Annotated in this window: 94 protein-coding genes, 40 tRNA genes, 4 rRNA genes, 3 pseudogenes, 1 riboswitch and 1 other annotated feature (2 of these 143 cut by a window edge); of the genes and pseudogenes, 41 read left to right on the top strand and 100 right to left on the bottom strand. The window is 38.6% G+C overall.

Annotated features, from left to right (window positions below):
• Positions 1-83, bottom strand: partial view of a DUF84 family protein gene (locus tag ACHZEU_RS19595; RefSeq protein WP_054549934.1) — the start only. The gene continues 439 nt to the left of window position 1, outside the view; 83 of the gene's 522 nt are visible here — the first part of the coding sequence; its start codon is at positions 81-83; its stop codon lies beyond the left edge, outside the window.
• Positions 84-142: 59 nt separating this feature from the next.
• A pseudogene (locus ACHZEU_RS19590) lies at positions 143-1,219 on the bottom strand (M42 family metallopeptidase).
• A gap of 165 nt (positions 1,220-1,384) precedes the next feature.
• Between ACHZEU_RS19590 and ACHZEU_RS19585 the strand changes: the two are divergent.
• On the top strand, positions 1,385-1,699 hold the full coding sequence (locus ACHZEU_RS19585; protein ID WP_004226089.1) for a hypothetical protein: 315 nt from the start codon (positions 1,385-1,387) through the stop codon (positions 1,697-1,699).
• A 216-nt stretch (positions 1,700-1,915) separates the two neighbouring features.
• Here the strand turns inward: ACHZEU_RS19585 and ACHZEU_RS19580 are convergent, their stop codons facing one another.
• From ACHZEU_RS19580 to pepV, 7 genes are all read right to left on the bottom strand, one after another.
• Positions 1,916-3,142, bottom strand: coding sequence for an ATP-grasp domain-containing protein (locus tag ACHZEU_RS19580; protein WP_404803665.1), 1,227 nt, complete (start codon positions 3,140-3,142; stop codon positions 1,916-1,918).
• A 127-nt stretch (positions 3,143-3,269) separates the two neighbouring features.
• Complete coding sequence (locus ACHZEU_RS19575) at positions 3,270-4,133, bottom strand: MBL fold metallo-hydrolase (protein ID WP_048393489.1); 864 nt, start codon at positions 4,131-4,133, stop codon at positions 3,270-3,272.
• A gap of 11 nt (positions 4,134-4,144) precedes the next feature.
• Positions 4,145-4,795, bottom strand: coding sequence for a tRNA (guanosine(46)-N7)-methyltransferase TrmB (gene trmB / locus ACHZEU_RS19570; RefSeq protein WP_404803664.1), 651 nt, complete (start codon positions 4,793-4,795; stop codon positions 4,145-4,147).
• 96 nt (positions 4,796-4,891) lie between these two features.
• On the bottom strand, positions 4,892-5,821 hold the full coding sequence (locus tag ACHZEU_RS19565; RefSeq protein WP_257960547.1) for a diacylglycerol kinase family protein: 930 nt from the start codon (positions 5,819-5,821) through the stop codon (positions 4,892-4,894).
• Positions 5,822-5,824: 3 nt separating this feature from the next.
• Complete coding sequence (locus ACHZEU_RS19560) at positions 5,825-6,829, bottom strand: nuclease-related domain-containing protein (RefSeq protein ID WP_288582103.1); 1,005 nt, start codon at positions 6,827-6,829, stop codon at positions 5,825-5,827.
• Positions 6,830-7,051: 222 nt separating this feature from the next.
• A complete protein-coding gene (dat, locus tag ACHZEU_RS19555) occupies positions 7,052-7,906 on the bottom strand; it encodes a D-amino-acid transaminase (RefSeq protein ID WP_103118672.1) in 855 nt (284 codons plus the stop codon).
• Between the two features lie 27 nt (positions 7,907-7,933).
• A complete protein-coding gene (pepV, locus tag ACHZEU_RS19550) occupies positions 7,934-9,340 on the bottom strand; it encodes a dipeptidase PepV (protein ID WP_279495784.1) in 1,407 nt (468 codons plus the stop codon).
• Between the two features lie 357 nt (positions 9,341-9,697).
• Between pepV and ACHZEU_RS19545 the strand changes: the two genes are divergently transcribed.
• Both ACHZEU_RS19545 and ACHZEU_RS19540 read left to right on the top strand, forming a co-directional pair.
• The gene (locus ACHZEU_RS19545; protein WP_004226074.1) at positions 9,698-9,919 is read left to right on the top strand and encodes a DeoR family transcriptional regulator; all 222 of its coding nucleotides are present in this window, start codon (positions 9,698-9,700) and stop codon (positions 9,917-9,919) included.
• Positions 9,920-10,313: 394 nt separating this feature from the next.
• Positions 10,314-11,483, top strand: a complete 1,170-nt coding sequence (locus tag ACHZEU_RS19540; protein WP_004226066.1) for an MFS transporter — start codon at positions 10,314-10,316, stop codon at positions 11,481-11,483.
• Between the two features lie 58 nt (positions 11,484-11,541).
• On the opposite strand, the gene ACHZEU_RS19535 is transcribed toward ACHZEU_RS19540, so the two are convergent.
• From ACHZEU_RS19535 to asnB, 4 genes are all read right to left on the bottom strand, one after another.
• On the bottom strand, positions 11,542-13,059 hold the full coding sequence (locus tag ACHZEU_RS19535; RefSeq protein ID WP_279495787.1) for a GGDEF domain-containing protein: 1,518 nt from the start codon (positions 13,057-13,059) through the stop codon (positions 11,542-11,544).
• Positions 13,060-13,227: 168 nt separating this feature from the next.
• Positions 13,228-13,941: a pseudouridine synthase gene (locus ACHZEU_RS19530; protein ID WP_048393477.1), complete on the bottom strand. Its 714-nt coding sequence runs from the start codon at positions 13,939-13,941 to the stop codon at positions 13,228-13,230.
• 10 nt (positions 13,942-13,951) lie between these two features.
• A complete protein-coding gene (locus ACHZEU_RS19525) occupies positions 13,952-15,565 on the bottom strand; it encodes a polysaccharide biosynthesis protein (protein WP_081011001.1) in 1,614 nt (537 codons plus the stop codon).
• A 262-nt stretch (positions 15,566-15,827) separates the two neighbouring features.
• The gene (gene asnB / locus ACHZEU_RS19520; RefSeq protein WP_048393475.1) at positions 15,828-17,678 is read right to left on the bottom strand and encodes an asparagine synthase (glutamine-hydrolyzing); all 1,851 of its coding nucleotides are present in this window, start codon (positions 17,676-17,678) and stop codon (positions 15,828-15,830) included.
• 287 nt (positions 17,679-17,965) lie between these two features.
• Here asnB and ACHZEU_RS19515 point away from each other — a divergent pair, with 287 nt between their 5' ends.
• Entirely contained in the window at positions 17,966-19,216 is a 1,251-nt protein-coding gene (locus ACHZEU_RS19515; RefSeq protein WP_048393473.1) for an NAD(P)/FAD-dependent oxidoreductase, read from the top strand.
• 41 nt (positions 19,217-19,257) lie between these two features.
• On the opposite strand, the gene ACHZEU_RS19510 is transcribed toward ACHZEU_RS19515, so the two are convergent.
• Both ACHZEU_RS19510 and ACHZEU_RS19505 read right to left on the bottom strand, forming a co-directional pair.
• Complete coding sequence (locus tag ACHZEU_RS19510) at positions 19,258-19,950, bottom strand: AIM24 family protein (RefSeq protein ID WP_036118779.1); 693 nt, start codon at positions 19,948-19,950, stop codon at positions 19,258-19,260.
• Between the two features lie 269 nt (positions 19,951-20,219).
• Positions 20,220-21,488, bottom strand: a complete 1,269-nt coding sequence (locus ACHZEU_RS19505) for an OFA family MFS transporter (RefSeq protein WP_004226054.1) — start codon at positions 21,486-21,488, stop codon at positions 20,220-20,222.
• An 831-nt stretch (positions 21,489-22,319) separates the two neighbouring features.
• On the opposite strand from ACHZEU_RS19505, the gene ACHZEU_RS19500 reads away from it, so the two are divergent.
• From ACHZEU_RS19500 to ACHZEU_RS19470, 7 genes are all read left to right on the top strand, one after another.
• Positions 22,320-23,891, top strand: coding sequence for a sensor histidine kinase (locus ACHZEU_RS19500; RefSeq protein ID WP_254660059.1), 1,572 nt, complete (start codon positions 22,320-22,322; stop codon positions 23,889-23,891).
• The gene (locus tag ACHZEU_RS19495) at positions 23,888-24,556 is read left to right on the top strand and encodes a response regulator (RefSeq protein ID WP_066038081.1); all 669 of its coding nucleotides are present in this window, start codon (positions 23,888-23,890) and stop codon (positions 24,554-24,556) included. The genes ACHZEU_RS19500 and ACHZEU_RS19495 overlap by 4 nt, the downstream gene beginning before the upstream one ends.
• Before the next feature lie 280 nt (positions 24,557-24,836).
• The gene (locus ACHZEU_RS19490) at positions 24,837-25,871 is read left to right on the top strand and encodes a DctP family TRAP transporter solute-binding subunit (RefSeq protein ID WP_066038082.1); all 1,035 of its coding nucleotides are present in this window, start codon (positions 24,837-24,839) and stop codon (positions 25,869-25,871) included.
• 57 nt (positions 25,872-25,928) lie between these two features.
• A complete protein-coding gene (locus ACHZEU_RS19485) occupies positions 25,929-26,975 on the top strand; it encodes a DctP family TRAP transporter solute-binding subunit (protein ID WP_066038083.1) in 1,047 nt (348 codons plus the stop codon).
• 245 nt (positions 26,976-27,220) lie between these two features.
• A complete protein-coding gene (locus ACHZEU_RS19480) occupies positions 27,221-27,718 on the top strand; it encodes a TRAP transporter small permease (protein ID WP_048391136.1) in 498 nt (165 codons plus the stop codon).
• A complete protein-coding gene (locus ACHZEU_RS19475) occupies positions 27,699-28,967 on the top strand; it encodes a TRAP transporter large permease (RefSeq protein WP_048391134.1) in 1,269 nt (422 codons plus the stop codon). The genes ACHZEU_RS19480 and ACHZEU_RS19475 overlap by 20 nt, the downstream gene beginning before the upstream one ends.
• A gap of 9 nt (positions 28,968-28,976) precedes the next feature.
• A complete protein-coding gene (locus tag ACHZEU_RS19470) occupies positions 28,977-30,188 on the top strand; it encodes an MFS transporter (RefSeq protein ID WP_259948528.1) in 1,212 nt (403 codons plus the stop codon).
• Positions 30,189-30,203: 15 nt separating this feature from the next.
• On the opposite strand, the gene ACHZEU_RS19465 is transcribed toward ACHZEU_RS19470, so the two are convergent.
• The 4 genes from ACHZEU_RS19465 to ACHZEU_RS19450 form a co-directional block, all read right to left on the bottom strand.
• The gene (locus tag ACHZEU_RS19465) at positions 30,204-31,109 is read right to left on the bottom strand and encodes a DMT family transporter (RefSeq protein ID WP_259948530.1); all 906 of its coding nucleotides are present in this window, start codon (positions 31,107-31,109) and stop codon (positions 30,204-30,206) included.
• A gap of 157 nt (positions 31,110-31,266) precedes the next feature.
• Positions 31,267-32,478, bottom strand: a complete 1,212-nt coding sequence (locus ACHZEU_RS19460; protein WP_259948533.1) for an amidohydrolase — start codon at positions 32,476-32,478, stop codon at positions 31,267-31,269.
• Positions 32,475-33,725, bottom strand: coding sequence for an amidohydrolase family protein (locus tag ACHZEU_RS19455; RefSeq protein ID WP_066038087.1), 1,251 nt, complete (start codon positions 33,723-33,725; stop codon positions 32,475-32,477). Before ACHZEU_RS19455 ends, ACHZEU_RS19460 begins: the two co-directional genes overlap by 4 nt.
• Positions 33,726-33,769: 44 nt before the next feature.
• The gene (locus tag ACHZEU_RS19450) at positions 33,770-35,329 is read right to left on the bottom strand and encodes a glutathione ABC transporter substrate-binding protein (protein ID WP_279495793.1); all 1,560 of its coding nucleotides are present in this window, start codon (positions 35,327-35,329) and stop codon (positions 33,770-33,772) included.
• Between the two features lie 182 nt (positions 35,330-35,511).
• Between ACHZEU_RS19450 and ACHZEU_RS19445 the strand changes: the two genes are divergently transcribed.
• From ACHZEU_RS19445 to ACHZEU_RS19415, 7 genes and pseudogenes are all read left to right on the top strand, one after another.
• Positions 35,512-36,414 carry an ABC transporter permease gene (locus tag ACHZEU_RS19445; RefSeq protein ID WP_404803663.1) on the top strand — a complete coding sequence of 301 codons (903 nt, stop codon included), beginning with the start codon at positions 35,512-35,514 and terminating at the stop codon, positions 36,412-36,414.
• 14 nt (positions 36,415-36,428) lie between these two features.
• Positions 36,429-37,349 carry an ABC transporter permease gene (locus ACHZEU_RS19440; protein WP_404803662.1) on the top strand — a complete coding sequence of 307 codons (921 nt, stop codon included), beginning with the start codon at positions 36,429-36,431 and terminating at the stop codon, positions 37,347-37,349.
• Positions 37,350-37,364: 15 nt separating this feature from the next.
• Complete coding sequence (locus ACHZEU_RS19435) at positions 37,365-38,378, top strand: ABC transporter ATP-binding protein (protein WP_404803661.1); 1,014 nt, start codon at positions 37,365-37,367, stop codon at positions 38,376-38,378.
• Positions 38,375-39,367: an ABC transporter ATP-binding protein gene (locus ACHZEU_RS19430; RefSeq protein ID WP_404803660.1), complete on the top strand. Its 993-nt coding sequence runs from the start codon at positions 38,375-38,377 to the stop codon at positions 39,365-39,367. The genes ACHZEU_RS19435 and ACHZEU_RS19430 overlap by 4 nt, the downstream gene beginning before the upstream one ends.
• Before the next feature lie 37 nt (positions 39,368-39,404).
• The gene (locus tag ACHZEU_RS19425; protein WP_404803659.1) at positions 39,405-40,157 is read left to right on the top strand and encodes a sensor histidine kinase; all 753 of its coding nucleotides are present in this window, start codon (positions 39,405-39,407) and stop codon (positions 40,155-40,157) included.
• Positions 40,158-40,195: 38 nt separating this feature from the next.
• A pseudogene (locus ACHZEU_RS19420) lies at positions 40,196-40,894 on the top strand (response regulator).
• Between the two features lie 22 nt (positions 40,895-40,916).
• Entirely contained in the window at positions 40,917-42,155 is a 1,239-nt protein-coding gene (locus tag ACHZEU_RS19415; RefSeq protein WP_404803658.1) for a permease, read from the top strand.
• Positions 42,156-42,190: 35 nt separating this feature from the next.
• Here ACHZEU_RS19415 and ACHZEU_RS19410 read toward each other — a convergent pair whose 3' ends face one another.
• Positions 42,191-43,126, bottom strand: a complete 936-nt coding sequence (locus ACHZEU_RS19410; RefSeq protein WP_404803657.1) for a hypothetical protein — start codon at positions 43,124-43,126, stop codon at positions 42,191-42,193.
• Positions 43,113-43,634, bottom strand: a complete 522-nt coding sequence (locus ACHZEU_RS19405) for a sigma-70 family RNA polymerase sigma factor (protein WP_115674329.1) — start codon at positions 43,632-43,634, stop codon at positions 43,113-43,115. Before ACHZEU_RS19405 ends, ACHZEU_RS19410 begins: the two co-directional genes overlap by 14 nt.
• Before the next feature lie 349 nt (positions 43,635-43,983).
• Between ACHZEU_RS19405 and ACHZEU_RS19400 the strand changes: the two genes are divergently transcribed.
• Positions 43,984-45,165 (top strand): NupC/NupG family nucleoside CNT transporter, encoded by a 1,182-nt coding sequence (locus ACHZEU_RS19400; protein WP_048391105.1) that lies wholly within the window; start codon positions 43,984-43,986, stop codon positions 45,163-45,165.
• 135 nt (positions 45,166-45,300) lie between these two features.
• Here the strand turns inward: ACHZEU_RS19400 and leuS are convergent, their stop codons facing one another.
• The 4 genes from leuS to ACHZEU_RS19380 form a co-directional block, all read right to left on the bottom strand.
• Positions 45,301-47,718 (bottom strand): leucine--tRNA ligase, encoded by a 2,418-nt coding sequence (gene leuS / locus ACHZEU_RS19395; protein ID WP_404803656.1) that lies wholly within the window; start codon positions 47,716-47,718, stop codon positions 45,301-45,303.
• 87 nt (positions 47,719-47,805) lie between these two features.
• Positions 47,806-48,016 (bottom strand) — a binding site (T-box leader).
• Positions 48,017-48,081: 65 nt separating this feature from the next.
• Positions 48,082-49,824, bottom strand: a complete 1,743-nt coding sequence (locus tag ACHZEU_RS19390; RefSeq protein WP_404803655.1) for a SulP family inorganic anion transporter — start codon at positions 49,822-49,824, stop codon at positions 48,082-48,084.
• A 56-nt stretch (positions 49,825-49,880) separates the two neighbouring features.
• Positions 49,881-50,228: a helix-turn-helix transcriptional regulator gene (locus tag ACHZEU_RS19385; protein WP_048391099.1), complete on the bottom strand. Its 348-nt coding sequence runs from the start codon at positions 50,226-50,228 to the stop codon at positions 49,881-49,883.
• 147 nt (positions 50,229-50,375) lie between these two features.
• Positions 50,376-51,554 (bottom strand): MDR family MFS transporter, encoded by a 1,179-nt coding sequence (locus tag ACHZEU_RS19380; RefSeq protein WP_404803654.1) that lies wholly within the window; start codon positions 51,552-51,554, stop codon positions 50,376-50,378.
• Positions 51,555-51,779: 225 nt separating this feature from the next.
• Here ACHZEU_RS19380 and ACHZEU_RS19375 point away from each other — a divergent pair.
• Both ACHZEU_RS19375 and ACHZEU_RS19370 read left to right on the top strand, forming a co-directional pair.
• Positions 51,780-52,736, top strand: a pseudogene (locus tag ACHZEU_RS19375) (TIGR01212 family radical SAM protein).
• The gene (locus tag ACHZEU_RS19370) at positions 52,733-53,311 is read left to right on the top strand and encodes a class I SAM-dependent methyltransferase (RefSeq protein WP_048391092.1); all 579 of its coding nucleotides are present in this window, start codon (positions 52,733-52,735) and stop codon (positions 53,309-53,311) included. The pseudogene ACHZEU_RS19375 and the gene ACHZEU_RS19370 overlap by 4 nt, the downstream one beginning before the upstream one ends.
• 62 nt (positions 53,312-53,373) lie before the next feature.
• On the opposite strand, the gene ACHZEU_RS19365 is transcribed toward ACHZEU_RS19370, so the two are convergent.
• Together ACHZEU_RS19365 and ACHZEU_RS19360 are read right to left on the bottom strand one after the other, a co-directional pair.
• Entirely contained in the window at positions 53,374-54,882 is a 1,509-nt protein-coding gene (locus tag ACHZEU_RS19365) for an alanine/glycine:cation symporter family protein (RefSeq protein WP_404803653.1), read from the bottom strand.
• A 126-nt stretch (positions 54,883-55,008) separates the two neighbouring features.
• Positions 55,009-55,815 carry an alpha/beta hydrolase gene (locus ACHZEU_RS19360; RefSeq protein ID WP_054549914.1) on the bottom strand — a complete coding sequence of 269 codons (807 nt, stop codon included), beginning with the start codon at positions 55,813-55,815 and terminating at the stop codon, positions 55,009-55,011.
• A 133-nt stretch (positions 55,816-55,948) separates the two neighbouring features.
• Between ACHZEU_RS19360 and ACHZEU_RS19355 the strand changes: the two genes are divergently transcribed.
• Positions 55,949-56,461 carry a gamma carbonic anhydrase family protein gene (locus tag ACHZEU_RS19355; protein WP_016994472.1) on the top strand — a complete coding sequence of 171 codons (513 nt, stop codon included), beginning with the start codon at positions 55,949-55,951 and terminating at the stop codon, positions 56,459-56,461.
• A gap of 179 nt (positions 56,462-56,640) precedes the next feature.
• Here the strand turns inward: ACHZEU_RS19355 and metK are convergent, their stop codons facing one another.
• Positions 56,641-57,837, bottom strand: coding sequence for a methionine adenosyltransferase (gene metK / locus ACHZEU_RS19350; protein ID WP_054549913.1), 1,197 nt, complete (start codon positions 57,835-57,837; stop codon positions 56,641-56,643).
• 258 nt (positions 57,838-58,095) lie between these two features.
• Positions 58,096-58,214, bottom strand: a riboswitch (SAM riboswitch).
• A 389-nt stretch (positions 58,215-58,603) separates the two neighbouring features.
• On the opposite strand from metK, the gene pckA reads away from it, so the two are divergent.
• Positions 58,604-60,190: a phosphoenolpyruvate carboxykinase (ATP) gene (gene pckA, locus ACHZEU_RS19345; RefSeq protein ID WP_404803651.1), complete on the top strand. Its 1,587-nt coding sequence runs from the start codon at positions 58,604-58,606 to the stop codon at positions 60,188-60,190.
• 65 nt (positions 60,191-60,255) lie between these two features.
• Here the strand turns inward: pckA and ACHZEU_RS19340 are convergent, their stop codons facing one another.
• The 10 genes from ACHZEU_RS19340 to ACHZEU_RS19295 form a co-directional block, all read right to left on the bottom strand.
• On the bottom strand, positions 60,256-61,032 hold the full coding sequence (locus ACHZEU_RS19340) for an alpha/beta hydrolase family protein (protein ID WP_404803650.1): 777 nt from the start codon (positions 61,030-61,032) through the stop codon (positions 60,256-60,258).
• Positions 61,016-61,483 (bottom strand): NUDIX domain-containing protein, encoded by a 468-nt coding sequence (locus ACHZEU_RS19335; protein ID WP_054549912.1) that lies wholly within the window; start codon positions 61,481-61,483, stop codon positions 61,016-61,018. Before ACHZEU_RS19335 ends, ACHZEU_RS19340 begins: the two co-directional genes overlap by 17 nt.
• Positions 61,484-61,685: 202 nt before the next feature.
• On the bottom strand, positions 61,686-62,609 hold the full coding sequence (locus tag ACHZEU_RS19330; RefSeq protein WP_328013005.1) for an aminopeptidase: 924 nt from the start codon (positions 62,607-62,609) through the stop codon (positions 61,686-61,688).
• Between the two features lie 11 nt (positions 62,610-62,620).
• Positions 62,621-63,382: an IclR family transcriptional regulator gene (locus ACHZEU_RS19325; RefSeq protein WP_004225962.1), complete on the bottom strand. Its 762-nt coding sequence runs from the start codon at positions 63,380-63,382 to the stop codon at positions 62,621-62,623.
• 134 nt (positions 63,383-63,516) lie between these two features.
• The gene (locus ACHZEU_RS19320; protein ID WP_404803649.1) at positions 63,517-64,785 is read right to left on the bottom strand and encodes a M20 family metallopeptidase; all 1,269 of its coding nucleotides are present in this window, start codon (positions 64,783-64,785) and stop codon (positions 63,517-63,519) included.
• Positions 64,778-65,731 (bottom strand): DUF1177 domain-containing protein, encoded by a 954-nt coding sequence (locus ACHZEU_RS19315; RefSeq protein WP_066038100.1) that lies wholly within the window; start codon positions 65,729-65,731, stop codon positions 64,778-64,780. The genes ACHZEU_RS19320 and ACHZEU_RS19315 overlap by 8 nt, the downstream gene beginning before the upstream one ends.
• Before the next feature lie 34 nt (positions 65,732-65,765).
• On the bottom strand, positions 65,766-66,782 hold the full coding sequence (locus tag ACHZEU_RS19310; RefSeq protein ID WP_404803648.1) for an ABC transporter ATP-binding protein: 1,017 nt from the start codon (positions 66,780-66,782) through the stop codon (positions 65,766-65,768).
• Positions 66,766-67,788: an ABC transporter ATP-binding protein gene (locus ACHZEU_RS19305; RefSeq protein WP_016995144.1), complete on the bottom strand. Its 1,023-nt coding sequence runs from the start codon at positions 67,786-67,788 to the stop codon at positions 66,766-66,768. The genes ACHZEU_RS19310 and ACHZEU_RS19305 overlap by 17 nt, the downstream gene beginning before the upstream one ends.
• Positions 67,789-67,805: 17 nt before the next feature.
• Positions 67,806-68,672, bottom strand: a complete 867-nt coding sequence (locus ACHZEU_RS19300; RefSeq protein ID WP_004225950.1) for an ABC transporter permease — start codon at positions 68,670-68,672, stop codon at positions 67,806-67,808.
• Between the two features lie 2 nt (positions 68,673-68,674).
• On the bottom strand, positions 68,675-69,637 hold the full coding sequence (locus ACHZEU_RS19295; RefSeq protein ID WP_004225947.1) for an ABC transporter permease: 963 nt from the start codon (positions 69,635-69,637) through the stop codon (positions 68,675-68,677).
• A gap of 219 nt (positions 69,638-69,856) precedes the next feature.
• Between ACHZEU_RS19295 and ACHZEU_RS19290 the strand changes: the two genes are divergently transcribed.
• From ACHZEU_RS19290 to ACHZEU_RS19275, 4 genes are all read left to right on the top strand, one after another.
• Positions 69,857-71,458, top strand: a complete 1,602-nt coding sequence (locus ACHZEU_RS19290; protein WP_066038103.1) for an ABC transporter substrate-binding protein — start codon at positions 69,857-69,859, stop codon at positions 71,456-71,458.
• A 63-nt stretch (positions 71,459-71,521) separates the two neighbouring features.
• The gene (locus ACHZEU_RS19285; RefSeq protein ID WP_048391066.1) at positions 71,522-72,592 is read left to right on the top strand and encodes an amidohydrolase family protein; all 1,071 of its coding nucleotides are present in this window, start codon (positions 71,522-71,524) and stop codon (positions 72,590-72,592) included.
• Positions 72,589-73,731: an amidohydrolase gene (locus ACHZEU_RS19280; protein ID WP_048391064.1), complete on the top strand. Its 1,143-nt coding sequence runs from the start codon at positions 72,589-72,591 to the stop codon at positions 73,729-73,731. The genes ACHZEU_RS19285 and ACHZEU_RS19280 overlap by 4 nt, the downstream gene beginning before the upstream one ends.
• A gap of 5 nt (positions 73,732-73,736) precedes the next feature.
• Complete coding sequence (locus ACHZEU_RS19275; RefSeq protein ID WP_048391062.1) at positions 73,737-74,408, top strand: AroM family protein; 672 nt, start codon at positions 73,737-73,739, stop codon at positions 74,406-74,408.
• Between the two features lie 46 nt (positions 74,409-74,454).
• Here the strand turns inward: ACHZEU_RS19275 and ACHZEU_RS19270 are convergent, their stop codons facing one another.
• On the bottom strand, positions 74,455-74,772 hold the full coding sequence (locus tag ACHZEU_RS19270) for a hypothetical protein (protein WP_009371464.1): 318 nt from the start codon (positions 74,770-74,772) through the stop codon (positions 74,455-74,457).
• A gap of 137 nt (positions 74,773-74,909) precedes the next feature.
• Between ACHZEU_RS19270 and ytzI the strand changes: the two genes are divergently transcribed.
• From ytzI to ACHZEU_RS19250, 4 genes are all read left to right on the top strand, one after another.
• Positions 74,910-75,056: a YtzI protein gene (ytzI, locus tag ACHZEU_RS19265; RefSeq protein WP_404803646.1), complete on the top strand. Its 147-nt coding sequence runs from the start codon at positions 74,910-74,912 to the stop codon at positions 75,054-75,056.
• 29 nt (positions 75,057-75,085) lie between these two features.
• The gene (locus ACHZEU_RS19260) at positions 75,086-75,247 is read left to right on the top strand and encodes a hypothetical protein (RefSeq protein ID WP_004225927.1); all 162 of its coding nucleotides are present in this window, start codon (positions 75,086-75,088) and stop codon (positions 75,245-75,247) included.
• Positions 75,244-75,477: a membrane protein insertion efficiency factor YidD gene (gene yidD / locus ACHZEU_RS19255; RefSeq protein ID WP_016992521.1), complete on the top strand. Its 234-nt coding sequence runs from the start codon at positions 75,244-75,246 to the stop codon at positions 75,475-75,477. The genes ACHZEU_RS19260 and yidD overlap by 4 nt, the downstream gene beginning before the upstream one ends.
• 109 nt (positions 75,478-75,586) lie before the next feature.
• Positions 75,587-76,627, top strand: coding sequence for a metal ABC transporter solute-binding protein, Zn/Mn family (locus ACHZEU_RS19250; protein WP_048391058.1), 1,041 nt, complete (start codon positions 75,587-75,589; stop codon positions 76,625-76,627).
• Between the two features lie 21 nt (positions 76,628-76,648).
• Here ACHZEU_RS19250 and ACHZEU_RS19245 read toward each other — a convergent pair whose 3' ends face one another.
• The 6 genes from ACHZEU_RS19245 to ACHZEU_RS19220 form a co-directional block, all read right to left on the bottom strand.
• Positions 76,649-77,800, bottom strand: coding sequence for a transglutaminase domain-containing protein (locus tag ACHZEU_RS19245; RefSeq protein ID WP_048391056.1), 1,152 nt, complete (start codon positions 77,798-77,800; stop codon positions 76,649-76,651).
• A 130-nt stretch (positions 77,801-77,930) separates the two neighbouring features.
• Positions 77,931-79,355: an o-succinylbenzoate--CoA ligase gene (locus ACHZEU_RS19240; protein ID WP_048391054.1), complete on the bottom strand. Its 1,425-nt coding sequence runs from the start codon at positions 79,353-79,355 to the stop codon at positions 77,931-77,933.
• A gap of 217 nt (positions 79,356-79,572) precedes the next feature.
• Complete coding sequence (menB, locus tag ACHZEU_RS19235; protein WP_004225917.1) at positions 79,573-80,391, bottom strand: 1,4-dihydroxy-2-naphthoyl-CoA synthase; 819 nt, start codon at positions 80,389-80,391, stop codon at positions 79,573-79,575.
• Between the two features lie 63 nt (positions 80,392-80,454).
• Positions 80,455-81,264: a 2-succinyl-6-hydroxy-2,4-cyclohexadiene-1-carboxylate synthase gene (gene menH, locus ACHZEU_RS19230; RefSeq protein ID WP_054549903.1), complete on the bottom strand. Its 810-nt coding sequence runs from the start codon at positions 81,262-81,264 to the stop codon at positions 80,455-80,457.
• Positions 81,261-82,976 (bottom strand): 2-succinyl-5-enolpyruvyl-6-hydroxy-3-cyclohexene-1-carboxylic-acid synthase, encoded by a 1,716-nt coding sequence (gene menD / locus ACHZEU_RS19225; protein ID WP_404803645.1) that lies wholly within the window; start codon positions 82,974-82,976, stop codon positions 81,261-81,263. The genes menH and menD overlap by 4 nt, the downstream gene beginning before the upstream one ends.
• On the bottom strand, positions 82,969-84,354 hold the full coding sequence (locus tag ACHZEU_RS19220) for an isochorismate synthase MenF (protein WP_048391047.1): 1,386 nt from the start codon (positions 84,352-84,354) through the stop codon (positions 82,969-82,971). The genes menD and ACHZEU_RS19220 overlap by 8 nt, the downstream gene beginning before the upstream one ends.
• 247 nt (positions 84,355-84,601) lie before the next feature.
• Between ACHZEU_RS19220 and ACHZEU_RS19215 the strand changes: the two genes are divergently transcribed.
• A complete protein-coding gene (locus ACHZEU_RS19215; protein ID WP_016992515.1) occupies positions 84,602-85,522 on the top strand; it encodes a 1,4-dihydroxy-2-naphthoate polyprenyltransferase in 921 nt (306 codons plus the stop codon).
• A 12-nt stretch (positions 85,523-85,534) separates the two neighbouring features.
• Here ACHZEU_RS19215 and ACHZEU_RS19210 read toward each other — a convergent pair whose 3' ends face one another.
• The 5 genes from ACHZEU_RS19210 to ACHZEU_RS19190 all read right to left on the bottom strand — a co-directional run bounded on the left by ACHZEU_RS19210 (position 85,535) and on the right by ACHZEU_RS19190 (position 90,283).
• Positions 85,535-86,461, bottom strand: coding sequence for a dipeptidase (locus tag ACHZEU_RS19210; RefSeq protein ID WP_048391045.1), 927 nt, complete (start codon positions 86,459-86,461; stop codon positions 85,535-85,537).
• Positions 86,462-86,508: 47 nt separating this feature from the next.
• Entirely contained in the window at positions 86,509-86,958 is a 450-nt protein-coding gene (locus ACHZEU_RS19205; protein WP_048391043.1) for a TraR/DksA C4-type zinc finger protein, read from the bottom strand.
• 75 nt (positions 86,959-87,033) lie between these two features.
• Positions 87,034-87,795 carry a MerR family transcriptional regulator gene (locus ACHZEU_RS19200; RefSeq protein ID WP_048391040.1) on the bottom strand — a complete coding sequence of 254 codons (762 nt, stop codon included), beginning with the start codon at positions 87,793-87,795 and terminating at the stop codon, positions 87,034-87,036.
• A 142-nt stretch (positions 87,796-87,937) separates the two neighbouring features.
• Complete coding sequence (locus tag ACHZEU_RS19195) at positions 87,938-89,152, bottom strand: diaminopropionate ammonia-lyase (RefSeq protein ID WP_048391038.1); 1,215 nt, start codon at positions 89,150-89,152, stop codon at positions 87,938-87,940.
• 135 nt (positions 89,153-89,287) lie between these two features.
• Entirely contained in the window at positions 89,288-90,283 is a 996-nt protein-coding gene (locus ACHZEU_RS19190) for an ABC transporter substrate-binding protein (protein WP_048391036.1), read from the bottom strand.
• A 144-nt stretch (positions 90,284-90,427) separates the two neighbouring features.
• Between ACHZEU_RS19190 and ACHZEU_RS19185 the strand changes: the two genes are divergently transcribed.
• Genes ACHZEU_RS19185 through ACHZEU_RS19175 form a run of 3 tightly spaced genes read left to right on the top strand, consistent with a single transcriptional unit; the run spans position 90,428 to position 93,294 of the window.
• A complete protein-coding gene (locus ACHZEU_RS19185; protein WP_048391034.1) occupies positions 90,428-91,429 on the top strand; it encodes an iron ABC transporter permease in 1,002 nt (333 codons plus the stop codon).
• Positions 91,429-92,484, top strand: a complete 1,056-nt coding sequence (locus ACHZEU_RS19180; protein WP_048391031.1) for an iron ABC transporter permease — start codon at positions 91,429-91,431, stop codon at positions 92,482-92,484. Before ACHZEU_RS19185 ends, ACHZEU_RS19180 begins: the two co-directional genes overlap by 1 nt.
• Before the next feature lie 15 nt (positions 92,485-92,499).
• Complete coding sequence (locus ACHZEU_RS19175; protein ID WP_048391029.1) at positions 92,500-93,294, top strand: ABC transporter ATP-binding protein; 795 nt, start codon at positions 92,500-92,502, stop codon at positions 93,292-93,294.
• 139 nt (positions 93,295-93,433) lie between these two features.
• Here the strand turns inward: ACHZEU_RS19175 and ACHZEU_RS19170 are convergent.
• The 22 genes from ACHZEU_RS19170 to ACHZEU_RS19065 form a co-directional block, all read right to left on the bottom strand.
• Positions 93,434-93,505: transfer RNA gene (locus tag ACHZEU_RS19170), tRNA-Glu, on the bottom strand.
• A gap of 2 nt (positions 93,506-93,507) precedes the next feature.
• Positions 93,508-93,598: transfer RNA gene (locus tag ACHZEU_RS19165), tRNA-Ser, on the bottom strand.
• 10 nt (positions 93,599-93,608) lie between these two features.
• Positions 93,609-93,685, bottom strand: a tRNA-Asn gene (locus ACHZEU_RS19160).
• A 4-nt stretch (positions 93,686-93,689) separates the two neighbouring features.
• Positions 93,690-93,766 (bottom strand) — tRNA-Ile (locus ACHZEU_RS19155).
• A 1-nt stretch (position 93,767) separates the two neighbouring features.
• Positions 93,768-93,841: transfer RNA gene (locus ACHZEU_RS19150), tRNA-Gly, on the bottom strand.
• Positions 93,842-93,846: 5 nt separating this feature from the next.
• A tRNA-Phe gene (locus ACHZEU_RS19145) sits at positions 93,847-93,922 on the bottom strand.
• Between the two features lie 58 nt (positions 93,923-93,980).
• Positions 93,981-94,056: transfer RNA gene (locus tag ACHZEU_RS19140), tRNA-Asp, on the bottom strand.
• A gap of 3 nt (positions 94,057-94,059) precedes the next feature.
• Positions 94,060-94,134: transfer RNA gene (locus ACHZEU_RS19135), tRNA-Met, on the bottom strand.
• Between the two features lie 53 nt (positions 94,135-94,187).
• A tRNA-Ser gene (locus ACHZEU_RS19130) sits at positions 94,188-94,280 on the bottom strand.
• A 15-nt stretch (positions 94,281-94,295) separates the two neighbouring features.
• Positions 94,296-94,372 (bottom strand) — tRNA-Ile (locus ACHZEU_RS19125).
• A 7-nt stretch (positions 94,373-94,379) separates the two neighbouring features.
• Positions 94,380-94,453, bottom strand: a tRNA-Met gene (locus ACHZEU_RS19120).
• Positions 94,454-94,481: 28 nt separating this feature from the next.
• Positions 94,482-94,557, bottom strand: a tRNA-Ala gene (locus tag ACHZEU_RS19115).
• Positions 94,558-94,572: 15 nt separating this feature from the next.
• A tRNA-Pro gene (locus ACHZEU_RS19110) sits at positions 94,573-94,649 on the bottom strand.
• A 9-nt stretch (positions 94,650-94,658) separates the two neighbouring features.
• A tRNA-Arg gene (locus tag ACHZEU_RS19105) sits at positions 94,659-94,735 on the bottom strand.
• Between the two features lie 8 nt (positions 94,736-94,743).
• A tRNA-Leu gene (locus ACHZEU_RS19100) sits at positions 94,744-94,832 on the bottom strand.
• 5 nt (positions 94,833-94,837) lie between these two features.
• Positions 94,838-94,912, bottom strand: a tRNA-Gly gene (locus tag ACHZEU_RS19095).
• Between the two features lie 36 nt (positions 94,913-94,948).
• Positions 94,949-95,033: transfer RNA gene (locus ACHZEU_RS19090), tRNA-Leu, on the bottom strand.
• A gap of 17 nt (positions 95,034-95,050) precedes the next feature.
• Positions 95,051-95,126 (bottom strand) — tRNA-Lys (locus tag ACHZEU_RS19085).
• Between the two features lie 7 nt (positions 95,127-95,133).
• Positions 95,134-95,209 (bottom strand) — tRNA-Thr (locus ACHZEU_RS19080).
• Positions 95,210-95,212: 3 nt separating this feature from the next.
• Positions 95,213-95,288 (bottom strand) — tRNA-Val (locus ACHZEU_RS19075).
• A 10-nt stretch (positions 95,289-95,298) separates the two neighbouring features.
• Positions 95,299-95,414 (bottom strand): 5S ribosomal RNA (gene rrf / locus ACHZEU_RS19070).
• Between the two features lie 278 nt (positions 95,415-95,692).
• On the bottom strand, positions 95,693-96,763 hold the full coding sequence (locus ACHZEU_RS19065) for a cysteine desulfurase family protein (protein ID WP_053075739.1): 1,071 nt from the start codon (positions 96,761-96,763) through the stop codon (positions 95,693-95,695).
• Between the two features lie 100 nt (positions 96,764-96,863).
• Between ACHZEU_RS19065 and nadB the strand changes: the two genes are divergently transcribed.
• The 4 genes from nadB (at position 96,864) to ACHZEU_RS19045 (ending at position 100,939) form a co-directional block, all read left to right on the top strand.
• On the top strand, positions 96,864-98,426 hold the full coding sequence (gene nadB, locus ACHZEU_RS19060) for an L-aspartate oxidase (RefSeq protein ID WP_404803644.1): 1,563 nt from the start codon (positions 96,864-96,866) through the stop codon (positions 98,424-98,426).
• Positions 98,407-99,267 (top strand): carboxylating nicotinate-nucleotide diphosphorylase, encoded by an 861-nt coding sequence (gene nadC, locus ACHZEU_RS19055; RefSeq protein ID WP_048395910.1) that lies wholly within the window; start codon positions 98,407-98,409, stop codon positions 99,265-99,267. Before nadB ends, nadC begins: the two co-directional genes overlap by 20 nt.
• Positions 99,254-100,357 carry a quinolinate synthase NadA gene (gene nadA / locus ACHZEU_RS19050; protein ID WP_048395912.1) on the top strand — a complete coding sequence of 368 codons (1,104 nt, stop codon included), beginning with the start codon at positions 99,254-99,256 and terminating at the stop codon, positions 100,355-100,357. Before nadC ends, nadA begins: the two co-directional genes overlap by 14 nt.
• Before the next feature lie 165 nt (positions 100,358-100,522).
• Positions 100,523-100,939 (top strand): VOC family protein, encoded by a 417-nt coding sequence (locus ACHZEU_RS19045; RefSeq protein WP_048395913.1) that lies wholly within the window; start codon positions 100,523-100,525, stop codon positions 100,937-100,939.
• Between the two features lie 59 nt (positions 100,940-100,998).
• Here the strand turns inward: ACHZEU_RS19045 and ACHZEU_RS19040 are convergent.
• The 24 genes from ACHZEU_RS19040 to ACHZEU_RS18925 all read right to left on the bottom strand — a co-directional run bounded on the left by ACHZEU_RS19040 (position 100,999) and on the right by ACHZEU_RS18925 (position 108,921).
• Positions 100,999-101,070: transfer RNA gene (locus ACHZEU_RS19040), tRNA-Glu, on the bottom strand.
• 2 nt (positions 101,071-101,072) lie between these two features.
• Positions 101,073-101,163, bottom strand: a tRNA-Ser gene (locus tag ACHZEU_RS19035).
• Between the two features lie 10 nt (positions 101,164-101,173).
• Positions 101,174-101,250: transfer RNA gene (locus tag ACHZEU_RS19030), tRNA-Asn, on the bottom strand.
• A 4-nt stretch (positions 101,251-101,254) separates the two neighbouring features.
• Positions 101,255-101,331: transfer RNA gene (locus ACHZEU_RS19025), tRNA-Ile, on the bottom strand.
• A 1-nt stretch (position 101,332) separates the two neighbouring features.
• Positions 101,333-101,406, bottom strand: a tRNA-Gly gene (locus ACHZEU_RS19020).
• 5 nt (positions 101,407-101,411) lie between these two features.
• Positions 101,412-101,487 (bottom strand) — tRNA-Phe (locus ACHZEU_RS19015).
• Between the two features lie 59 nt (positions 101,488-101,546).
• Positions 101,547-101,622, bottom strand: a tRNA-Asp gene (locus tag ACHZEU_RS19010).
• Positions 101,623-101,625: 3 nt separating this feature from the next.
• Positions 101,626-101,700, bottom strand: a tRNA-Met gene (locus ACHZEU_RS19005).
• A gap of 53 nt (positions 101,701-101,753) precedes the next feature.
• Positions 101,754-101,846 (bottom strand) — tRNA-Ser (locus ACHZEU_RS19000).
• 15 nt (positions 101,847-101,861) lie between these two features.
• Positions 101,862-101,938, bottom strand: a tRNA-Ile gene (locus ACHZEU_RS18995).
• Positions 101,939-101,945: 7 nt separating this feature from the next.
• Positions 101,946-102,019: transfer RNA gene (locus ACHZEU_RS18990), tRNA-Met, on the bottom strand.
• Between the two features lie 28 nt (positions 102,020-102,047).
• Positions 102,048-102,123, bottom strand: a tRNA-Ala gene (locus ACHZEU_RS18985).
• A 16-nt stretch (positions 102,124-102,139) separates the two neighbouring features.
• A tRNA-Pro gene (locus ACHZEU_RS18980) sits at positions 102,140-102,216 on the bottom strand.
• A 9-nt stretch (positions 102,217-102,225) separates the two neighbouring features.
• Positions 102,226-102,302: transfer RNA gene (locus tag ACHZEU_RS18975), tRNA-Arg, on the bottom strand.
• Positions 102,303-102,310: 8 nt separating this feature from the next.
• A tRNA-Leu gene (locus tag ACHZEU_RS18970) sits at positions 102,311-102,399 on the bottom strand.
• Positions 102,400-102,404: 5 nt separating this feature from the next.
• Positions 102,405-102,479: transfer RNA gene (locus tag ACHZEU_RS18965), tRNA-Gly, on the bottom strand.
• Positions 102,480-102,515: 36 nt separating this feature from the next.
• Positions 102,516-102,600, bottom strand: a tRNA-Leu gene (locus ACHZEU_RS18960).
• Positions 102,601-102,617: 17 nt separating this feature from the next.
• Positions 102,618-102,693, bottom strand: a tRNA-Lys gene (locus tag ACHZEU_RS18955).
• Positions 102,694-102,700: 7 nt separating this feature from the next.
• Positions 102,701-102,776, bottom strand: a tRNA-Thr gene (locus ACHZEU_RS18950).
• Positions 102,777-102,779: 3 nt separating this feature from the next.
• Positions 102,780-102,855 (bottom strand) — tRNA-Val (locus ACHZEU_RS18945).
• 10 nt (positions 102,856-102,865) lie between these two features.
• Positions 102,866-102,981 (bottom strand): 5S ribosomal RNA (gene rrf / locus ACHZEU_RS18940).
• Positions 102,982-103,091: 110 nt separating this feature from the next.
• A 23S ribosomal RNA gene (locus ACHZEU_RS18935) occupies positions 103,092-106,019 on the bottom strand.
• A 181-nt stretch (positions 106,020-106,200) separates the two neighbouring features.
• A 16S ribosomal RNA gene (locus ACHZEU_RS18930) occupies positions 106,201-107,752 on the bottom strand.
• Together the 16S, 23S and 5S rRNA genes with 20 tRNA genes alongside form the textbook arrangement of a ribosomal RNA operon.
• A gap of 269 nt (positions 107,753-108,021) precedes the next feature.
• The gene (locus ACHZEU_RS18925; protein ID WP_048395813.1) at positions 108,022-108,921 is read right to left on the bottom strand and encodes a DMT family transporter; all 900 of its coding nucleotides are present in this window, start codon (positions 108,919-108,921) and stop codon (positions 108,022-108,024) included.
• A 132-nt stretch (positions 108,922-109,053) separates the two neighbouring features.
• On the opposite strand from ACHZEU_RS18925, the gene ACHZEU_RS18920 reads away from it, so the two are divergent.
• Both ACHZEU_RS18920 and ACHZEU_RS18915 read left to right on the top strand, forming a co-directional pair.
• A complete protein-coding gene (locus ACHZEU_RS18920) occupies positions 109,054-109,776 on the top strand; it encodes an MgtC/SapB family protein (protein ID WP_004233792.1) in 723 nt (240 codons plus the stop codon).
• A gap of 14 nt (positions 109,777-109,790) precedes the next feature.
• Positions 109,791-110,774, top strand: a complete 984-nt coding sequence (locus ACHZEU_RS18915; RefSeq protein WP_048395811.1) for a cation diffusion facilitator family transporter — start codon at positions 109,791-109,793, stop codon at positions 110,772-110,774.
• 53 nt (positions 110,775-110,827) lie between these two features.
• Here the strand turns inward: ACHZEU_RS18915 and ACHZEU_RS18910 are convergent, their stop codons facing one another.
• The 4 genes from ACHZEU_RS18910 to ACHZEU_RS18895 form a co-directional block, all read right to left on the bottom strand.
• Positions 110,828-111,526 (bottom strand): hypothetical protein, encoded by a 699-nt coding sequence (locus ACHZEU_RS18910; protein WP_404803643.1) that lies wholly within the window; start codon positions 111,524-111,526, stop codon positions 110,828-110,830.
• A 361-nt stretch (positions 111,527-111,887) separates the two neighbouring features.
• On the bottom strand, positions 111,888-113,051 hold the full coding sequence (locus ACHZEU_RS18905) for an iron-containing alcohol dehydrogenase (RefSeq protein ID WP_048395807.1): 1,164 nt from the start codon (positions 113,049-113,051) through the stop codon (positions 111,888-111,890).
• A 367-nt stretch (positions 113,052-113,418) separates the two neighbouring features.
• The gene (locus tag ACHZEU_RS18900) at positions 113,419-114,663 is read right to left on the bottom strand and encodes a Glu/Leu/Phe/Val dehydrogenase (protein ID WP_004233781.1); all 1,245 of its coding nucleotides are present in this window, start codon (positions 114,661-114,663) and stop codon (positions 113,419-113,421) included.
• 83 nt (positions 114,664-114,746) lie between these two features.
• Positions 114,747-115,343, bottom strand: partial view of an ornithine--oxo-acid transaminase gene (locus tag ACHZEU_RS18895; protein ID WP_004233780.1) — the final stretch only. It continues 597 nt past the right edge of the window; the window shows 597 of its 1,194 coding nt (coding positions 598-1,194); its start codon lies off the right edge, out of view; it ends in the stop codon at positions 114,747-114,749.

Below are 115,343 nucleotides of genomic sequence, written 5' to 3'. Positions count from 1 at the left end.
AGAGAATCCTCAAAGTATTTGCGAACAATTACTTCAACTGCTTCTGTTTTGGCCTTATTGGTTGTGCCAATTGCTATTTTCATTTAATCCCCACTTTCTTTCCATAGAAAAAGATGCCTCTAAAAGGCATCTTCCTAGCTTCTTATACATTAGCGTGAATTGACTCTAATGTCGAACGATCTGCTTTTTTCACTAATTCAACAATTAAAGCTTTGGCAGCTGCATAATCATCAATGTGAATAATTGATGCTGATGTATGAATATAACGTGAGCATACACCAATAACTGCACTTGGAACGCCATCGTTTGCCGTATGCACTCGACCAGCATCTGTTCCACCTTGGGAGACAAAGTATTGATAAGGGATATGATTGGATTCGGCCGTATCTAAAATGAATTCACGCATACCACGATGTGTTACCATTGTACGATCTAAAATACGAAGTAAAGTACCTTTGCCGAGCTGTCCAAATTGACTTTTTTCACCTGACATATCATTGGCAGGAGAAGCATCTAGTGCAAAGAATAAATCTGGTTTAATCATGTTTGCTGATACTTGTGCACCGCGCAAGCCAACTTCCTCCATTACATTTGCACCTGAGTATAAATGTGAACCTAATTTTTCGTGCTGTACTTCTTTCATTAATTCAATCGCTAGACCACAGCCATAGCGGTTATCCCAAGCTTTAGCCATAATTTTCTTCGGATTAGCCATTGGTGTGAATGGACAAATTGGTATGATGGATTGTCCAGGACGAACACCCATAGACATAGCATCTTCTTTATTATCAGCACCAACATCGATAAGCATATTTTTTATATCCATTGGCTTCGCTCGTTCTGCATCTGTTAATAAATGGGGTGGGATGGATGAAACTACACCAGGAATTGCCCCATTTTTCGTATATACTTCTACACGCTGTGCAAGCATAACTTGGTTCCACCAGCCGCCCAATGTTTGAAAACGGATCATTCCATTATCTGTGATAGAAGTAACCATAAATGCTACCTCATCCATATGAYCAGCAACTMATMTTTTCGGTGMATCMGYAMYMYCWCTKWGCTTAACACCAAAAATACCCCCCAAATKATYTTKAACGRTTTCATCCGAGTACTTTTCTAACTCAGAACGCATGAACGCGCGTACTGCGTGTTCATTACCCGGAGCGCCTGGTAATTCTGTTAATGTTTTAAATAATTGTAATGTTTCCTCATTCATGATGACTCTCTCCCCACGAAGTAGAATATTCTTCCTTGCCTATTGTAACACAATTATTTCCGAATTCGAAATATTGATACATTTCCTCAATCCGCATAATTGTGAACGTGCATTCACTCTATAGGCTATGCTAAAATAAAGGTATAGAAAAAGGAGGAAAAAAGTATGAAATTACGTGATTTTTTAATTGGTGTCGCAACTGGCTTAGCTGCCGCAGTCATTATTAAAGAAGCTAGTGAAAAAGTTTCTCCGTTCGTACCTGCAGGACAAGTACTTGAAAACATAAAAAGAGAATTTAAAAAGGATTCACCGATTGATGGTTCTTGGATTTTTATGAAAACTGAAGATTTTACAAACGGTATTATTACCATTCCAGTATATCGTGGGGGGATCTCGCGTATGCATGAAGGTGAGATGCAGACATTCGAATTTGCTGCCGATGCACGCTCTGGTGTTGTCGTGGAACTAACAGAAGTTTAATTATGTATATACAATAGAAGCCATCTCATAAATTGAAGATGGCTTCTTATAATGTTAAAAACAAAACATTTTTGTGAAAGGTGAAAAGAGATTTCCAATGCGCTGGCGGAACGGAAATCAACCCCTCACCTTGCTAAAGGGCCTTTTCTGCTACTCATAATATCTAATTCAACAACATAAGAAGCCATCTCATAAAATGAAGATGGCTTCTCTATGTTATTCKGATAAACCTTTATTATTAAAGTACTTTTTATACTTACGKTAATAATTTAAATTATTGAGTGTTAGTTTCACCCAACGCTTCGCATTCATATCCTCGTTAAAGTAGAGAGAATTTGTGTATTTACCCTCACTAATTAATTTTTTTGCTTCTAGTTTGAGCTTTTCATTCGATGCATATTTGAATAATACACCTTTAGGAATAATCATCCATAAATGCTTGTCCTCCACATATGTGACTTCTTGCTCGATATTTAACATATGGTCATCCGCAACATACTTCATTAAATTATGCCCACTTGCTGTTACATAGTAGCTAGAACGCACATTACGTAAACTGACCTCTATAAGTTTATATTGCTTGTCTCGAATATCATATTTCATATCAAAATTCGCAAAACCTGTATAGCCAATGTCCTCTAGGAAGAAACGTACTTGATCCATTAATTCTTTATCATAGGTTGTCACGATGGCTGCATAACTTCCGATTCCTTCAGGAGAATGTTCTTCTAGAATAGGGTTACCTAGACACATCAGCTTCACTTTTCCATCCTTTCCTACATAGGCATTTAACACACGCATATAGGAATCGTCCCCAGGAATAAATTCTTGAATAATCATTGTATCCTGATAAGTAGAGCTATAAATAGCTTTTAATATAGCCGTTTTTTCCGCTTCATCATGTGCAACAAATACTTTTTTCTTCCCAGGGAATTTACAAGCCCAATATTCTACAGAGTTGGAAGCCTTTAAAATGATAGGGTAAGCAAATGGTGGTGTAAAGTTTTCATAGTTGTCAGCTGTCACCGTTGTTGTACCTGGATATTTAAAATTATATTGATCACACATTTTATAGAAATTTTCTTTCAATAAAATTTCATCCATCAATGATTCGTCGATATAAGGTACGGTAAAATGCTCTTGTAATGCTGGCTTATTTTTGATGATCAGCTTGGCATAATCGTCCCCACATGCTAAAAGTAATAGTTTTTTATCAGCATATTTTTTTGCAACTTCTGCAAGGGCAGGTGCAAAAACATCTTGTTCATTTAAACGGTCTATTTCTTGAAATTGTAGGATATGGCTATCTTGTGTTGCTGTTAAATGAGAACGTCCTAAAACAAGTGGTTTAATACCATATGCTTCATAAAACGCACGTGCCATACCATATGCATTCATATCTGATCCAAGTAAAACGGGTAAAAATGGTTGTTCAGTTGCCATGTTTATTTCAACTCTCTTTTGTATTTTAGTATCGTGTTAAGTGTATCATATTTTCTATCCTGTTCACGAACAAAAACGCGAGGTATTGACATTTTATATGCCAAATACCTCGCCTTTGCTTGCTCGATTAAAATGTAATAACAGCTTGTCTACTACGCTCTAGTTTATCCACAATCTCTTTGCCTGACTCATCCCATCGAATCATACGGTAATAAGCATCGTGATAGAAAATAAAGCCATAGTTATTTGCAAGGGCTTCTTTCATCAGTCGCTCTTTTGCAAATACACTTGTCATTGGATAATCGTCATAGGCTAATACCCATAATGGATTTTGATGAGCATGAGTCGGCATAATATCTGCCATATGCAATAACACTTCATCATTTTGCGTTAGCTTGATGACAGCATGACCCTCACTATGACCACCAGTATGAAGCATTTCGATTCCAGGTACTACTTCCAATGACTCTTCGTAGGTTTCAACTAAATGCTGAACTGGCTCCCAATTTTCTTTCCAATAAGTATTTTTAGAACGGATATTGGGGTTACGCATTTCATCCCATTCAATTTTCGTTACAAAAATCTTGGCATTTGGGAAAGTTGGTACAAGTACATCCCCTTCCCACTGTGTTAACCCCCCAGCGTGATCAAAATGTAAATGCGTCATTAACACTGCATCAATATCTGCTGTCGTTAATCCTAACTCTTGTAAGCTATCAGCTAACGAAGATTCTTCTGTTACACCAAAGTTTCGTAGCTGCTTTTCATTTAATTTGTTAAAGCCAACACCCGTATCAATAAGGTAGTTTTTGCCCCCAAATTGAATAAGAATAGGTTCTGTTGGTAATTCAATTTGGTTTTTTTCATTGACTGGATATTTGCGGGACCAAAGAGGCTTTGGTACAACACCAAACATCGCACCACCATCTAGGCACGTAACACCCCCGTTTAGCCATGATAATGACATATTGTGAAACTGTAACTGATCCATCCATATTCCCCCTACAATTTAGTGATAAATTGCGATTCTAAGCGATAAATCGGCTGCCCCTTCGCAGAAAACTTCTCTTCATATTCTGTCATCACATTATCCTCTGGCATATTTGCATGCAGGTCGAGAGATACATGCTTTAATAACGTCCCAGATTCAGACATACTGATTAAAGAATACTCGAAAAGACCTCGGTTATCCGTTTTAAAATGGACTTCCCCATTATCCACTAAAATCGACTCATATAATTTCAAAAAATCCCCGTGCGTTAAACGTCTTTTTGCATGTCGTGTTTTTGGCCAAGGATCTGAGAAATTCAGGTATACACGTGATACATCGTTTTTGTCAAAGAATTTATATAAATCTGCGCCATTTACTTTTAGTAAACGTAAATTCGCTGGAGATTTTGCCTCTAGCACTTTTTCTAGTGCACAAACAATCACACTATCGTAAAGTTCAATGCCAATATAATTGATTGTTGGATTTTGCAAAGCCATACCGGTCACAAATTGTCCTTTTCCAGACCCTACTTCAATATGAATAGGGTTGTCATTGCCGAAAACAGCCTGCCAATTTCCTTTAAAGTCTTCAGGATTTGGAATAATCACCTCTGGGTGATCTGTAATCATTTCCTCTGCCCAAGGCTTATTTCTTAATCTCAATGTTGTTCCTCATTTCTTTCTTGTGAAATTATTGATTTTTTTATAGTATAACGTATTCCCTTATAATTCGCATGAAATTATTGCACAATGATATTTTTATGAATCCTTAACAATAACCTGCCAAGCATTTTGTTGTATTGTACAGTGGATATTGGTCTCTTGATTGACAATGCCAATATAATTACCATCCGTATGGCAGTCAACCTTATCTGCTACGATAAGATCAAAGACCTGCCCCTGTAAAAAAGTAACTTCCTTAAATTTTGTATGTTTTTCAAAAAACACAGTGACAAATACCAGTAATAATTTGATACGAGAAATACCATGTACAATTGTGATATCCACTTGCCCATCATCTGCTTTTGCGGCAGGTGATATTTTCATGCCGCCTCCAAAATAAGGTTGATTACTCATCGCCACAAACCACGTCTGCTGAAATTGCCATTCCTGTCCCTCTGAACGTATCGTTATGTCAAAGCGTTCAAAGCGAAATAACCCTCTAATTACAGCGACAGCATACGAAAGTTTCCCTAATCCAATCTTATTGAGATAAAACTTAAGACGAGAAGTGTTAATTGATTTTGTCACAAAGGCATCGAAGCCTATGCCAGCATTATTAACAAATATTTCTTTTCGTTGATTATCAATCTGAACGATCCCTGCATCCATTCTTACATTAGCCAAGGTAGTCTTTACATAATCCTCGATTTGCTGGGCATTGGAAAAGGTATGAAAATAACGTGCAAAGTCATTACCAGAGCCAGCACGAACTACACCAATTATGATGTATTTATTATGTATAACACCACTAACTACTTCATGAATGGTGCCATCACCACCAACAACGACAAGCAATTTCTTCTCTTGTTGCTGGTGTGCCCATTGTTGAGCGATTTCCTGTCCATGTCCTGCATATTCAGTAAAAGCCACTTGATAGGAAATCGTTAGTTGCTCTTGAAGTTGGAGCCAAACTTTTTTTCCTTTTCCATTCCCAGCGGCCTCATTGACAATAAATAGAACGTTCATACATCATTCCTCTGTTGGCTGAGATGCTTGCTGCCATATATCTCGGTTAAAGGAGGTGGTTTGGACCGTATTTAAAATTGTCTGTGCAGCTCGGATTTGCATATGCTTCATAGGAGAGGAAACTTTTCTTAAATGCTCTATCCATTCATGGTAATTTCGACGATCAACAAAGCGTACCCCAAATGGTGAACCAGGATAATCAAAATACCCATTACGAGATAGCACAACCTTACGGATGGGCATATCAATATCCTCTTGTTTAAATAATTGCGACAGTACCGATTCCATCCGCCCTAAGTTAATCGTTGGATTCAAAACTTTAAAATCCTTCGTCCCTACTTTTTTAATCCAGAAGCGATCGCTGCCACCTACATATACAGCTTGATTTTCAGCCTCTAAGACCGTAATACAAATACACTCTGTCGGCGACATTAACACTACATCTAGCTCTATAGGTGCTTTTCTAATTTGTAGTATTGGATAATAAAACAATAGATAATTATCTGGCAATGTTTGCAATAGCATACGGAGCAATGAGTCACGCATGAAGCGAGGATCTACATATGATTTTTCCCGTAATGTTGAACTAGCCCATTTCATTTGAAAATGAAAGAACTGATCAATAAACATTCGTTTCAACTCATGGATGGATTGTGGTGCATACACAATTTTAGGTTCAAATGTGAGTGTCGTTTCTTCTTCAGGAATTATATCCTCATCGCTGACAAGCTCATTTGATATTTCTACTTCTTCAACATCCTCTGTTGTTTCCTTTTGCCGCCCAGCAAACCATTTTTTTATGAAGGTAAAACGTTCTTTTTCCTCGTAAGCCTCCGCTTCCACCTCATTGTCGACATGTTGCCACTCGCTAATATCTTCTCCCAATTCCCACTGTCGCTTAATGCGCTCCCATTGGTTTTTCTTCAAGCGCACAAATTGTGTTGGGTATCTCGCTAAATCAATTTGATAGCGTGAAATGTAATCTTGTAATTTCACCAATTGTGCCATGTAAAGGTCACTCCATTCTTACTCACCATATCTATAGTTCTCTTTTTATCTAGATTGCTTTGGAGAAAAGAGGCATTGTATTCAATACATCGACAATTATTCTACAAATTTCAATCTGTAAAATTATTCATTACTATCCTTTTTATTTTACATGACGATACCAAACATTACATCCATAAAAAAGAGAACTACCCTTATCGATAGTTCTCTTAAACGGTTCTTTTATTTTGAATTCAAAGAAAGTGGTAATTTCGCCTCAAAAGCTTGTTGCAATTTACGCGTCCATTCACCTGGCACTCCAGTACCGATTTGGTTTCCATCCACATCAATAACAGGAGTAACTTCTGAAGATACAGAGGATACAATAATTTCATCCATTGTTAATAAATCAGCTTTTGTCATTGGTTCTTCAACTACAGGTAAACTAATCTCTTCTGCACATTTTAAAATGACCTGACGAGTAATACCGTTTAAAATGAAATTATTTGCTGGGTGTGTATAAAGCTTACCGTCTTTAATCCCATAAACATTTGCTGATGAACATTCTGTTACGATATCCCCGCGATGTAAAATTGCTTCGTAGCAGCCCTTTTCAGCTGCCTCTTGTTTTGCTAATACTGCACCAAGTAAGTTTAAAGATTTGATATCACAGCGCAACCAACGAATATCCTCTACAAACGTAGCCTTAACCCCTTTTTCAAAGTTTTCATATGCACGTTCACCAGCTTTCACATTACCAGTTAATACAGCTGGAACACTTGCATCTGGGAAAACGTGATTACGTGAATTGGCACCACGTGTAATTTGGAAATAAACATGCCCTGTATCAAGATTATTTTTTTCAATCAGCTCATGTAATAATTTGTGTAAGACGTCTTTTGTATAAGGAATAACAAGACGAATTTTTTCGGCGCTTGCATAGAAACGATCAATATGCTCTTGTGCTGTAAACATATTTCCGTTATAAACTTTGATTACTTCATAAATACCGTCACCAAATTGATAGCCTCTATCTTCTGGTGATACTGCAATGGATCCTTCTTCAACAATTTGATCATTCCATAATGAATATGCCATGTTTTGTTCATCCTTTTCGTCTTTGAGTTATTTTTTTCCTGCAAGTTCAACAATTGCTTCAGCATAAATTGCCGCTGCTTTTACAAGGTTTTCAACGACAACAAACTCATCCGCTCGATGCGCTACATCTGGCTCCCCTGGGAAGAGCATGCCAAATGCCACGCCTTTTTTCATCACACGTGCATACGTCCCACCACCAGTTGATAATAAAGGTGTTTCTGTATCTCCCGTTTGACGTCTATAGATAGCTGCTAATGTCTGGATGAATGGATCATCTTCGCTGACATAATGTGGCTTGGAGTCGTCTTGTATGTCTAGAGAAAACCCTTTTTCTACCGCTAAGCGTTGTGCTGCTGTTATTTTTTCATCGAATGGATAGGAAACTGAATAGCGCATACTAATTACTAAACTGCCGCCTTTATGGACATCATAGCTTACGATCCCTGGATTTAATGTTGTTTGTCCTGACATTGTATCCTCAAACTGCAGATCGAGCTGACTACCATAATGATCCTGATAAAAAACATCTGCAATAAAGTCGACAAATTGTTTACTTGCTTCTGTCGTCAACTCTTGTTGTAAAAATGCTGCAAGATAAACAGCTGCATTGATACCTTTATCTGGTTCCATTGCATGGGCTGCTTTACCTTTGATAGTTATTATATAGCGAGACTCCTCCATTAATAAAGAGCCTTCTAGCTGATTTTTACTTAAAAATGTTTGAAAATTCTGTTCGAATGATGCTGTTACGTGCTGAATTATTGCTTTTGCAAAATCAGGTACCATATTTGGGCGCTTTCCTGCATTAAATAGTAGTAGTTGTTCTTTCGTTGCATCACCCACTTTATTTTGAGAGAACACAAGCTCTGCAATGCCTTTTTCTGCATTGATGAGCGGGAAATCCGCATCTGGTGCAAAACCAATTGTCGGCATTTCCTCCTGTTTAAAATAGTGGTCGACACAGCGGAATCCTGTTTCTTCGTCTGTACCAATAATCATTCGTACTCTTTTTTCTAACGGAATACCTGCATCTTTCACAAGTTTCATGGCCATCCATGCCGCAATCGTAGGCCCTTTATCGTCAATCGCACCACGTGCAAATAATTTACCATCAGCTACTGTGCCGCTGAAAGGAGGGTAAGTCCAATCTGCTTCTTCTCCAATTGGGACAACATCAACATGACATAAAATACCAAGTAAATCTTCACCAGTTCCCATTTCAATATGTCCAGCATAATTATTAACATTTTTCGTGAGCAGGCCTTCACTTTGACCTTTTGCTAGTAACCATTCAAGCGCTTGAAGTGGACCATCTCCAAAAGGTACTTCAGTAGTTATTGTATCCTCATCGAGCACACTATTTATTTGCACAAGCTCCTGTAACTCTTGTATTAATTCGTCTTGCCTTTCTTTTGCAGCTTGTAACCAATCCATACCATGTACCTCCTTCAAAGTATTAACATTATTCTACACCTTACAACATATATGACAATCAGCTTTCTGACAACTATTTTCAGTAACTTCTACTGTCACTACCATATATAGCACGTTTTTCACGTATTCCCACAAAATACAGTATAAATTTTATATATTAATTGTAAATTTCTCTTGCATTCACTAGAAAATTAAGTAGTTTTTCTATATAATAAAGTTATCAGAATAATTGTTCTGACTATAAAATTAGAAAAGGGGATGTCTAAGGCAGCTACTTATTAGCCTAAGTGCACTCCGCACATATTGTCGTCCGCTAGTCTTTGCCAAGAGAATTAAGATGAAGGAGTGGTTCATTTAATGAAACCAACTACTGATCGAATGCTTAATCGTATTAAAGACGTGTACATGTTTATTTTAGACAAAGGAACCGTGTCTACACAGGATTTAGTCGAAGAGTTTAGTATCACTCCTCGCACCGTTCAAAGAGATTTGAACGTGTTAGCCTTTAACGATTTGGTGACGAGTCCAAGTCGAGGCAGATGGACAACGACGAAGAAAAAAGTAAAATTAACGTCTTAGTTTTACGTTTTGTACGTAAAGCATTGTGTATGGAAAAAGAATGACCTTTCGTCGGGGTCATTCTTTTTTGTCGTTAGAAGATTATTAGATTTTTTTCCCACTTTGCTTACTGACTTCTCCAGCTTGCTTTCTGTGTAAAGTAATTATTTTCATCACTTTTTCAGTCATCTATCTATGCAAGCAATGATTTTTATCTTACTTCCATTCATCTATATAAAACGATTATTTACATTGCTCCTTTACCCTTCAATCTGAGCCTCACATCTTAGCATAGCAACATAAATCTGCGCGCCATTATCTGCTTTGTGCTCTTTCAAGATTATTTTAACTATTTACAGTTGCTTAACAATCCGTTAAACTCGAAACATTCTAAATGTTGAGAGGAGGATTTTATATGACTTTGTCAAAGTTGTTTCATCCATTAGTTTGGATTATTTTAGGTGGAACAATTTTTACACGTATTGCAAGCTTTATGGCAATGCCTTTTTTAGCTATTTATTTACATAATGAAATTCAAGCCTCTCCCTTACAAATTGGATTGACAATTGGTATCGCGCCGCTCATTTCCACAGTAGGTGGATTTTTCGGGGGTTATTTAACAGATCGCTTTGGTAGAAAAAGCGTTATTCTATTAACAATTATCGTTTGGAGTCTTGTGTTCTTTGGCTTCGCAACAGTTCATGCTGTTTGGCTTTTTATTCTATTCAATGCTTTGAATGGACTTTGTCGATCATTTTTTGAACCTTCCACACAGGCATTGATGATTGATTTTACACCTGCCGATAAAAGAAAAAGACTATTTTCCTTACGTTATACAGCCATTAATATTGCAGCGGTTATTGGTCCAATTATTGGCGTGTATATCTCACAGCTCTCCAGTCCAAGTATCCCTTTTATGCTGACAGGGATGATGTATATTATTTACGCAGTCTTTTTATTTTTTGTGTTAAATCGCTATCAAATGCAGCAACCCAAAGCGGTTACACAAACAAAAATACTCAGTACATTCACAATTCTTTTGACAAATCGTGTGCTGCTTAGCTTTATATTGGGTGCCATTTTAATCAATATTGGTTACTCGCAATTTGACTCAACGCTACCACAAATTATCGAATTAAAAATTGATGAAGGTGCGAAACTTTATTCGTTATTAATCTCTCTCAATGCAGCAGTTGTGTTATTACTACAATTACCTATTAGTATAGTATCAGAGCGCTTTTCATCTACAGCAACATTATTAGTAGGTGTACTGTTCTTTGCTATTGGATTATGTATGTTTGGATTCTCCAATAATTATACGCTCTATATCATTGCCATGATTATTTTTACCATAGGTGAAATCTTTGCCTTCCCTACAATGAATGTTATGATTGATGAAATTGCGCCAGATACTCAAAAGGCAACCTATTTAGGTGCTGCACAATTTAAAAATTTAGGTGGCTTTATTGGCCCAATAATAGGCGGTTGGCTCTTGACTCATTATATGAACGCTATGTTTCCAGTCATCGCTGTTCTTGTATTATGTAGTTGTATCTTTTATAGAACAAAAATAGCTGCTCATTAATAAACGCCCCATTGCTATCAAAATAGCTAATTATGCTATCGATAGAATGGGGCGTTTTTTAACTAATAAAATCCTCGTCAGCAGCGACCTCTGCAAAACTAGAATATTGATCCTTACCAGCATTTTTGGATTGATAAAGCGCTTTATCGGCCCGTTCAAATAAGCTCATTTCTGTATCCTCAGCATGATTATAAATGGCTCCGCCCATGCTCACAGACAACACAGACCATTTCTCGCTAGCTTGGCCATCATATCTAACTGACCTTATTTGAGTCAAAATGTCCTCTGCTATGTGCTGCATCTGTTCCTCTGTTGTATCGTATAAAACAATGGCAAATTCATCCCCACCGAAGCGTACAACAAAGCCACTTTGTTTCACAACATGCTTTAAAATTTTCGCTGTTTCAATGAGGATATGATCTCCTTCTACATGACCAAATTGATCGTTTACTTGTTTAAAGTTATCTAAATCAATTAACAATAAACCTGGCACATTCATTTTTCTTTTTCTTAATAAATTATCAATTTTCCTAATATATGTAGCACGGTTGTAGACACCAGTTAGCGGATCGAAGGTAGCTAGGTGTATTGTTTTAGATAAAATTTTATTAATAACTAACAGCATAATAAAGGATGTTAGTAGGGCAATAGACAGTAAGATCCAAAATTGCTTTGTATTTTTTTGGAGAGCTTCCATTTTAGTGAAATTGATAAATTTCACATAGACAATTCTTTTGGATGACTCCCCTCTCACTGTCTCTGCTTCATAGGGCAGAAAACGATGTGTTTCTATATAACCATTGTCTAATGCCTTTTCATACTCAACTGGCTCCATTGTTTTCTTAGCTAGCTCGAAGTATTTTTGAAATTTCTTAGATTGCTCCTGTACAGTGATTCTCTTCGATCTCGAATCATTAAAGAAAACGCCACCTGCATTAATAGCTTGCACATCCACTAAATCAATATACTTACCTATTAAGTACTGTGCAGTTTTCTCAAAATTAAAGGTTTGGAAGACAGGATCATTTAGTAGGTCTATACCTAACTCGAGCAAATATTTCTTATCATGTGTTGCCAGATAGCCAAATTTTCGATATTCACCTGTTGATGTTGAAATATCGAGTCCATCTGTAAAAAATTCGCCACTAGCGCGCCGTTCATCTAATAAAGCAGAAAAACGTTGACAGCAAAGCGAGAAATCCAAGCCAATATCTTTGGCAAAAGTTGTGTAAACTACTGTATTTGATTGATCCACTATGTAAATATCCACACCATGTTTCTTTTTCATTTGCTGCAAATCCCAAGTAGCTACATTAGGGTTTTCATGGTAATAGTTTTTTAGCTGTCTAAGCTCCTGTTCCATTTTGTCTGAAATATTATTATCAAAATAAAAATGGGCATCATCGACAGTTTGCATATCTGTCAAAATATGATTTTCAATTAATAGTTTATTCATGCTCACTTGCTTTTCTATCTCTGTTACCAGTATTTGTCGGTTCACATATGAAATAACAGCAACAAGTATGACTGCAAATGCTATTAGAGATAGTAATAATTTAATACGCAGGTTCTTCATTTAATTGTCCTCTACTTATTTTATACCATCGTCTTTTGGGGAATATTTCAAAATATGATACATTCTATGACTATATCACAATAACTCATTTCATATTATACAGTTACAGTCATATTACTGTATATAAAAATCCCCGATGCTATGTGATGCATCGAGGAATAATATGTTTTAATGATTGTTTTGTAGACCGTTTAGCTCTTCAGCAGTGAGCTCACGATATTCACCTAACGCTAGATTTTCATCTAATTTCAGGCTTCCCATGGAAATACGCTTTAAATATGTTACACGTTTTCCTACAGCCTCAAACATTCGCTTTACCTGATGAAACTTGCCTTCTTGAATCGTTAGCTCTATTTCAGATTGCTGTGCAGACTTTAAGATCACAAGCTTTCCAGGTTTTGTAACATAGCCATCATCTAGCTCAACACCATTTGCAAATTTCTCGGCGTCTTCTTCTGTCACAACGCCTTCAATCTGTGCGTAATAAACTTTTGGCACATGCTTTTTGGGAGACAATAAATTATGAGCTAATTGACCATCGTTTGTTAATAAGAGCAACCCTTCTGTGTCTTTATCTAATCGACCAACAGGAAACGGTTGAAAATGCTGGTGTAATGGCTCTAATAAATCAATGACTGTTTCATCTCTTAAATCTTCAGTGGCAGAAATAACACCAGGCGGTTTATTCATTATAAAATAAACAAATTCTGTATAAACAACGCGCTCTCCAAACACTGATACAATTTGCTTTTCTGGGTCTACGTGTAAAGCTGCATCCTTGACATAATCACCGTCTACTGTGACAGCTTTTTGCTTTAATAGCTGCTTCACTTCCTTACGAGAGCCGTACCCCATATTTGCTAGTAATTTATCTAAACGCATCGTTCCACTCCTATTTCAATCCCAGTTTACTCATAATACGGGTTAATCGTTCACCTAATAGCTTTTGGGCTAAACCTAGGCGTAATGATAAAAAGCCATAAACAGCCGCACCAACACCCGCACAAATAATTGAGAATAGTAATGCTGAGAATTTACTATCAACTGGTCCCATTAGTAATTCCAATAATTTATGCACAATCAGCACGCTAATGGCCATCGCCATTGTCAATAAAGCAATTAGCATGACACGACGCACAACCATTTCTGATCGATAATTCAACGTTTTTCGTAACACAAGCATATTAATGATAATCGAAACACTGTAGCCAATAGCTGTAGCTACTATAGCACCATCAGCCTCTAACCAGCGAATTAAAGGAATATTTAATGCTAGCTTTACGAAAATTCCAGATAATAAGCTAAAAACAATCCACTTTTGAAAATCAATTCCTTGAAGTAAGGCTGCTGTGACTTGAAATAACGCAAATAAAATCGCGACAGGTGCATAATGCGCTAAAATGGTTGCCCCCATTTCGCTTTCTGAATAAAGCATAAAATAAATTTCATTGGCTAATAAAGAAATACCAACCACAGCTGGCAATGTAATAAAGATTAAAATTTGATAGGTCTTATCCATTGCATGGCGGAGCGCTAAATACTCCCCCTGTGTAAAATACTTTGTAATTGTTGGTACAAGCGCCATCGAAAATCCAGTCGCTAGCATAACAGGGATGATAACAACTTTATGTGTCATAAAGTTAATCATTGATAAATAAGTATCTGTTACTTCTGCTAAACCAATGGACGTCATTGCTCCATTAAACGTAAGCATGTCGACTAATTGGAACAATGGATTCGCCACCCCTACAAACACCATTGGGATGGAATAGGTAATCACTTCTTTATAAATATTGGACATTGGTAGCTGTGTGGAAGTCACACTTTGGCTACGTAGTAGATTAAATTCAGGCTGATATTTTTTCCAGTAGTAATAAAGAACACCTAATCCACCGATTGCTCCGATAAATGCAGCAAACACAGCAAAGGAGATGGCTGTCTCTGGTTTTCCTTTAAACACAATCACCACTAGGAAAGATCCACCAAGTAACACAACAATTCGCACAATTTGTTCCACCAATTGTGAAACGGCAGTAGGCTCCATTTTGTCGTAGCCTTGGAAGAAGCCCCGCCATAGACTCATAAATGGCACTACGATTAAGGCAAAACTAACCCATCGTATTACTGAAGCAATTTGTTCAACTGTAAAGACCTGTTCCTCACTCTTAATAACTAGCCCTGCAATTGGCGTAGCAAGTAGAAAGAGGGCAATAAATGCTGCAAAGCCAGTCATCATCATAATAAGAATGCCAGATTTCATCAGCTTGCGACCCGATTGATAATCTCCCATTGCGTTATATTTGGATACAAATTTAGAGACGGCTATTGGCGCACCTGAAATGGCGATTGCCAGCATAATTGAATAGGGAATATATGCATATTGGTAAAGCGCAATGTTCTTCTCGCCAACAATTGCATAAAACGGAAAAATATAAATTAATCCGAGTACCTTCGATAAAAACATCCCCATTGTTAATATCGCAGTACCTTTCATTAAATTGGACATCATACCCATCCATTCATTGTAAAATCAATATTATTATCGTAACACTTCAAAGCATACTTATAAAACTTTTTCGTTTTAAAACAAACGATATGCAAGCGCTGTCACTCTAAGAGCAATAAAGTAAACCAACTGTAATCTTAACATATTTATAGGAAATGAGACGCATAAAAACACCAAAAAGTTCATTCATAAAGAAACTTGATGAAAAAAGGCCTTAAAATAATCGGTGAGGAATTGAACATCCCCACCGATTAGGTATTTCTTATACCATGTCCACAAAGAACTTTTTATACCATACTAGGAATACATAAACTGTCCAAATATAACGACCGCGATTTGCTTTCCCTTCGTAGTGCTCATCTAGATAGCCAACTAATTGTTTTGTATCAAAAAATTCATTTGCAAAGTCAGTTGTAAACATTTCTTTTACCATACTGTAATACTTTTCTTCACGTAACCAGTGGCGAATTGGCACTGGGAATCCGAGTTTCGGACGCTTTGCCCATTCTTCTGGCAATTCCTGATGCGCAGCTTGACGTAGAACATATTTTGTATCGATATCATTCACACGGTATCTTGAAGGAATATTTTTCGCTAATTCCATTACTTCTTTATCTAAAAATGGTACACGTAATTCAATTGAGTGTGCCATACTCATTTTATCTGCCTTTAATAAAATATCACCAGGCATCCAAAGATTTAGATCTAGATACTGCATTTTTGTCACATCATCATCGCCAGGTACTTCATCATAAATACGTTTTGTAATCGATTTTACAGATGGGGCATTTTTATAAGCTGGCTTTAAAACATTAATAGCATCCACTTCATCCCAAACTACCGCTTCCCCAATAAAACGCTCTTCTACTGTTTGAGCACCTTTAATAAGGAAATTCGTGTATTGATTTTTCGGTAGGGCTTCTGCCATTCCACGTAATGTTTTACGAAGACCTAATGGTAATTTTTCGTATTTTTGCATTCTTCCTGAGTTTTGATACCAAGCATACCCACCAAAAATTTCATCAGCACCTTCACCTGATAAAACAACCGTTACATCTTTTGAAGCAAGCTCCGAAAGGAAGTAAAGTGGCACTGAAGATGGATTGGATTGTGGTTCATCCATATGCCATTGAATTTTAGGTAGCGCTTCAAAGCACTCATCTGCGGTAATGTATCTACGTTCATTTTGAATATTCAACGTATCTGATAAATCTTTTGCAAGATTTGTCTCATTGAACATATCTTCATAGTCCGCAAACCCGACTGAGAAGGATTTATCTGGGCGTAATAAAGACGTAATATAACTAGAGTCAATACCACCCGATAAGAATGAACCAACTTTTACATCACTGATTTGATGAGCCTCTACAGATTCTTTAACAGTTGAACGAATTTCTTCAATATATTTTTCGATTGGTGCTTCTTTTGCATGGAATTTTTTATCCCAATATTGCACGATTTGCTTTTGTCCATTTTGTATCAGCATATAGTGAGCTGGTGGTAATTTAAAGACACCTTTAAAGAATGTTTCATCCATAGATGAATACTGGAATGTTAAATAGGGGCGAAGTGCCTGTTTATTTAACTCTTTAATAAATGATGGGTGTGGTAAAAACGATTTAATCTCAGAGCCAAAAATAAACGTACCGTCTGTTGTATGCTCAGAGTAATACAATGGTTTGATTCCAAAGCCATCGCGCGCAATGAACTGTAAATCATTCTTTTTATCCCAAATACAGAAGGCAAACATCCCACGCAGTTTCTTCACAAAATCTACGCCATATTCTACATAGCCATAAATAATGACTTCACTATCTGACTGCGTTTTAAACGTATGACCTTTTTCAATTAAATCTGCACGCAGCTCTTGGAAGTTAAAAATCTCTCCATTAAATACAAGCACGATATTGCCGTCTTCACTATATAATGGTTGATTCGCTACGTCTGATAAGTCAATAATACTTAATCGACGGAAACCTAACGTTACTTTATCGTCACTATGAATACCGCCGCTATCCGGTCCGCGGTGAATAATTGTATTCATCATATTTTCTATCGTCTGATGATGATCAATCACATTTGTTCCATTAATATAACCTATAAATCCGCACATTCTATTTTTCACCTCATAATTTAGTGCATAACCTTTACCATAATAGCACGAAAAGACATTCATTTCATGCTGACAATGCTAATAAAGGAAAACTTTCATTCATCCAATTGTATAACAAAGAATATTGTGTTTCATTCTACTGTATAAGCTCTTCATCCCAAAAGAAGAGATAAAGAATTATAAAACACTTTTCTATTATTTTCAATGTCAAAGAAAGTCCCTCTCTATATAGACTTCATGTATAATAGGAAAGATTCCTAATTTGAACAGAAAGTGAGTTTCTAACTATGTATGATGTAATCGTGATTGGTGGTGGCCCATCTGGTTTAATGGCGGCGATTGCTGCTGGAGAGCGCAAAAAGAAGGTGTTATTGTTAGAAAAAGGCACAAAACTAGGCAAGAAATTGGCCATTTCTGGCGGAGGACGCTGTAATGTTACAAATCGTTTGCCTGTTGAAGAAATTGTGAAACATATACCCGGTAATGGCCGTTTTCTCTATAGTCCATTTACCGTTTATAATAATGAAGATATAATTGCATTTTTTGAAGGGCTTGGTGTCGCCCTAAAGGAAGAGGACCACGGTAGAATGTTCCCTGTATCCAATCGCGCACAAGATGTCGTTGATGCGCTGATTAGACAGCTACAACGTCTTCATATTGAAGTTCGTTTACACACAGCTGTCAGTAAGCTTCTAATGGATGAAGATAAAATTTTGGGTGTACGTCTTGCTGATGGCACCGAAGTCCGTAGTCAAGCAGTCGTTGTAGCTGTTGGGGGCAAGGCGGTTCCACAAACAGGCTCAACAGGTGATGGCTATCCTTGGGCTGAACGTGCGGGTCATACAATCACTACCTTATTCCCAACAGAAGTCCCTGTTATTTCAAAAGAAGATTTTATTCAAGCACGTGAACTACAAGGACTAGCATTGCGTGATGTTGCTGTCTCCGTGCTCAATAAAAAAGGTAAGACACTCGTCACCCATCAAATGGATATGCTCTTTACCCATTTTGGTTTAAGTGGTCCTGCTATTTTGCGTTGTAGTCAATTCGTTGTGAAAGAATTAATGAAGACAGGCTATGAGCCCGTGACAATGCGTATTCAAACACTGGTACATTATAATGAAGAAACATGTCTACAATATTTAAATAAATTAATAAAAGAAGATCCGAAAAAGGCTGTGAAAAATGTTTGGAAAGGCATAGCACCTGAACGATGGCTCTTGTTCTTATGTGAGCGAGCACATATTGATGTTCAATTGACGGGCGCTGAATTATCCCAAGAGAAAATTCGTCAGCTAGCACGTTTACTAGTAAACTTCACGTTAACAGTGAGTGGCACACAGTCACTTGATAAGGCGTTTGTAACAGGTGGCGGTGTCTCTGTAAAAGAAATCGAGCCAAAAACAATGGCCTCAAAGAAAAAAGAAGGACTGTTCTTTTGTGGAGAAATTCTTGATATTCATGGCTATACAGGCGGCTATAACATCACTTCAGCCCTCGTAACGGGACGTATTGCAGGAATGCATGCGGCATTATAATAGGAGAAAAAGCGTGTCCGTGGAACAACGGACACGCTTTTTTAGCTTTCACTAGACATATAAACTTCTTCAAATGGTTGGATAATGACAAAGCCCTCACCAGAAAACGCCATCTGGATGGATTCTCCACTGCCTCGGCCGATAAATGTACGGAAGCTAATATCTGTTTTAAATTCAGGTGTTAAGTTGCCTGACCATGCAACAGTAGCATGCGGATCAGTATATACTGTTTCACCTGGTTTCACTAATAATGTCAGTGGTTCAAAATGAGTTGTAATCGCAACCTTCCCTGTTCCTTGAAGGGTTACATTAAATAAACCACCTGACATGATGCCAGCCATTTTACGCATCAAACGTATATCCCATTCGATGCTAGGCTCAAAGGCAAGTAAATCATTGCCATTGACACAAATACTGTCGTTTTTCAAATCAAAAACAGTTACTTTCTTTCCTTGATCCGCTAAGTAGAGTCTGCCCTTTCCGCTAGCTTTCATCAATTGCGTACCTTCACCCGTTAAAGCCTTTTTAAACATTTTGCCAAGACCATGCTCCAAGACGCGCTCACGTTCAAATTTAATATCACCTGTATAGGAAATCATAGCGCCCATTTTTGACCACACTTCACCGTTTAGATTAACCTCTAATACACGTTCAGTTTCCAATTCAAAATAATCATTCTCATTATCGTCCTGCTGTGTTTTATGAACAAATTCATCTAAAGAAAATTTCCCCATGATTGATCCCTCCCTAATTACTTTATATACGTTGTTCTTTGAGAAAAGATTCAATTTTTAATAGTTTGTTCCTCATCATGAATTTCGTTACAAAATTTCTCTTTTAATTACGAAATCACTTTATTTCCAGTAATGTTATTGACATCAGACATGCGCTGTTATACATTAAACAAAGAAATTACAATTGTTATATAACAATCACTTCAAAAAAATAACTATATAAGTGCCATCCACGAAATGACACCTATATAGTAAATTGAAAGTTCATATTATTGTGTAGCAGATACATCTCCAACATTTTGCGCTGCTTTTAAAGCTGTTTGCTTACGTACATCTGCACGTAACGTTAAGGAAATAATCAACGAAGCTGCGATTAAACCTGCGAATACATAGAATACAGGAATATAGCTTCCGTACGCATTTTTGATTGCACTTACTAACAATGGTCCAAAAACTCCACCCAATGACCACGTTGTTAATAAATAACCATGAATCACACCAAGTTGCTTTGTGCCAAATAAATCACTTGCAAATGCAGGTAGATTTGAGAACCCACCACCATAGCAACTAACAACTAAGAAGATAAGTGCTTGGAAAATAATTACGTTAGTTGTATGTGGTAAAACGATAAATGTGATTAGCTGTGCAGTAAAGAAAATAACGAAAACGTTAGAACGACCGATATAATCAGACACAGCGGCCCAGATTAAACGACCACCACCATTAAATAACCCCATAATTCCTACCATTGCGGCAGCACCTGCTACTGATAGACCGACAATTTCCTGTGCCATTGGTGAAGCAACAGAAATCATCATAATCCCTGCTGTTACATTAACTAAATGCATGGACCAAAGCATCCAGAAGTGCTTTGTTTTAACAGCTTCTCGTGCTGACATAACAGCTAAATCTTTCTTAACTACGTCCTTACCATTATTGGCAGCTGCTTTCATATTAGCAGGCATATAACCTGGCTTAGGTGGTGCTATATATGAAGCCCCTAAAATCATTAACGTGAAGTAACTTGCCCCTAGAATAAAGTATGTTGTAGAAATGCCAACTGCCTCCATTAAGTTGGCTGCGACTGGTGCTGTAATAAGTGCACCCGATCCAAAACCAAGTACGGCCATACCTGTTGCTAGACCACGACGGTCTGGGAACCATTTTACAAGTGTTGATACAGGTGCAATATAGCCAATCCCCATTCCTAATCCACTAAGAACACCATATGTTAACCAATACATAACAACAGAATCCATTGAAATGGCTACACCAGCACCAGCTTGTCCTGCTCCAAATAAGACAGCTGCTACCATCGCCGATTTACGTGGTCCCATTTTTTCTACTAAACTACCAAATAATGCAGCTGAGAAACCAGCTAATCCCATCATAATGGTAAAGGCAATCGTTACCTTTGTTTCACTCCATCCCATTTCTGTGACAATCGGTAGCTTGTATACACTGTATGCATAGGCTCCACCGATTGAAAGGTGAATAGCGATTGCAGATAATGCAATTAACCATCTATTTTTATTCATAAATTCTCATTTCTCCCCTCTTTTGCTACCTGTGAAAATTCTATGAACGTCCATGTAAAACAATTTACCACTTAGAATTATTCAAATGCAAGATGTTTTTCTAAAAAATATTATTTCTCCAAAAAGTTTTTCATTCTTTTCTTAAAAATTAAAATCAAACAAATCTTACAGCCTCTAAGAAAAATGAAGTTTTACAAACTAAAAAATCCGCATATACTAGATTTTATTATTTTTCTACTCTACTTTATCGTTATATATTAATTATTCTTAAATAATTATTTTTGTGTATATATTCACATACTGTTTATGAATAAAATCTTAATTAGAATATCAATTCTATTATTTATCTACAGAAAGAACGTTTTCTTTAGTTTATTTACGCTAGAATTTTTAAGAACAGAAGAGAAATTCGAAACTATTTTCTACAAGATTTTCACTTTTATATGTATGAATAAAAAGCTGATTCCCGTCTTTTATTTCCATATTTTTTATTTTATTTAAAAAATCAATAATACAATCAATGTATATTTCAAATTATTTATTGAAAGTGAAATATTTTTTATTATTCAAATATATATATTAGAGTGCAATTTTCTGGCATATGTACGCCACTACAACAATATAAATCATATTTATCATTTGTTTTGTTATACTACACAATAAAAAAAATACTCTTCAACAAATCTTGTATTACAACAGCTTTGTTATTTATGGTAATTTAGTATAAACTAAGAATTTTTAGCAGGTTTTAAGGTAAACATGCTTATTTTGTAGAATTGGGGTGATGAATGTATAAAAGAAAGCTAATAGCTATCGCTCTTTTATATGTCTATGAAAAATATATCTTTACGTCTAAAAATGTTTATTTTTTCATTTATTATTGTCCTTTTTTCTATAGCAACAAGTGGTGCTATCATGATCCATAACCTTTCGGGTGCATTTGAGAAAGAATTTGGAGCACGAGCCATTGCTATTGCGAGAACCGTTTCACAACTGACAGATGTACAAAATAATGTTGGGAAACCGAATGGATTTGAAGTTATTCAACCCATTGCAGAGAGAATTCGTTTAACAACTGATGTTGATTATATCGTGATTATTGATATGAAGAAAATCCGCTATTCTCACCCTTCTGAGAGCAAACTTGGCACAGTTTTTGAGGGTGGAGACGAAATAGAAGCTTTTTCACAGCATGAATACATATCAAAAGCTCAGGGAGTGCTTGGCTATTCCATCCGTGCATTCGTTCCTATAATGAATGAAGAAGGTACACAACAAGTTGGTGTTATTACAGTTGGGTTACTCACCCCAAAATGGTACAACCTACTAGATGAATATCAATTTGATATATTGATTTCTCTTTTTTGGGGACTAGCTATTGGATTAGGTGGTTCAGTCTGGGTGGCTAATCACCTAAAGCGTCAAACATTTAATTTAGAGCCATACGAAATCGCTCGCTTAGTGGAAGAGCGATCTGGCATTATACAGGCAATGGATATTGGTATATTAGCAACCGACGAAAGAGGTAATGTATCATTTATTAACCGCCTCGCAAGGCAATATACTCATTTCTTTGAACAGAGTATTTCTCGCAAAGAATTATTTAATGGGACATGGCTTGCGGAAGACATTTTACAGCAGCATGAAATATATAGACCTCTACTTATACATGACCAGATGTATTTAGTACGCACCTTCCCTATTCGAATTTTAGATCAAAATGCCGGATATCTTATAATGTTAACGGATCGTAAAGAGGCAAATATGTTAGCTGAAGAATTAACAGGGATTAAAATGCTTGTGGATTCCTTACGAGCTCAACAACATGAATATATGAACCGTTTACATAGTATTGCAGGATTAATTCAACTAGATCGTAATGATGAAGCTCTGAGTCTTATTATTGATGAAATTACGGATGAAGAGGAAATTATACAAATTTTACATGATAAAATACTTGATTACTCGATTCAAGGTTTACTACTTGGGAAGTACTCGCGAGCAAAAGAACTCGGCGTGGAACTGACCATTGATGATGATTCAAAGCTAGCCGATATTATGAGCGGTTTTTCTAGTGGTGATTTGGTAACTATAATTGGAAATTTGCTTGATAACGCGATGGAAGCATGCTTTGAATGTACGTATAAAGATGTACGATTAACGTTAATTGGCGATAAGCATTATCTATATATAGAAGTACAGGATAGTGGCTTGGGGATAATAGGTTTACCGCAACGAATTTTCGAATATGGTTTTACTACCAAACAAAAGGAAGGACATGGTATTGGCCTTGCACTTGTTAAACAAATTGTAGAATCTAATAACGGAAATATACAAGTTGAATCAACGGTCAATATCGGTACAAATATTACTATTGAGGTAGGGGTGATAGAAGAACAATGAGCAAACTTTCAGTTTTTATTGTAGAAGATGATCCAATGGTGCTTGAAATAAATAAAGGTTTTTTAAATAAAATGATTGGTTTTCAGCTTGTAGGCGAATCTATCACTGGTCGTGATGCTTACGAAAAAATTAAAGTGAAAAAACCAGATTTAATTTTACTAGACATGTTTTTACCAGATATGACCGGTATGGATTTATTTTTAAAACTCCGTTCAGAAAGGATTCCCTCAGATATTATTCTGATAACTGCTGCGCGAGATGCACCGACTGTTCAAGAGGCTTTACGATTTGGTGCAAGCGATTATCTCATTAAGCCCTTTCGCTTCGAACGTTTTGAAAAAGCTTTACAGCAATATAAAAATAGCTCTAAATTGTTTACTAATTGCACAGCCTTCAATCAAGAGGATATTGATAGTTGGCTAGGTATACAACAAGAGTCAAATGAATTACCTAAAGGCTTAAACAATTTAACGATGAAACAAATATTAGATTATTTAACAACATATCGAGTAGCTATAACCTCCGAGCAGCTGGCTCAAAATGTTGGAATGGCAAGGGTCACAGTTAGGAAATATTTAGATTTTTTAGCAACTAAAGGAACCGTTAGCATTGAACTACAATATGGAACAGTTGGACGACCAACGAAATATTATTCCATAAAATAGTTAAGCATAAATAGTTATAAAAATAAAAACTCATATAGAATCTGCTATTTTTCTTATTATGCATAGGTTTATGATGCTTTACTATGCACATTAATAAAAGAAAAGTAAGCAGATTCTTTTTTCTCTAGCAATTATCTTGTATTATAACAATTTATCAATATAACTAATTGTTATATATCATAAATACCAAAATGTTCATTATAACCATAATATTGAATATTTATTCGTATAAAATACAATAGAAAGCGTTCACATCTTATACAGTTAGGAGTGAATTAACATGTGGCGTAACCCTATAAAAGTACTTTTCTTAAACTTATGTTTTTTAACCATCCTCATAGGTTGTCAACAGCAGACCTATCCAACTGACAATGAGCAATTAAGTCATGAAGAACAAATTGTCATTCGCTTTTCACATGTTGTTGGTGAAAACACCCCTAAAGGAATGGCAGCAATTAAATTTGCAGAGCTTATTAAGGAACGAAGTAATGGTCATGTAGAAATTCAAGTTTTCCCGAATGGTGTACTGTACAAGGATGGTGAGGAGATGAATGCTCTTTTAAGAGGAGATATTCAGATGATTGCCCCTGCCATTTCAAAAATTACTACGTTTGTACCCGAATGGTCTGTCATGGATTTACCTTATGCATTTAAAAATGCACAAGAAGTTCATACATATGTTGAAAGCGAAGTTGGACAATCATTAATGAAGAGATTAAATAAACACAATCTAATCTCGATGGGCGTATGGGATAGTGGCTTTAAACAGTTAAGTAATAGTATTCGTCCCATCCAAAACTTAACTGATCTACAAGGTTTACGCATGAGAATAATGCCAAGTGATATTTTAGCAGAGCAATTTTCCATTGCCGGTGCCTATCCTAGACGAATTGATTTTAATACGGTCTTCCATCAACTACAAAAAGGCAATGTTGATGGGCAAGAAAATACGCTCACTAATATTACAAGCAAAAATCTACATTCACTTCAAGATTACTTAACTATTAGTAATCATGGTTATCTAGGCTATTTGTTATTAATGAATAATGAATTTTGGAATTCCCTCCCTAAAAATGTACAGGAGCTTTTGATTGATACTCTTGAGGAAGTACAAAAATGGGAGTGGCAACAAGCAGAGAATTTAAGTACGGAAAGACTTCAGGAAATGGAAGCATGTCAATGCATACAAATTCATTATTTAACGGAGGAAGAAATAGAGGATTGGGAGAACGCCTTTAAACCTGTATACGACTATTATGCAGAAAATTATGGTTTTAAATATATTGAGGCACTTCCTAAAAATCAATTTCATTAACTAGGGTTTAAAAGGTTGCCCTTTTAACTATAAATATAAATTTTAGGGGGATATAGAATGAAAAAATGGCTTTTCATGTCATTCATGGCTTTGCTTTTACTAGTACTTGCGGCTTGTGGTGGCGACAAAAAAGAAGCAGCTTCTGCTCCAGCAGCTGAGGGAGATGGTGGCTACACCAAAGAAAAACCTCTTGTTATTAAATTCTCTCATGTAACTTCAATTGATAGTGTTAAAGGTAAAGCAGCTGAGGCATTTGCAAAACTAGTGGATGAAAAAACAGAAGGTAAAGTGAACGTTGAGGTTTATCCATCCTCACAACTATATGGAGATAATGATGAATTAGATGCCTTAGTATCAGGAAATGTGCATATGATTGCGCCTTCTGTAACGAAAATGGTAAAAATCGATCCTCGTTGGCAATATGTTGATATGCCATACCTTTTTGAAAATCAAGAGCATGCTCGTAAGTTCTTTAATTCAGATGTTGCAAAACTGATTCTAGAATCTGACCAACTAGCAGCTAACGATATTAAAGGTCTCGTGTTCTGGGAAAATGGCTTTAAACACTTTTCCAATAACAAACATCCACTTGTGACAGTGGACGATTTTAAAGGACTAAAATTCAGAGCACAAGCAGGTAAAGTTTTAGAATCGCAGTTTAAAGCTTTGAATGCTGGTTCTGCGACCATTGCATTTGGTGAAACGTACGCTGCCTTACAACAAGGAACAGTAGATGGACAAGAAAACACATTTAATAACTTTGATACTCAAAAATATCAAGAAGTTCAAAAATACTTCTCCGTATCTGAACATGGTCGTCTAGACTATGCTATCTTTGTAAACAAAACATTCTGGGAAAAAATACCTTCAGAGCTATTGACAGCAGTTGAAGAATCATTAAATGAGGCAACAACGTTAGCTTGGGATTTAGCTGCGGAAGAAAACGAAAAATCATTCGAAAACATTAAAAACTCTGGTATTGAAGTCCTTGAGCTATCAGATGCTGAAAAAGAAGCCATCAAAAAACAACTGGAACCAGTTTATGAAGAGTTTACTGATGTTATCACAGAAGAACTAATTAATGGTATTCGTGATTTAAAATAAACATGGTTCTTAAAAAAACTTACTATTCCAACAATTAGTTGATGTAAGGAATAGGAAATCGCAACAATTTCTTGGGTATTCTTTGTTAGGAAGTTGCCCGTAGTAGTGAGTTATCGTCAATATCAATAATTTTATTAGTATATCGCTTACTTACAAACGGGTGCTAAGAAGCTCACTTCAAACAGCAACATTTACAGTGGGAATAAAAGCATCCGTTTTTAACTTTAAATAAAGGAGGCTACAACATGAAGGCCGTTTATAAAATATGGGGCTACTTAGAAGAAATTCTTGCTGGAATTTTTTTCGTAGCAGGTGTCGTGCTCATTTTTTATGGGGTTATTATGCGCTACATATTTAATGAACCACAAGCATGGGTAGAGGAATTAGCACGCTATTCTATAATTTGGGGTACATTTTTGGGGTTTGGCTTAGCTCTTCGCCACAATCAGCATATACAGGTGGATATTCTATATGACAAATTAAAGCCATCGAAAAAACGTCTATTAGATTTAGTAGCAACAGGCTTGAGCATCGCCTTTTGCTTAATTTACACGTACTATGGTTTTGTTTTAGTGGAAAATCGCTATACATCTGGTATGGTTTCACTTGATATCGGGATTCCAATGTGGATTGTATATTTAGTCCTACCTCTTTCAGGTATTTTATTTTTACTAAGATTCGTAGAACGATTAGTTAATATTCTACGAGGAAAGGATGAAGAATATGCTAATCCTCTTACTTAGTTTCTTTTTGCTATTATTTCTACGCGTACCTGTTGCTATTAGCTTAGCACTTTCGACAATTCTAGTGTTCTTCCAAATAGATTTTAATATGAATATGATTCCACAGCGCATTTTTACTGCATTAGATTCCTTCCCTATGATGGCCATCCCAGGATTCGTGCTGGCTGGCGTATTAATGGCGCGCGGTGGGATATCCAAATATTTAATTGAAGCTTTACGTGCATGGATTGGGCACCTTCCAGGTGGTCTTGCAGTTGTTACAATTGTTGCCTGTGCTATTTTTGCCGCTATTTCAGGCTCTTCACCTGCCACAGCAGCAGCAATCGGCTCTATTATGATCCCTGCAATGATTTCAGCAGGCTATAAAAAACGTTATTCCATGGGACTTGTGGCAGCAGGTGGTACATTAGGAATTTTAATACCACCGAGTGTTCCACTAATTATTTATGGTATCACCTCGGAGCAATCAATTGGTGAGTTATTTATGGCTGGGGTTCTTCCTGGATTAGCTTTAACAGGAATTTTAATTATTGCTGCTATCGTTTATGCGAAACGCAATGGATTTAATGGAGATCAACCAGCTTCTTGGGAAGAACGTGGGCGTAAATCTTTAAAAGCCATTTGGGGAGCATTTTTACCTTTTTTAATTTTAGGAACAATCTATTCAGGAGTTGTGACACCAACTGAATCAGCGGTGATAGCTGTTTTCTATGGTCTTATTGTATCCTTGTTTATCTATCGTGAAATGAAGCTAAAGGATTTCCGCGAAGTATTAGTAGAATCTATTAATATTACCGCTATGATTTTCTTAATAATAGGTGCCGCTTCGTTATTTGGACTCTATTTAACAAATGCACAAGTACCACAGCAAGTGGGTGCATGGATTGCAGAAAGTGATTTAAATAAGTGGATTTTTATGATAGTTGTCAATATTTTGTTCTTTATCATGGGTATGTTCTTAGAAGCCGTCTCCATTATTCTAATTACTTTACCAATTTTATTACCAATCCTTGCACACTTCGATATAAATTTAATCCACTTTGCCATTATTATGACGATTAATATGGAATTAGGAATGATCACTCCACCAGTTGGATTGAATCTCTTCGTGGTTAGCGGTATTGCAAAAGAAAAACTTGGGGAAGTGGTAAAAGGCGTTATACCGTTTATCATTTTAATGATTATCTTCTTAGCACTTGTTGTCTTAATCCCACAACTTTCTCTCTGGTTACCAGAGCAAATGAAATAAGGTTTTAAGATGGGCATAAATACAAAGGGTTATTCAATAAGAGATCGCTCTTTTTGGACAATTGTCATTAGTTTGGGCGGGGCTTCTGTTTTTGTCTTTGCAGCAATGTATTCTGTTCAGCCCCTGCTCCCCTTCTTTACAGAGCAATTTCATATTTCTGTATCCGTTGCAAGTCTATCCGTATCTATGACTACTCTATCAGTAATTCTTGGATTAATCGTACTAGGTTTTTTATCAGATCGTTATGGAAGAGTTTTGTTCATTCATTTATCCATAGTTTTTACTATCATACCTTTTTTTTTCATGCCACTAACTGATTCTTTTTCTACTATTATTTTATTACGCTTTATTCAGGGCTTTGCTATTGCAGGTGTACCTGCAGCAGCACTTGCCTATCTTAGCGAAGAAATTGATCAACAATCAATGGGCTTTGCCACTGCATTGTATATTTCTTGTAATGCACTAGGCGGAACAATTGGTAGACTCATGATGGGGTATGTCACTGAATATTTTTCATGGAAAATGGCATTTGTTTCATTAGCCATTATGGGGTGCATCGTTATGGTAATTGTCTGGTGGATGCTACCTAAATCCAAAAATTTTTCGGTACAACAGCGTACGATTCAACAGGATTTACAAGGCTTTTGGTTTCATTTGAAAAACCCTCAATTATTGATGCTTTTTGGATTAGGAGTTATTTTACAATTATCCTTTACTGGAGTTTGGTCATTTATTCCCTATTACTTAACAGCGCCTCCTTTTTTATTATCTTTACAAAGTATTTCTTTTATTTTTTTAGCCTATGGTTTAGGTATTATTGGTTCGCCTATTGCTAATTCACTTGCAGGAAAAGTAGGATTACATACCATTCGAACATTTGGTGTTTGTTTATTAACTGTGGGAATACTTTTTACATTAAGCAAGTCACTTTTCATTATTGTAATTGGACTTTGTCTAGCATGTTTAGGTTTTTTTACTGCTCATGCATTAACTTCCTCATTGGTAAGTCGGCTAGCTCTTTATCAAAAAGGAAGCGCCTCTAGTCTATATTTGGTCGCTTATTACCTTGGGGTGGCCTCTGGAAGTACAATACTAAGCCCTGTTTGGTCATTATTTCAGTGGCATGGTATCGTAATCATTACTGCTTTTCTGCCAATAACATACCTATTTATTTTAAATTCGCTACAGAAACAGCAAAAAAGAGATGTACTCAAAAAATGAGCATCTCTTTTTTTGCTAATTCATTGTTTTTTTTACAAGGACAATTGCTTTAATTTCTTTATAATAAATACACAACAAAATTCCTACTAAAATAAATAAAGAGCCATATATTTGAACACTTGTAGGGAATTGTTTTAAAAATACAGCACTCAATAGCATGGCTATAGCTGGCTCAAAGTTTAACAACAACGACGCATTTGTTGAGCCGACCTCCTTCATTTTTTGATTCCACATTAAATTGCTTACCCCATGAATAATAATCGCTGATAAAATGAGCAAAAACCAGTAGGGTATTGCAACTTGCCAATTCGTCTGCGGCAAAATAGTAAATGAAAACGGTACAAGCACCAGTAAACCTATTAAATTTGTATAGAACGTAATCGACTGGGCTGACATTTTCAGACTAAGATGATTGACAATAATGAGGAACAAAGCAAAGCTTAGCATTGTAATTAAGCTCAGCACCTCACCCTTACCGATTGAAATGGTGATAAGTGCCCCTTTTGTAATGATGAGGCCAACACCAACAAATGAAAGTATTGCACCTAGCCAAAATATGCCGTTACGTGATTCATGATAGATCATTTTATTCAGCAGAGATGTGACAATCGGTGCACAGGCTAATATTAAAGCCGCAGTGATAGGAGAAGTGTGCTGGAGACTAGCATAAAAGCTATAGTGATTAATGGAAACGCCCAGTATTCCTGCAAGAATCAATAACAATAAATCATTTCTTGTAAATGTTGTTCGGTAGATTGCTTTCCAACTAATCCCCCCTAAAAAGAGAACAATGACAATCAATCTAAAAATGGCAACCGTTAAAGGATCCCAATGTTCAATTAAAATAGAGCCAATAATGAAGTTACTGGCCCAAAAAAATACACAGCTAAATAAAATCATATAGATTGTTAGTTGTTTCATATTTTATCGCACCCGCAAATAAAGAGATTTCTACATAAGTAATGGCAAATCTACTTCCCTTTCCTTTATTCATCTTTTCTATTAAAACATAAGTATAGCAAACTAGAAAATTTCTAGTTTGCTATGTTATCTAAATAAGGGGGATTTAGATTTATGCTTAATTGATAAACTTTCCTTTAGACATAACCACTCGGTTGGGTGGTTTACGTGCAATAACTTCCGCGCTTGATACTGCGTCAAAGAATACAAAACTTGCTTCGTCCTTCACATTCGGCCAAACCTTCTGACCATTTGCATCTAATGGCGTGACACCACTTGTAATATATTTTAATGTTTGTCGAATAGAGCGTTCGTCAAGTTTACGAGAAATATCTGCAAAAGTAGTCGCTTTTTCTAAAATATCTCCTGAGCCATTAGGACTCCAAGAATCATAAAAGCCGTCACAACCAAAATGGACATCCACGCCGTGCTCTGTTAGTAATTCAATCGGTGGAATTAATCGTCGCAAATCAAATGGCACCGTTGACATTATTTTTACTTGTTGTTGTGCTAAACGATCTGCAATTTTATGTTGCTCCATGATAGATACATCACCAAGTGAAAAGGCATGACTTATTGCCGTTCTCCCCTGATATTTGGCATCCTCCACGATGTCTATCCATTTATCGATTGTATAATACCCAACATGCCCACCATCATGTAAATGAATATCGACATCAACATTAAATTCCTGTGCAATATCCATCACTTCATAAAGAGAAGGCTCGATCGAGTTATCGATGCCCGCTGGATCTAGGCCGCCAATCATCGTCGCTCCATTGCGTAAAGCTTCACGCAATAATTTAGGGACATCATCTCTTAGTAGACCATGCTGTGGAAAGGCAATGACTTCGGATGTCACGACATCTTTATAATCGTCCAATGCCGCTAGTACACCTTCTAAATTTTTTAATCCAATGTATGGATCGATATTGACATGTGTACGAATATGATTCGCACCATTCTTAAGGATTTTTTCAATCATTGCAGCCGCACGTTGTTTACCTGTTGTAGCAAGAACGGATAACTCTTGTGCTTCACGATCTAGTCGTTCCTTTAAATTCTTTACGGGCACACAAGCCTTCCACGGTAAAGATAAGTATGTTTTATCTAAATGATTATGCATTTCCTTAAAGGCAGGTAATAGCAGCTTCCCTTTCATATCTGTGACTTCGTTTTGAGAATCGATTGCGTCTGTTGCGGGTACAATTTGCGAAATGAAGCCATCTGTAATTTCAAGATGAAAAAGCTCCACTTTCGTTCCAACTGTATCATTTTCCTTTAGATATTCTCCTGTTTCAAGTAGAACATTTGTAAGCCAGTGCTTCATCTGAATTCTCCTTTCAACTCTCCTACATCCTGTTGGTGAATCATTTTGCCTTGTGAAATGACCGTAGTAATTGGGCATCTTCTTGCTATCACATGGGCAGTGCTCACGCCATCCACTAACAGCATATTCGCTTTATCACCAACTTGTGGCCAAACACGTTCTCCTACATCATTCAATGGTGTGATACCACCAGAGGCGTATTTCCAAGCTCGACTTAATGAATATTCATCAATAAAACGGAATCTCTCCGCCATGACATTTAATTTCATAATCGTATTACCAGTACCATATGGTGACCAATGATCTGTTAAGCTATCATGTCCCACAGATACCTTTACACCATTGTTATAAAGATAAGGAATTGGTATTGTCGAACGGTTCAAATCGATTGGTACAGTTGTTGTTACATCCATTTGTACCTCAGCCATGGCTTGAACTAAATTTTCTAAACGTGACTGTTCTAAATCAGCAAGTGCCATCGCATGGCTAATTGTGACTTGACCTTCTTTTTTCGCCTGTTTCGTTAACTCAATCAGTTTATAAAATTCAAATTCGCCTAGCGTGTTCGCTGTGTGAATATGAATATCGATCCCTGCATTATAGTCTTGTGCAATACCCATCGTTGTTTGCAATGACTTTTCGATATTGCGATCTACAATGGATGGGTCAACGCCTCCAACAAGCGTTGCTCCCATCGCCATTGCCTCACGGATTAGTCCCTCTACATTGGAGCGTAATAAGCCATGCTGTGGAAAGGCTACAATATCATAGGTGATTTGATCTTGATAGTTTGCTAAAACCTGTTTTGTAATTTCAATATGCTTTGTCCCAATTTGTGGGTCAACATTACAATGTGAACGAATATGTGTGTGTCCTTGGGAAATGAGCCACTTCACCATTTCCTCAGCTCGATAAGCAGCTGTCGGCAATTGTTTAGGTAGTAGTGTTCTTTCTTCTTCAATGCGTGTTAAAATCCCTTTAGTAATGGGTCTTGGTGCCTGCCATTCTCCGCCGAAATACGTTTTATCAATATGAATATGCATTTCTCGGAATGAAGGGACTAATAGTTGCTGTTGTGCATCTATTACTTCTACATCTTCATCAGCCACTATATCCTTATCTACTTGTTGAACATGTCCATCTTCGATTAGAACATCATAAATACCTGTACGAGTAGCAACAATGTGTTCATTTTCGCGCTCATATGCTTCTTCTAATCTCACATTTTTCAGCAATAGTTTACTCATAGTTTCCTCCCAATTGGTATTTTTTCGTCTATCACCAAATTTGATTACTCTACAATTTCAACGCCACTGATCATCGTGTAGTTAGATGCATCTAACCAGAAACCTTTTACAGCATTGCTGTAAACTGCTAAATGCTCATAGTTACGCACTGGAATATACACAGCTTCGTCTAACTCGATTTGCATTGCTTTTTTGTAGATTTCATTACGTGCCTCTTGGTTTGCTTCAGAACGCCCTTGCTCAATTAGCTTGTCTACTTCTGGATTTGAATAGTAGAAATGGTTTCCTGGAGGCCCCATAGATGCAGTGTGGAATAGATTGTATTGGTTATAATCAGCATCACCCGTTGCATTACCCCAACCACTAATAAAGATTTGATGCTGTTCTTTCGTAATTTCAGAAATAAAGGCACCATACTCCATTACTTGAATATCAACATCTAATCCGATTCCTTTTAATTGAGATTGAATAACCTCCGCCATGTTGATACGCTCTTTACGGTCACTTGTCAGTAATTTAACTTTTGTTCCCTCTTGAACGCCAGCTTCTTTTAACAATTCTTTAGCCTTCACTACATCATAGTCATACGGTTTCGTTTCACTAGAATATCCAATAATTTTTGGACTCATTGCAGAATTTGCAAGTGTTCCTACATTATCATAAATACCGCTAATAATTGCTTCACGGTCAACAGCATAGCTAATAGCTTGACGTACTTTTACATCAGATAATAACGTATCTTTCACGTTGAATCCGATAAATTCTACTGCTAGTCCTTCTGCACGGAATAAATTCATCGTTGAAGAATTTTCAATACGATCAATCTCTGTTACAGGTACTTGTTCAGCAATATGTGCTTCTCCACTTTCAATCATTGCTAGACGAGTAGAATCCTCTGGTACAACTTTAAATGTTACTTTATCTACTTTCGGTACAGTCCCCCAATAATCTTTATTCGAAATTAAAGTGATTTCTTGACCAGATTTCCAAGTTTCAAATACAAATGGGCCTGTCCCTACTGGATGAGTTGCTAATTCGTCCGCTGCTTCATCAATCGCTTTCGGGCTCATCATGCTACCCTCTTGACTGGCTAAAATAGATAGAAGCGGAGCATATGGTTCTTTTAATTTCAACGTTACAACATATTCATCATCTACCACTACTTCACTAATCATAGATAATTTATCACGCTGTGGTGATCCAGTTGCAGGATCTAGAATTCGGTCAAATGTCGCTTTTACAGCCTCTGCATTAAAATCTGCTCCATCATGGAATTTAATGCCTTCATTTAATGTAAATGTCCAAGTGACTTCATCTTTTTGCTCCCACTCTTTTGCAAGTAATGGAACAATTTTACGATCTCTATCAAAAGCGACAAGTGTTTCATATACCTTGCCATGAATAATATTTGCTGATGGAATATCTGTAATAAAGTGAGGATCAAGACTTGTTGCATCTGCTGCTCTTAGAACAACTAATTCTCCTCCTACGCTTTTTGATCCCTCTTTGGAACCTTCTGTACTATTATTGCTAGCAGTAGAGCAGGCTTGCAGAATAAGTACAGTTATTAGTGCCATGAATAAAAACAACTTCATTTTCTTCATCAACATTTCCTCCTTGTGTGATTTGTTCCTTACATTTCGAATTATAAAGAAATAAAATTCACTTGTTTTTTAAAATTTTTACGTGTTTTTTAAATTTTCTGACTAATAAGCCATAAAATATTTACATTAAATACGAAAAGGAGTAATTCGATATCGAATAAAGTTCTTTACGCTTTTCCTAAATGAATAAATCAACAACTACAATTGATCATTCTGTTTTAGTGAATGCACGCAAGGCATCTAGAAAAAAGAATCTTGTTTCTTTCCTAAACAAAATCAAAAAGAATAAAGCAGCTGTCGTAGGAGGCATCATCATTCTTCTATATATATTGATGTTTCTTATCGGGCCCATTTTAGCCCCTTACGATCCCTACGACGTACAATTAGATCAAAAATTACAAGGACCAAGCGTTGAACATCTAATGGGAACGGATGACAAAGGGCGAGATATTTTAAGTCGAATTTTATATGGAKCACGTTTATCAATTGGTGTTGGTATTTCAGCTGTTTTATTCGGTGGTACAATCGGCACTTTCTTAGGTCTTATTGCTGGCTATYATGGCASATGGGTTGATTSTRTTATWAGTAGAATTTTAGATATCATGCTTGCGTTCCCAGGTATTTTGCTAGCTTTAGCGATTGTTAGTGCATTGGGGCCGAGCCTTATCAATGTCACAATTGCTGTTGGTTTTTTCTCTATTCCTATGTTTGCTCGTATTGTACGTGGCTCAACAATGGAGGTTAAAAAATTAGAATATATCGATGCTGTCAAAACACTTGGAGCAAATGATATGACGATTTTAATTAAGCATATTTTTCCAAATATTTTATCACCTATTATTGTACAAGCATCTATGCGCTTAGCAACCGCTATTCTATCTGCAGCAGGACTATCATTCTTAGGTTTAGGTGCTCAGCCACCATCTCCTGAATGGGGTGCCATGCTTTCTAACGGACGAGATTTCCTATTTACTGCTCCTTATATGGCGCTATTCCCAGGTATTATGATTTCTATACTTGTATTAGGCTTTAACTTATTTGGTGACGGTTTACGCGATGCGCTAGACCCAAGAATGAAAAATTAAAGGAGAGAAGACACATGACATTATTTATCTTAAAACGACTAGCTCAAATTATTCCTGTAACACTTGGTGTAACGCTTGTTGTTTTTCTAATTATGCAGATGATTCCAGGAGACCCAGCGATTATTTTAGCAGGAGAAGGAGCTTCTCAAGAAACGGTTGCAGAATTACGTGAAAATTTAGGGCTCAATAAACCATTAGCAGTTCAATATACAGACTATATTAAAAATCTTCTACAAGGAGATATGGGTAACTCTTTAAAAAATAATCAACCAGTATTCGAKGAAATTACCTCCCGATTACCGATTACCATAGAGCTAGCCTTTTATAGTATTTTAATCACCATTGTTCTGGGGCTTATTGCGGGTATTATCTCCGCTATCCGTCCTTATTCTTTGATGGATGTAGGATTAATGGTTGTCGCTTTATTAGGGATTTCCCTTCCAAGCTTCTGGTTAGGAATTTTATTAATGTATGTATTCTCTGTACAGTTACACTGGCTTCCTGTAGCAGGCTGGGATAGTGCCAAACATATTATTCTACCASMTGTMACACYKRGTRCTGGTGGAGCTGCCATCGTCGCTCGTATGACTCGCTCTAGTATGTTAGAGGTTGTAAACCAAGACTATATACGAACAGCGAAAGCAAAAGGCTTAAAAGGATACATCATCATTTTAAAGCACGCATTACGCAATGCCTTGATTCCAGTTATTACAGTAGTAGGCTTACAGTTTGGTAGTTTACTTGGCGGAACAGTTTTAGTTGAATCGGTTTTCGCTGTAAACGGATTAGGACGAATGATTGTAGATGCCATTCGAACACGTGATATACCAGTCGTACAAGGTGGCGTTCTTGTTGCCTCATTAATATTTGTTTTCATTAATCTTTTTGTAGACATATTGTACCGATTCTTTAATAAACGAATGGATTTAAACTAGGGAGGGGAAAAACGGATGAAACAAGAAACCGTGTTGGAAGTAAAAAATTTACAAACCTATTTTTATTCGAGTGAAGGGGTTGCCAAAGCTGTCGATGGGGTATCCTTTACTCTTCAAAAAGGAGAAACACTGGGCATTGTTGGTGAATCTGGTTGTGGAAAATCCATGACTTCCCTGTCATTACTTCGTTTAGTACCATCGCCTCCTGGTAAAATCATCAATGGCGAAATTTTATTAAATAATACAGACATTTTGAAGCTCTCAGATGAAGAGCTACGTAAAATTCGGGGCAATAAAATATCGATGATTTTTCAAGAGCCTATGACAAGCTTAAACCCTGTATTATCCKTTGGAGAGCAAATTGCTGAATCCATTCGATTGCACCAAGGCTTATCACGTAAAGAAGCATGGCAAAAGGCTGTCGATATGATTCGCCTAGTTGGGATTCCTGCACCCGAAAAAAGAGCGAAGCAGGAGCCTTATCAGTTAWGTGGTGGGATGYGACMGCGMATTMTGATTGCYATGGCACTAGCRTGTACACCAGATGTGTTAATTGCTGACGAACCGACAACTGCCCTTGATGTAACTATTCAAGCTCAAATTATTGATATTATTCAAAACCTGCAAAAACAACTAGGCATGAGCATTATCTTCATTACCCATGACCTTGGTGTTGTAGCAGAAATCTGCGATAAGATTGCTGTTATGTATGCGGGACAGGTTGTAGAAGAAGGCACAACAGAAAGTCTTTTTGAAAAACCGCTACACCCTTATACAAATGGATTAATTCAATCATTACCAAAGCTATATGAAGACCAAGAAGAATTATCTACTATTCACGGAACTGTCCCAAGTCCCTATAATTATCCAATTGGCTGCCGTTATGCAGAACGTTGCCCATTTGCTACAGAKTTAWGTMGWGAAYAAMWGCCTGAGCKTTTGACTGTTGAGCAAGGAAAAAAGGTAAGATGCTGGATGTACAGCAATGAATGGCAAGGAGAAACACTTATGAAGGAGCTGACAGTATGACAACAGCGCAACATACACAACCACTATTACAAGTAAATGATTTAAAGCAGCATTTTTTCTTAAAAAAAGAAAAGCTCTTTGGTCCACAGCAGGTTGTAAAAGCTGTGGATGGGGTGTCTTTCGACATCATGCCTGGTGAGACGCTCAGTATTGTAGGAGAATCTGGCTGCGGAAAATCAACAACTGGTCGTTCTATTTTAAGATTAGATGAGCCTACTGCTGGAGAGGTATTATTATTCGGTAAAAATTTAGTGAATATGAACAAAAAAGAGCTTCGTGCTGCACGTAAGGACATTCAAATTATTTTCCAAGATCCCTATGCGTCCCTTAACCCACGAAGAACCATTCGTAAAATGTTAACAGAGGCCATGTCTATTCAAAAAATTGTACCACCTGAGCATCAAGAAACACGCATGATTGAATTAATGTCTCTTGTTGGGTTACGTCCTGAATACTTAGAGCGTTATCCACATGAATTTTCGGGTGGTCAGCGTCAGCGGATTGGTATTGCCAGAGCCCTTGCTGTTAATCCTAAAATTATTATTTGTGATGAGTCTGTTTCTGCCCTAGATGTTTCCATTCAAGCTCAAATACTAAATTTACTAAAACAACTACAAAGAGATTTAGATTTAACCTTTTTATTTATCTCACACGATTTAAGTGTTGTTCGACATATTTCAGACCGTATTATGGTGATGTATCTTGGAAAGGTCGTAGAAATTGCTGATAAGCATTCCCTTTTTACTCAGCCACATCATCCTTATACAAAAGCACTATTTTCTTCTATACCTGTTATTGATAAGCAGCATCGTAAGGAGCGTATTATTTTAAAAGGTGACCTACCATCACCTCTTAGTCCCCCTACTGGCTGTAGCTTTCACACACGTTGCCCATTCGCAACGGATAAATGTAAAGCAGAAGTGCCAGCACTACGAGCGATCACTGCAACACATAAGGTAGCTTGCCATTTCGCAGAAAATTTAGTTTAATGTATCTTACACTTACAAAATAAACGGAGAGGTCATTATGTTACAACCAGAAACCTTCAACATATATATTCTCCTATGTGTAATTGCTCCAATTATTGGAGCTTTTCTGCTTACTTTTATATTTATTTTCGAAAAGCAAATCGATAGCCTTGAGGAGGAAAAAAGAAATTTAGAGCTTGAGCAGGATTTACAAAGAGCAAATATTCTCCAGTTGAATCAGCAAATACAGCCACATTTCTTTTTTAATGCATTAAATTCATTATTAAGCCTAGCTCGCATCAATCGTAAGGAAGATTTGGTTGCAGGCATTGAGGCTTTGGCAACATTTTTTAAATTTAAATACAATAATCATGAGGTGTTAATTGCGTTAAAGAACGAGATACAATTTGTCGATAGTTATTTAAATATTCAACAATTGCGATTTGGCCATCGTTTGACTGTAAATAAATATGTTGATGATGAAGCACTATCCGTCCAAATACCACCTTTTATTCTGCAGACTATTATTGAAAATGCCTATAAACATAGCTTTGAAAAACATWTAGGACCTGCAGAGCTATCCATTACAATCAAAAAAATGGATAATAGCTTATTAATTGAAATTAAAAATACACAGCCTTTAGAAAAAATAGAAATGACTACTGAACAGGTAGTAGACGAACTGCAGCAAGGTTATGGGCTCGAAAATATTAGAAAACGGCTTGAGCTCATTTATGGGCTCGAAAATATTTTATTCTCGATTCAAAACAATGAACAGCATTACACTGTTACCATCCATGTTCCCGCTTAGGCATTCTATCAACTGGAAGGAGAAAGGAGTATCTCGCCATGAATATTTTAATCGCAGATGATGAGCCGTTAGAGCTTGAGCAAATGATTTATTTATTAAAGCCACATTTTCCGAATTGGACCTTCCATACTGCCCAAGATGCCTCACAAGCTCTGCAATTAGCTAAGAAGCACCGTATGACTATCGCCTTTTTGGATATTCAAATGCCTGGGAAAGATGGAATCACGTTGAGCAAGGAATTAAAAGCGCTTTATGAGGTAGACATCATCATGGTAACAGCTTATCAAACCTTTGAATATGCCCAACAAGCATTGCGTATCGGGGTAAAGGATTATCTTACAAAACCAGTCATTGCAAGTGAATTAGATGCTATTGTGGAGAAATATAAGGTGTGGAGTTCTAACCATGATGCGATTCAAAGCGCACTTTCCTATATTCATGAAAACTATTATGAAAAACTGAGTCWCAATATTATTGCTGAAAAAAWTCATTTGAATCCGAGCTATTTAAGTCGTAAATTTTTGGAGGAGCAGTCTATTGGCATTAATGWMTWTWWYWWYWAYWAYSSCSWMSWMWTGGCTGTMAASMAAATCAATGAAAATCTTGACACAAGTATGTCCGCAATTGCTGAGAGCTGTGGTTTTAATAGTCAGCACTATTTTAGTGTTGCGTTTAAGAAAAAATATAATCAATCACCACGTCAATATAAATCCTCTAAAATGAGTAAAGGTCTTTAATAGTATGCTAAGGAAGTTTTCATTGCTCGTTCCATTTGCAAGTTTAAGCACAGCAGCAGGAGTCATTATTCTTTTAGCGAGATGGATTAATGGTAATTTATTATTGTCCTCTCCCTCAGCCCTTATTTCTTTTGGTTTTATGGCGGGCATTTGTTATACACTAGCAACAGCTATTTCGTTTATCATACTTGGCTCATTGCTGAATAAGAGCGATTACACACAAAATCAGCATACACAAAGCTTTTTGCTCTTTACCATACAGCGTAAATTGTCTGGAATGAATTTAAAGGTTATACGTCTATTTTACTTGTTAACAGGTATTGAACTTTGGCTTATTCAATTAATAAGCATTAGTGTATTGTCTGAAATTATGTTAAATATTCCAGTCCCTATTACACTTTTTTTCTTTTTAATCGGCATCTTACTTCTTGACCGCATCATGTCAGTGAAAAGTATACTATGCTTGGATCTTTTATTACTCATTTCTCCGCTGACATTACTTATCTTTGTCGGTATTTATTACTATGGACGAAATGGGGCAAGCACCGTATATGAGGGTATTCGCTTATATCACCCTTATTTATTTTATTTTAAAAATAGCGAAATTCTGCTGTTCTATGTCATTATTCAACTTGCTGTTTTAGGACAAGTATTTTTTGATAAATCAACATGGTATTTAATTGCCTTTATAAAACCTAAAAAAGTACGTAGCAGTCTGTTTTCCTCTGGTGTAATTTTAGCGTTATTAACGCTATCATTTACGGCAATTTTAATGATTGCCCTATATAGCGGATCATTTGGCCAATTCCAAGTACTGATTTTTACGTTTTTATATGAAGTACAACCAGGCTTTCTGACATTTGCTTTTCTAGTCATTGTCCTATTAGCCATTGTCACAACCTTGCTTGTAGACATGCGGGCAACGAAACGTTTTTTTGTGACGAMAAGAMCCTATTATTTCTATTTGATTGGCCTGATGATTATTTTAYTMACCTGTTTCTTATCTATCGATTTAACKWWYTTAKGTRTTATTTWTTCTYTTSCCTTTCTGHACATGACCATGCTACCGTTTGTGTNNNTCCTTTTATTTACGAAACGCCATATTCAGAAGCATAGCTGGCTTGTCATCCTGCTATCCATCATCATTGGAATTGGTGTTGGTTTAAGCTTTAATACGCTTTACGGATTAGCTACCAGCTTTATGATCTCGAGTATTTATCAATTAATGCTTCAGACTGAAACGATGGAAAAAAATACCTGAACTCGAGATTATTCGGGTTCAGGTTTATAAGTTATTTAACTGATATAAAATAAAAATAGGATTAGTGATAGCAAGCCAACAATGGCCGAACTAATGGAAAGATAATGTCTTTTTTCCTYTCGACCATAGTAATAGTCAATGAAAATAGAGCTGAAAAGGCTGACAACTAAATATCCTCCAATGATAACAGTAAATAAAATCCACCCTTTAATTATGATCACCATGAGCATCATGGTATTCAAAATTTTAATAGCCCAAACAGCACGTCTATGATGACTATTGACATACTCCTTTGGTATATTAAACATTTTCCTCATTAGTTTATCGCCAAGCATTTGGATAGCTAGAAAAATAACTAGCATAACGATTAAACCTGACATTCCAAATTTAGCATCATCATTGAGAATAAGATCTAAATAAGCCTTGGCCAAATCTTTATTTTCTACTTTATAAAATGAATTGTTGTCATAATCAACAATTCCGATATCCTCGTCGTTTATGAACATTTTCAGCTTCATAACCTGACCTTTTTCAAATTCTACCCAGACATCACGTTGTAATCTAAAAAAAGTACGCTCATTCATTTGAGTCACTGTAGCTTGCTGTAATAGTTGTTGTAATAACACTTTTTCTGAACTTTGCTCCATTACTCGTTGTCCAATGACCCACCCAGGTCTTCCAGCCTTAAAGATCTCCTCATCCGAATTGTAAATTATTGTATATTTCTTTATTGATTGCTGCTGTGCTAATTGAACAATTGAAGCATGTTGCGTTTGCTCTATCTGCCCTAATGGACCGATTTCTATTATCAATAGAAACATAACTATCGCGCCTATGATAATCAAAGGATATGACCAGCGTCTTGTCTTTTTTGTTTGCCGCACTTGCCGTAAAATATCCTCCTGTAAGGATTTCGTAAATCGTGGTGCTTCGCCAAGTTCTTGATCCAATTTCTCTTTAAAAGTTGTCATTCATTAACACCTCCCACTTACTATTCGCTAATTTTTCCTGTAACATTTTTCTTGCTCGATGCAATCTGGTTTTAACTGTATTTTCTGCACATGTAAGAATATCTGCAATTTCTCTAACCTTTAATTCCTGATAATAATAAAGGATGACGACTTCTCTATAAGTAATAGGTAACTCAAATAAAGCATTTGTTAATGTTGTCCGTTCATCCTGTGCTAATAGCATCGTTTCTGGTGTTCGTTTACTTGCACCAATATGCAATTTTTCCAACAGTTGATGGCGTTTATTTTTCCAGCTTCGCAAATAATCATGACTTTTATGTACAGTTATTTTAACTAAATAGGTCTTTAGAGATGCTCTTTGTTCAAAGCGATCCTGCTGCAGATAATAAGAAAAAAAGACATCCTGGACTATTTCTTCTGCCATCGCCCAATCCTTTACATAAAGATAAGCCACTCGTAAGCAATATTCTCCGTGTTCTTCCATAATGGCCACTAAATGCTCACTCATCCAAACACCTCCTACAAACATTCACCCTATAGTCGTAATCCGAACTTGGTTGGTTTCAAAAAAAATCGAAAAGTTTCGTTAACATGAAGGTCATAAAAAGAAAAAATCCTCACACAATAAGAGGGTATTTTTATGAATAGTAACTCCTAAAGAAATAAMCTAMATTTTTAAGAGTGAATTTATTTGKATGCCATGTTGSATWCTTTTTTTCTTTTATCTATTGAATAACTAGCAAAAAAACTGTTATAGTGAGATTGTTTGTCTGACGTCTGACTAATTAAGATCTTTAGCTGTTCTTCTGAAATTGGAACATCTGGACAAAWTATCACAGATACTTATGGAGGAACTTATGAGATACTTAATATCCTTTTGTGGATTGTTACTTGTTTTTGCCTTAGCTTTATTAATGAGTAAAAACAAAAAAGAAATAAAATATAAATATATAGTGATTATGTTGATCATCCAATTTTTATTGGCAGCTTTACTACTTAATACAACGGTCGGCTATGTGCTAATCAAAGGAATCACCAAAGTGTTTGATCACTTATTGTCCTATGCAAATGCAGGTATATCATTTGTTTTTGGTGGCTTAGCAAATGAAGGTGAATCACCCTTCTTTTTAACAGTTTTATTACCGATCGTCTTTATATCTGTTCTGATTGGGATCTTGCAGCATTTTAAAATTCTTCCTTTTCTGATGAAATGGGTAGGTTTATTTTTAAGTAAAGTAAGTGGCATGGGGAAATTGGAATCCTATAATGCTGTTGCTTCTGCTATGGTAGGCCAATCCGAAGTGTTCATAACTGTTAAAAAGCAATTAGATAAGATTGCACCACAACGTATGTATACATTATGCGCTTCTGCTATGTCGACTGTTTCGATGTCAGTAGTTGGAGCTTATATGACGATGATTGAGCCAAAGTATGTTGTTACGGCCATTGTATTAAACCTGTTTGGTGGATTTATTATTGTTTCCATCATTAATCCATATACTGTGGATGAAAAAGAAGATATCTTAACAATTGAAGATGAACAGAAGCAAGCGTTCTTTCAAATGATTGGCGAATATATTATGGATGGCTTTAAAGTAGCCATCATTGTTGGGGCAATGCTTATTGGTTTCGTAGCATTAATGGATTTAATCAATTCATTATTCGATATGATTATCGGTATATCTTTCCAAGAAATATTAGGCTATATCTTTGCGCCAATCGCTTTCCTAATGGGTATCCCATGGGCAGATGCTGTGGCTGCTGGCGGTATTATGGCAACCAAATTAGTAACAAACGAATTTGTTGCTATGATTAACCTTGGCGATGTTGCCGAGTCCATGAGTGAACGTACATTAGGTATTATTTCTGTATTCCTCGTATCTTTTGCCAACTTTTCATCAATCGGGATTATTTCGGGAGCTGTAAAAGGTTTGAATGAAAGGCAAGGGAATGTCGTTGCTCGATTTGGACTAAAGTTGTTGTACGGTGCTACACTCGTAAGTATCCTAACAGCTATTATTGTGGGATTGATTATTTAATTGTATCAGGAGCTATTTATTGAACTGCACTCAGTTAGATGGGTGCAGTCCTTATTTTATTGCTTAAGCTCTAAATTAAAAAATGTACATTACTAAAATTGAATTTAGTAATGTACATTTTTACTTTATATCTCTTTATTTTACGACAATATTGACAAGTTTGCCTGGAATAACGATGATTTTCACTAAGCTCTTTCCTGCCATGTATTCTTGAACCTTTTCATCGGCAAGTGCTACTTTTTCAATATCCTCTTTTGAAGCATCTTTTGCTACGACGATCTTAGCACGAACTTTACCAGCAACTTGTACAGCAATTTCTACTTCATCATCCACAAGCTTTGCTTCATCATATGTTGGCCATTGCTCATATGAAAGAGTTGAATCGTGTCCTAATAGTTGCCATAGTTCTTCTGCAATATGTGGAGCGATTGGAGCTAGCATTTTCACAAAGCCTTCAGCATAAGTCGTTGGAATCACATCAGCTTTATAGCAATCATTAATAAAGACCATCATTTGTGAAATAGCTGTGTTAAAGCGGATGCCTTCATAATCCTCTGTCACTTTTTTCACTGTTTGGTGGTATGATTTTTCAAGTGATTGATCGTTAGACACTTGAATTTTTGCTGAAATTGCGCCATCTTCTTCACTGACAAATAGACGCCAGATACGGTCTAAGAAGCGGCGTGCTCCATCTAAACCATTTGTAGACCATGCAACAGAAGCCTCTAGTGGGCCCATGAACATTTCATATAAACGTAATGTATCGGCACCATGTGACGTAATGATTTCATCTGGGTTGACAACATTGCCCTTAGATTTAGACATTTTCTCGTTACCTTCACCTAGAATCATTCCCTGGTTAAATAATTTTTGGAATGGCTCTTTTGTATGGACAACGCCTAAATCATAGAGAACTTTATGCCAGAAGCGAGCGTATAGTAAATGTAATACAGCATGCTCCGCACCACCAATATAAATATCAACAGGTAACCAACGTTTTAGTAACTCTGGGTCTGCAATCGCCTCTGTATTTGTAGGGTCGATATAGCGTAGGAAGTACCAGCTCGAACCTGCCCACTGTGGCATTGTATTTGTTTCACGACGTCCTTTTTTACCTGTCTCTGGATCGACAACATTTACCCATTCTTCAATATTTGCTAATGGTGACTCACCAGTACCTGATGGACGGATATTATCTGTTTTTGGTAGCATTAAAGGTAATTCTGATTCTGGAACTGGCGTAATCGTGCCATCTTCCCAATGAATCATTGGAATTGGTTCACCCMAAKAACGCTGACGGKAGAATAACCAGTCACGTAGACGATAAGAAATTTTCTTCTCCCCTACACCTTTTTCCGCTAACCATTCAATGGCTTTCGCAATGCCATCTGCTTTATTTAAGCCATTCAGGAATTCAGAGTTAATATGTTGACCATCACCTGTAAATGCTTCTTTGCTAATGTCTCCACCTTCAAGTACAGGAACGATGTCTAAGCCAAATTCAGTTGCGAATTCATAGTCACGTTCATCATGTGCTGGCACCGCCATAATAGCACCTGTACCATAAGACACTAACACATAGTCAGCAATCCAAATCGGCACTTTTTTACCGTTTATCGGATTCACTGCATAAGCACCTGTAAATACACCTGTTTTTTCTTTCGCTAAATCTGTACGCTCTAGGTCAGATTTCATTTTAACTTTCTCTAAATAAGCCTCAACAGCTTGGCGTTGGTCAGCTGTTGTAATTTGTTCCACTAATTTATGCTCTGGTGCAAGCACACAGTATGTAGCACCAAACAATGTATCAGGACGTGTTGTGAAAACTGTGAAGTTTTGATCAGAACCGTCAATGGCAAATGTCACTTCTGCCCCTTCTGAACGGCCAATCCAATTGCGTTGCATATCTTTAATAGATTCAGGCCAATCAACTTCTTCTAAGTCATCGATTAAACGATCAGCATAGGCTGTAATTTTAAGCATCCACTGCTTCATTGGTCTGCGTTCTACTGGATGACCACCACGCTCTGATTTCCCATCAATTACTTCTTCGTTAGCTAATACCGTGCCAAGTGCTGGACACCAGTTAACAGCTACTTCATCTACATAAGCTAAACCTTTCTTATAAAGCTGGATAAAAATCCATTGTGTCCATTTATAATACTCTGKATCAGTTGTGTTAATTTCGCGACCCCAATCATAGCTGAAGCCTAGCYCTTGWATTTGACGTTTAAATGTCGCAATATTTTTAGCTGTAAATTCAGCTGGATCATTCCCTGTATCAAGTGCATATTGCTCAGCTGGTAAACCAAAAGCATCCCAGCCCATTGGATGAAGTACATTATAGCCTTGCATACGTTTAAAGCGTGATAGAATATCAGTTGCCGTATACCCCTCTGGATGGCCTACATGTAGTCCTGCGCCAGATGGATAAGGGAACATATCTAAAGCAAAGAATTTAGGCTTCGCTGTTTCATTTTCAGTTTTAAATGTTTTGTTATCAGCCCAATATTGCTGCCACTTTTTTTCAATTTGTTCATGATTAAAACTCATTTTTTTTCCTCCTTCGATTGATCGTGCTGCTCTCCATCATAATTGAMAAAATATTTAAAAAATAAAAAAAACTCGCCCCTTTCTTATAGAAGGGACGAGAGAATWTGTACTCCCGCGGTACCACCCAAATTAGTGATTACACTCGGCTCAAGCTTCCTTAACGCGGAAGAAACGACACACGCTGTTTCACGCGGGCAGACTCAGAAGGCGAGTTCAACTTGCATTCTTACTAGCTCCCACCAACCGCTAGCTCTCTAAAAAGAACCACAAATCTACTATTCCTCATCACAGTCTTTACATGATATTGCATTTATTCTAATGGAAAGTATTGAAAAGCACAAGCCTTTGTTTACAGCTTACCCATTACTGAACAATTAAATCCTTTTCTTCCTTAGACTTTGATAAATCCTGACATTCATGAAAAGCAAAGTGCTGACAACCAATACATTGATTGACGTTTAAATAATGGAAAGCTTTTGTAATCGCTTCTCCAGTATGCTGAAAAAAATGCTGCGCGCCTATTTTATCGTAAAGTCCATTGTGCTGAAGAGCATCCTTTAAATCTCCTTGCACACCCGTTACCAAAATAGTACCGCCCTGTGCTGTATAATTTTCAATGATATTACTAAAATATGCTTCTCCAGTAGAATCCATAAAGGGCACTTTCCCCATCCGTAATATCAAAACTCTTGGTTGCTGATGCAAAGTACTTTCAATCGTTTGTTCAAACATTTGTGCAGCACCAAAAAACAACGGCCCTTCAATTGTGTACATACTAATTTGCGGGCAATCATGCTGCTGATGCACTACATGTGGCTGTACCTTTTCACTTTTATTTGAATGATCTGGAAGTACTTTTGTAACWACAAGCTTTTCAMTCATRCGTTTCGCAAATAATAGCACAGCCAGCACAAGCCYTACCTCAACTGCTAATGTAAGACKMGTGAATACCGTTAATAAAAAGGTAATCAATAATACCAGTGAGTCGCCTGATTTTAATTTTGCGATATGTGAAAAATGATGTCGTTCACTCATATTCCAAGCTACGACCATCAATACCGGAGCCATGCTTGCTAACGGAATATGAGATGCATATGGAGCTAATAACAATAATGTGATTAAAACAAACACACCATGAATGATACCCGACATAGGAGATACTGCGCCTGTTTTGATATTGGTCGCTGTGCGTGCAATGGCGCCTGTTGCTGGAATACCACCGAATAAAGGCGTCACAATATTAGCAATCCCCTGACCAATTAACTCACGATTACTGTTATGCTTACTATTTGTCATCCCATCCGCCACAACTGCCGATAATAGAGACTCAATACCACCTAGCATTGCAATGACAAACGCTGGGCCAATAAGTTGTTGTAATCGTTCGAGCGTGATGTTTGGTAAGGCGAAATGAGGTAATGTATTAGGAATTTGCCCATAAGCCGTTGCAATGGTAGCAACTTGTCCTGAAAAGAAGAAAGTTGCCATAAGTGTAGAGACAACGATACCCGCTAATGCTCCTGGAACCTTTGGAAAAAACTTTGGAGTTATCATTATTGTCGCCAAGCATACGACAGCAGTAAGAATACTATACGTATTTGTCGTACCAAGCTGCTTAATGATTTCCTGTATGTTGGCGATAAAATATTCATGCCTTTTAACATTTGTGAGCCCTAGAAAGTTAGCGATTTGACCTGTAAAAATAATCACTGCTATCCCTGCTGTAAAACCAACTGTTACAGGACGTGGAATAAACTTAATTAAAGTCCCTAACTTAAAAAAGCCCATGACACAAAGCAATACCCCTGCCATTAAACCCGCAAGTAATAAATCTTCATAGCCATAGGTAAGAACAATCCCCAATAAAATTGGCACAAACGCCCCCGTAGGCCCACCTATTTGATATTTAGAACCTCCAAAGAGAGAAATAAGAATACCTGCAATGCAAGCCGTATAAATCCCATATTCAGGTTTCACACCCGATGCTATGGCAAAGGACATGGCAAGTGGAATAGCAACGATTCCCACAATAATCCCTGACAATAAATCCTTCTTTACATGTTGAACTGAATATCCTTCAAAGCGTCCTGTAAACAGTGACTTCATAGATAAATCTTCCCTTCGAAATAATAAGCAAAGCCCAATTTTTCATCATCATTGATTTACTTATTCTCTTCGTCACCTTCATTACTTGTCATTTCCTCTAATCTCGAAATGGTATTAACCAAATGGTTATTAAAAATATCCTTTGCCACCCCAAGTAATGCACCAATCATTGGGTCACTTAAAGAATAATAAACTTTTTTTCCTTCCTTCACGCCATAAACAATATTTTTAGCACGCAATACACTTAATTGCTGAGAAACGGCAGAACCCTCTTTCTCTAAGCAATCTTGAATCTCATTGACACTTTTCTGTCCATCTACAAGGAGTTCAAGTATTCTGATGCGTAACGGATGTGCTAATGCTTTGAAAAAATCCGCTTTAAACTGTTGTAAGCCCTCGTCCATAAAAAATCCCTCCATATAACTACATATTCAAATATTTGAATATGTATGATTGTAATCCTGTCACAACATTTTTTCAATATCTACTATTAAAAAAAGAACAAAAACAAGTGCTTAACACTCGTTTTTGCTCTTTTCAGTGCGACATTATTAATCTGCTACTATTTTGTTCTTCTTTAAAGGATAATCGTATGTTAAACATGGAATAATCGCCAATAGTACGATGACCACCAATGTTAAAACGAGAGGAATCATGCCAAATTGATCTACCATAATACCACCAAATAGTGGACCAATCATCCGTCCTCCAGTAGCAGCACTATTGATAATCCCTTGATAGAATCCTTGACGACCTTTTGGTGCCAGTTGATTAGCAATCGTTGGTAATGCAGGCGTATAAAACATTTCACCAAATGTTAAGACAAGCATCGCTGCTCCAAACATTTTAAAATCGTTTGCAAAGGCAATAATACCAAAGGAAAGTGCAATCAGCGTTACACCAAATACTAACTGGCGCTTTAAATTGTGTTCCCACCGCTTTACGAGTGGTGCAATGAGTGGTTGCCCAATGACAATTAGAAGGCCGTTGATTGTCCAAAGTAAGCTATATTGCTTTAATCCCAATCCTAAATCTTGTGTATAAGATGAAATGGTTGCACTCCATTGAGAATATGCTAGCCAGCATAAAACGGAGGATGCACTAATTATTAACAAAGCATAGAAAGGTGCCTTGTTTACGATTCGCTTACTTTCGCTCAAGACATTTTTAGGTGCAATACTGCCCGCCTCCAAACGCTTAAATGTAAATAAGGCAATGAAAAAGAATAAAATATACATACCTAAATTCACTTTAAACACDTAGTCAAATTGATAATCTGCCACTATACCGGCAAGGGCAGGACCTACAGCAACACCGACATTTTGTGCTAAATAGATAGTATTAAAAGCCTTACGTCCACCTTCTGGCCAGGCAGCCCCAGCTAAGGCAAACATACCTGGGAAAACAATGCCCCCACTAAAGCCTAGTATCGTTAAAAACCACACATAATGTGGCCAACCGTGCCAAATTGTTAAGCCAATTAATGAAGCAATCGTTAACAGGATACCAAGCATAATAGCTTTATAGCCACCAATTCTATCAAATAAGTAACCACCTAATAGATTACCTAATACTCCAGCAGCAGAATTCAGCATTAAGACAAAACCAGCCATAGCTAAAGATTTGCCTAAATAATCATGCATATAAATGGCATTCAAAGGCCATAAAAAAGAGTTGCCTGTTGTGTTCACAAGCATTCCGATAATTAAAAACCAAACACGTTTTGGCATAGGATGACCTCCATTATTTCGCTTCTCTAAATAGTTAGTGTATGCTGAAATACTTAAAAGTACAAGGAAAATAATTTTACCTTTTTTACAAGACTTCTATCCTATTTTCAATCGTATTTAGTTTTGTTCMTTTCCATTTTTCTTTATCCAAATCATGATATTACCCTTACCCCATGACGGAACGAAATGCACATGATAGAATAGAGCGTTAGAGGAGTGAAATAAATGACAGAGACGAATTTTCCTTTTCCTTCAGAGGGGAAAAGATACTATACATGGAATCGCTATTTACGTGACCAATTTGGTCATAAAGTATTTAAAGTGGCATTAGATGCAGGTTTTGATTGCCCTAACCGCGACGGCACAGTTGCTTTCGGTGGCTGTACATTTTGCAGTGCTGCAGGTTCTGGTGATTTTGCTGGTAATAAGGTAGATCCAATTGATGTTCAATTTGCTGAAATCCGAGACAAAATGCACCAGAAATGGAAGGATGGCAAATACATGGCCTATTTCCAAGCCTACACAAATACACATGCCCCTTTGCCAGTTTTAAAAGAAAAATTTGAAGCAGCTTTAGCGCAAGAAGGTGTAGTAGSTCTTTCTATTRSWAMWCKKMMYKAMTGTTTACCCGATGATGTTGTCGAATATTTAGCAGAGCTAAATGAGCGGACGTATTTATGGATTGAGCTCGGTCTACAAACGGTGCATGAGAAAACGGCTAATCTTATTAATCGTGCCCATGATTATGCAACGTATGTGGAAGGCGTTGAAAAATTGCGTAAGCATGGCATTCGTGTTTGCTCACATATCATTAACGGATTGCCTCTCGAAGACTATGACATGATGATGGAAACAGCACGAGCAGTTGCACAATTAGATGTCCAAGGCATTAAAATCCACTTACTTCATCTATTAAAAGGAACGCCTATGGTGAAGCAATATGAAAAAGGTATGCTAGAATTTTTAGATCAAGATGTATATACAAAACTAGTAGCAGACCAATTAGAAATTTTACCACCAGAGATGGTCATTCATCGTATTACAGGTGATGGACCGATTGATTTAATGATTGGACCCATGTGGAGTGTAAATAAATGGGAAGTACTGAATGGCATTGATGCTGAGCTTGAACGTCGTGGTAGTTGGCAAGGGAAGTTGTATAAGGCAGAGGTTATGAAATGATACTACAACGCGTTTTACAATATGCCCAGCAGTTATTAAAAGATAATATAAAAGAGGGAGATACAGTTGTTGATGCAACTGCTGGAAACGGCCATGACACATTGTTTCTGGCACAGCTTGTTGGGGATGAAGGGCAAGTTTATGCCTTTGATGTCCAAAAAGAGGCGGTTGACGCGACACTCCTCCGACTTTTAGATCATGGTTTAGAACATCGAGCACTCGTTTTAAATAAAGGACATGAAGAAGTTACACAGTTTGTACACAAGCCAGTAACTGCGGCAATCTTCAATCTCGGCTATTTACCTGGTAGCAACCATGATATTATTACAAGACCTAATACAACAATCCAAGCCATTGAGAATATATTAAAGCTMTTAAAAGTRGGCGGTTTGATTGTTCTTGTTATTTATCATGGTCATCCAGGTGGAAAAGAAGAGCGTGATAAGGTCATTGATTATGTAAGCCAACTGCCACAAAAATATGTTCATGTCTTAAAATATGCATTTCTGAATCAACAAAATGATCCACCCTTCGTCATTGCATTAGAGAAAATGAAAGAACATCCTATTCAATAATTACATGCTAAAAGGCGATCAGCTAGTTTCTATCAAACTAGCTGATCGCCCTTGCTCTTTATCTACTTGTTATTGCGTTTTTCATTATAGTCAACCCAGAAATCTGCACCTTTAATTCCTAGTTTACGAGGATCAAAGACTGGGTCTTTTCCTTCTTTTTTCTGTTTCTCGTAATCTTTTAATGCGACAATAGCTGGTTTCATGATAATTAAAATAGCTATAACGTTAATCCAAACCATCAAACCAAGACCTACATCTCCCATTGCCCATGCAAGACCAGACGTACGGATTGTACCATAAAAGGCTGCAACTAAAATGGCAATTTTCGCAATCCAAATGAATACCTTTTCTGTGCTACCTCTAAATAAGTAAGCGACATTTGTCTCTGCAATATAGTAGTAAGCCATGATTGTTGTAAAGGCAAAGAAGAATAACGCAATGGCTACAAATGGAGCACCAAAGCCAGGTAATGATGAGTCAACTGCATATTGTGTATAGGCTGCTCCTGCTTCAATACTTTTCGCAAAAGTCATTTGCTCATCGCCTGCTAATCCACCACTATTAAATTCTCCAATATGGATAAATGGATCTGCTCCCTCAGCTGCCTTTTCATCTTGTACATTGTACATACCTGTAAATAAAATCATAAATGCCGTAGCAGAACAAATTAATAATGTATCAATATAAACAGACGCCGCTTGTACAATTCCTTGCTTAGCAGGATGTGATACTTCCGCAGCTGCCGCAGGGTGAGCACCAGTTCCTTGACCAGCCTCATTAGAGTAAATTCCACGTTTAACACCCCAAGCAATCGCTGAACCAATAATGCCTCCAAAAATTTCTTGAGCCCCAAATGCACTAGAAAAAATTAATCCGATAACCGTTGGTACTTGTGAAATATTCATAAAAATAATGATAATGGCCATAATGATATAGGCTAATGCCATAAACGGTACAATAATCTGGGCAGCATTTGCGATTGATTTAACACCCCCGATGATAATAGCACCTAATAAAACAACAATAATAAGTCCTGTGATCCATGTTTCCAAACCGAAAGCGTTTTCAACAGCACCTGCGATGGCATTCGACTSCACACCAGGCATCAAAATTAACATTGCTATTAAAGCCGCCACAGCAAAAATAACTGCAAACCATTTTTGGCCCATTCCTTTTTCTATGTAAAAGGCTGGTCCACCACGATATTCTGTATCTTTCTCTTCTTTATAGATTTGAGCTAATGTTGACTCTACATACGCGGTAGCCGCACCTATGAAAGCGATTGCCCACATCCAAAAKACAGCACCAGGTCCTCCCATTCCAATCGCGGTCGCAGTACCAGCAATATTACCTGTACCTACACGTCCTGATAATGCGATAGACATTGCTTGGAATGAAGATATTCCCTTTTCTGACTTCTCCCCTTTAAACATTAAAACAAACATATCTTTAATGTGCCTTACTTGTAGGAACCTTGTAATAATTGAGAAAAATAACCCAATTAATAAGATGCCATAAATAAACCATGGTCCCCATAAAATACCATTCAACTTCTCTACAATTACATCCATKTTACCCCTCCAATTTGAATTACCTTACTTTAAGTCATTATAGTATTACACCCTTATGAAACAACCAATCCCACAAGACANTAACAATATTTAAGTAAGTAACCTAGTAAATGGAAGGGTATAAACCTATTTAATTATATAACCAATTCTTCGAAGAGCATTATTAATAAAATCTCGTATATACATAAAAATCTCTTCGCGCTCTCCCTCATGAAATAAATTATGATAACAATTTGCCCATTCTTTAAACTGAAATTCCGTGAATTCCTGTTGATGAAGCCAATTTCGAGTTTGGCGAGTGTCCGTAATTTTATCCTTCTCAGCAGTCATAATTAGCATAGGCATATTAGGCATTTCACCTTTAGGTAGCATCACTAAATTTTTCATCATCTGCTGAAGTTCTCGATACCATTTCACAGAAACAACAGACATGAGGGGTACATCATCTTTCATTTCTTCTCTGCCTTCAACACTACGCGTTAATTTCTCTAATGTAATATCATGTGTCAACTTAACATTGGCTGTTAACGCACTTAGACTTGTTAAAGCATTTGTTAATTTACCTGGTAATAGCTTTAGTTGCAACCAAGGTGATGTTAAAATAATGCCTGCACATTCATATTGTCTCTTTTGCAGTGTATGGAGGATTAATGTTGCACCTAGTCCATGCCCTATTACAAAGGTTGGTAAATTATATGAAAAAGCATTTTCAATCAGGTTTCTTGTATACTTATTGTACAATTTGAAGTCTTCATCATGGACTCGAGCAAACCTTGCATTACCTCCATGATTCGGTAAATCTCCCATGACTATGTGGAAGCCTTCTAATCTTAATTTCTCTATCAGCCATGCATACCAACGGTGATTTTCATAAGCACCATGAAGAATAGCAATCACAGCTTTTGCTTGTCCATCAGCTTCCCATTTCCACATTACATAGTCCTCCTAAAAAATGATTACACTTTGATTATATCGAAATAAATAGCACATTTTAATTTTATATTTCCATAAAGTTGCGTATTTGATACGATAATACTACATTATAGAAAGAAAAGAGGCGATTTTCATGATTTATCCATTTAAAGATAAAACGCCAAAGATCGATCCGTCTGTTTTCATTGCTGATTACGCAACTGTTACGGGCGACGTAACAATTGGCGCCGAAACAACTATTTGGTTTAATACGGTTATTCGTGGTGATGTTTCCCCAACGATTATTGGTAAACGTGTCAGTATCCAGGATCTTTGCTGTTTACACCAAAGCCCAAAATATCCGCTCATTATTGAAGATGAGGTAACAGTTGGACACCAAGTCACTTTACATAGTTGTACAATTCGCAAAAATGCCTTAATTGGTATGGGATCCATTATTTTAGACGGAGCTGAGATTGGAGAAGGTGCATTTATTGGAGCTGGAAGCCTAGTACCTCCTGGTAAAGTCATTCCTCCAAATAGTTTAGCATTAGGTCGTCCAGCAAAAGTTGTCCGAGAATTAAATGCTGAAGATAAAGAGGATATGGAACGCATCGTACGAGAATACGCAGAAAAAGGTCAATATTATAAATCACTTCAGAAATAAATAACCTACACAAAAAATCAATACTAACGAAAAAATCCCTCGCGTTGTCGTGTACCGAATATGTTCACGAATCCTGTTGTGGTCGTTAAGTGAGATGAACAATAGGAGCAATGTTGCCCCTTTGCTTATTAATACATCAGAATAATTTTCTAATGACTTCATTACTTTAGTTCAATAGTTTATAAACGTGCTTTTTCTCGTAGCGCGTCTGCTCTATCAATTTGCTCCCATGGTACATTTAAATCTGTACGACCAAAATGTCCATACGCAGCAGTTTGTTTATAAATTGGACGACGAAGATCAAGCATTTTAATGATACCTGCTGGGCGTAAATCGAATAGCTCGCGTACCCATTCAACGATCTCGCTTTCTTTCACTCTACCTGTGCCAAATGTATCGACAGCAATGGAAACAGGCTGAGCAACGCCAATCGCATAGGCAAGTTGCACTTCAGCACGCTCTGCTAAGCCAGCTGCTACGATGTTTTTCGCTACATAACGTGCTGCATATGCCGCCGAACGGTCTACCTTGGTTGCATCCTTACCTGAGAAGGCACCACCACCGTGACGTGCATAACCACCGTATGTATCAACAATGATTTTACGTCCTGTTAATCCAGCATCACCTTTTGGCCCACCAATTACAAAACGGCCAGTTGGATTGATGAAGTATTTCGTATTAGCATCTAATAATTCACTCGGTACGACTGGTGCAATAACAAATTCTTTTAAATCTGCTTGAATTTGTTCAAGTGTTGCTTCTTCATCATGCTGTGTTGAAATAACAATTGTATCCACGCGAACCGGTACATTATTGTCATCATATTCAATCGTTACTTGCGTTTTACCATCAGGACGTAAATAGGCAAGTTCACCTGATTTACGTACTTCTGTTAAACGGCGTGCTAATTTGTGTGCCAAGCTAATTGGTAATGGCATTAGCTCTGGTGTTTCATTACATGCATAGCCAAACATTAAGCCTTGGTCACCAGCACCAATTGCTTCTATATCAGCATCTGTCATAGAGCCTTCACGTGCCTCTAATGCCTGATCAACACCTTGAGCAATATCAGGTGATTGTTCGCCAATTGCCACAAGCACCGCTAAGTTCTCAGCATCAAAGCCATATTTACCTCGTGTATAGCCAATTTCAGCTACAGTGTCACGAACAATACCTTTAATATCCACATAAGTAGAAGTAGTAATTTCTCCTGCTACTAATACTAATCCTGTTGTTACAGTTGTTTCACACGCTACACGTGCATTTGGATCTTCTGCTAAAATAGCATCTAAAATGGCATCCGAGATTTGGTCACAAATCTTATCTGGATGTCCTTCTGTTACACTCTCTGATGTAAACAGTCGACGGTTTGTCATTTGGTTTTCCTCCTAAATACTCTTACAATAAGTAGTTGTGTATGAATACGGTACTCATTACCCATGTCAAGTCCGCTCCTAAGGATTGAACTCTCAAGCCGTTACTGCTGCTTTTAACACGAGGATTTCGAAAGATCCGTCATTATAATAAGGAAAGAACTACATATACTTACCTTTACATTGATTTTTAACAATAAAAAAATCCTTTTCTCACGTTACTTTACATGAGGAAAGGAATAATGACTGCGTAACCTTTCACTCTTATCGTTCAAGGGATGTTCCCTTGCATMWSKTYRSCMCYAWCGCATGTCGTGAAATAGTTCATGCAGGTTGCCGGGTTTCACAGGGCCTGACCCTCCACCAGCTCGGGATAAGAGTATCCGTTCAATCTCATGTTACTGAAAAGGTCGAACGTTGTCAAATATTTTCTTATGTATTACTGTATAGAAAGGAAAGAACTTATTACACAAAAACTTTTCATACTTGGATGATGATGTAAATAGAAGCAAATTAATCCCTACAACATACCTAGCTACTTGTGGTAACATATGTGTGGCTCAATTTTCGTGCCTAATTACAGTAGGATTGATGGTATTCTACTCGAAAAACATTATTTTTTGTCAGCTTCTTGAAAAGCGGTAAAAACTCTAAAATAATTTCTTAATTAGTATAGATTATTTAAGCAATTGTGTTATACTATTTTTGAAATTAAGAAAAAATCCCTCTAAATCAAGGGAATACTATAAAAAAGGATGGTATTTAATCGATGAATTCAGTAGAAATTGCAAACGAACTGAAGGAATTATTAAACGGCGGTAACATTAATGTTCAACTTTCAGTACCACAATTAGCAGAAAAAGCTACATCTCGTGGTGAAGCAATGTTAACAGTAGATGGCGCAGTTCGTGCAGAAACTGGCAAATACACTGGTCGTTCACCTAAAGATAAATATACGGTAGAAGAAGAAAGCACAAAAGATCAAATTGACTGGGGTAAAGTCAACCAACCGATTTCTTCTGAAGTGTTCGATAACCTATATGTAAAAGTAATAAAATATTTAAAAGAACGTGACGAGTTATTCGTATTCAAAGGCTTTGCAGGTGCTGACAAAGACTCACAATTAAGCATTCAAGTTATCAATGAATACGCATGGCACAATCTTTTTGCTCATCAATTATTTATCCGTCCAACAGCAGATGAATTAGCTTCTCATGTTGCTGACTTCACTGTCATCTCAGCTCCTAACTTTAAAGCAGATCCTGCGGTTGATGGTACTGCTTCTGAAACATTCATCATCGTATCACTTGAAAAGAAAATTATTTTAATTGGTGGTACAGAATATGCTGGTGAAATGAAAAAATCTATCTTTGGTATCATGAACTACTTATTACCACAACAAGGTATTCTTTCAATGCACTGCTCAGCAAACGTTGGTGAAGCTGGCGATGTAGCGTTATTCTTCGGTCTATCTGGTACTGGTAAAACGACGTTATCAGCTGATCCTGATCGTAAGTTAATCGGTGACGATGAACACGGTTGGTCTGATAATGGTGTATTCAACATTGAGGGTGGCTGCTATGCAAAAACAATCAACCTTTCTGCTGAAAAAGAACCAGAAATCTACAATGCAATCCGCTTCGGCTCTGTATTAGAAAACGTAGCTGTTGATCCAGAAACTCGTATTTGTGACTATGATGATGGTTCACTAACAGAAAATACACGTGTAGCTTATCCAATCCAATACATTGAAAATATCGTTGATCCTTCTGTTGCAGGTCATCCAAAAACAATCATCTTCCTAACAGCTGATGCATTTGGCGTGTTACCTCCAATCAGTAAATTAACAAAAGAACAAGCGATGTATCACTTCCTAAGCGGGTTCACTTCTAAACTTGCTGGAACTGAACGTGGTGTGACTGAGCCAGAACCAGTATTCTCTACTTGCTTCGGGTCTCCATTCCTTCCACTTCCTGCAACAGTATACGCAGAAATGTTAGGACAAAAAATTGACGAGCACGGTGCACAGGTATACTTAGTAAACACTGGTTGGACTGGTGGCGAATATGGCACAGGTAGCCGTATGAAACTTTCTTACACACGTACAATGGTCCGTGCAGCAATCGATGGTAAATTAGCAGATGTTGAAACAACACAAGATGCTGTGTTTGGTTTACACATTCCAACAGCGGTTGAAGGTGTACCTTCAGAAGTGTTAAATCCTCGTGAAGCTTGGGCAGATAAAGCTGCATACGATGCAAAAGCTGCTGAGCTTGCAGGCTTATTCAACGATAACTTCAAGAAATTCTCGAACGTTTCTGAAGCCATCACTACACTTGGTGGTCCATTAAAATAACGTCTATATAAAAGACAAAGGGAACAATTTATTCGTTCCCTTTGTCTTTTTGTTTTCTCTATGCTTTATTGTTGTTTCATCCACTTGCAAAGAGCACGGACAGTTTCACGATTTTTTGCTGGTGGATATTGATGTGCATAGTTAAGATCATACCAAGTTTCGAATGATTTATTTGCTTCCTCTAAAAAAAATGCCAATTGTCTGGCATGTTCAATATCCACATTTTCATCACGATAGCCATGAATGATAAGAACGGGAGCTGTTATACGCTCTATCTCAAAAAGTGGTGTTCTTGCATCATACGCTTCTGGTACACGATTAGGTGTTCCTCCAATAACGCGCTTCATCATTCTGCGCATATCTGTACGTTCCCAATAAGTGGCCGTTGCATCAGAAACACCTGCCCATGTTACAACAGAAGTAATATCCCTTCTTAAAATAGCTGTCCACAGAGCCATAATACCACCTCGTGAAAAACCAAAAACATGGATATTGTCATTGCAGAATTGTTTGAGTACATCTACGGCATAGACCGCATCGTAACGGTCTGCCCCCGCAAACTCGTCACGCCCCTCTCCCCCACGATTCCCACGATAATATGGGGCAAATACGATAAAGCCCTGCGCATCAAATTGTGCAATACGAGAGGGTCTTACCATCCCTATGCTTTGCATGCCGCCTCTTAAATATAAAAAGCCATCATATGTACCTTCAGTCTTTGGCTCTGCTAATAGTCCTTTTATACGTAAGCCCTGTGAAAGATAGGTTATTTCCGTTAAACGGATAGCTGGATTTGGTGAAGGATAGGGGCGTTTTTCGATAATATCACCATTGTGTGTCACGATGTTTCAGCTCCTCCAGCATTTTCTTCATCCCCTCATCCTTCATGTGAAAACTCAAGTTAGGATGCTGAGCAAATTCTTCATCCGTTAACCAAAGCATGCCTGACGTTTCTAAATCAAATTCTATATCCTCTTGCGCCAAAAATTGTGCAGTGAAAACGGATTTACAAAAAACGATTTCATCATACACTGCATACTCTGCAAACCATTGAAGATTTTTCACATGAACACCCGTCTCTTCAAAAACTTCTCGAATCGCCGCCTCCTCTAAGGTTTCCCCTTCTTCTAATTTCCCTCCTGGCACTTCTACACCACGTCGTTTATGGACAGTACATAACCATTTATTTTCATGCTTTAAAAGGACAAGGACGTGTTTAGGTTCTACTTTAAATTCGCCTCTTGTAAAACTCAAATCTACTTGTAGGCCATGTAAATCTGTAAATGTTAACATCTCTTCAACCTCACGTTCTTTCTTGTTGCAAAACAAAAGTTACTTTCTTTATTATTACTTCTATTTTATGGACGGAATTTAATCATCATTCCTATTCCTATCTATATTAACTATATTGTAAACCTACAATGACAAGCAACCCTAAGCTACAGTCTTGTAAAGCATGAAAAAAAGCGTGCTTCATAGGAAGACACGCTTTTCTTTAGATTACTTGCTGACCGTCAAAATAGACGATAGGACTTTTCACAACACAATCAATATGAACATCTGACGCATTGGCTCCACCAAATGGCGCATTACTGCCAAAAGCGATATGGATGGTCCCATACACCTTCTCATCCTCTAATACATTGCCACATAGGATAGCACTTTTATTGGCTCCGATGCCAAACTCTGCAATGACTCTACCATTGCCTTCACCAAGTAATGCCAGTAGTCGTGGACCATCAGGACCGATTGCTTCTTCTAAGCGACCATTCTTTATTTTTAATAATAATGGCTCCTTTAAGACACCAATATTAGCAATAGAGCCATCTACTAATATCTCTCCATTCGCAGATGTTTCTATTGGTGCAATATACGATTCTCCTGAAGGAATATTCCCGTACTCACCAGGTTGACGAATAACCCCTGTGGACCGAATTCCGAAACGGCCGTCTACACTAAACGTCAGCTCATGACCATCCTTGACAATACGAATTTTTTTTGTCGTATTAAGTAAAAGGACATATTTTTCTACCGTAGCTTCGATCTCCTGTGCATCTGCATGAAGGGCACCTTGCTCTAACATCTCCAATGTTACCCCTGGCATTGTTGCAACACGTCCACCCTTTTCACAGGCATGTTTACGAGCCAGTGTATGTGTTAGGGAGTGGGAGGTAATACACAGTGTAACATCGGCATTTGCCATAAGCTCAGAAACTGCATGGATTGGTTCCTGCCCAGATTTCTCTAACAGGGGCATCACCATGAACATTGTATTTGCAGTAATTGACAGTCCAGCTTCATAAAAAATTTTCGCGATGTCTTGTTTGTGGCTATCTGTCAAAATTAATAGTGACTCAGAAGATTGAACATTTAAATTGCCTTTTAAAACATTTAGTGCAATATCATGTAAGTGATGCATAATAGGGCTCCTTAATTAAAATTCAAATGATATCTACGAATAATTCCTTCTATTTCATTTCTAGCTTCCGTTAAAGGTCCCAAAAAATCAGGAACACGTTGCTCTGTAAAACGATAAATTGGTCCAGAAACGGTAATAGACGCTACGACCTGTTCCTCACTATTAAATATAGGCATAGCTAGCGCCAATACATCGACCGAATACTCACTGTTACTAAGTGCATAGCCACATGTTCTAATTTTTTCTAGCTCTGCCCTTATTTCTGTGGCATCTGTCATCGTATTATTTGTATAAGCTGTTAATGGTTCATCTATGACCTTTGCAATTTGCTCTTCATTTAAAAAAGCAAGCATTGAACGGTAAGATGCTCCTACATACAGTGGCGATCTACTTCCTCTTGAAACTGTAAACTTCACCTTATTTACAGGCTCTGCTTTCAGTAATGTTAACGCTTCCAGTCCATTCAGTACGGTAAAAATAGCTGTTTCACCAGTGACATCCTTTAATTTCTCAAGAACTGGCATACATAGCTGATCTATGTTTAATGAATCATACATATTCATACCTATTTCCCATAATGCAATACCCAGAGAATATTTTTTTGTTATAGGATCTTTTGTTATAAACCCATTATTTTCGAAGGTTTCAAGAATGCGATATAAATTTGTATGATTCATGTTCATCGCCAGTGCTAACTCTCGACCACCCCATGTGGGCTTTTCCTTTGTAAACATTTTTAAAACCGCAATTGATAAATTTAATGTCTTTAGCATATCTCTCATCCTTCTGAACTATTTATCTGTACAAACGGCTGCAAATCTCTCTCTTAAGGGGGAAATAATCGACAGATTTAGCAGCCGTCAGCACCTGATATCACTTTATCAAAAGTAAGAGAGTAGCTAATCTCTTACTTTTGATATAGGAAATCAACAGCAGCAGTTATATAAACTTTTGCACAGCGTACGATATCCTCAACACGCACTTTTTCATTATAACCATGAATACTTGGTAAATAAGCTGGGCCGTATTGCAATACAGGAATATCATATTGTCTGAAATGACGAGCGTCACTGCTTGCCCATTGCATGACACCATATGCCTCTTGCCCTGTAACATATGATATATTTTCCACTATCGATTGGCATACAGGATTTTCAGCAGGCGTATAATTGGCGACGCTTTTAAAGCCAAAACGTTGGATTGAATAATCGATAGCCAAGCCATCTAGTTTAGTTGTCAAGATTTCTGTTACTTCTTCTTGTGTAATACCAAATGGTAAACGACAGTCGACCTGGACCTTACAGTAATCTGGGATTACGTTTGACTTCGTACCTCCCTCAATTGTACCAATATTTACAGTAATTTTCTCTAAAACTTCTTGATATTTCAAGCGATCTTTCTCCACTTCACGCATGTATTTTTTTGATACTTCGATAAGTGGCTGTACCTCTTCAGGAATTGTGATTTCTACATCCCATAGTGTACGAATCTCTTGTATAGCTCGGATTGCATCAACAATGGCATTTCGTCCAGCCAATGGTGATAGGCTTCCATGACCAGGTTCCCCACGCACCTCTAATTCAAACCAGTAAGATCCCTTTTGTCCAATAGTTGGGTTTAAAGGTGAAGAGGGCTCAGCGATTAAACAACCATCTCCCTGCACATAGCCTCGCTCTAACAGCCAAGGAACACCAAATTCACCGCCAGTTTCTTCATCTGGTACGATCGCCAAAGTTAATTTCCCTGGTAGTTCAATGTTCAGTTTCTTTAATAACTTTGTTGCAAAAATAATACCTGCTAAACCGGCTTTCATATCACTCGCCCCACGTCCAAGCATCCAGCCATCCTTCACTTCTCCTGAAAACGGATCAAAATCCCATTTTGATAGATCACCGACAGGAACAACATCGGTATGGCCACAATAAACGAGTTCTTTTCCTTCCCCATTTCCAATAGAAGCTACTAAATTAAACATTTTATCAGCAGCTTCATATTTTTGATAAGTAATGCCTACATCATTTAAATAGTTTTCGATAAAAGCTGTTATTTCAGTCGTATCCCCTGGAGGATTGACACTTGGAATTTGAATGAGCTTTGAACAAAACGCTATCAATTCATCTTGATGATTTTCAACTGCCTCTACTAATTGAACTTTAAGTGCTTGTAAATCATTCATGTGTGTGTACCTCCTTTCCTTTCGTTTGTAGATGACTCATGCTACCATATAAGCCTTTCATATGTGTAAATTGTGTTTCATCAAAGAAAGAGCATTTATTAGCACCGTAAGTTTTTGCTACCTCTAACACAAATCGCACAACATTTTCTACATCTGTGACATGGGTTGCACCTGTTGCACAGCCTGCCACAACAGATTCAGTTGTAATCGCTACACCTACAACAGGGCTAGATGTTGCAACTGCTGGTTGTAAAATACTATTGATATGGAATAAACCATTACCATATGGTGTAATGTCTTGCATCGTGATTGGCAGGACAACTGGAGAAATGCCAGCAGATTGTGTATATACGTGCAATAAATCATCACTAATTTTTAATATGTAACCTTCTTTGACAGTTGGCGTTATCGCAAATCCTTTATGGTTACATACTTGATTGCCTTTTGTTGTATCAATTGATAGAATAGCATCCATTGTATCTTCTACTTCATTTTCGTTCATGACACTAATATCCACTGGCGAGTTCATAAATGGCACTGGCTCATGTGGTAAGGTTGGAGCTGTTGGACAAATATGTGTGGAGAAAATAACGTCACCCTCTAATTGATCACCCTTTAAGGCCATATCAATAGCTTTTGCTGCTCCTGCCAGACATGCCAGTGCGCCGTCTCCATCTGATACAAAGCCTGTCATTTCAGGGCGTGCTCCGATACCACCTAATCGTCCAATAATTCCTAATGTAGGTGCATTTCCGCCAGAGGATTTGCCATTCTTTCCTTTCACGAGGACGCGAACAAAATCTGTTGAGCCGCTTTCGCCTTGAATAGTTTTTACCTTGACATCTGCTGTGGAATCAATATTGTGTAAATACTTCTTAATCGTGTCTCCGTTTACATAAATACTATCCATTACCTCGTATAATTCAATAACATGCTTCAATGACATAATCAGTCCGCTCCTTTTTCTGCTTCAATAAATTTTATCTTTCGTTAAATTGATGTACTTCTTGCTGTATCGACTTATATAAATGACACGATACTTGATGTGTAGCTGATACTGTATCAAGTGTCGGTTGGACCTCTGCACATTTTTCTGTAGCAAAACGACAACGCTTATGGAATGCACAGCCACTCGGGGGATTAACCGGGCTTGGAACATCGCCAGATAAAATAATACGGTCCTTTTTATCAAAAGGATTTTCCTTAGGTATGGCCGATAACAAGGCTTGTGTGTAAGGATGCTGAGGGTTCTTATAAATTTCCTTGTATGTGCCAATTTCCACTATTTTTCCTAAATACATGACAGCAATACGATCACACATGTAGTTCACCACATTCAAATCATGTGAAATAAAAATATAGGTTAAACCGAATTCTTTCTGTAAATCTTTTAATAGATTAATAACCTGAGCCTGTACAGAGACATCTAATGCTGAAACAGGTTCATCACACACCACAATATCTGGATTCAGTGCAAGAGCCCGAGCAATATTTATACGTTGTCTTTGTCCACCAGAAAATTCATGTGGATGGCGTTTTGCATGGTATGCACTTAATCCGACTGTTTCAAGTAATTCAACCACTCGCTTTTTACGGGATGCCTCATCACCAATCCCATGGATCACTAATGGCTCAGCAATAAGATATTCAATCGTTTTACGAGGATCGAGTGATGCATAAGGATTTTGGAAAACCATTTGGATGGATTTTCGAGCAGAGCGGATATCTTTTGAATTTAAGCTTGCTAAATCCGTTCCCTTAAATTCAACTACTCCCTCTGTTGGTGAAATTAGCTGGTTGATTAAACGGGCAACCGTTGATTTACCACACCCCGACTCTCCCACAATCCCCAGTGTCTCACCTTTATATAACTCAAAACTTACACCATCTACCGCCTTCACAAATTGTGTTGGTTTTTTAAAAGGAATTGAACTTTTAATGGGAAAATGCTTTTTTAAGTTACTTACCTTTAAGACAAGTTCATTGTACTGTTGCATTAAAAATTCCCTCCTTCCTAGGGACAATTTGATCTTTTGCTTGTAAATGGCAGGCTACAAAATGGTTATCCTGTACTTCCACTAAATCAGGCACAGTACTACGACAAATATCTGTCGCTAAAGGACATCGTGCTGAGAAGTGACAGCCACTATGTGGCATTGTTAAATCTGGTGGACTACCAGGAATAGCCGGCAGCCTTTGTTGCTCTTGAGTCCCCATTGTAATTTGAGACTCTAATAATCCCCACGTATAGGGATGTAAAGGTTTTTCATAGAGCTGTCTTGTTGTAGTAGACTCTACTGTACGACCTGCATACATAACATTTACTTTGTCACATAGCTCCCAAACTACACCTAAATCGTGCGTAATCATAATGATGGCTGTATCATGTTCTTGTTGTAATTTTTTCATTAAATCAAGAATTTGAGCTTGTACAGTTACATCTAGTGCAGTTGTTGGCTCATCAGCAATGAGTAGTTTCGGGTTACAAGCTAGGGCAATAGCAATCATGACACGCTGACGCATTCCACCTGAAAATTCGTGAGGATACATTTTTAATCGTTTCTCTGGCTCAGGAATCCCAACCATTTTTAACATATCGACTGCTTTGATAGCGGCATCTTTCTTCGATATTGTTTCATGTGCTTGGATGACTTCAATAATTTGATTGCCCACTGTTAAGACAGGATTCAAACTTGTAATTGGATCTTGGAAAATCATTGAGATGTCATTGCCTCGCACATTGCGCATTTCTTTTTCAGAAATTTCGATTAAATCGCGGCCATTAAATAGAATTTTTCCATTCGTTATTTTTCCTGGCGGAGATGGAATTAAACGCATGAGAGCAGTGGCTGTAACACTTTTTCCTGATCCTGACTCTCCCACAATACCTAGTGTTTCCTTCTTATTTAATTGTAAATTTACTCCATTAACAGCTTTCATTGTAGAGCCGCCACTTTTAAATTCTACTGTTAAGTTTTCTACATCTAGTAAACGTTCAGTCATGACTCCACCCCCTTCCATTAAACTTTCATTTTCGGATCTAATGCATCGCGTAATCCATCCCCTAATAGGTTAATTCCAAGAACTGTTAATAAAATACAAATGCCTGAAAATGTTGCCATTTGGGGATTTAATACTAAAAAGTCTTTGCCATCTTTTAAAATACTGCCCCATGAAGCTGTCGGTGGTTGAACGCCTAATCCTAAAAAGCTAAGGGCAGCTTCTGAAATAATAGCGCCAGCTGTACTCATCGTTCCATAGACAATTAAAGGGGCTAAACAGTTCGGTAATATATGGCTAAAAATGATCCTCGTATGTGTAGCACCTAAAGAATGCGTTACTTCAACGAATTCTTCCTCTTTTACACTTAACACCTGTCCTCGAACAAGTCGTGCGAAACCTGGAATATTAGCAATACCAATCGCAACAATAACATTGACAAGTCCTTGCCCTAATACCGTCATTAATGTAATAGCTAGTAATATAAATGGGAATGCGAAAAGACCATCCATTGTGCGCATAATAATGGAATCAATGCGTCCACCAAAATACCCTGCCACTAAGCCTAGCAGTGTGCCAAACACAGCACCAAATAGCACCGCCGCAATTCCAACAATCATTGAGATTCGTGTACCGTAAACTAAGCGACTAAACAGATCACGGCCATAGTTATCTGTTCCTAATAAATGTCCTTCTGTATTCATCGGTAAAAACGATTTACCGACAATCATTTCATTCGGTGGATGGGTAGCAATTAATGGGGCAAAAATAGCAACAATACCCATTAAAGTGACAATGATTAACCCAATTGTCGCTAATTTATTTTTTAGCAACTTGCGCAATAACGTATTTCTTTTTTTCGTTTCTTGGACGATTGCTTGAGTCATTGTTATTTTTTCCCCCCATCCGATTCTAAATTGACCTTAGGATTAACCACTTTATAAAGTACATCGACTACTAAGTTAACAAGCACAAAGATAAACGCAATGAAAATAACAGTACCTTGGACGACTACAAAGTCACGTTTATCAATGGCATCTACAATTAATCGACCCATCCCAGGCCAACTAAAAATTGTTTCTGTTAAAACCGCTCCGCCCAGTAAATTAGAAATTTGCATTCCTAACACGGTTAAAATCGGTGTTAGCGCATTCTTAAATGCATGTTTACCAATTACTAAATATTCTTTAATACCTTTAGAACGAGCTGTTTTAATATAATCTTGCGAAATAACCTCTAACATACTTGAACGGGTAATCCGTGCAAATGTCGCCATTGGAATCGTTGCTAAAGCAAATGCTGGCAAAATTAAATGCTTCAAATAGGTCCACAGGCCATCGCTGATATTCCCCATCCCAGTTGCTGGGAACCAACCAAGGTTAACACTAAAGAATAAGACAAGCATGATGCCCAACCAGAAAATTGGCATAGATACACCAACTAATGACACAAGCATTACAACATAATCAATGATGGTATTTTGCTTTCTCGCTGCAAATATTCCTGCTGGGATGCCAATCACGACTGCTATTAACAGCGCTGCCAATGCCAATATCACTGTATTAGGAAACCTTTCGAGAATAAGTCCGATGACAGACTCACTATAAGAATAGGAATATCCTAAATTTAACTGTGCTAGATCTCCTACATATGAAATAAATTGCGAAGGCATGGATTTATTTAATCCTAGCTCTTCTCTTAAATTCTCTACATCTTCTACACTCGCTTGTGGTCCAAGCATGACTGAAGCCGGGTCACCAGGAATCATTCGCGTAATAATAAAGACGATAATTCCTACTACTAGCAGTGTCGGGATGAGGTTAACTAATCTTTTTAAAATAAATGAGCCCATCTTAGCAAGACCTCCTTTTCATTATTAGAATCAGTGGTTCATATTGTGAATAAACACATAGTACACCACTTAATAATTGTTTGTAAATATATTTTTTTCTGAATCTTTGTAATTTTATATTTACTTTCTATTTACAAGTGTGCTAATTTTAATCTCGAACCTACCATTTTTGAATCAACGGTTCATATTGTGAAACAAAAACTAAGGAGGCTAGTGCATATGAAGAAATTAAACGTAAGAAAGTCTTTACTACTACTCTTTTTAACTTTACTAATTGGTGTTTTAGCTGCTTGTGGTGGAAACACTGAGAAAAGTACTACAACGGATGAAAAAGAGGGAGAAGCTACTTCTGGAGGCACATTAAATATTGGTTTGTCAGCCAATGCAAAAACATTTGATCCTATCAAATATACAGGGGTTTATGAATCACAGGTGATGCGCCAAATGGGTGATACGTTAGTTGTTTATAACAAAGATCTATCTGATATCATCCCTTCGTTAGCAACTGAATGGAATGTATCAGAGGATATGTTAGTCTACACATTCAAATTACGCGAAGGTGTTAAATTCCAAAAAGGTCAGTATCAGGATGGCCGTGAAATGACAGCTGAAGATGTGAAATACTCTTTAGAACGCTCTGCTAAAGAATCTGCTATGAATCGTTTAAGTGGTGTAACAGAAGTGAAAGTGTTATCGGATTATGAAGTAGAGATTCACTTAGCTACACCAAATGCTGCCCTACTTGCTATGCTAACGGATGCAGGGAATATTATTATTCCAAAAGAAGAAGTTGAAGGATGGGGCGATAATTTTTCTGAACACTTTGTTGGTACAGGTCCATTCCAACTAACAGAATGGAAAAAAGACCAAGAAGTAAAATTAGTTCGTCACGATAATTACTGGGGTGATAAGCCAAATGTCGATAACTTAACAATGAAGTTTATCTCCGATCAAAATATGATGACAAACGCATTACGTTCTGGTGATATTGATATTGCCATGGACGTTAAAGGTCAAAATCGAGAAATCATCAACCAAGATAGTAACCTTGAGCTTTTAACAAATCCAGGTCTATCGATTGTTTATCTTGATCTTAATAACAAAGTAGGTCCAACTGCTGACAAACGCGTTCGTGAAGCGATTTATATGGCAACAAATGTAGAGGAAATTATTTCTGGCGTTAACCAATGGGGTGGCGGCGATGTTTCTTATTTACCATTACCACCTGGTTCATGGGGATATGATAAATCGTTAGTTGATATGGTACCAAAATATAATCCAGAAGAAGCAAAAAAATTACTAGCAGAGGCTGGTTACGCTGATGGCTTCAAGACAGAGATTTTCGTATCAGAAGCACGTGTTCCTTACGCAACGATTTTCCAAAGTCAGTTAAAGAAGAACTTAAATATTGATGTGGAAATAAAAGTGCTTGAATGGGGTACTTACAGTGATACTGTGGCAAAGGGTAATGCGCCAATGAATATTGGTGGCTGGACTTGGTACCCAGATCCTTATTTCTTCCTTTATCAATTATTCCACACAAATCAAATTGGTGCGTTAGGAAATGGTAAAGGCTACAGCAATCCAGAAGTGGATAAATTATTAGAACGCGCCGTATCAGAAACAGTAGTGCAAGAAGAACGTGCAAAATTATACCAAGAAGCATTAAAGCTGATTTTAGCGGATGTTCCTCGTATTGAATTAGAGGCAACACAAACGGTTGCAGGTGTAAACAAAAAAGTACAGGGCTTTGAGGTTTCTGCTGATAACTCCGTACAAATTGTGCATCCAAATGGTACAAACGTATCCATTACTAAATAATTAAACTTGAAAAGTGGAGATACCAGTCTCCGCTTTTCTCTTCATAAGGAGAGATTTGATCCGATGACACGCTATATAAATGGACTTGTTTTTAATTCTGAGACTCGTAGCTTCAATAAGCAATCTTTTCAAGTGCAAGGGCAATACTTTGAACCCGCTACTCATTCACCTGAAACAGAGTTGGATTTAGATGGCTACTATATTACACCAGGTTTTATCGATAGCTGCTCACAAATCGGTCTAGCTGAAATAGGGATTCGTTGGGAAGGTGATGATAGCTATGAATTTGACTCACATTTGCAATACTCTGTAGTTGATGGCATATACCCATTTGATACTGCTTTTCAAAAAGCTGTTTCTCATGGGGTGACTGCATCTCATATTGTTCCCTCTCCTAAAAGCTTGATAGGTGCAAAAACGGCTATTATTCACCATACACATACAACGGTTGATGAAATGGTTATTTCAAAAGATGTGGCTTATTCCTTCTCTATTGGACATCAGGCAAAAAGTACATTTTTCGCTGAAAAGAAAAAACCACTCACTCGTATGGGCATCGCCAAAATTTTAAGAGAAACATTACAACAAATTCAGCAACAGGAGCCCTCCATTACGAAAATCGTTATTCGAGCGCACAAAGCCGTTGATCTTGAATTCATTAGCCGCCTTCAGCAAGAATTTGGGTCAATTTTTGATTTTCATATTATCCATGGCACTGAAATTACATTCCTTCATGAAACATCCTTTAATACGGTTATAGCTGGTCCTACATTTCGATATATTGAGCACAATGAGATGATGGCACTATCACCCAAAATGTATCATCAACTGTATAAGCACAATATTCCATTCGTTTTTTGTACGGATCATCCTGTTAGCAGCACCTCGCATCTAACATTAGAAGGATGCTTAGCTGTAAGAGAAGGTATGGCACGCCAGGACGTGCTATATGCTCTCACAACGGGGGCTGCAAATTTTCTAGGGATCTCCCATAAAACAGGTGCTATTCGTGATGGTCTTCTTGCTGATTTTGTTATTTGGGATAAGCATCCATTAAATTTAGATGCACAGGTTGTCGCAACCTATATTAAAGGAACAAAAGTTTATGCACGGGAAGAAGGGTTTACACAATGATTATTTATCATCATGCAAAGTTTCATACAGTCAATGAGCAAAACGATACTTGTGAACAGTTATGGGTCGAAGATGGGCGTATTGTCTATATTGGACCAGCCAAAGAATTTCCCCCACAAGCAGAGCTAGTTGATCTACAGGGAGCTTATGTTACACCAGGGTTAATTGATATTCATGCCCATGTTGGAACATGGGCTGAAGTCACTGAAGACATTAATGATGCCAATGAATATAGCGAACCCTTTACACCTCTTATGCACGCTTTAGACAGTGTAGATATCCGACACTTTTCCTTTCAACATGCGTTAGAAGGGGGCGTAACCACTGTGCAAACTGGGCCAGGTAGTGCCAATGTCATTGGTGGTATTTGGAGCATTCTTAAAACAGCAGGACCTACCCTTTCCTCTCGTGTTCTAGTAGAGCGGAGCGGTTTAAAGGGGGCCCTAGGGGAAAATCCGAAAAACGTCTTTGGCAATCAGTATAAGCGCAAGCCGATGACTCGTATGGCCATTGCACAGCTTTTACGAGATGGTTTCCAACGTGCAAGTCAACTCAATGAACAACAACAAACTGAGCAAATTAAAGAAAATGCTGAGTTACGCCCGTTTATTGAGGTACTTCGAGGCGACATGCCACTTCGCCTTCACTGCCATAGAGCAGATGACATTATGACAGCAATTAGAATTGCCAAAGAATTTAATGTGAAGCTTCATTTAGAGCACTGCACAGAAGGCTATCTCATTGTGGATGCCGTTAAAGAAAGTGGATTCCATGCAACGCTTGGGCCCTATATGTTAACGCCATCTAAATACGAAACGCGTCATTCTACACCAGCAATTGCTGCCGTTTTTAAAGAACATAATATTCCATTTGCTATCATGACAGATCATCCATTTGTACCAATTCAATACTTAAAGTATTGTGCCACAGAAGCGATTCGTTATGGTTTAGATGAAGACACAGCCCTCAAAAGTATTACGATCAATGCAGCTAAGCTTGTACAGCTTGATCACCGCATTGGCAGCCTTGAGGAAGGCAAAGATGCTGATTTTGTTGTTTGGTCGCACCCTATTTTTGAAACAGAAGCAAAGGTTTTACAAACTTATGTAAATGGACAAAAATATTACGAAGCGGAGTGAGCGCAATGCAACATTCGAAAATTGCCGTTGTAACAATTGGTCAGGCACCTCGTAAAGATATGGCAGAGGATATACAGCAATTAAGAGAAGCAGGTTTACATGTTCATGAATTCGGTGTACTTGATTTACTATCCTCAGAGGAAATTGCTACACTTTCGCCTTCTCTTGAGGACTCAGATGTTTTAGTGACACTTCTTACCAATGGTCGACAAGTAAAGCTCAGTAAACAAAAGCTCATGCCTTATATTCAAAGCTGCATTGATGATCTACATGAATTCACTTGGATACTACTTATGTGTACAGGAGATTTTACGAATAAATTATCCTATAAAAATCTTTTACTACCTGATCGTATGATGACTAATTTAGTGAAGGGTTTACATACAGAATTAGCCATTGGTTTAATAGGCCCCGAACCCGAACAACATCGAACGGTTGCAGAGAAATGGCAAAAAGCACAGTTCGATGTAACTTTTTCAGCAAGCTCCCCATACCACTTTGATAACCAACATTTATTGTCAAAAGCACAACAATTAGAAGAGCAAGGAGCCGATTTGCTTATTCTTGATTGTATGGGCTATTCCACAACAATGAAAAACATGATTAAAGATCAACTCACTATCCCCATCATCGTCCCTCGAGAAGCGGTTTTTACAATTTTAAAAGCCATTTGTTAATAGAAGAAAAGGTCACTTCTGATTCAGTGACCTTTTCCCCTATTCGCTAGACACGCTTGTTGAAATAAGGAAGCTGCTCAACGAATGCCTTCGTATCATCATCTCCATATTCATGAACAAGTGCATATATTTTCATTAATCTTTTATCTATTTCATCATTTTCTCTGTCTTGGTGATACTGTATATACGGTAACTGTGCACGCCATGCATTCGAAATTTCTAACAGTTGCATTTGCTGAAAGATTCTCTCAAATACATCTAATGCTTGTCGATCTACATTGAGTTCGAAATTCCAAGGCCCTGCATATGGGTTGGTATAATACGTTCTATTGGCAAGTGAAAAATATACGCGCTGACGATCCATCTTTACGATTCACTCCTTTTTCCATAGTATGGAGTGATAGGTGGTGTTTTATTCGCTTTTATGTCAAACTTCCTTCACAATTAATAGGACCAGATAATTTATAATAGGTATGATGAATAAAGAACGGAGTGAATACTATGAGTTTAACTACGCTCTTAATAGTCGCAGTTATCATCGTTATTTTAATCACCATTGCGACAATTATCAGTGTCAACCGTGCCTATGCCTTTAAACATACTGTTGATGAAAAACCGAAGCAAAACTATCATCAAGAGGAAATTTAAATACCATTACTGAATTTGGAGTGAAAGAAATGGGCGTACCTTTACCAATTATCATTATGATTGCGATGATGATGCTAATGTTTGGTGTTTCTGTCATTATCATTATGAAGAAAAAAAATAATATTTTTACACAAACAATTGATCCAAAGCCTGAACAACATACGTCTCAGCAAAAGGAAGAGCAACGATGAAATACCCCTTTATTTGGCTCATCCAGTTTTATAGAAAGTTTATTTCACCTATGACGCCACCTACTTGTCGTTTTCATCCTACCTGTTCTTCTTATGGGCTCGAAGCTTTTCAAAAGCACGGTGCATTCAAAGGCTTCCTCTTAACCATTACACGTATATCCAAATGCCATCCATTTCATCCTGGTGGCTTTGATCCTGTGCCTGAAAAATGGCCTTCGAAAAAGAATTAATTTCGGAGGGCATTTTTTTCTTGTACTTTTTTAAGTTGTGCGTTATTATAATAACTGTTCTAAAAAATAAATCGTAATGATTACTATTTAAGAGAGGTATCTTACTTATATGAAAAAACTATCTGTATTATTGTTAGTTGCAGTTCTTGCTTTATTTACTGCCGCTTGTGGAGACAAATCGTCCACATCCCAAAAGACTGAGGAAAAAGATAAATTAAGTATTTATACAACGGTTTATCCATTAAGCTATTTTGCACAGCGCATTGGTGGAGATTATGTTGAAGTAGCTTCTATTTACCCAGCTGGTGCGAATGAACACACCTTCGAGCCAACTCAAAAAGATATGATGAAATTAGCAGATGCTGATATCTTTTTCTATATTGGCTTAGGACTTGAAGGCTTTGTAGAAAACGCTAAAAAAACTTTAGCGAACGAAGATGTCACAATGATGGCAACTGCTGATGACGTTTCAGATGATAAATTAGCTGTAAGCACAGGACATGTTCATGCAGAAGAGGAAGAACATGAAGCAGACGCTCATGATGAGCATGAGCACGGTACAACCGAGGAAGAGCATGAACATGAAGGTGAAGAACATGGACATGATGAGCATGAGCATGGCGATATCGATCCGCATGTTTGGTTATCTCCTACAATTAGTCAAGACTTAGCATTGGCTATCAAAAACACACTAGTTGAAAAAATGCCAGCTCAGGAGGCAACTTTTAACACAAATTATGATGCATTAGTAAAAGAATTACAGGATTTAGATCAAGATTTCGAAGCAATGACTGACAAAGCACAAAATAAAACATTCTTTGTATCCCATGCTGCATTTGGCTATATTGCTGGTCAATACGGCTTAACTCAAGTGCCGATTGCTGGCTTGAATTCACAAAATGAGCCATCTCAAAAGGAATTAACAAAGATTGTAGACAAAGCAAATGAATTGCACATTCACTATATTTTATTTGAGCAAAATGTCTCTTCCAATTTAGCAGAGATTATTCAAAAAGAAGTTGGTGCAGAATCTCTTGTCTTGCATAATTTAAGCGTATTAACAGCTGATGATGAAAAAAATAAGGAAACCTATTTCACATTGATGCAAAAAAATATTCAAACATTAGAAAAAGCTTTAAGCGTTCAATAATATGAGTAAGGAGGTGCCCCTCTATTGGGACACCTCCTTTATTATGACGTATTTTTCTTGTGGCATCCGTTTTTCCGTTCGATAAAAAGACCCTAGCCACTTCATTGTTTTTTGCTTAGTCACATGCTTAGCTTTTGGCTGAAGGACAACAAAAGCCATTATACTACTTTCTACTAGCATAGGTGGCCACTCAGTAAAGTTAAACTGAACTAAATTGTCTTGTTTATTTGTTTTTTGAGTAACAAGCTTCATCGGCTGCTCCACTAATGGTTGTACGGCTAACCGATTTTCTCCGATGATTGATAACCCCATAATTTCATTCAATTGATGTTGTATAGGTGACGCTAAACTTTGTCTTTTTGTTTCTTCCTGTAAATCTATATATTTTTCGCTTGTTGCAGCAGGGAAACTTGCATAATCCCATGTATGATCTTGTGCTAATTGGCGATCCGACACTAAAAAATATTGATAGCGAACTTCTCCTTTACGATCAGGCAAAGGGTCATCCCATGTCACATCAATATGATACCAAGCATGATCAAGTTTCACTAATACCCAGGCATGTAGCTGTTCTCCTACTTTTCCTGGTACATATTGTACCTCAAAACCCAGCATTTCTAACATTCGATATAGCACTAAAGCATATGCCTGACAGACGCCCTTATTCTCCGTTAATAATGTATATGGAGAATATTGACTTCCTTCTGTTTCCTTAGAGTATTCCGCGGACAATACAATAAAATCATGTGCAGCCTGTAGTTTTTCTATGTCACTTAATCCATGCATAGGTGCAATAATATTTTCCAAAGTTTGCTCGACAAATAACGCCTCTGTTTGTGATAGATGGTACGTAAATGCAAAGGCAATGACAATATTATTGCTATAACCTTCGTACTTCCATTGGAAACTTGAAATATTAGTATAAATATAAGAGTTTTCAATTGCATTTTTAGTAATTTCTGTTAGTTCATCTTTTATCTCGGCTAAGTCACCAGTATAACGAATCGAGAATTCGGATGATAGATGCATAACTTCTTTATTAATGAGAGATTGTAGTGTTTCAATTGAATGAGCTGTTGCTACATCTTCTTTTTCATAGTTTGCAAATACTTGCACATGACTCATTTGTAGAACAAATAATATAATGACAACATTATATATATATTTCCTCATATGAGTCATTCTCCTTTACTAAATAGTTTATGCCTCTCTTTTTTTATTATGTTAATAAATGATTAATTTCATGCTAAAAGTTCAAATAAAAAAGAAGCCTTCCTTTTTAGAAGACTTCTTCACAAGATTTTTATTGTAATAATTTCCGTCTCAACAATTTATCCGCACCATTGCGCGGAAGACTGTCTGTAATAATCATTTCTTTAGGCACTTTATATTTAGCAAGTTTCTGTAAACAAAAGGCCTTTAGTTGCTCAACAGATACCTGCTCATTTAACACGATAAATGCAATGGGTACCTGACCCCATTGTTCATCAGGCATACCGCATACACCCGCCTCTTTGACAGCTGGGTGTGTGAGTAGTACATTTTCTATTTCTGCAGGATAAATATTTTCTCCCCCTGAAATGATTAAATCTGCCCTTCGATCAATGACGAATAAATAACCCTCTTCATCCACATAACCAATATCACCTGTATGAAGCCAGCCAGCCTTCGTTGCATTTTTTTGTGCAAAACGTCCAATATAGCCAGGTGTGACATGAGGACCTCGTATGCAAATTTCCCCTTCACCTTTAGCATTTGGCTCAGCAATCATTATTTGATTAAAAAATAAAGGCTTTCCAGCAGAACCAATTTTCCTCATAGCATCTTCACTTGCCAATGTGGCTGTTTGTGAGGAGGTTTCTGTCATCCCATACGTTTGTGCGACAGCTAAATTTAACGCATGTGCTCTCGCTAAATAATCAACGGGAACAGGTCCACCTCCAGCTAACATTAACTTAAAATAAGATGACGCTTTCGCATTGCGTTGCTCTAGCGTATGTAGAATTCGTTCCAAGGTCACCGCTACAACAGACATATGGGTGACATCCCCATCCATAATATTTTGTGCGATAGATTCCACATCAAATTTCTCATATAAAAAGATCTGATTTCCATATAGCAGTGAACGCACTAAAATGGAGAACCCACTAATATGGAATAAAGGGACCGCGCATAGCCAAACGTCCTGAGCCTGTAGCCCAATATTTAAAACGGAGGCAGTGGCACTAGCCTGATGATTTCCAACTGTTTGGCGAACCCCTTTTGGGAAGCCGGTTGTACCAGACGTATACATAATAGTTGTTGTTTGATGAAGAGGCCATTCCTTGACAATATCTACTGCACCCTCTGCACCCTTTTCAATTGCTGAAAATAAATGATAGGTTGTTTCAAATGGTAGCTTTTCTACATCCTCATCGGCAACTAATACCGCTACAGCCTCTGAATCCTCTAGCTGATAAGCCAGCTCATCCTGTGATAGTCTACGATTAAGCATCACCATTTCACATTGCAGATGCATGCAGGCATACATCATGATTACAAGCTCAGGCTTACTTGGCCCCATAATAGCAATTCGATCACCCTGTTGAATACCGAGTGTCACTAATTGTCGAGCACGTTTTATCGATTCATCATTCAATTCTTGAAAAGTCCAGCTTTGCTTTTTAAAAGTAAGTGCCTTACGGAAAGGTGTTAAATAAGCTCTTTGTAAAATCCAGTTAGGATACATCTTTGTCACTCCAATCACCCTACATCTTAACGCTTTCCCATCTAGTTTGTCTATTATCCATGTAGTATCTAGCTTTTTAGTGAATACCTCTATCCTTCATCTATTGAGTTTTATCCACCTCTTAGCCACTTCTATCCCCTATTTTTATCTTCACTCTGTTCAAGACATATAAAAAGCTCGTATCTCCAAAAGATACGAGCTTTAAACCCCATACTAATCAAGGGAATCTTGGGAATTGACCGAAATCTGGTTGACGTTTTTCTTTGAATGCATCGCGGCCTTCTTTTGCTTCATCAGTTGTGTAGTAAAGAAGTGTAGCGTCTCCAGCCATTTGTTGAAGACCTGCTAAACCATCTGTATCTGCATTCATCGCTGCTTTTAAGAAGCGTAGTGCAGTTGGTGACATTTGAAGCATTTCTTCACACCATTGAACTGTCTCATCTTCCAATTGCGCATAAGGCACAACTGTATTGACTAAGCCCATATCAAGTGCTTGTTGTGCATCGTACTGACGGCATAGGTACCAAATTTCGCGTGCCTTTTTATGACCAATAATACGAGCAAGATAGCCTGAGCCATAACCAGCATCGAATGAACCTACTTTTGGTCCAGTTTGTCCAAAGCGAGCATTGTCAGCTGCAATTGTTAAGTCACAGACAACATGTAAAACGTGACCTCCACCAATTGCGTAGCCAGCTACCATTGCTACTACAGGTTTTGGAATTACACGGATTAAACGTTGTAAATCAAGAACGTTTAGACGTGGAATTTCATCTTCTCCTACGTAGCCACCGTGACCGCGAACTTTTTGGTCTCCGCCTGAGCAGAAAGCATGTTCACCTTCACCAGTTAGAATAATAACACCGATATTTTTATCATCGCGTGCACGTGAGAATGCGTCAATCATTTCCATTACCGTTTTTGGGCGGAATGCATTACGCACTTCTGGACGGTTAATCGTAATTTTTGCGATACCGTTATAGAACTCATACTTAATGTCTTCATAAGTATGTAATGTTGTCCATTGACGTGTCATTGAATTGCCTCCTATATCATTAAATTCGTCTCGTTTCTAGCGAGGCGCTAACGTAATCGTATATTACGTTAAATACTCCTCTACTATTGTAGCAAACTCAGCGGGATTTTCCACATGAATTGCATGTCCAGCGTCATTTACTGTTAAATGCTTAACAGTATTTAATAGCGCTTTCATTTCTAGTGCAATTTTACAAAATTTCTCATCCAATGAACCTGTAATTAACAGGACAGGTATTTCTAGTTGCGACAATCTATCCCAATTTGAAGGTTGAACGCCTGTCCCGATACCTCTCAAGCTACCAGCAAGTCCCTCTTCCTTCTGTGATAGTCGCTCTTCTCGAATAGTTTCTCTTACAGTTTTAGGTAGACGTTGCTGTGAAGCAAAAAGCGGTATGCTTTCCCAAGCATTGACAAAGGACAGTACACCATTCGTCATTATTTTTTGCGCTAGTGCTTCATCTCGCTTACAACGTTCATTTTGCTCTTCCATTGTTCGCAAGCCAGGAGATGCACTTTCTAAAATTAGCTGATGTATACGAGCTGGATACGAAATGGCATAGGATAAAGCGATTCTTCCACCCATTGAATAGCCTAACAGCGTAAATTTCTCTAAATGAAGCTGGCAAAATAGTTCTTCTAAATCCTGTAATTGCTCCTCCATAGAAAAACGCTGTACGTGCTGTGGAATAGCTGTTTGACCATGTCCGATTAAATCAACAGCAATAACACGCACATGAGGTAGAGCTTGTGCTAGATTATGCCATGTTGCTGAGCTACCGGTAAATCCATGTAAGGCAACGACTGTATATTCACCTTTTTCATTCCATATGTCGACATGGGTTTCAAGCCCACGAATCATCCACTTTGTCATACTTTTAACTCCGCATTAATTCGATTCCATAGACCTCGATGTGCATTCACATTCTCGGTTCTATCTGTAAATATTTCAACTAATCGTAAAGAATGGTTTTTACATGTTGAAAATTTCTCAGAAAGCTCCGATATTGTTTCGACACGTACATAGTCCATATCATACATATGTGCAATGTCACGGAATTCAAGGGCTGTTGGTGTGCCAAATAAATCCTCATAGTGATCTTCAACAGTTGACTGTGGTAAATAAGAAAAAATACCACCACCATCATTATTCATCACAATAATCGTTAAGTTACATTCCTGATATCTGGAAGCAATGAATCCATTCACATCATGCAAAAAGGCTAAATCACCAATCAGTAAATAACTTTCTCGATTATTTCCCTGACTGAAACCGATTGCTGTTGATACGACACCATCAATCCCGTTCGTTCCTCGATTGGCAAAAACACGTAAATCTTTCGGTGTAGCCAATAAAAATGTATCAATATCTCGTACTGGCATACTACTGCTAACGAAAATATCACTACCGTCAGGAATCATTTTGAGTAAACGACTGACTATAGCCCCTTCATCTTTTTCTACCTCTGCGTATTGTTCAATAAACATAGAAGCAAGCTGATTTGCTTTTTGCCATTCGGCTAAGTATGTTTTCTCGATAGCCGTTTCAGTGATAGCTAATTCTGTTAGCCACTGATCGACATTCGCATGAATAAAATGCGTAGATACGCCTGTAGCATCTCTAAACATAGGGTCTTCATCGATAATCACATACGCATTTGGACGTGACTTTGTAATAAATTGCATTATAAACTTCGAAACTGGTTGTGCCCCTATTCGGATTACTGTATCTGGTTGTACCAGTGCTTTGAAGTCATCACTCTTCATAAGGGCATCATAGGTTGTCACGATATATGGTAAACAATCCTCTGGTACGGATGTACGCATATTCGATAAACTTTCAACAATGACAGGCCACTTCAGCTGACGTACAAATTCCCAAACTATGGATAATTCTGTACCAAGAGCTAACTCACCAATGATCATAAAACCTCTTTTAGTTGATTGTATAATAGAGGATAGTTCCTGTTGATCCCCGCGTGTTGGGGTTAATTGTCCCATACTGCTGTGCTTAAACGTCACTGCTGGTAGCTCCTGCTGTAAATCAATTAATAGTGGTTCACGGAAAGGTACATTAATATGGACTGGTCCAAAAGGTGCGCTCGTGGCAATGGCTACCGCACGAGCAAGATGACGCTCAATAAAAGGCAATGTTGGTTCAGCACCATCTGCTAACGGAAAATCAACACTCCACTTCACATGTGAACCATATAAATTGGGTTGGTTGATAGCCTGTGGAGCGCCTACCTCACGTAATTCATGTGGGCGATCAGCTGTTATAATGATTAATGGTACACGTGCATAGCTTGCCTCCACAATCGCAGGAAAATAGTTAGCTGCTGCTGTACCAGATGTACATAAAAGAACCACAGGCTTAGTAGTTGCCTTAGCAAGCCCTAGCGCAAAGAATGCTGCTGAGCGCTCGTCTACCTGCCGATACATTTTTACTTGTTTAGTAGAAGCAACCGCATAAGCAAGCGGTGTTGAACGTGAGCCTGGACTAACGACAACATTCTCTACACCAGCTTGCACTAGCGATGCGACCATTTTATAAACATAATCTGTTAGTATTTTTCGTTCACTCATGTAATTGTCCCCCTAGCGCACGAAGCATTGGACGGAATTTTACTAATGTTTCTTCATATTCAGATTGCGGCTCTGAATCTGCGACGATTCCACCGCCTGCATATAAATAAGCTTTATCATTTAGTAAGGCTGCTGAACGTATGGCAACTGCAAACTCACCGTTACCCTCTGCATCTAGCCAGCCTATTGGCGCAGCATACAGTCCCCGATTCATCGGCTCATATTTACGGATGGCTGCCAATGCTTCTTTGCGTGGTACACCACCTAAAGCGGGTGTTGGATGTAATGATTTAGTCAATTGTAAGATTGTTGCATCCTGATTTAACTGACCTTCAACAGGCGTATACAGATGTTGAATATCTCGTATTTTTAACAAGCGTGGTCTATCTGGCACCGTCATGTCCACACAATTTTTACGGAATGTTTCCGCAATCATATCCACAACATACTGATGTTCTCCGCCATTTTTAGGGTCATTTAATAAACTTTGTCCAAAAGCCTCATCTTCCTCTGCAGTCTTACCTCGTTTAATTGAGCCAGCAACACAAGAAGAAAATGCTCGACCATCTTCTACTTTCACAAGTCGTTCAGGTGATGCTCCGAAAAATAATAAATTTCTATGCTCTAAACCAAATAAATAGCTTTCTGGTTGTTCATGAATAATTTGAGAAAGTACTTGTGGTGCGGATACATACTCTTTAAATTGCAAAGCAAGTGATCGTGCAATGACCACTTTATCTGCCTTTTTCTGTTTAATTAATGCTGTCACTTGATCGATTGAGACTAAATAAGGCTCTTTATATGGTTCAAAATAACTTATGATTTCAGGTTTTGTATACGTTTTCACTTCTTTAACCTGAGCTGCATGGATTAAATGATCGCGCTCTTTTCTTAGCGCTTCGAACTGATCCTCAGCCTGTTGGTCTTGTGTCAAAAGGTGAATACTTACGTATGCTTTATCATCGCGTATCACCAGTTGAAACGTTGCTAATGCAAAATATGCCTCTGGGAAATCCGTCCATTCCCCGTCTACATTATTTTGAGGATCAAATGTAAAACCGCCAAACAAAATTGGTTGTAACGCTTGTTGACCTTTTGGACAGTTTTTCGTTATGTTTTTCCATTCCGCTTCAACTGCATCAAAGCGGTTTTCTTTAGCGTTGTTTTGAATAGTATGAGCATGTCCTAGCCCAACTAATGTCATTGTTTTTTCTCTATTTTGCCAATAAAATCGTTCACCTTTATAACATTCCTCGCCAGCTGCATAGAACGCCAGTGCAGATAGGCGACTTACTTCAATTGTTTCCATATAAAAATGAAGGCTTTGGCCCAAAGAGTCCACTTCTACTTCTGTGGCTTGGTACCACTTCTGTTGCATGAAAATTACCTCCGTTGTTGCAATGTACATAATGAATGATGGTTAAATAACACATCATATTTTAGTTGGCAACACGTTATTCGTACTGTTGCTAATTGTTCTTTTTTATTTTCAGTTCATAAATGCATGTTCTATTGTATCACTTTTTTTCATTAAACAGTATGTAATAAGCTGTGAACCTACCCATTTTCTCAATCTTCGTTTAAAATAAGAAGAGTCGACAACATTTGAAGGAGAGAAAGACCTTATGACCAAAGTCATTGAAGCTGATAGGGGTTTTAAAGTGTGGTGGCATTTAACACGTCCACATACTTTAACCGCTTCATTTGTTCCTGTATTCCTAGGAACAGCAATTGCCTTAGCAATTGAAAAAGAAACAATTGATTTTGGACTATTTTTTGCTATGCTCATTGCAAGTATGCTTATACAAGCAGCAACGAATATGTTCAATGAATATTATGATTACAAATTAGGATTAGATAACGAGCATTCCGTCGGGATTGGCGGAACGATTGTCCGTCATGGTGTACAGCCAAAAACAATTATGATGATTGCATTAAGCTTTTATGCTATTGCCATGCTTCTTGGCATTTACATATGTGCCTCAACATCTTGGTGGTTAGCTGTTGTCGGACTTGTTTGTATGCTTATTGGCTTTTTATATACAGGTGGACCATACCCAATCGCCTATTCGCCATTTGGTGAAATTGTTTCTGGCGCAGTAATGGGGATGGGCATTGTATTAATTGCCTTCTATATTCAAGCGCTTACAGTAACATTAGATGCTGTCTTGCTCTCTGTACCAAGCATGATTTTAGTCGGTGCCATTATGCTATCGAACAATATACGTGATATTGTTGGCGATACAGAAGGCGGACGAAAAACCTTAGCTATTTTGGTAGGACGTGATAATGCAATTTCCGTGTTATCAGGCTTTTTTATCGTCTCTTATTTATGGGTGATTGCTCTTGTAGCAGTTGATGGTATTACTTTTTGGGCATTAATCATCTTCCTAAGTATTCCAAAACCATTACGTGCCATTCAAATTTTCCGAGACAAAAAAGAAGCCAAAGAGGTAATGCCTGCGATGAAATATACAGCGCAAACAAATACATTCTTCGGCTTCCTATTAGGAATCGGTTTATTAATTCATTATTTCTTTTATTAAGATGCGGCAGCCTTAACGGGTTGCTGCTTTTTTTACATAGCGTCGGAAATTTTGGCTTGCAATACCATACACTTCTTCATCTGAAAAGCGTGTACGTAATGCCTCTAGTAAATTTTGTGCCTCTCCTGCATGGGCTAAGCCACTGACAGTCCTATCAATCCCATCAAAATCGGAGCCTAATCCAATATGCTCCACACCTACCAGTTTAGCTAAATGCTCCACATGCCCCACTAAATGGTCTAGTGTTGCACCTTTGCCTATAAAGAGTGGGAAATAAACTACATGGATATGTCCTCCCGCCTCAACAAGTGCCTTTGCCTGGGCATCAGTTAAGTTACGCGGGTGATCACATAGTGCACGTGCATTACTATGGCTTGCAATAATATGCTTTGCAAGCGGCAAGACATCCCAAAAGCTTTGCTCATTTAGATGGGACACATCAATAATAATATCGCGTTCATTTAATAATTGTATAACTGCTTTACCAAATGGCTTTAAACCAAGAGTTGCATCCTGTTCAGCACCATGGGCAACAGCATTTTCTTCATTCCATGTTAAACCTACCAACTTCACCCCTGCATCCAGTACAGCTGTCAGTTTTGTTAAATCTTCGCCAATGGCACTACAGCCCTCTAGGCTTAAAATGGCTCCTATTTCGTGTGGAGCTAATTGATCTAACTGTGCCCAACCTGTAATATGCACCATGCCCTCTGTTTGTAATACGTGAGTATGGAATGCTTCGATTTGGCGCATGACCTCAAGAAATTGTAGACTTTGTGGGATTGTTGGGTCAATAAAGATAGCGAATACTTGAGCCTCTACTTGCCCTAATTGCAATCTTTTTTGATTAGCATGTATTCGCACATCCTCAGCAAAATTTGCCTTTTCAAGAGTAGTTAACTTTAAAAGCGCATCACAATGTAAATCAATAATCTTCATATCCTCACCTCTACAGTTATTATACTGCTTCTGCGAGGAAAAACTTACTAAATTTTATCCTGTGGTGTATCAGAAGAGCCGTATTCCTCCAGCTCAATAAAATCATCTGATTTTGGTGTTGAAGAAAGAACATCTTCTTCCACTGGTCGTAAATTGTCTTCTTTCTTTTCTGCATGTTCCACACAAGTCAGAGCTTGCGGCATTGCCTCTAAGCGACCAATCGGAATTTCCTTACCACAGACGGTACAATTGCCATATGTACCGTCTGCCATTGCTTGAAGAGCTTCTTTTATTTCCTCAGCATTTTCACCACGATGCTCATCAATAGCCATTTCTGTAAGCTGATCCGTTAAATCACTAGCATTATCAGCTGGATGATTATCATAATTCGATAATTCTGTCGCTTGAGGTCGCTCTGATTCTTCTATTCGTTGTTCTATTTCTTGTAATTCTTGCTCTAGTTGTCTTTTTAATTGTTGCATTACTTGTTGATCCACAATAATCTCCTCCTCATGCTTTCATTTTTTCCTATTTTACGATTTCTAAAACATGTCAGCATAAGGAAGACCTATTTACTTACTTGTATAAGCTATAATGGCGTCATGCAAAAATTGCGCTGCTCCTGTTTCACCACGTTCATCATAATAAGCTGTAAAGCGTTCATCAGCAATATACATTTGTGCCAGCCCTGCATGTGCCTCTTTGGAATACTCTTTCCACGTAAAGTTGAGCCAGCGTTTATGCAACTCTGCAACTTCCATCGCAATGTCACTTGTAGTATCTCCAAGTTTCATTGCCTCTGCTAAACGTTCAAACATTTGCTGTTCTAGCTGTTGCATCGCTTGATATTGTTGCTCCGTCATGTTCATAAGCTTAGCATTGGATGCATCCACTGTTTCATTCCCATATTTCTCACGGATTTCTTTGCCGTACTGCTTTTCGTTATTCTCAATTAACTTTTCTTTAAAGCCTTTAAATTTTTCTTCATTAGACATTGGTTGTTCCTCCTCAATGGATTGTATTGTTTTTTCTACTGTCTGTAAGATCGTTTCCAACTGCTCTTTGCGTTGAAGCAAAGCAGCTCTATGTGTTTTGAGCGCCTCAGCATGCTGAAAATTTGGTGCTTGAATAATAGCCTGAATTGTCGCTAATTTCATATCCAAAGCACGGTAAAATAAAATCTGCTGCAACATATCGACCTCCCATTGGCCATAAAATCGATAACCTGCCTCATTGGTTCTTGCTGGTTTCAGCAATCCAATTTCATCATAATAACGCAATGTTCTTGTACTAACGCCCGATAGTTGAGCAAGCTCCTGAATGGTATATTCCATCTCATCACCTCCACTAATGCTACTGTAAGCTTTGACGCAACGTTAAGGTCAAGAGTTAAAATAAAAAAATTTAATTAAACTTAATTATACTTTCAAATCCTTTTACAAAAGGAAAATAGCAAACTAGTAAATCACTAGTTTGCTATTGATTCGCATATTTCCCATGCCATACTATTTCTCGATAACTCTCTTTATCTGTATCACCCTCTGTATTAATAAACAGCACCCTTGCCTGTTCATTTAGGTGCAAGGCATGTTTTAATTCCTTATATTGTTCATTAGTCATTATTTCATAAAAGCAACCAAATGGCGCCGCTCCTGATTCACCAGCTATAATGCGAGTGTCTGTAGCTAAAGGATTTCCTAGAACGCGCATACCTGTTGCTGCTATTTCTTCCTCACAGGAGATACTTATTTTTGTGTAGGCTTTTAAGATTTGCCAAGCCTGTGGATTCGGTTCACCACAAGCAAGACCTGCCATTATAGTTTGCATCTCCCCACCAACAGTGACAAATTGATCTGTATTTTTCTTAAAGCTTTCATAATAGCAATTAGCGACATGTGGCTCAACCAAGACAAATGTAATATCCTGCTCATAGTATTGCTGTAAAAATGCTACTACCGCTCCGGCAAAGGACCCCACACCAGCTTGCAAAAATACATGTGTTGGGGCTTGCCGTATCTGTTCAACAATCTCCTGTACAAGGGTTGTGTACCCCTGCATAATCCATAATGGAATTTCATCATAGCCTTGCCACATTGTATCCTGAATCAAAACCCAACCATTTTCTAGTGCAAGCTGTGAGGTATAACGAACAGTATCGTCATAATTCATTGTCGTAATTTCAGCAAAAGCCCCTTCACTTTTAATATGCAGTAACCGCTCAGCGGCGCTACCAGCTGGCATATATATTCTTGCTTGAAAACCCAGTTCTCTTGCAGCCCATGCCACACCACGACCATGATTTCCATCAGTCGTTGAAATAAATGTTAAATTGCCTACTTGCGCTCTTACTTCTGGAGTTTTTAACTGTTCAAACGATAGCTCCTCTATATTCCTTCCAAGCTTATTGGCAACATATTGCGCAATTGCATAAATACCTCCTAAAACTTTAAAGGCATTTAAACCAAATCGATAAGATTCATCTTTAATCATAATTTTTTCTACATCTATATATGAAGATAGTGCCTCAAGATGATGGAGTGGTGTCTTCTCAAATTGCTCATATGTACGCTGAAATTGACCAACTTTCCTCACTTGATCTAGTGAAAAATATGGAAGTATTGCTGTTGCTTGTTTTATATGATCTTGCTCTAAATAATGCTGATTATAAACCCACCTTAATTTTTCCTTCATCGCCATCCCCCTCAATTTACGGTCAATATCTACATCATAGTCTATCTAACTTACAAGTACCAGGAGAGTATATATTAGGAAGTAAAAAAACTATACATTTATCGAACATCGATAAATGTATAGTTTATAAGAAAATTATTTAACAAAGATTTCTTTCACTTGATCTAGCATAATATTCGCAGCTAAAATGCCTCCAGCCGTATTCCAAATGACATCATCCACCTTATGTGCATTGCCTTTTTGGACTGCTGTTAAGTTTTTCCAAAGCGGGTCTTGTGTCCACTCTTGTTCAGTTGCTAGTGCTGAATCATCGCCTGTTGGCATGTACGTGAAGTAGAAAATAACATCCCCATCCATTTGAGGGATCGCTTCTTTCCCTACTTCAATCGCTAAGTTTCCTAGTTTAGCATTATCTTTAAATAAATCTGCTTGCGCTGCAACACGTTTAAATCCTAAAGCATCAAAAATCACACCTGAGAATGAATCTGTGTAATAGATACGAGATTTATCGGCCATAAAGCGTACAAACGAAACTTCTTGGTTGGTTTGTTCTCCAAGTTCTTCTTTCAGAGCTTGTAACTTATCTTCGTAAGCTTTTAGAACTTCTTCACCTTTTGTTTCTTGATTTACTGCTTTAGCGTATAATTTAAAATTCTCTTTCCAGTCACCACGTAATGTATCAGAAAACACAGTTGGAGCAATTTTGCTAAGTTTAGCATAATCTTTTTCTTGTCGTAATTTATTGCCAATGATTAAATCTGGCTTTAAAGAAGCAATTTTTTCGATATTTATTTCATGTTCAATACCGACAACCTCTACACCTTCCATTTGATCCTTGATGTGATCATACCATGGATCGCCTGTCCAAGATTGAACAGCACCTACTGGTTTAATACCTAGAGCTAATAATGCTTCTGTTCCTTCATTAGTTAAAACAACGATACGTTTTGGTGTGTCTTTTACTTCAGTTGTCCCCATTGCATGGTCAACACTGTAAGCATTGCTTTCTTTTGTACTTTCTTCTTTGGCATTATCTTTAGAAGTACCGCATGCTGCCAGAACAAAAATAGCAACCACAGCTAGTAAAACTAATAGTTTTTGAAAAGCTTTTTGCACCTTTTCTTCCTCCATTGTATATGATAAAATATTTAAGCATATTTGACGAGAATGAAAATCACTTTCATCTGTCTAAGAACGATATTAATCGTATTGTATGTAACTATCAATGTCAATAACTAATTTAATAATTTTCCAAGAAAAGAGTACACGTTAAATATGATATTAAAAAATAATTATTCTAAAATGATTGCTTTACTAGTAGGAGTCATACTATTACTTCTTTCTATGGGGATCAGTATTGTGTATGGTTATGCAAATACTTCTATTCAAACTACGTATGAATCTTTTAGACAATTTAACAATTCAAATGAGCATCTTATTATTCAAAATGTTCGAATTCCAAGAGCTCTTATTGCCAGTTGCGTTGGTGCTTCATTAGCTATTACAGGCGTGCTTATGCAGACCTTAACGAAAAATCCATTAGCCTCTCCTGGAATTTTGGGCATTAATGCAGGAGCAGGCTTTGCTGTTGTCTTTGCCATGATTTTTTTCCACATTTCAAGCTTGCAATCTTTTGCGTGGATTGCATTTCTTGGTGCAGCAATCGCTGCTTTATCCGTTTATGGAATTAGTTTCTCAGGTAGAGATGCTGTTACTCCAGTGAAAATAACTTTAGCTGGTGCTGCCATCAGTGCCCTATTTGCATCATTTACGCAAGGTTTACTCGCTACAAATGAAGCAGAGCTTGATCAAGTTTTGTTTTGGTTAGCAGGTTCTGTACAAGGTAGAAAACTTGAAATTCTACTATCTGTTCTACCGTATCTAGTAATTGGGTGGATTGCTGCCCTCATCATTTCCCCCAAAATGAATATTCTTGCTCTTGGCGATGATGTAGCAAGAGGTCTTGGTTTACGTTTAGGACTTATGAAGATATTGGTCGGTCTTATTGTTATTTTTTTAGCAGGGGGAGCAGTTGCAATTGCTGGCCCCATTGGTTTTATAGGGATTGTCGTTCCCCATTTTGCGCGCAAGTTTGTCGGCACTGATCATCGATGGCTTATTCCTATGGCTGCTTTACTTGGGGGGATACTTTTATTGCTGGCTGATGTTGCGGCTCGTTATATTATCATGCCACAAGAAGTTCCAGTAGGCGTCATGACTGCTATGATTGGCACACCATTCTTTATTTACCTTGCGCGAAAAGGTGGAAAAAAATAATGAAACATGTAAAAACAATTCGTTTACTTCAACAAAAAATTTCATTTTTAATAGATGTACAAGCTATAAAAAAATTAACAGTGATTTGCATACTAACTCTTGCCGTTTTCTTTCTTAGTGCATCATTTGGTGATTCATTCATCAATCCATTTAAAGTTTTACAAGCTTTTTTTGGTTACGGCTCAGATTTTGATCAACTGATTATTATTGATTTTCGAATGCCTCGAATTTTCATGGCCTTGTTTGCTGGAATGGCATTAGCCGTCGCAGGTGCAGTTTTACAAGGAATCATTAAAAATCCACTTGCCTCACCTGATATAATCGGCATATCTGCTGGTGGTGGGGCAGCGGTTGTTGGTTTCTTAGCCATTTTCAGTGATTCTAATCACTCTTTAACAGTTAGTATAGAGTGGTTGCCATTAGCAGGATTCATAGGGGCTACTATCGTCGGATGTATAGTCTACCTATTTGCTTGGAAAGATGGTGTCACACCAAATCGTCTTGTCTTAATCGGTATTAGCGTGTCGGCATTCATGCAAGCAATTACTACAATGTTAATGATTATCGGCCCAATTTATCAAGCAAGTGAAGCGAATAAATGGATTACGGGTAGTGTCAAAAGTTCGGATTGGGATCAAGTACAAATCGTTGTTCCATTGATTATTGTACTTCTACTTATCACCTTTTTTATTACTCGGCAGTTAAATGTTCAAGAATTAGGTGATGATACAGCATCAAGCCTAGGGCAACCTGTTCAAAAAACACGCCTTTACTTAATTCTATTATGTTCCAGTTTAGTAGCGAGTGCCATAGCATTTGCTGGTGCTATTGGGTTTGTAGGATTAATGGCTCCTCATATTGCACGACGCATTGTTGGTTCATCGTTCGGTGTACTTATTCCAGCATCCGCTGCAATTGGTGCATTGCTTGTAATGGTTGCAGATATTATAGGTCGTACAGCATTTAGCCCATTAGAAGTACCCGCAGGCGTCTTTACTGCTGCTATCGGTGCTCCTTACTTTATTTATTTATTATTTAGAAACCCTAAAAAATAAAGGAGTCTATACTACATGACTGAATCTTTATTAACCAAATCTCTAACATTAAGTTATGGTGATTTCAATATTATCGAAGATCTCAATTTATCTATTCCTTTGAATGAAATTACTGTATTAATCGGAGCGAATGGCTGTGGTAAATCCACACTCTTACGCTCCATTGCTCGATTATTAAAACCTAAAAAAGGCTCCGTTTTATTAGACGGTGAGGATATTTTTAAATTATCAACAAAACAAGTGGCTAAAAACCTCTCTATTCTTCCTCAATCTCCTGTTGCACCAGAAGGCTTAACTGTCCTACAACTTGTGAAACAAGGTCGCTATCCTTACCAAAGTTGGCGACAACAGTGGACTGAAAAAGATGAAGAAATCGTTTTAAACGCTTTAAAAGCTACAGGTACCGAGCATTTACAAGATAGACCAGTAGATGAGCTATCAGGGGGACAACGTCAACGTGCTTGGATAGCTATGACGCTTGCTCAAGATACAGATATCATTCTTTTAGACGAGCCTACGACATACTTAGATTTAACTCATCAAATAGACGTTTTAGATTTACTATTCGAATTGAACCAACAGCAAAAGAGAACTATTGTTATGGTACTACATGATATTAATCTTGCTTGTCGCTATGCCGATCATATTATTACAGTGCGTGACCGTGGTGTCTATCGTCAAGGGAAACCAGAAGAAATTATGACCACTGATTTAGTTAATCATGTGTTTGAACTTGATTGCCAAATGACGACAGATCCAATCTTTGGTACACCTCTTTGCATCCCATATGGAAAAGGACGAAAAATTTAATCACTAATTTAAAAAACAACAAGCCTACACAGTTTAATCATTCTGTGTAGGCTTTCATTTATTATAGCTATGTTATAAATCTAAATATCAAGTAAATTAAAAAGTGCAGTAGATGTAAATTCATCTACTGCACTTAGTATGACCCGTACGGGATTCGAACCCGTGTTACCGCCGTGAAAGGGCGGTGTCTTAACCACTTGACCAACGGGCCCATGGCGGAGAAGGAGGGATTTGAACCCTCGCGCCGGTTACCCGACCTACACCCTTAGCAGGGGCGCCTCTTCAGCCTCTTGAGTACTTCCCCAAAATAAAAATGGCTCCGAAGGCAGGACTCGAACCTGCGACAACCTGATTAACAGTCAGGTGCTACTACCAACTGAGCTACTTCGGAATAATGGTGGGCCTAAATGGACTCGAACCATCGACCTCACGCTTATCAGGCGTGCGCTCTAACCAGCTGAGCTATAGGCCCTTGGAGCGGGTGATGGGAATCGAACCCACGACATCAGCTTGGAAGGCTGAGGTTTTACCATTAAACTACACCCGCATAAATGGTGGGTCAGGACGGAATCGAACCGCCGACACTTAGAGCTTCAATCTAATGCTCTACCAACTGAGCTACTGACCCATTTCGTCCATGCTAAGCTTGCTCACTTTTTTGCTTCTCATGACTTTTATTTTAAAAATGGCGGTCCCGACCGGGATCGAACCGGCGATCTCCTGCGTGACAGGCAGGCATGTTAACCGCTACACCACGGGACCTTTTGGTTGCGGGGGCCGGATTTGAACCAACGACCTTCGGGTTATGAGCCCGACGAGCTACCACTGCTCCACCCCGCGATAATTTTATGTTGTTTCGAGTTTTTAAAGCACCATTTATAAAAATTTAAAACTGGAGGAGGTAGAGGGATTCGAACCCCCGCGCGGTGTTACCCGCCTGTCGGTTTTCAAGACCGATCCCTTCAGCCAGACTTGGGTATACCTCCGTTACAATATATAAATGGTGGACCTTGCAGGACTCGAACCTGCGACCGGACGGTTATGAGCCGTCTGCTCTAACCAACTGAGCTAAAGGTCCTTTAAGATGGCGGCAGAGGGGATCGAACCCCCGACCTTACGGGTATGAACCGTACGCTCTAGCCAGCTGAGCTACGCCGCCAGGATCTTTATACTGGTTAATTTACTTATGGTGGAGCCTAGCGGGATCGAACCGCTGACCTCCTGCGTGCAAGGCAGGCGCTCTCCCAGCTGAGCTAAGGCCCCATAATTTTTTGGAAATGGTCGGGAAGACAGGATTCGAACCTGCGACCCCTTGGTCCCAAACCAAGTGCTCTACCAAGCTGAGCTACTTCCCGTTGTTCTTTTGGCGCGCCCGACAGGAGTCGAACCCATAACCTTCTGATCCGTAGTCAGACGCTCTATCCAATTGAGCTACGGGCGCATTTAAAATGGTGCCGAGGACCGGAATCGAACCGGTACGGTAGTCACCTACCGCAGGATTTTAAGTCCTGTGCGTCTGCCAGTTCCGCCACCCCGGCACATTTGGAGCGGAAGACGAGGTTCGAACTCGCGACCCCCACCTTGGCAAGGTGGTGTTCTACCACTGAACTACTTCCGCATGTGCATAAGCTTTTTTATCTGGCAATGAAAATAATGGTGCGGGTGAAGGGAGTCGAACCCCCACGCCTTGCGGCGCTAGATCCTAAGTCTAGTGCGTCTGCCAATTCCGCCACACCCGCTTATTATTATTTATAAATGGTGAGCCATGAAGGACTCGAACCTTCGACCCTCTGATTAAAAGTCAGATGCTCTACCAACTGAGCTAATGGCTCGAAAAAATGGTGCCGGCTATAGGAATCGAACCCACGACCTACTGATTACAAGTCAGTTGCTCTACCTGCTGAGCTAAACCGGCATATGGTGGAGGATGACGGGCTCGAACCGCCGACCCTCTGCTTGTAAGGCAGATGCTCTCCCAGCTGAGCTAATCCTCCTGGGTATTATGCCTAGCGACGTCCTACTCTCACAGGGGGAAGCCCCCAACTACCATCGGCGCTAAAGAGCTTAACTTCCGTGTTCGGTATGGGAACGGGTGTGACCTCTTTGCCATCATCACTAGACTTTGTTATGTATCTTGTTTTGAAGTTGTTTACCTGTCCTTCAAGACAAGAATTATTGTATAACGTTTTCTAACATTGTGCAATACTTTTTTATAAAAAAAAGAAATTATTACTTTTTAAAGATATTTTTGTTAAGTAAGAGAAAATATTGCCCTGCAAAATATTATAGCAATTGTTGGTTCAAAAGAAAACAATTATTTTATTTGGCCGATATTATTAACTTATAATCTATTTCACTACAAGTGAAGAATATAGATAATCCTTCACTCGTCTTTTCGTTAAATATTTGAAAGCTCTATTTTTAATTTTACAATATCCTCAAGTTTAGTGGAAGGACCAAAAGATATTCTAAAAAATTGGCGTGCCGCTTCCAAAGAGAACCCCATTGATAGAATAGCCTTTGTTCCCGATTCACTATGAATATCACATGCACTACCTGTAGAGATACAGATTCCCGCCTCATTTAACTTTAAAAGAACATATTGTCCCTCTACTTTTTCCATCATTACCCCACAAATATTAGGTAGTTGCTGTTTACACTCAACGAGCTGACATTTTTCAGGTAAATTATTTTCAAAATAATTTCTTAGCGTTTCATAATGTTGCAATTCATATTGATAGTTTTCAATTGCCGCGGCAAAGGCCACGATTGCAGGAGTATCTAATGTCCCCCCTCTAAGACCCCTCTCATGTGTCAAACCTGGTGTTAATGCAGGTACTCTGATTGCAGGGTTCAGATATATAGCACCACAGCCCTTTGGTCCGCCTATTTTATGAGCCGAGATGGTAATCGCATCTGCCCCTTTTGGTATAGCTAGTTTGCCAAATGATTGTACACAATCAACATGACAGAATATATTTGATTTTCTTGCCATCTTTACGATTTTCTCTACAGGCTGGATTGAACCAATTTCAGAATTGACATGTTGAATGGTAATCAAAGCAGTCTCTTCCCGGATTGCTTGTTGCAATTGCCCCAGATCAACACAACCATCCTTCTGCAAAGGTAATTTTGTTACAGTAAAGCCCTTTTTCTCAAGTGTATTCAAAGCCGCATGCACTGACGTATGCTCAGCTTGAGATGAAATAATGTGTTTTCCTTTTTTTGAGGCTAGCGCTAACGACAAGATGGCTATGAGATTTCCTTCTGTTCCACTACCCGTAAAAATTACGCCATCACTAGTTACACCTAGGGCTTGGGCTACAACCTCCCTTGATTGCTGGACAAAATAAAAAGCTTGTCCCCCTAAATCATGCAAACTCGCACTATTTCCATAATACCGTTGTGCCACCTCTACATATGCCTCAAGAGATTCCCTCATCATAGGTGATGTTGCAGCATAATCCATATAAATCATCGTCTTCTTCCTCTCTTGTTCATCAGGTCTTGTTTTCTTTTATATTTTATGTAAAGATAAGTGTCAAGACAACTGTAAAGAAGGTATAACGATGGATGTAAAGACAGACGTCCTTATAATTGGTAGTGGTATTGCTGCACTTCAGGCTGCTTTAGTGCTTGAAAAACATTTTCAAATACAAATTGTTACAAAATCATCTATATATATGAGTAGTTCTTATCGTGCACAAGGTGGGATTGCTGCTGTTACCAGTGAGGAGGATCATATTCAACATCATATTGCTGATACATTGAAAGCTGGAGAGTATCATCATGAGAAAAGGCATGTTAAAACACTTATAAAAAATGGCACTGAGATTATGCAAAACTATCTAAAGGATGGCCTCCCTGTTGATCGGCAGGTCGATGGAAAACCTGCTCTAGGACTTGAAGGAGCACATAGTCATCATCGTATTCTACATGCAGGTGGTGATCGTACTGGTCAGATTTTCATAGATTACTTGCTTCATAAACTTTCGCCCAAAACAAAGATCAATTGCTATGAAATGGCTTATGAGCTTTTACGGAATACAGATGGTGACTGTGTAGGAGTACTAACTAAAGGAGAAAAAGGTACAAAACGTTATTTGGCTCATCATGTTATTTTAGCGACAGGTGGCGCAGGTGCCCTTTATTCAAGTACATCTAATTTCCCAACTAATACAGGGGATGGGATCGCATTAGCATTTCGAGCAGGCGCTGCCATTAGTGATATGGAATTTATGCAATTTCACCCGAGTCTTCTGTGGTGTAAAAATGAAGCAAAGGGATTAGTTTCTGAAGCTGTCAGAGGGGCTGGTGGTATTTTTGTTAATGCCCAGCATCAGCCCATTATGACAGGTTTACATGCTCAACTTGACCTAGCACCAAGACATATTACTGCACTTGCCCTATTTACAAAACGTGCAGCGGGTGAAGAAACGTTTATTGATATCACTAACATTCAAGACTTTGAAGCAAAGTTTCCAACAATTGCTCAGCTGTGCCATGTTCATAACGTTCATTTACAAGATGGTCTAATCCCCGTGGCTCCGGGAAGTCATTTCTTGATGGGTGGTGTTATTGCTGATGACAAAGGAAGAACTACTATACCGAACTTATATGCAGTCGGTGAGGTTGCCTGTACAGGCGTACATGGTGCGAATCGTTTAGCAAGTAACTCCCTATTGGAAGGTATTACATTTGGTCAAAAAATGGCGCAGTTCATTATTCAAAAAGGGTGTCATCAAAAAAACTTTTTACTGGAAAAGCATCAATGTCCTGATAAAATGCCACCTTTATTTAGCAAACCCCAATTACAGCAACACATGATGCGGTTCCTAGGTATTGTTAGAAATATTGATGACTTGCAGCATTTTGTAAAGCAACTACCCTCCTTGCAATCACTTATTCAAGTTAATTTAAAGGGTCTAGAACTAGCTGAGTTGGAATTATTTATGATGCATGTAGTCGCCACATTAATGGCACATGCAGCAATTACGCGAACGGAAACAAGAGGAGCTCATATTCGGAAGGATAAATCCGAAATGAAATCACAATGGGCAAGCCGATGGATTATTTTTTCGCAAGGACAAATGAAAGTGAGGAACTCATTGTATGAATATCATCAAACTTGAGGAAATGCTCAAGCAATTTTTTAATGAGGATTTAGGAGATGGAGATTTATCGAGTGAATTTATCTTTTCAGCCGAACAACAGGGAGCTTTTTCTTTTTACGCGAAAGAAAGCGGAATTTTTTGTGGGGCTAACATTATTGAGCATGGCTTTCTCTTACTCGATCGATCAATCGAAGTCAACCTTCATACAAAAGATGGAGAGATGGTGAAGTCAGGTGATGTACTCGCTGTGATTAAAGGTCCCTTACAAAAATTATTAATCGGTGAGCGTGTCATTTTAAATCTTATTCAACGTATGTCTGCTATTGCAACGGCTGCCCATCTTGCCGTTCAAGAAACAGTAGGTACTCACGCAAAAATATGTGATACGCGTAAAACACTACCAGGACTGCGTATGCTAGATAAATATGCTGTTCGAATTGGTGGTGCTTTTAATCATCGTAATGGCCTGTATGACGCAATTATGCTAAAGGATAATCATATTGCCTTTGCTGGTAGCATTACAAAGGCAGTTCAGACCGCTAGAGCGAAAGTCGGTCATACCGTAAAAATTGAAGTTGAAATTGAAACAAAAGAACAATTAGAAGAAGCTATCAACGCAGGAGCAGATATTATTATGTTTGATAACCGTAGCCCAGAAGAAATCCGTGCATGGCTTCCCATTGTTCCTCCCACTATTGCGACTGAAGCATCTGGGGGCATCACACTTGAAAATTTAAAGGCTTATGCCCAAACGGGTATTCAATGGATTTCACTTGGCTCCTTAACACATTCAGTTAAAGCTTTTGATATTAGTGCACTCGTTCAAATGAAAGGAGATCATTCCCTTGTCCATCACTAGTTTATTACAACAGACGACATTACTCCCAGAGCATTATCGGGCACTATCTGTAAAGGAAATGGAATCTCGTATTTTATCAATAAAGAAAAAATTAGGTCCTAAATTATTTATTCCTGGCCACCATTATCAAAAAGATGAAGTCATTCAATTTGCAGATGCAACTGGGGATTCTTTACAGTTAGCTCAATTATCCGCAGCAAATAAGGAAGCTGAACACATCGTATTTTGCGGTGTACATTTTATGGCAGAAACTGCTGATATGCTGACAACGAAACAGCAACATGTCTATTTACCAGATATGCGCGCTGGTTGTTCAATGGCTGATATGGCTGATATTTATCAAACTGAACAAGCATGGCCAATTCTTCAAGAACTCTTTGGTGATACGATTATTCCTCTAACCTATGTTAACTCAACTGCGGCTATTAAAGCCTTTACTGGAAGACATGGTGGTGCTTGTGTCACTTCATCGAATGCAAAGGAACTTGTTCAATGGGCTTTTACCCAAAAACAGCGTATCTTCTTTTTACCTGACCAACATTTAGGAAGAAATACTGCCTATGATTTAGGTATACCTCTTGAAAATATGGCTGTTTGGAATCCGCATAAGAACTTGCTCGAAACAAAAGAGCCACTTGAAAATATCCAGGTTATTCTTTGGAAGGGTCACTGCTCTGTGCACGAAGGTTTTACTGTTCAACATACAGAGGTTATTCGCAAAGAACACCCGACTATGAGGATAATTGTTCACCCTGAGTGCAGCCGTGAAGTGGTTGCAGCGGCTGATGATGCAGGCTCCACAAAATACATTATTGATACAATCAATCGAGCTCCAAGCGGATCTGCATGGGCAATTGGAACAGAAATGAACCTTGTCAATCGCATTATTAAGCAGCATCCTGATAAACATATTGTCTCCTTAAACGAAAACTTTTGTCCTTGTTTAACAATGAATCGAATTGACCTTCCACATTTGTTATGGAGCTTAGAAAATATTGAGCAAGGTCAACCTCATAACCGTATACAAGTAGATGAACATACTACCGCTGAAGCACTTAGTTCACTTGAAAGAATGCTAGCCAGAGGATAAATAGTTAAAACTTTTTAAACAGAAAGGTTGAAGATATAACCTTTCTGTTTTTGTTGACATAACGCCTACTTCTAATAGTGCTAATGGCTTCCATTTGCGCCCCGCTTTGCTATAATTGACACGACTTTATGCTCCATGATACTGTCAATTTGGAGGTGATACTAAATGGCTTTTCAATCGAAAAATATCTTTATCAATTTACCAGTAAAAGATCTAAACAAATCTATCAGTTTTTTTAAGGAATTAGGTTTTGAGTTCAATCAACAATTCAGTGATGAAACAACAGCCTCAATGATTATTAGCGAAAATATCTTCGTATTAATAATGGTTGAAGAACGATTTAAAGGATTTAGTAAAAAAGAAGTTACAGATACTACTACTTCTGCAGAAGCAATCTTATGTCTCTCTGCTGAAAACCGAGAACAAGTAGATCAATTAGTGAATAAGGCACTTGCCTCTGGTGGTAAACCTTATAGTGAACCACAAGATCACGGATTTATGTATGGTTGGGGTTTTCAAGATGTAGATGGGCATATCTGGGAAGTAGTTTATATGGATGAAAATGCATTGAATCAAGAGTAAATTTTGTATCTATGAATATCAAAAAACAGTAGATGCAATTGCATCTACTGTTTTTAGTATGACCCGTACGGGATTCGAACCCGTGTTACCGCCGTGAAAGGGCGGTGTCTTAACCACTTGACCAACGGGCCCATGGCGGAGAAGGAGGGATTTGAACCCTCGCGCCGGTTACCCGACCTACACCCTTAGCAGGGGCGCCTCTTCAGCCTCTTGAGTACTTCCCCAAAATAAAAATGGCTCCGAAGGCAGGACTCGAACCTGCGACAACCTGATTAACAGTCAGGTGCTACTACCAACTGAGCTACTTCGGAATAATGGTGGGCCTAAATGGACTCGAACCATCGACCTCACGCTTATCAGGCGTGCGCTCTAACCAGCTGAGCTATAGGCCCTTGGAGCGGGTGATGGGAATCGAACCCACGACATCAGCTTGGAAGGCTGAGGTTTTACCATTAAACTACACCCGCATAAATGGTGGGTCAGGACGGAATCGAACCGCCGACACTTAGAGCTTCAATCTAATGCTCTACCAACTGAGCTACTGACCCATTTCGTCCATGCTAAGCTTGCTCACTTTTTTGCTTCTCATGACTTTTATCTTTAAAAATGGCGGTCCCGACCGGGATCGAACCGGCGATCTCCTGCGTGACAGGCAGGCATGTTAACCGCTACACCACGGGACCTTTTGGTTGCGGGGGCCGGATTTGAACCAACGACCTTCGGGTTATGAGCCCGACGAGCTACCACTGCTCCACCCCGCGATAATTTTATGTTGTTTCGAGTTTTTAAAGCACCATTTATAAAAATTTAAAACTGGAGGAGGTAGAGGGATTCGAACCCCCGCGCGGTGTTACCCGCCTGTCGGTTTTCAAGACCGATCCCTTCAGCCAGACTTGGGTATACCTCCGTTACAATATATAAATGGTGGACCTTGCAGGACTCGAACCTGCGACCGGACGGTTATGAGCCGTCTGCTCTAACCAACTGAGCTAAAGGTCCTTTAAGATGGCGGCAGAGGGGATCGAACCCCCGACCTTACGGGTATGAACCGTACGCTCTAGCCAGCTGAGCTACGCCGCCAGGATCTTTATACTGGTTAATTTACTTATGGTGGAGCCTAGCGGGATCGAACCGCTGACCTCCTGCGTGCAAGGCAGGCGCTCTCCCAGCTGAGCTAAGGCCCCATAATCTTTTTGGAAATGGTCGGGAAGACAGGATTCGAACCTGCGACCCCTTGGTCCCAAACCAAGTGCTCTACCAAGCTGAGCTACTTCCCGTTGTTCTTTTGGCGCGCCCGACAGGAGTCGAACCCATAACCTTCTGATCCGTAGTCAGACGCTCTATCCAATTGAGCTACGGGCGCATTTAAAATGGTGCCGAGGACCGGAATCGAACCGGTACGGTAGTCACCTACCGCAGGATTTTAAGTCCTGTGCGTCTGCCAGTTCCGCCACCCCGGCACATTTGGAGCGGAAGACGAGGTTCGAACTCGCGACCCCCACCTTGGCAAGGTGGTGTTCTACCACTGAACTACTTCCGCATGTGCATAAGCTTTTTTATCTGGCAATGAAAATAATGGTGCGGGTGAAGGGAGTCGAACCCCCACGCCTTGCGGCGCTAGATCCTAAGTCTAGTGCGTCTGCCAATTCCGCCACACCCGCTTATTATTATTTATAAATGGTGAGCCATGAAGGACTCGAACCTTCGACCCTCTGATTAAAAGTCAGATGCTCTACCAACTGAGCTAATGGCTCGAAAAAATGGTGCCGGCTATAGGAATCGAACCCACGACCTACTGATTACAAGTCAGTTGCTCTACCTGCTGAGCTAAACCGGCATATGGTGGAGGATGACGGGCTCGAACCGCCGACCCTCTGCTTGTAAGGCAGATGCTCTCCCAGCTGAGCTAATCCTCCTGGGTATTATGCCTAGCGACGTCCTACTCTCACAGGGGGAAGCCCCCAACTACCATCGGCGCTAAAGAGCTTAACTTCCGTGTTCGGTATGGGAACGGGTGTGACCACTTTGCCATCAGCAGAAGCCTATTGTTAAGCTTCCATACACTTCGTACTAATGTATCTAAAAGCTCTCTTTATAGAAAGAGTTGTTCTTTCAAAACTGGATAAACGGCGCATTGAATGTTTCAAACTTTTTGGTTAAGTCCTCGATCGATTAGTATTCGTCAGCTCCATGTGTCACCACACTTCCACCTCGAACCTATCTACCTCATCGTCTTTGAGGGATCTTACTTACTTGCGTAATGGGAAATCTCATCTTGAGGGGGGCTTCATGCTTAGATGCTTTCAGCACTTATCCCGTCCACACATAGCTACCCAGCGATGCCTTTGGCAAGACAACTGGTACACCAGCGGTGTGTCCATCCCGGTCCTCTCGTACTAAGGACAGCTCCTCTCAAATTTCCTACGCCCACGACGGATAGGGACCGAACTGTCTCACGACGTTCTGAACCCAGCTCGCGTACCGCTTTAATGGGCGAACAGCCCAACCCTTGGGACCGACTACAGCCCCAGGATGCGATGAGCCGACATCGAGGTGCCAAACCTCCCCGTCGATGTGGACTCTTGGGGGAGATAAGCCTGTTATCCCCGGGGTAGCTTTTATCCGTTGAGCGATGGCCCTTCCATGCGGAACCACCGGATCACTAAGCCCGTCTTTCGACCCTGCTCGACTTGTAGGTCTCGCAGTCAAGCTCCCTTGTGCCTTTACACTCTACGAATGATTTCCAACCATTCTGAGGGAACCTTTGGGCGCCTCCGTTACCTTTTAGGAGGCGACCGCCCCAGTCAAACTGTCCGCCTGACACTGTCTCCTGCCCCGCTAAGGGGCATGGGTTAGAATTTCAATACAACCAGGGTAGTATCCCACCGACGCCTCCTTCGAAGCTGGCGCTCCGAGATCTCTGGCTCCTACCTATCCTGTACAAGTTGTACCAAAATTCAATATCAGGCTACAGTAAAGCTCCACGGGGTCTTTCCGTCCTGTCGCGGGTAACCTGCATCTTCACAGGTACTATAATTTCACCGAGTCTCTCGTTGAGACAGTGCCCAGATCGTTACGCCTTTCGTGCGGGTCGGAACTTACCCGACAAGGAATTTCGCTACCTTAGGACCGTTATAGTTACGGCCGCCGTATACTGGWTSTTCAGTTCGTAGGCTCGCTTGAGATAGTTACTCATGTTAACCTTCCAGCACCGGGCAGGCGTCAGCCCCTATACGTCACCTTACGGTTTTGCAGAGACCTGTGTTTTTGCTAAACAGTCGCCTGGGCCTATTCACTGCGGCTCTCATGCGCTTGCACGCTCAAGAGCACCCCTTCTCCCGAAGTTACGGGGTCATTTTGCCGAGTTCCTTAACGAGAGTTCTCTCGCACACCTTAGGATTCTCTCCTCGACTACCTGTGTCGGTTTGCGGTACGGGCACCTCTCACCTCGATAGAGGCTTTTCTTGGCAGTGTGAAATCAGGAACTTCGTCCATACGGACTCGCCATCACAGCTCAACGTTACAGTGTGCGGATTTGCCTACACACACGCCTTACTGCTTGGACGCGCACAACCAACGGCGCGCTTACCCTATCCTACTGCGTCCCCCCATTTCTCAAACGGTGAGGAGGTGGTACAGGAATATCAACCTGTTGTCCATCGCCTACGCCTATCGGCCTCGGCTTAGGTCCCGACTAACCCTGAGCGGACGAGCCTTCCTCAGGAAACCTTAGTCATACGGTGGACGGGATTCTCACCCGTCTTTCGCTACTCATACCGGCATTCTCACTTCTAAGCGCTCCACCAGTCCTTCCGATCTGACTTCAACGCACTTAGAACGCTCTCCTACCACTGACATCGTAGATGTCAATCCACAGCTTCGGTGAATCGTTTAGCCCCGATACATTTTCGGCGCAGCGTCACTCGACCAGTGAGCTATTACGCACTCTTTAAATGATGGCTGCTTCTAAGCCAACATCCTGGTTGTCTGTGCAACGCCACATCCTTTTCCACTTAACGATTACTTTGGGACCTTAGCTGGTGGTCTGGGCTGTTTCCCTTTTGACTACGGATCTTATCACTCGCAGTCTGACTCCCGTGTATAAATATCTGGCATTCGGAGTTTGTCTGAATTCGGTAAACCGGGATGGCCCCCTAGTCCAAACAGTGCTCTACCTCCAGTATTCTCATCACGAGGCTAGCCCTAAAGCTATTTCGGAGAGAACCAGCTATCTCCAAGTTCGATTGGAATTTCTCCGCTACCCACACCTCATCCCCGCACTTTTCAACGTGCGTGGGTTCGGGCCTCCAGTAAGTGTTACCTCACCTTCACCCTGGACATGGGTAGATCACCTGGTTTCGGGTCTACGACCACGTACTATTTCGCCCTATTCAGACTCGCTTTCGCTGCGGCTCCGCCTTCTAAAGCTTAACCTCGCACGTAATCGTAACTCGCCGGTTCATTCTACAAAAGGCACGCTATCACCCATTAACGGGCTCTAACTACTTGTAGGCACACGGTTTCAGGATCTCTTTCACTCCCCTTCCGGGGTGCTTTTCACCTTTCCCTCACGGTACTGGTTCACTATCGGTCACTAGGTAGTATTTAGCCTTGGGAGATGGTCCTCCCGGATTCCGACGGAATTTCACGTGTTCCGCCGTACTCAGGATCCACTCAGGAGAGAACGAACTTTCGACTACAGGGCTTTTACCTGCTCTGGCGGACCTTTCCAAGTCGCTTCATCTAACTCGCTCTTTTGTAACTCCGTATAGAGTGTCCTACAACCCCAAGAGGCAAGCCTCTTGGTTTGGGCTCTTCCCGTTTCGCTCGCCGCTACTCAGGGAATCGATTTTTCTTTCTCTTCCTCCAGGTACTTAGATGTTTCAGTTCCCTGGGTCTGCCTTCAAGACGCTATGTATTCACGTCAAGATACTACGCGATTAAACGTAGTGGGTTCCCCCATTCGGAAATCTCCGGATCAAAGCTCACTTACAGCTCCCCGAAGCATATCGGTGTTAGTGCCGTCCTTCTTCGGCTCCTAGTGCCAAGGCATTCGCCGTGCGCCCTTAATAACTTAACCAAGTTATTAAGCCTATAAAAAACTTAAAAAATAAATGTGTTTGTTACAATTTCAATGTCGTTTTATCCAGTTTTCAAAGAACAAGTTTTGAAGTGTTTCATTCAGATAGAATGAACCTTCAAAACTGAACGCAAAACGTAATCTTACAAACCCAAGGTTTGTATTCCGAAATAATCCTTAGAAAGGAGGTGATCCAGCCGCACCTTCCGATACGGCTACCTTGTTACGACTTCACCCCAATCATCTATCCCACCTTCGGCGGCTGGCTCCAAAAGGTTACCTCACCGACTTCGGGTGTTACAAACTCTCGTGGTGTGACGGGCGGTGTGTACAAGGCCCGGGAACGTATTCACCGCGGCATGCTGATCCGCGATTACTAGCGATTCCGGCTTCATGTAGGCGAGTTGCAGCCTACAATCCGAACTGAGAACGACTTTATCGGATTAGCTCCCTCTCGCGAGTTGGCAACCGTTTGTATCGTCCATTGTAGCACGTGTGTAGCCCAGGTCATAAGGGGCATGATGATTTGACGTCATCCCCACCTTCCTCCGGTTTGTCACCGGCAGTCACCTTAGAGTGCCCAACTAAATGATGGCAACTAAGATCAAGGGTTGCGCTCGTTGCGGGACTTAACCCAACATCTCACGACACGAGCTGACGACAACCATGCACCACCTGTCACCGTTGCCCCCGAAGGGGAAACTATATCTCTACAGTGGTCAACGGGATGTCAAGACCTGGTAAGGTTCTTCGCGTTGCTTCGAATTAAACCACATGCTCCACCGCTTGTGCGGGCCCCCGTCAATTCCTTTGAGTTTCAGTCTTGCGACCGTACTCCCCAGGCGGAGTGCTTAATGCGTTAGCTGCAGCACTAAGGGGCGGAAACCCCCTAACACTTAGCACTCATCGTTTACGGCGTGGACTACCAGGGTATCTAATCCTGTTTGCTCCCCACGCTTTCGCGCCTCAGCGTCAGTTACAGACCAGAAAGTCGCCTTCGCCACTGGTGTTCCTCCAAATCTCTACGCATTTCACCGCTACACTTGGAATTCCACTTTCCTCTTCTGCACTCAAGTCCCCCAGTTTCCAATGACCCTCCACGGTTGAGCCGTGGGCTTTCACATCAGACTTAAAGGACCGCCTGCGCGCGCTTTACGCCCAATAATTCCGGACAACGCTTGCCACCTACGTATTACCGCGGCTGCTGGCACGTAGTTAGCCGTGGCTTTCTAATAAGGTACCGTCAAGGTACAGCCAGTTACTACTGTACTTGTTCTTCCCTTACAACAGAGTTTTACGATCCGAAAACCTTCTTCACTCACGCGGCGTTGCTCCATCAGGCTTTCGCCCATTGTGGAAGATTCCCTACTGCTGCCTCCCGTAGGAGTCTGGGCCGTGTCTCAGTCCCAGTGTGGCCGATCACCCTCTCAGGTCGGCTACGCATCGTCGCCTTGGTGAGCCGTTACCTCACCAACTAGCTAATGCGCCGCGGGCCCATCCTATAGCGACAGCCGAAACCGTCTTTCAGTCTTTCACCATGAAGCAAAAGAGATTATTCGGTATTAGCCCCGGTTTCCCGGAGTTATCCCAAACTATAGGGTAGGTTGCCCACGTGTTACTCACCCGTCCGCCGCTAACGTCAAAGGAGCAAGCTCCTTTTCTGTTCGCTCGACTTGCATGTATTAGGCACGCCGCCAGCGTTCGTCCTGAGCCAGGATCAAACTCTCCATAAAAGAAATTTGATTAGCTCAAATTGTTTTGCTGGCATCATGTTTGATGTCCAAAATTGTGTTTCGTTCACTAGCAAAACTAGCTACTTAAAACTTTATTGATTACGTTTTGCTTGTTCAGTTTTCAAGGTTCATTTTATTTAAGTCGTTTTCAGCGACTTTATTATCTTATCTCATCCCCAACTAAAAGTCAACAACTTTTCAAAACTTTATTTTCAAGCGTTCCTTCTTGTTAAGGACAAGTAATAATATATAATATAGCATTTTAAAAATCAAGCATTTTTCTTAAAAAAATTAAAAATCTTTTTAATATCTATTACAAACAATAGAATTCCTGCTAATACAATCAATCCACCGATGATTTGTGTCATGATTAAATACTCTTTAAATATCACCAAAGCTAAAAGAGCAGCTCCTACAGGCTCAAATAATATAGCAATTGAAACAACATTCGTACTGACGTATTTAATTGACCAATTAAACAAAGTATGACCAAGTAAATTTGGTATTAACGCTAATAAGATAAACCATAACCAATCCATCGAAGAATATGGACCAAAAGATTCCCCTTTAACCATTACATATATAAATAAAGTGATGGTACTTACAACATATACAACCATTGTATAGGTCACAAGTGATAATCTCTTACGTACATCCTGTCCTAATAGAAAATAAGCTGTCGCTAGTGCACAAGCAACGAGCGCCAGTACATCTCCATATAAGGCTGTTCCACTTACTTTAAAATCGCCCCAACTAATTAAAACACTTCCTATTATTGCAATTGATCCTGCTACAATTGTTTTCATCGTAATTTTCTCTTTAAAGAAAAAGTAAGTGCCCACAAACGCAAACAAAGGTTGTAGTGTTACTAAAACTGTTGAACTTGCTACTGAAGTATAGTTGAGTGATTCAAACCATAATATAAAATGAAAGGCTAAAAAAATCCCTGCAACTGAAGAAAATAGCCAATCACGTCTTTTTAAAGTCGTTAACTCCTTTGTATATCCCCTTAAAAACCATGGCGCCATGATAAAAACGGAAAATAGCATGCGATAAAATGCTATAATCCCCGCTTCCGCCGATGCTAATTTCACAAAAATAGCTGACATCGATACTGAAATTACACCAATCACAATCGGGATGTATGGATGGATTTTTGGCTGCTCCAAAAAACCCCACCTTCCTAAAAAAATACTTATATGTCCTTACTTCATGTTGTACAATACAAAAAAGTGATGCACATATAATAATGACAGTTTGCATATCTCTTAGCAATACGAAATATCAATGGAGGGTTGTGTATGGAAACATTATTCGAAAATATGATTACATATGAAGTTGGCATAAAATTAGTTATTGCAGCCACATTAAGTTTAGTAATCGGTATCGAAAGGGAATTAAAGAAAAAACCAGTTGGATTAAAAACAAGTTTAGTTATTGCTACTTTCAGCTGCTTATTAACGATTATCTCCATTGAAACTGCCTACTCAACCCCCGCTAGAGAAGATATTAATATTACGATGGACCCTCTTCGTTTAGCCGCACAAATTGTTAGTGGAATTGGCTTTCTTGGTGCAGGAGTCATTCTAAGACGCGGGAATGACAGCATTACGGGTTTAACAACCGCTGCTATGATTTGGGGAGCCGCTGGTATTGGTATTGCGGTTGGTGCAGGTTTTTACATGGATGCAACACTAGCTGTTGTGATCATTGTTTTTGGAATTGAAGTACTATCACCTTTTCTTATGAAAATCGGACCAAAGCGAATTCGTATGCGGGAAATTTTGTTAAAAGTCCAAATTGATGATGACAACCATACAGAATCATTTCTATTATTTTTAAAGGACAACAACATTATCATTGAAAATATACGCATTAAAGATGTGCACTTAAAAAACGATAGTGTTTTACATGAGTTAGATTTACGTCTTTCCTTAATCGTCTCGGATAATTTGTTGTCATTTTATCGTTCATTACGAGCACTATCTTATATAGAAAAAATCGAAATGGAAATTTTAAACTAGTTGGAGGATTTTTTATGGCAGAACTATTAAAACTACTAAAAGACGGTAACAAACCCTCTCTAATGGCTGCATGTGTAAATGCATTTTTAGGAATTATTAAAGGAATCGCCTTTTTCTTTACAGGTAACGTTGCGATGTTTGCAGAAATGATGCACTCTCTAGGCGATGCAGCAAACCAATTATTTGTGTATATAGGGTCAGCACTCTCTAAAAAGGCACCTACAAAACAATTTCCCGGTGGCTTTGGTCGTATTGTCAATTTAGTATGCCTTTTCGCCGTAATAATTGTAGCTATCCTTTCTTATGAAACAATAAAAGAAGGTTGGCATCATTTTATTCATCCCACAGGAGAGTCTAGCGGGATATTGATTGCCCTAGGAGTATTATTCATCGGGATTGTTTTAGAAGGGACAGTGCTAGCTAAAGCGGCTGCAGAAGTGCTACATGAATCAGGTCAAGAAAAAGCAGGTATCGCATCTATTCCGAAAGCATTCACATACTTGAATAGAGCAAAACCGGCCACAAAATTAGTTTTTATGGAAGATTTAGTTGCTACTGGAGGCAACTTCTTAGCCTTTGCTGCTATTTTAATTGCTTATTTTACAGGTTGGGGTCGAATAGAAGGACTAGTTTCGATGATAATTGGGGTCATGATGTTTTATGTTGTAGGTAAGGTATTCCTTGATAACGCACGTGGTGTCATTGGTGAAACTGATGAAGAGATGTTAAACCATATAGCTCACCTCGTAATGGATGATCCAAATATCAAAGATATTGTGCGTCTTGAAGTGATTAAAGAAGGAGAGTTTTTACATGTAGAATTAGTGGCTGAAGCTGATCCGCTTTTATCGTTAGCCTTTTTAGATGATGTTCGGGATCATTTAACAGAGGTAATCCTAAGCCAAAAAGGAGTATCTAAAGTAGCTATATTATTCGACGAAGATGATGGGAAAACAAGCTGGATACACGTTGGTGAAAAACCAAACAACTCCATTTAATACTTTATAAAAACAAATAGCCAATTGCCGTATTTCAGGCAGTTGGCTATTTGTTAGACTAATTTTAAATTAGGAATATCCTCATAACCTACATAAACATGGTTTGTAATCATAAAAGTAAGTAATTTATTACAAGCAATCATTAGTCTTTTACCATTCTGCTGAATAACGATTTTTGAAAATAGTAAGGAGGCTTGACGATTAGCTAATGCATATTCTTCTGCATTGAGAATATTTCTGCCATCCACATGACAACCCAACACGAAATTTCCTAAAAAAGAATCCTTTAATACATTCGGATGCATGGATTGGTAATGTACTTCAGCAATTGAATCTTCTATATTCATAAATTGATGGGCTACCAAATAATGTTTTAAAGCACCTTTTAAATCAATTGCAATAGCTGTATCTGCTAAAATTGTTCGATAATAAACAGGAACAATCTCAGCACCCCCCAAATACGGCTTAACTTCTACAACAATTTCTCCAGAAGGACGAACAAATAATTGTACAATTGCTTTATTTACACCATCCGAAAAAATAACATTCGTTCGCCCAAAACGCACGCTTTTAAAAAATATACTTTGATCTACAATGTATCCAGTGATAATTTTATCATTTTCAATTTGCAATGATTTCGCTTCAATCCCCAATACCTCTACACAATTTTGCATTTTATAAACATGTTGCTGGAATGGCATTTCTATACAACTTAATGTAACAATACGGTCCTGTAGCAATTGTTTCAACATTTGATCCCTCTCCTCTTTGTTTAATATTGTAATTATTTTAGTAAAGGTGGCTGAACAACTTCTGAACATCGACACACGAATTGACTGATTACGACAAAAAACTATCCTTTTCTGTCATTCCATAAATCACCTTATAGTAAAATAATCTACAATATAGGTTGAATGACTCAGTTAAAAACATAACTTTCCTCACTTAAAATAAAGAAAAATACATTTATATTCCTTCTATTATGTATCTATTTTATTATATTGCAGGACTAAAGAAACTTCTACGACAAAATTCTACATTAATCGTTAATTTTTCTTAACCTTGCAATAAAAAAAAGTATGAGGCTATAAGCATAGCCTCATACTTAAAGTATTAAAGAGAATTTCGTAAAATGGTTCTTACATCTTCCTCTTGCAATCGATTAAAGTTGCCAAAAGGGCCATTTTGCATAGCATGATCTACAATTTGCTGGAATTTCGAATCATCAATATCGTAATCTGCCAAACGACTAGGTGCCCCTAATGATGTCCAAAATGCAGATAAACGATCAATCCCCTCATAAGCAACCTCTTCTACTGTTTTACCTATTGCCTCGACTCCAAACACACGTGTTGCTATACCTGCAAAACGCTCAGGATTTACTGGTACATTTAAACGCATCCAATGCGGTTGAAGAATGGCTAAACCACCTGCATGTGGAATGTCATATACAGCAGATACAGCATGTTCAATATTATGAGATGCCCAATCCCCTCGTGAACCAATTGATAGGAATCCATTTAAACCAATTGTCCCTGCTAATAGAATGGTTTCGCGTAACTTCGTATTTTCTAGGTCCTCTAATAATTTTGGAGCTGTCGTAATAACTGTTCGCAATACCCCTTCACACATTTCATCTGTGATAGGAGTATTCGTTGTATTGTGGAAATATTGCTCAAATACATGCGACATCATATCCACTATTCCATACACAGTGTGATTTTTAGGTACAGTCACTGTATATGCTGGATTTAGTATTGAAAATTTCGGGAAGGCTGCTGGACTACCCCAACTTAGTTTTTCTTCTGTAGCAGCATTCGTTATCACAGATCCAGCATTCATTTCTGAGCCTGTAGCAGCAAGTGTTAATACCGTTCCTAGTGGTATAGCTTGTTCTACAAACACTTTACGTTTCACGATATCCCAAGCATCGCCATCATACTTAGCGCCAGCAACAATTAATTTAGAACAATCGATTACTGAACCACCACCCACAGCAAGAACTAAGTCAATTCCTTCAGTTTTGCATATCTCAATACCTCGTCTAGCTGTTTCCACTCTTGGATTTGGCTCTACACCACCTAATTCAAATACGGTTTTATCCGCCTGTTGTAATTTTTCTATAACAGCATCGTATACACCATTCGATTTAATACTTCCGCCACCATATACAACTAATACCTTGTTTCCAAATTGCTCTAATTCTTTCGGCAATTTTTCAAGTGCATCCTCACCAAAATGTAGTTTCACTGGGTTAAAAAAAGTAAATGAATCCATCTAATTCGCCCCTTTCTAGTTGGATTTTCTCATAATTACGCTAGAGAAAGCAAAGATTAAACGCTGTCAACACTTTGCTATTTCGAAAGCGTTTTTTCAAACTGTTCAGATTTTGTTCAGACAATAGTTGTATAGTACTACTCATTACATAAGATAAAAGGAATTTTTGCACATGCTTATTATTGTAATTGTTGTCGTAACCATAATTTTGGGCTTTTTTCTGCTAAGATTTTTTAAAATCAAAAAAATAAGGAACGAAAAAAAGATGCTATTAGAGCAGCGCCTAGACCACCTTCTTCAATCAAATAAAAACGAAAAAAATGAGTCATCCCAATAATATAGGAATGACTCATTATCTTCTTTTTACTTAAACCCAACCACGGAAGCGAGAAGCTTCTGCAGTACGGCGAACACCTACCATGTAAGCTGCTAAGCGCATGTTGATGTTACGTGTTGTTGCTGTTGTATATACATTATCAAATGCTTCGACCATTTTTTTGTATAGACGTTCTTCCACTTCTTCTTCTGTCCAATAATAACCTTGGTTATTTTGCACCCATTCAAAGTAAGAAACTGTAACTCCACCTGCAGAGGCTAATACGTCTGGTACAAGTAAAATGCCACGCTCTGTTAAGATTTTAGTTGCTTCAGCTGTTGTTGGACCATTTGCTGCTTCTACTACGATATTTGCTTTCACATTATGTGCATTGTCAGCAGTAATTTGGTTTTCAATAGCAGCTGGTACTAAAATATCACAATCAAGCTCTAACAATTCTTTGTTTGAAATTGTGTTTTCAAATAGAGTAGTTACTGTTCCGAAGCTATCGCGACGATCTAATAAATAGTCGATATCTAAACCTTCAGGATCATGAAGTGCACCATAAGCATCTGAAATACCGATTACTTTCGCACCTAAATCATGCATGAATTTTGCAAGGAAGCTTCCTGCGTTACCAAATCCTTGAATAACAACACGAGCACCTTTAATATCAATACCACGTTTTTTTGCTGCTTCTTCGATTACGATTGTAACACCTTGTGCAGTCGCACGGTCACGACCTTGAGAACCACCAAGTACTAGTGGCTTACCAGTGATGAAGCCTGGAGAGTTGAACTCATCCATTCGGCTATATTCATCCATCATCCATGCCATAATTTGTGCATTTGTAAATACGTCTGGCGCAGGAATATCTTTTGTTGGTCCTACGATTTGACTTACCGCACGAACATAGCCACGGCTTAAACGTTCGATTTCGCCCATTGACATTTGACGAGGATCACAAATGACACCGCCTTTACCACCGCCGTACGGTAGATCGACAATACCACATTTCAATGTCATCCACATTGAAAGCGCTTTAACTTCCTCCTCAGACACTTGTGGGTGGAAACGAACCCCACCTTTAGTTGGTCCTACAGCATCATTATGTTGTGCACGGTAACCAGTAAATACTTTTGTTGTACCATCATCCATTTTCACTGGGATACGTACTTGTAGCATGCGAAGCGGTTCTTTTAGTAATTCATACATTGCTTCATCATAGCCAAGTTTATTTAGAGCATCTTGAATGACATCTTGTGTTGATGTGAAAAGATTTAAGTTTTCAGACATTATTAAATCGCCTCTTTGTTTTTTTTAATGATAGTTATCGGCATCATTGTAACATACTTCCGAATTAAAATGTGAACATTTTGTTAAAGTTTAAATACTTTTTCAATTTGTTCAATTGACCAATCTAAATCCTCTTGAGAAATAACAAGTGGTGGTGCAAAACGAATTACTGTATCATGTGTTTCTTTACATAATAGACCTAATTCTTTAAGTTTTTCACAGTATGGACGAGCCGCTTCTGTTAGCTCCATACCGATAAATAAACCACGACCACGTACTTCCTTAATAACTGGGTTGTTAATTTCTTTTAATTTACCTTTGAAGTATTCGCCAAGTTCGTGTGAACGCTCTGCTAATTTTTCATCTAATAATACTTTAATTGATGCAATTGAAACTGCACAAGCTAAAGGATTACCGCCAAAAGTTGAACCATGTGAACCCGGGTTGAATACACCTAAAATACTACGGTTTGCAGCCACACAAGAAATTGGGAATACGCCGCCACCTAGAGCTTTACCCAAGATATACATATCTGGTTCTACTTCTTCCCAATCACAAGCAAACATTTTACCTGTACGTGCTAAACCAGCTTGAATTTCGTCAGCAATGAAAAGTACATTGTTTTCACGGCAAAGTTCACGAGCTGCTTTTAAGAAGCCTTCTGTTGGAATGACGATACC

The sequence above is a fragment of the Lysinibacillus sp. S1 genome, assembly GCF_044986265.1.
GTDB lineage: Bacteria > Bacillota > Bacilli > Bacillales_A > Planococcaceae > Lysinibacillus > Lysinibacillus capsici.
Note: the sequence above shows the minus strand (reverse complement) of the source record. Positions and strands in the feature narration are given on the sequence as shown.

Bases quoted from the DNA above. Each gene is read 5' to 3' on its own strand.
- ACHZEU_RS19585 (WP_004226089.1), top strand. From the start codon at position 1,385: ATGAAATTACGTGATTTTTTAATTGGTGTCGCAACTGGCTTAGCTGCC.
- ACHZEU_RS19575 (WP_048393489.1), bottom strand. From the start codon at position 4,133: ATGGATCAGTTACAGTTTCACAATATGTCATTATCATGGCTAAACGGG.
- ACHZEU_RS19565 (WP_257960547.1), bottom strand. From the start codon at position 5,821: ATGAACGTTCTATTTATTGTCAATGAGGCCGCTGGGAATGGAAAAGGA.
- ACHZEU_RS19560 (WP_288582103.1), bottom strand. From the start codon at position 6,829: ATGGCACAATTGGTGAAATTACAAGATTACATTTCACGCTATCAAATT.
- dat (WP_103118672.1), bottom strand. From the start codon at position 7,906: ATGGCATATTCATTATGGAATGATCAAATTGTTGAAGAAGGATCCATT.
- pepV (WP_279495784.1), bottom strand. From the start codon at position 9,340: ATGGATTGGTTACAAGCTGCAAAAGAAAGGCAAGACGAATTAATACAA.
- ACHZEU_RS19545 (WP_004226074.1), top strand. From the start codon at position 9,698: ATGAAACCAACTACTGATCGAATGCTTAATCGTATTAAAGACGTGTAC.
- ACHZEU_RS19540 (WP_004226066.1), top strand. From the start codon at position 10,314: ATGACTTTGTCAAAGTTGTTTCATCCATTAGTTTGGATTATTTTAGGT.
- ACHZEU_RS19535 (WP_279495787.1), bottom strand. From the start codon at position 13,059: ATGAAGAACCTGCGTATTAAATTATTACTATCTCTAATAGCATTTGCA.
- ACHZEU_RS19530 (WP_048393477.1), bottom strand. From the start codon at position 13,941: ATGCGTTTAGATAAATTACTAGCAAATATGGGGTACGGCTCTCGTAAG.
- ACHZEU_RS19525 (WP_081011001.1), bottom strand. From the start codon at position 15,565: ATGTCCAATTTAATGAAAGGTACTGCGATATTAACAATGGGGATGTTT.
- asnB (WP_048393475.1), bottom strand. From the start codon at position 17,678: ATGTGCGGATTTATAGGTTATATTAATGGAACAAATGTGATTGATCAT.
- ACHZEU_RS19515 (WP_048393473.1), top strand. From the start codon at position 17,966: ATGTATGATGTAATCGTGATTGGTGGTGGCCCATCTGGTTTAATGGCG.
- ACHZEU_RS19510 (WP_036118779.1), bottom strand. From the start codon at position 19,950: ATGGGGAAATTTTCTTTAGATGAATTTGTTCATAAAACACAGCAGGAC.
- ACHZEU_RS19505 (WP_004226054.1), bottom strand. From the start codon at position 21,488: ATGAATAAAAATAGATGGTTAATTGCATTATCTGCAATCGCTATTCAC.
- ACHZEU_RS19500 (WP_254660059.1), top strand. From the start codon at position 22,320: ATGAAAAATATATCTTTACGTCTAAAAATGTTTATTTTTTCATTTATT.
- ACHZEU_RS19495 (WP_066038081.1), top strand. From the start codon at position 23,888: ATGAGCAAACTTTCAGTTTTTATTGTAGAAGATGATCCAATGGTGCTT.
- ACHZEU_RS19490 (WP_066038082.1), top strand. From the start codon at position 24,837: ATGTGGCGTAACCCTATAAAAGTACTTTTCTTAAACTTATGTTTTTTA.
- ACHZEU_RS19485 (WP_066038083.1), top strand. From the start codon at position 25,929: ATGAAAAAATGGCTTTTCATGTCATTCATGGCTTTGCTTTTACTAGTA.
- ACHZEU_RS19480 (WP_048391136.1), top strand. From the start codon at position 27,221: ATGAAGGCCGTTTATAAAATATGGGGCTACTTAGAAGAAATTCTTGCT.
- ACHZEU_RS19475 (WP_048391134.1), top strand. From the start codon at position 27,699: ATGCTAATCCTCTTACTTAGTTTCTTTTTGCTATTATTTCTACGCGTA.
- ACHZEU_RS19470 (WP_259948528.1), top strand. From the start codon at position 28,977: ATGGGCATAAATACAAAGGGTTATTCAATAAGAGATCGCTCTTTTTGG.
- ACHZEU_RS19465 (WP_259948530.1), bottom strand. From the start codon at position 31,109: ATGAAACAACTAACAATCTATATGATTTTATTTAGCTGTGTATTTTTT.
- ACHZEU_RS19460 (WP_259948533.1), bottom strand. From the start codon at position 32,478: ATGAAGCACTGGCTTACAAATGTTCTACTTGAAACAGGAGAATATCTA.
- ACHZEU_RS19455 (WP_066038087.1), bottom strand. From the start codon at position 33,725: ATGAGTAAACTATTGCTGAAAAATGTGAGATTAGAAGAAGCATATGAG.
- ACHZEU_RS19450 (WP_279495793.1), bottom strand. From the start codon at position 35,329: ATGAAGAAAATGAAGTTGTTTTTATTCATGGCACTAATAACTGTACTT.
- ACHZEU_RS19430 (WP_404803660.1), top strand. From the start codon at position 38,375: ATGACAACAGCGCAACATACACAACCACTATTACAAGTAAATGATTTA.
- ACHZEU_RS19405 (WP_115674329.1), bottom strand. From the start codon at position 43,634: ATGAGTGAGCATTTAGTGGCCATTATGGAAGAACACGGAGAATATTGC.
- ACHZEU_RS19400 (WP_048391105.1), top strand. From the start codon at position 43,984: ATGAGATACTTAATATCCTTTTGTGGATTGTTACTTGTTTTTGCCTTA.
- ACHZEU_RS19385 (WP_048391099.1), bottom strand. From the start codon at position 50,228: ATGGACGAGGGCTTACAACAGTTTAAAGCGGATTTTTTCAAAGCATTA.
- ACHZEU_RS19360 (WP_054549914.1), bottom strand. From the start codon at position 55,815: ATGTGGAAATGGGAAGCTGATGGACAAGCAAAAGCTGTGATTGCTATT.
- ACHZEU_RS19355 (WP_016994472.1), top strand. From the start codon at position 55,949: ATGATTTATCCATTTAAAGATAAAACGCCAAAGATCGATCCGTCTGTT.
- metK (WP_054549913.1), bottom strand. From the start codon at position 57,837: ATGACAAACCGTCGACTGTTTACATCAGAGAGTGTAACAGAAGGACAT.
- pckA (WP_404803651.1), top strand. From the start codon at position 58,604: ATGAATTCAGTAGAAATTGCAAACGAACTGAAGGAATTATTAAACGGC.
- ACHZEU_RS19335 (WP_054549912.1), bottom strand. From the start codon at position 61,483: ATGTTAACATTTACAGATTTACATGGCCTACAAGTAGATTTGAGTTTT.
- ACHZEU_RS19330 (WP_328013005.1), bottom strand. From the start codon at position 62,609: ATGCATCACTTACATGATATTGCACTAAATGTTTTAAAAGGCAATTTA.
- ACHZEU_RS19325 (WP_004225962.1), bottom strand. From the start codon at position 63,382: ATGCTAAAGACATTAAATTTATCAATTGCGGTTTTAAAAATGTTTACA.
- ACHZEU_RS19320 (WP_404803649.1), bottom strand. From the start codon at position 64,785: ATGAATGATTTACAAGCACTTAAAGTTCAATTAGTAGAGGCAGTTGAA.
- ACHZEU_RS19315 (WP_066038100.1), bottom strand. From the start codon at position 65,731: ATGTCATTGAAGCATGTTATTGAATTATACGAGGTAATGGATAGTATT.
- ACHZEU_RS19310 (WP_404803648.1), bottom strand. From the start codon at position 66,782: ATGCAACAGTACAATGAACTTGTCTTAAAGGTAAGTAACTTAAAAAAG.
- ACHZEU_RS19305 (WP_016995144.1), bottom strand. From the start codon at position 67,788: ATGACTGAACGTTTACTAGATGTAGAAAACTTAACAGTAGAATTTAAA.
- ACHZEU_RS19300 (WP_004225950.1), bottom strand. From the start codon at position 68,672: ATGACTCAAGCAATCGTCCAAGAAACGAAAAAAAGAAATACGTTATTG.
- ACHZEU_RS19295 (WP_004225947.1), bottom strand. From the start codon at position 69,637: ATGGGCTCATTTATTTTAAAAAGATTAGTTAACCTCATCCCGACACTG.
- ACHZEU_RS19290 (WP_066038103.1), top strand. From the start codon at position 69,857: ATGAAGAAATTAAACGTAAGAAAGTCTTTACTACTACTCTTTTTAACT.
- ACHZEU_RS19285 (WP_048391066.1), top strand. From the start codon at position 71,522: ATGACACGCTATATAAATGGACTTGTTTTTAATTCTGAGACTCGTAGC.
- ACHZEU_RS19280 (WP_048391064.1), top strand. From the start codon at position 72,589: ATGATTATTTATCATCATGCAAAGTTTCATACAGTCAATGAGCAAAAC.
- ACHZEU_RS19275 (WP_048391062.1), top strand. From the start codon at position 73,737: ATGCAACATTCGAAAATTGCCGTTGTAACAATTGGTCAGGCACCTCGT.
- ACHZEU_RS19270 (WP_009371464.1), bottom strand. From the start codon at position 74,772: ATGGATCGTCAGCGCGTATATTTTTCACTTGCCAATAGAACGTATTAT.
- ytzI (WP_404803646.1), top strand. From the start codon at position 74,910: ATGAGTTTAACTACGCTCTTAATAGTCGCAGTTATCATCGTTATTTTA.
- ACHZEU_RS19260 (WP_004225927.1), top strand. From the start codon at position 75,086: ATGGGCGTACCTTTACCAATTATCATTATGATTGCGATGATGATGCTA.
- yidD (WP_016992521.1), top strand. From the start codon at position 75,244: ATGAAATACCCCTTTATTTGGCTCATCCAGTTTTATAGAAAGTTTATT.
- ACHZEU_RS19250 (WP_048391058.1), top strand. From the start codon at position 75,587: ATGAAAAAACTATCTGTATTATTGTTAGTTGCAGTTCTTGCTTTATTT.
- ACHZEU_RS19245 (WP_048391056.1), bottom strand. From the start codon at position 77,800: ATGAGGAAATATATATATAATGTTGTCATTATATTATTTGTTCTACAA.
- ACHZEU_RS19240 (WP_048391054.1), bottom strand. From the start codon at position 79,355: ATGTATCCTAACTGGATTTTACAAAGAGCTTATTTAACACCTTTCCGT.
- menB (WP_004225917.1), bottom strand. From the start codon at position 80,391: ATGACACGTCAATGGACAACATTACATACTTATGAAGACATTAAGTAT.
- menH (WP_054549903.1), bottom strand. From the start codon at position 81,264: ATGACAAAGTGGATGATTCGTGGGCTTGAAACCCATGTCGACATATGG.
- menD (WP_404803645.1), bottom strand. From the start codon at position 82,976: ATGAGTGAACGAAAAATACTAACAGATTATGTTTATAAAATGGTCGCA.
- ACHZEU_RS19220 (WP_048391047.1), bottom strand. From the start codon at position 84,354: ATGCAACAGAAGTGGTACCAAGCCACAGAAGTAGAAGTGGACTCTTTG.
- ACHZEU_RS19215 (WP_016992515.1), top strand. From the start codon at position 84,602: ATGACCAAAGTCATTGAAGCTGATAGGGGTTTTAAAGTGTGGTGGCAT.
- ACHZEU_RS19210 (WP_048391045.1), bottom strand. From the start codon at position 86,461: ATGAAGATTATTGATTTACATTGTGATGCGCTTTTAAAGTTAACTACT.
- ACHZEU_RS19200 (WP_048391040.1), bottom strand. From the start codon at position 87,795: ATGGAATATACCATTCAGGAGCTTGCTCAACTATCGGGCGTTAGTACA.
- ACHZEU_RS19195 (WP_048391038.1), bottom strand. From the start codon at position 89,152: ATGAAGGAAAAATTAAGGTGGGTTTATAATCAGCATTATTTAGAGCAA.
- ACHZEU_RS19190 (WP_048391036.1), bottom strand. From the start codon at position 90,283: ATGGAGGAAGAAAAGGTGCAAAAAGCTTTTCAAAAACTATTAGTTTTA.
- ACHZEU_RS19185 (WP_048391034.1), top strand. From the start codon at position 90,428: ATGATATTAAAAAATAATTATTCTAAAATGATTGCTTTACTAGTAGGA.
- ACHZEU_RS19180 (WP_048391031.1), top strand. From the start codon at position 91,429: ATGAAACATGTAAAAACAATTCGTTTACTTCAACAAAAAATTTCATTT.
- ACHZEU_RS19175 (WP_048391029.1), top strand. From the start codon at position 92,500: ATGACTGAATCTTTATTAACCAAATCTCTAACATTAAGTTATGGTGAT.
- ACHZEU_RS19065 (WP_053075739.1), bottom strand. From the start codon at position 96,763: ATGGATTATGCTGCAACATCACCTATGATGAGGGAATCTCTTGAGGCA.
- nadB (WP_404803644.1), top strand. From the start codon at position 96,864: ATGGATGTAAAGACAGACGTCCTTATAATTGGTAGTGGTATTGCTGCA.
- nadC (WP_048395910.1), top strand. From the start codon at position 98,407: ATGAATATCATCAAACTTGAGGAAATGCTCAAGCAATTTTTTAATGAG.
- ACHZEU_RS19045 (WP_048395913.1), top strand. From the start codon at position 100,523: ATGGCTTTTCAATCGAAAAATATCTTTATCAATTTACCAGTAAAAGAT.
- ACHZEU_RS18920 (WP_004233792.1), top strand. From the start codon at position 109,054: ATGGAAACATTATTCGAAAATATGATTACATATGAAGTTGGCATAAAA.
- ACHZEU_RS18915 (WP_048395811.1), top strand. From the start codon at position 109,791: ATGGCAGAACTATTAAAACTACTAAAAGACGGTAACAAACCCTCTCTA.
- ACHZEU_RS18910 (WP_404803643.1), bottom strand. From the start codon at position 111,526: ATGTTGAAACAATTGCTACAGGACCGTATTGTTACATTAAGTTGTATA.
- ACHZEU_RS18905 (WP_048395807.1), bottom strand. From the start codon at position 113,051: ATGGATTCATTTACTTTTTTTAACCCAGTGAAACTACATTTTGGTGAG.
- ACHZEU_RS18900 (WP_004233781.1), bottom strand. From the start codon at position 114,663: ATGTCTGAAAACTTAAATCTTTTCACATCAACACAAGATGTCATTCAA.